This window comes from Haliea sp., assembly GCF_040221975.1.
In the GTDB taxonomy this organism is placed as follows: domain Bacteria; phylum Pseudomonadota; class Gammaproteobacteria; order Pseudomonadales; family Halieaceae; genus Haliea.
In genome coordinates, this window is sequence record NZ_JAVJWR010000009.1 from 1 (window position 1) to 114,923 (window position 114,923).

110 protein-coding genes and 1 tRNA gene (1 of these 111 running past the window's edge) are annotated in these 114,923 nt (G+C 64.0%); 88 read left to right on the forward strand and 23 right to left on the reverse strand.

The features are described 5' to 3' along the window. The 40 genes from RLO07_RS02300 to RLO07_RS02495 all read left to right on the forward strand — a co-directional run. Positions 1–234, forward strand: a 234-nt coding sequence (locus tag RLO07_RS02300; RefSeq protein WP_462290521.1) for a transposase, incomplete at its 5' end; no start/stop codon positions are given. Positions 235–812: 578 nt separating this feature from the next. Next, positions 813–2,408, forward strand: a complete 1,596-nt coding sequence (locus RLO07_RS02305; RefSeq protein ID WP_462290522.1) for a flagellin N-terminal helical domain-containing protein — start codon at positions 813–815, stop codon at positions 2,406–2,408. A gap of 259 nt (positions 2,409–2,667) precedes the next feature. Beyond that, positions 2,668–4,386 carry a flagellin N-terminal helical domain-containing protein gene (locus RLO07_RS02310; RefSeq protein WP_462290523.1) on the forward strand — a complete coding sequence of 573 codons (1,719 nt, stop codon included), beginning with the start codon at positions 2,668–2,670 and terminating at the stop codon, positions 4,384–4,386. An 84-nt stretch (positions 4,387–4,470) separates the two neighbouring features. After that, complete coding sequence (locus tag RLO07_RS02315; RefSeq protein WP_462290524.1) at positions 4,471–4,857, forward strand: flagellar protein FlaG; 387 nt, start codon at positions 4,471–4,473, stop codon at positions 4,855–4,857. A 97-nt stretch (positions 4,858–4,954) separates the two neighbouring features. Beyond that, positions 4,955–6,322, forward strand: a complete 1,368-nt coding sequence (gene fliD, locus RLO07_RS02320; RefSeq protein ID WP_462290525.1) for a flagellar filament capping protein FliD — start codon at positions 4,955–4,957, stop codon at positions 6,320–6,322. Between the two features lie 59 nt (positions 6,323–6,381). Then, the gene (gene fliS, locus RLO07_RS02325; protein WP_462290526.1) at positions 6,382–6,816 is read left to right on the forward strand and encodes a flagellar export chaperone FliS; all 435 of its coding nucleotides are present in this window, start codon (positions 6,382–6,384) and stop codon (positions 6,814–6,816) included. Then, positions 6,813–7,142: a hypothetical protein gene (locus tag RLO07_RS02330; protein WP_462290527.1), complete on the forward strand. Its 330-nt coding sequence runs from the start codon at positions 6,813–6,815 to the stop codon at positions 7,140–7,142. The genes fliS and RLO07_RS02330 overlap by 4 nt, the downstream gene beginning before the upstream one ends. A gap of 15 nt (positions 7,143–7,157) precedes the next feature. Beyond that, complete coding sequence (locus tag RLO07_RS02335; protein WP_462290528.1) at positions 7,158–7,697, forward strand: PilZ domain-containing protein; 540 nt, start codon at positions 7,158–7,160, stop codon at positions 7,695–7,697. A gap of 152 nt (positions 7,698–7,849) precedes the next feature. Next, a complete protein-coding gene (locus RLO07_RS02340) occupies positions 7,850–8,959 on the forward strand; it encodes a sigma-54 interaction domain-containing protein (protein WP_462290529.1) in 1,110 nt (369 codons plus the stop codon). An 84-nt stretch (positions 8,960–9,043) separates the two neighbouring features. Beyond that, positions 9,044–10,231 (forward strand): sensor histidine kinase, encoded by a 1,188-nt coding sequence (locus RLO07_RS02345; RefSeq protein WP_462290530.1) that lies wholly within the window; start codon positions 9,044–9,046, stop codon positions 10,229–10,231. Continuing rightward, complete coding sequence (locus tag RLO07_RS02350) at positions 10,228–11,649, forward strand: sigma-54-dependent transcriptional regulator (RefSeq protein WP_462290531.1); 1,422 nt, start codon at positions 10,228–10,230, stop codon at positions 11,647–11,649. The genes RLO07_RS02345 and RLO07_RS02350 overlap by 4 nt, the downstream gene beginning before the upstream one ends. A gap of 44 nt (positions 11,650–11,693) precedes the next feature. Beyond that, positions 11,694–12,011, forward strand: a complete 318-nt coding sequence (gene fliE / locus RLO07_RS02355; protein ID WP_462290532.1) for a flagellar hook-basal body complex protein FliE — start codon at positions 11,694–11,696, stop codon at positions 12,009–12,011. A 42-nt stretch (positions 12,012–12,053) separates the two neighbouring features. After that, positions 12,054–13,694, forward strand: a complete 1,641-nt coding sequence (gene fliF / locus RLO07_RS02360) for a flagellar basal-body MS-ring/collar protein FliF (protein WP_462290533.1) — start codon at positions 12,054–12,056, stop codon at positions 13,692–13,694. After that, positions 13,687–14,706: a flagellar motor switch protein FliG gene (fliG, locus tag RLO07_RS02365; RefSeq protein WP_462290534.1), complete on the forward strand. Its 1,020-nt coding sequence runs from the start codon at positions 13,687–13,689 to the stop codon at positions 14,704–14,706. The genes fliF and fliG overlap by 8 nt, the downstream gene beginning before the upstream one ends. Then, positions 14,699–15,376: a flagellar assembly protein FliH gene (locus tag RLO07_RS02370; protein WP_462290535.1), complete on the forward strand. Its 678-nt coding sequence runs from the start codon at positions 14,699–14,701 to the stop codon at positions 15,374–15,376. The genes fliG and RLO07_RS02370 overlap by 8 nt, the downstream gene beginning before the upstream one ends. Positions 15,377–15,408: 32 nt before the next feature. Next, complete coding sequence (gene fliI, locus RLO07_RS02375) at positions 15,409–16,740, forward strand: flagellar protein export ATPase FliI (protein ID WP_462290652.1); 1,332 nt, start codon at positions 15,409–15,411, stop codon at positions 16,738–16,740. An 85-nt stretch (positions 16,741–16,825) separates the two neighbouring features. Beyond that, the gene (fliJ, locus tag RLO07_RS02380; RefSeq protein WP_462290536.1) at positions 16,826–17,269 is read left to right on the forward strand and encodes a flagellar export protein FliJ; all 444 of its coding nucleotides are present in this window, start codon (positions 16,826–16,828) and stop codon (positions 17,267–17,269) included. Next, positions 17,266–18,366, forward strand: a complete 1,101-nt coding sequence (locus RLO07_RS02385) for a flagellar hook-length control protein FliK (protein ID WP_462290537.1) — start codon at positions 17,266–17,268, stop codon at positions 18,364–18,366. Before fliJ ends, RLO07_RS02385 begins: the two co-directional genes overlap by 4 nt. A gap of 236 nt (positions 18,367–18,602) precedes the next feature. Continuing rightward, a complete protein-coding gene (locus RLO07_RS02390) occupies positions 18,603–19,139 on the forward strand; it encodes a flagellar basal body-associated FliL family protein (RefSeq protein WP_462290538.1) in 537 nt (178 codons plus the stop codon). A gap of 12 nt (positions 19,140–19,151) precedes the next feature. Next, positions 19,152–20,138, forward strand: coding sequence for a flagellar motor switch protein FliM (gene fliM, locus RLO07_RS02395; protein WP_462290539.1), 987 nt, complete (start codon positions 19,152–19,154; stop codon positions 20,136–20,138). A 67-nt stretch (positions 20,139–20,205) separates the two neighbouring features. Beyond that, on the forward strand, positions 20,206–20,520 hold the full coding sequence (gene fliN, locus RLO07_RS02400) for a flagellar motor switch protein FliN (protein WP_462290653.1): 315 nt from the start codon (positions 20,206–20,208) through the stop codon (positions 20,518–20,520). Beyond that, complete coding sequence (gene fliO, locus RLO07_RS02405) at positions 20,517–20,912, forward strand: flagellar biosynthetic protein FliO (RefSeq protein ID WP_462290540.1); 396 nt, start codon at positions 20,517–20,519, stop codon at positions 20,910–20,912. Before fliN ends, fliO begins: the two co-directional genes overlap by 4 nt. Continuing rightward, entirely contained in the window at positions 20,913–21,671 is a 759-nt protein-coding gene (fliP, locus tag RLO07_RS02410) for a flagellar type III secretion system pore protein FliP (RefSeq protein ID WP_462290541.1), read from the forward strand. Position 21,672: 1 nt separating this feature from the next. Further along, complete coding sequence (fliQ, locus tag RLO07_RS02415; RefSeq protein WP_462290542.1) at positions 21,673–21,948, forward strand: flagellar biosynthesis protein FliQ; 276 nt, start codon at positions 21,673–21,675, stop codon at positions 21,946–21,948. After that, positions 21,945–22,733, forward strand: coding sequence for a flagellar biosynthetic protein FliR (gene fliR, locus RLO07_RS02420; protein WP_462290543.1), 789 nt, complete (start codon positions 21,945–21,947; stop codon positions 22,731–22,733). Before fliQ ends, fliR begins: the two co-directional genes overlap by 4 nt. Next, positions 22,733–23,866, forward strand: coding sequence for a flagellar biosynthesis protein FlhB (gene flhB / locus RLO07_RS02425; protein ID WP_462290544.1), 1,134 nt, complete (start codon positions 22,733–22,735; stop codon positions 23,864–23,866). The genes fliR and flhB overlap by 1 nt, the downstream gene beginning before the upstream one ends. A gap of 55 nt (positions 23,867–23,921) precedes the next feature. After that, the gene (gene flhA, locus RLO07_RS02430) at positions 23,922–26,021 is read left to right on the forward strand and encodes a flagellar biosynthesis protein FlhA (protein ID WP_462290545.1); all 2,100 of its coding nucleotides are present in this window, start codon (positions 23,922–23,924) and stop codon (positions 26,019–26,021) included. Positions 26,022–26,049: 28 nt separating this feature from the next. Further along, complete coding sequence (gene flhF / locus RLO07_RS02435; protein WP_462290546.1) at positions 26,050–27,204, forward strand: flagellar biosynthesis protein FlhF; 1,155 nt, start codon at positions 26,050–26,052, stop codon at positions 27,202–27,204. Further along, positions 27,191–28,048 (forward strand): MinD/ParA family protein, encoded by an 858-nt coding sequence (locus RLO07_RS02440; protein WP_462290547.1) that lies wholly within the window; start codon positions 27,191–27,193, stop codon positions 28,046–28,048. Before flhF ends, RLO07_RS02440 begins: the two co-directional genes overlap by 14 nt. Then, entirely contained in the window at positions 28,048–28,374 is a 327-nt protein-coding gene (locus tag RLO07_RS02445) for a sigma factor (RefSeq protein WP_462290548.1), read from the forward strand. Before RLO07_RS02440 ends, RLO07_RS02445 begins: the two co-directional genes overlap by 1 nt. Continuing rightward, positions 28,371–28,781 carry a sigma-70 family RNA polymerase sigma factor gene (locus tag RLO07_RS02450; RefSeq protein WP_462290549.1) on the forward strand — a complete coding sequence of 137 codons (411 nt, stop codon included), beginning with the start codon at positions 28,371–28,373 and terminating at the stop codon, positions 28,779–28,781. Before RLO07_RS02445 ends, RLO07_RS02450 begins: the two co-directional genes overlap by 4 nt. A 50-nt stretch (positions 28,782–28,831) precedes the next feature. Continuing rightward, positions 28,832–29,224, forward strand: coding sequence for a chemotaxis response regulator CheY (gene cheY / locus RLO07_RS02455; RefSeq protein WP_462290550.1), 393 nt, complete (start codon positions 28,832–28,834; stop codon positions 29,222–29,224). Continuing rightward, positions 29,221–29,961 (forward strand): protein phosphatase CheZ, encoded by a 741-nt coding sequence (locus RLO07_RS02460; RefSeq protein ID WP_462290551.1) that lies wholly within the window; start codon positions 29,221–29,223, stop codon positions 29,959–29,961. Before cheY ends, RLO07_RS02460 begins: the two co-directional genes overlap by 4 nt. A gap of 11 nt (positions 29,962–29,972) precedes the next feature. Then, positions 29,973–31,916: a chemotaxis protein CheA gene (locus RLO07_RS02465; RefSeq protein ID WP_462290552.1), complete on the forward strand. Its 1,944-nt coding sequence runs from the start codon at positions 29,973–29,975 to the stop codon at positions 31,914–31,916. Positions 31,917–31,927: 11 nt separating this feature from the next. Then, the gene (locus RLO07_RS02470) at positions 31,928–32,668 is read left to right on the forward strand and encodes a flagellar motor protein (protein ID WP_462290553.1); all 741 of its coding nucleotides are present in this window, start codon (positions 31,928–31,930) and stop codon (positions 32,666–32,668) included. A gap of 12 nt (positions 32,669–32,680) precedes the next feature. After that, a complete protein-coding gene (gene motD / locus RLO07_RS02475; protein ID WP_462290554.1) occupies positions 32,681–33,538 on the forward strand; it encodes a flagellar motor protein MotD in 858 nt (285 codons plus the stop codon). Next, positions 33,535–34,329 carry a ParA family protein gene (locus RLO07_RS02480; protein ID WP_462290555.1) on the forward strand — a complete coding sequence of 265 codons (795 nt, stop codon included), beginning with the start codon at positions 33,535–33,537 and terminating at the stop codon, positions 34,327–34,329. The genes motD and RLO07_RS02480 overlap by 4 nt, the downstream gene beginning before the upstream one ends. Continuing rightward, complete coding sequence (locus RLO07_RS02485) at positions 34,326–34,877, forward strand: hypothetical protein (RefSeq protein ID WP_462290556.1); 552 nt, start codon at positions 34,326–34,328, stop codon at positions 34,875–34,877. The genes RLO07_RS02480 and RLO07_RS02485 overlap by 4 nt, the downstream gene beginning before the upstream one ends. A gap of 45 nt (positions 34,878–34,922) precedes the next feature. Then, positions 34,923–35,453, forward strand: a complete 531-nt coding sequence (locus RLO07_RS02490) for a chemotaxis protein CheW (protein ID WP_462290557.1) — start codon at positions 34,923–34,925, stop codon at positions 35,451–35,453. Continuing rightward, positions 35,440–35,652, forward strand: a complete 213-nt coding sequence (locus RLO07_RS02495; protein ID WP_462290558.1) for a hypothetical protein — start codon at positions 35,440–35,442, stop codon at positions 35,650–35,652. Before RLO07_RS02490 ends, RLO07_RS02495 begins: the two co-directional genes overlap by 14 nt. 24 nt (positions 35,653–35,676) lie before the next feature. Here the strand turns inward: RLO07_RS02495 and RLO07_RS02500 are convergent, their stop codons facing one another. The 7 genes from RLO07_RS02500 to RLO07_RS02530 all read right to left on the reverse strand — a co-directional run bounded on the left by RLO07_RS02500 (position 35,677) and on the right by RLO07_RS02530 (position 42,317). Further along, positions 35,677–36,186: a hypothetical protein gene (locus RLO07_RS02500; RefSeq protein ID WP_462290559.1), complete on the reverse strand. Its 510-nt coding sequence runs from the start codon at positions 36,184–36,186 to the stop codon at positions 35,677–35,679. Between the two features lie 9 nt (positions 36,187–36,195). After that, positions 36,196–37,281: a protein-glutamate methylesterase/protein-glutamine glutaminase gene (locus tag RLO07_RS02505; protein ID WP_462290560.1), complete on the reverse strand. Its 1,086-nt coding sequence runs from the start codon at positions 37,279–37,281 to the stop codon at positions 36,196–36,198. Positions 37,282–37,299: 18 nt separating this feature from the next. Then, positions 37,300–37,944 (reverse strand): chemoreceptor glutamine deamidase CheD, encoded by a 645-nt coding sequence (gene cheD / locus RLO07_RS02510; protein WP_462290561.1) that lies wholly within the window; start codon positions 37,942–37,944, stop codon positions 37,300–37,302. Between the two features lie 13 nt (positions 37,945–37,957). Further along, positions 37,958–38,839 (reverse strand): CheR family methyltransferase, encoded by an 882-nt coding sequence (locus tag RLO07_RS02515; RefSeq protein WP_462290562.1) that lies wholly within the window; start codon positions 38,837–38,839, stop codon positions 37,958–37,960. Positions 38,840–38,921: 82 nt separating this feature from the next. After that, a complete protein-coding gene (locus RLO07_RS02520) occupies positions 38,922–41,399 on the reverse strand; it encodes a methyl-accepting chemotaxis protein (RefSeq protein WP_462290563.1) in 2,478 nt (825 codons plus the stop codon). After that, positions 41,396–41,929 carry a chemotaxis protein CheW gene (locus RLO07_RS02525; RefSeq protein ID WP_462290564.1) on the reverse strand — a complete coding sequence of 178 codons (534 nt, stop codon included), beginning with the start codon at positions 41,927–41,929 and terminating at the stop codon, positions 41,396–41,398. Before RLO07_RS02525 ends, RLO07_RS02520 begins: the two co-directional genes overlap by 4 nt. A 10-nt stretch (positions 41,930–41,939) precedes the next feature. Next, positions 41,940–42,317, reverse strand: coding sequence for a response regulator (locus tag RLO07_RS02530; RefSeq protein WP_462290565.1), 378 nt, complete (start codon positions 42,315–42,317; stop codon positions 41,940–41,942). Between the two features lie 96 nt (positions 42,318–42,413). On the opposite strand from RLO07_RS02530, the gene RLO07_RS02535 reads away from it, so the two are divergent. Genes RLO07_RS02535 through RLO07_RS02545 form a run of 3 tightly spaced genes read left to right on the forward strand, consistent with a single transcriptional unit; the run spans position 42,414 to position 47,417 of the window. Further along, a complete protein-coding gene (locus RLO07_RS02535; protein ID WP_462290566.1) occupies positions 42,414–42,590 on the forward strand; it encodes a hypothetical protein in 177 nt (58 codons plus the stop codon). Continuing rightward, entirely contained in the window at positions 42,587–46,330 is a 3,744-nt protein-coding gene (locus RLO07_RS02540; protein ID WP_462290567.1) for a PAS domain S-box protein, read from the forward strand. Before RLO07_RS02535 ends, RLO07_RS02540 begins: the two co-directional genes overlap by 4 nt. 22 nt (positions 46,331–46,352) lie before the next feature. After that, positions 46,353–47,417 carry an HD-GYP domain-containing protein gene (locus tag RLO07_RS02545; protein ID WP_462290568.1) on the forward strand — a complete coding sequence of 355 codons (1,065 nt, stop codon included), beginning with the start codon at positions 46,353–46,355 and terminating at the stop codon, positions 47,415–47,417. Positions 47,418–47,453: 36 nt separating this feature from the next. Here RLO07_RS02545 and RLO07_RS02550 read toward each other — a convergent pair whose 3' ends face one another. Beyond that, a complete protein-coding gene (locus RLO07_RS02550; RefSeq protein ID WP_462290569.1) occupies positions 47,454–48,524 on the reverse strand; it encodes a GGDEF domain-containing protein in 1,071 nt (356 codons plus the stop codon). An 88-nt stretch (positions 48,525–48,612) separates the two neighbouring features. After that, positions 48,613–51,867, reverse strand: a complete 3,255-nt coding sequence (locus RLO07_RS02555; RefSeq protein WP_462290570.1) for a PAS domain-containing protein — start codon at positions 51,865–51,867, stop codon at positions 48,613–48,615. A gap of 208 nt (positions 51,868–52,075) precedes the next feature. Here RLO07_RS02555 and RLO07_RS02560 point away from each other — a divergent pair, with 208 nt between their 5' ends. From RLO07_RS02560 to RLO07_RS02675, 24 genes are all read left to right on the forward strand, one after another. Beyond that, a complete protein-coding gene (locus tag RLO07_RS02560; RefSeq protein ID WP_462290571.1) occupies positions 52,076–53,158 on the forward strand; it encodes a GGDEF domain-containing protein in 1,083 nt (360 codons plus the stop codon). Continuing rightward, complete coding sequence (locus tag RLO07_RS02565; RefSeq protein WP_462290572.1) at positions 53,159–53,653, forward strand: Na+/H+ antiporter subunit E; 495 nt, start codon at positions 53,159–53,161, stop codon at positions 53,651–53,653. After that, a complete protein-coding gene (locus RLO07_RS02570; RefSeq protein ID WP_462290573.1) occupies positions 53,650–53,940 on the forward strand; it encodes a monovalent cation/H+ antiporter complex subunit F in 291 nt (96 codons plus the stop codon). Before RLO07_RS02565 ends, RLO07_RS02570 begins: the two co-directional genes overlap by 4 nt. Next, a complete protein-coding gene (locus RLO07_RS02575; RefSeq protein WP_462290574.1) occupies positions 53,930–54,265 on the forward strand; it encodes a cation:proton antiporter in 336 nt (111 codons plus the stop codon). Before RLO07_RS02570 ends, RLO07_RS02575 begins: the two co-directional genes overlap by 11 nt. Continuing rightward, positions 54,258–54,533 (forward strand): Na(+)/H(+) antiporter subunit B, encoded by a 276-nt coding sequence (locus RLO07_RS02580; RefSeq protein ID WP_462290575.1) that lies wholly within the window; start codon positions 54,258–54,260, stop codon positions 54,531–54,533. Before RLO07_RS02575 ends, RLO07_RS02580 begins: the two co-directional genes overlap by 8 nt. Next, entirely contained in the window at positions 54,530–55,225 is a 696-nt protein-coding gene (locus RLO07_RS02585) for a Na(+)/H(+) antiporter subunit B (protein WP_462290576.1), read from the forward strand. The genes RLO07_RS02580 and RLO07_RS02585 overlap by 4 nt, the downstream gene beginning before the upstream one ends. Then, positions 55,222–55,545 (forward strand): NADH-quinone oxidoreductase subunit K, encoded by a 324-nt coding sequence (locus RLO07_RS02590; protein ID WP_462290577.1) that lies wholly within the window; start codon positions 55,222–55,224, stop codon positions 55,543–55,545. Before RLO07_RS02585 ends, RLO07_RS02590 begins: the two co-directional genes overlap by 4 nt. After that, positions 55,542–57,020, forward strand: coding sequence for a complex I subunit 5 family protein (locus tag RLO07_RS02595; protein WP_462290578.1), 1,479 nt, complete (start codon positions 55,542–55,544; stop codon positions 57,018–57,020). The genes RLO07_RS02590 and RLO07_RS02595 overlap by 4 nt, the downstream gene beginning before the upstream one ends. Beyond that, positions 57,017–58,513 (forward strand): complex I subunit 5 family protein, encoded by a 1,497-nt coding sequence (locus tag RLO07_RS02600; RefSeq protein ID WP_462290579.1) that lies wholly within the window; start codon positions 57,017–57,019, stop codon positions 58,511–58,513. Before RLO07_RS02595 ends, RLO07_RS02600 begins: the two co-directional genes overlap by 4 nt. Then, on the forward strand, positions 58,510–59,874 hold the full coding sequence (locus tag RLO07_RS02605; RefSeq protein WP_462290580.1) for a complex I subunit 5 family protein: 1,365 nt from the start codon (positions 58,510–58,512) through the stop codon (positions 59,872–59,874). Before RLO07_RS02600 ends, RLO07_RS02605 begins: the two co-directional genes overlap by 4 nt. 118 nt (positions 59,875–59,992) lie before the next feature. Next, positions 59,993–61,231, forward strand: a complete 1,239-nt coding sequence (locus tag RLO07_RS02610; RefSeq protein ID WP_462290581.1) for an NADH:flavin oxidoreductase — start codon at positions 59,993–59,995, stop codon at positions 61,229–61,231. A 35-nt stretch (positions 61,232–61,266) separates the two neighbouring features. Beyond that, positions 61,267–62,061: an SDR family oxidoreductase gene (locus RLO07_RS02615; protein WP_462290582.1), complete on the forward strand. Its 795-nt coding sequence runs from the start codon at positions 61,267–61,269 to the stop codon at positions 62,059–62,061. 102 nt (positions 62,062–62,163) lie between these two features. Next, entirely contained in the window at positions 62,164–63,300 is a 1,137-nt protein-coding gene (locus tag RLO07_RS02620) for a GGDEF domain-containing protein (protein WP_462290583.1), read from the forward strand. 100 nt (positions 63,301–63,400) lie between these two features. Beyond that, positions 63,401–64,579: an acyl-CoA dehydrogenase family protein gene (locus RLO07_RS02625; RefSeq protein ID WP_462290584.1), complete on the forward strand. Its 1,179-nt coding sequence runs from the start codon at positions 63,401–63,403 to the stop codon at positions 64,577–64,579. A 21-nt stretch (positions 64,580–64,600) separates the two neighbouring features. Next, complete coding sequence (locus RLO07_RS02630) at positions 64,601–65,740, forward strand: acyl-CoA dehydrogenase family protein (RefSeq protein ID WP_462290585.1); 1,140 nt, start codon at positions 64,601–64,603, stop codon at positions 65,738–65,740. Positions 65,741–65,771: 31 nt separating this feature from the next. Next, entirely contained in the window at positions 65,772–67,481 is a 1,710-nt protein-coding gene (locus RLO07_RS02635) for a class I adenylate-forming enzyme family protein (protein WP_462290586.1), read from the forward strand. 46 nt (positions 67,482–67,527) lie between these two features. Then, positions 67,528–68,778: an acyl-CoA dehydrogenase family protein gene (locus tag RLO07_RS02640; protein ID WP_462290587.1), complete on the forward strand. Its 1,251-nt coding sequence runs from the start codon at positions 67,528–67,530 to the stop codon at positions 68,776–68,778. Positions 68,779–68,865: 87 nt separating this feature from the next. Next, positions 68,866–69,330, forward strand: a complete 465-nt coding sequence (locus RLO07_RS02645; protein WP_462290588.1) for a MaoC family dehydratase — start codon at positions 68,866–68,868, stop codon at positions 69,328–69,330. Between the two features lie 48 nt (positions 69,331–69,378). Beyond that, positions 69,379–70,299, forward strand: coding sequence for an SDR family oxidoreductase (locus tag RLO07_RS02650; protein WP_462290589.1), 921 nt, complete (start codon positions 69,379–69,381; stop codon positions 70,297–70,299). A gap of 45 nt (positions 70,300–70,344) precedes the next feature. Continuing rightward, positions 70,345–71,523 carry an acetyl-CoA C-acyltransferase gene (locus tag RLO07_RS02655; protein ID WP_462290590.1) on the forward strand — a complete coding sequence of 393 codons (1,179 nt, stop codon included), beginning with the start codon at positions 70,345–70,347 and terminating at the stop codon, positions 71,521–71,523. A 1-nt stretch (position 71,524) separates the two neighbouring features. Next, positions 71,525–72,502 (forward strand): NADPH:quinone oxidoreductase family protein, encoded by a 978-nt coding sequence (locus RLO07_RS02660; protein ID WP_462290591.1) that lies wholly within the window; start codon positions 71,525–71,527, stop codon positions 72,500–72,502. A 10-nt stretch (positions 72,503–72,512) separates the two neighbouring features. After that, on the forward strand, positions 72,513–73,676 hold the full coding sequence (locus RLO07_RS02665; protein WP_462290592.1) for an iron-containing alcohol dehydrogenase: 1,164 nt from the start codon (positions 72,513–72,515) through the stop codon (positions 73,674–73,676). After that, positions 73,673–74,134 carry an acyl-CoA thioesterase gene (locus tag RLO07_RS02670; RefSeq protein ID WP_462290593.1) on the forward strand — a complete coding sequence of 154 codons (462 nt, stop codon included), beginning with the start codon at positions 73,673–73,675 and terminating at the stop codon, positions 74,132–74,134. The genes RLO07_RS02665 and RLO07_RS02670 overlap by 4 nt, the downstream gene beginning before the upstream one ends. A 60-nt stretch (positions 74,135–74,194) precedes the next feature. Continuing rightward, complete coding sequence (locus RLO07_RS02675; protein ID WP_350145262.1) at positions 74,195–75,082, forward strand: bile acid:sodium symporter family protein; 888 nt, start codon at positions 74,195–74,197, stop codon at positions 75,080–75,082. Positions 75,083–75,196: 114 nt separating this feature from the next. On the opposite strand, the gene RLO07_RS02680 is transcribed toward RLO07_RS02675, so the two are convergent. Beyond that, on the reverse strand, positions 75,197–75,841 hold the full coding sequence (locus RLO07_RS02680) for a TetR family transcriptional regulator (RefSeq protein ID WP_462290594.1): 645 nt from the start codon (positions 75,839–75,841) through the stop codon (positions 75,197–75,199). Positions 75,842–76,022: 181 nt separating this feature from the next. On the opposite strand from RLO07_RS02680, the gene RLO07_RS02685 reads away from it, so the two are divergent. Genes RLO07_RS02685 through RLO07_RS02695 form a run of 3 tightly spaced genes read left to right on the forward strand, consistent with a single transcriptional unit; the run spans position 76,023 to position 79,564 of the window. Further along, positions 76,023–77,261, forward strand: coding sequence for a sulfotransferase family protein (locus tag RLO07_RS02685; protein WP_462290595.1), 1,239 nt, complete (start codon positions 76,023–76,025; stop codon positions 77,259–77,261). A 20-nt stretch (positions 77,262–77,281) separates the two neighbouring features. Beyond that, positions 77,282–78,670 carry a hypothetical protein gene (locus RLO07_RS02690; protein ID WP_462290596.1) on the forward strand — a complete coding sequence of 463 codons (1,389 nt, stop codon included), beginning with the start codon at positions 77,282–77,284 and terminating at the stop codon, positions 78,668–78,670. A 54-nt stretch (positions 78,671–78,724) separates the two neighbouring features. Further along, positions 78,725–79,564 (forward strand): SDR family NAD(P)-dependent oxidoreductase, encoded by an 840-nt coding sequence (locus RLO07_RS02695; protein WP_462290597.1) that lies wholly within the window; start codon positions 78,725–78,727, stop codon positions 79,562–79,564. Between the two features lie 90 nt (positions 79,565–79,654). Here the strand turns inward: RLO07_RS02695 and RLO07_RS02700 are convergent, their stop codons facing one another. From RLO07_RS02700 to RLO07_RS02720, 5 genes are all read right to left on the reverse strand, one after another. Beyond that, the gene (locus RLO07_RS02700) at positions 79,655–79,855 is read right to left on the reverse strand and encodes a pyridoxamine 5'-phosphate oxidase family protein (protein ID WP_462290598.1); all 201 of its coding nucleotides are present in this window, start codon (positions 79,853–79,855) and stop codon (positions 79,655–79,657) included. Between the two features lie 175 nt (positions 79,856–80,030). After that, positions 80,031–80,933: a dimethylarginine dimethylaminohydrolase family protein gene (locus RLO07_RS02705; RefSeq protein ID WP_462290599.1), complete on the reverse strand. Its 903-nt coding sequence runs from the start codon at positions 80,931–80,933 to the stop codon at positions 80,031–80,033. Further along, entirely contained in the window at positions 80,930–82,180 is a 1,251-nt protein-coding gene (locus RLO07_RS02710) for a Zn-dependent hydrolase (RefSeq protein ID WP_462290600.1), read from the reverse strand. The genes RLO07_RS02705 and RLO07_RS02710 overlap by 4 nt, the downstream gene beginning before the upstream one ends. Then, entirely contained in the window at positions 82,173–83,390 is a 1,218-nt protein-coding gene (locus RLO07_RS02715; RefSeq protein ID WP_462290601.1) for a pyridoxal phosphate-dependent aminotransferase, read from the reverse strand. Before RLO07_RS02715 ends, RLO07_RS02710 begins: the two co-directional genes overlap by 8 nt. Positions 83,391–83,398: 8 nt before the next feature. Beyond that, on the reverse strand, positions 83,399–85,030 hold the full coding sequence (locus tag RLO07_RS02720; RefSeq protein ID WP_462290602.1) for a 5-guanidino-2-oxopentanoate decarboxylase: 1,632 nt from the start codon (positions 85,028–85,030) through the stop codon (positions 83,399–83,401). 77 nt (positions 85,031–85,107) lie between these two features. Here RLO07_RS02720 and RLO07_RS02725 point away from each other — a divergent pair, with 77 nt between their 5' ends. After that, positions 85,108–85,998: a LysR substrate-binding domain-containing protein gene (locus tag RLO07_RS02725; protein ID WP_462290603.1), complete on the forward strand. Its 891-nt coding sequence runs from the start codon at positions 85,108–85,110 to the stop codon at positions 85,996–85,998. A gap of 3 nt (positions 85,999–86,001) precedes the next feature. Here RLO07_RS02725 and RLO07_RS02730 read toward each other — a convergent pair whose 3' ends face one another. Next, positions 86,002–87,195 (reverse strand): MFS transporter, encoded by a 1,194-nt coding sequence (locus RLO07_RS02730; protein WP_462290604.1) that lies wholly within the window; start codon positions 87,193–87,195, stop codon positions 86,002–86,004. Positions 87,196–87,223: 28 nt separating this feature from the next. Beyond that, complete coding sequence (locus tag RLO07_RS02735) at positions 87,224–88,048, reverse strand: SDR family NAD(P)-dependent oxidoreductase (RefSeq protein WP_462290605.1); 825 nt, start codon at positions 88,046–88,048, stop codon at positions 87,224–87,226. A 1,167-nt stretch (positions 88,049–89,215) separates the two neighbouring features. Between RLO07_RS02735 and carA the strand changes: the two genes are divergently transcribed. The 3 genes from carA to greA are packed head-to-tail and all read left to right on the forward strand — an operon-like array spanning position 89,216 to position 94,059. Continuing rightward, positions 89,216–90,358 carry a glutamine-hydrolyzing carbamoyl-phosphate synthase small subunit gene (gene carA, locus RLO07_RS02740; RefSeq protein ID WP_462290606.1) on the forward strand — a complete coding sequence of 381 codons (1,143 nt, stop codon included), beginning with the start codon at positions 89,216–89,218 and terminating at the stop codon, positions 90,356–90,358. A 6-nt stretch (positions 90,359–90,364) separates the two neighbouring features. Next, the gene (carB, locus tag RLO07_RS02745; protein WP_462290607.1) at positions 90,365–93,586 is read left to right on the forward strand and encodes a carbamoyl-phosphate synthase large subunit; all 3,222 of its coding nucleotides are present in this window, start codon (positions 90,365–90,367) and stop codon (positions 93,584–93,586) included. Then, complete coding sequence (greA, locus tag RLO07_RS02750; protein WP_462290608.1) at positions 93,583–94,059, forward strand: transcription elongation factor GreA; 477 nt, start codon at positions 93,583–93,585, stop codon at positions 94,057–94,059. Before carB ends, greA begins: the two co-directional genes overlap by 4 nt. 24 nt (positions 94,060–94,083) lie before the next feature. Here greA and RLO07_RS02755 read toward each other — a convergent pair whose 3' ends face one another. Both RLO07_RS02755 and yhbY read right to left on the reverse strand, forming a co-directional pair. Beyond that, entirely contained in the window at positions 94,084–94,422 is a 339-nt protein-coding gene (locus RLO07_RS02755) for a hypothetical protein (RefSeq protein WP_462290609.1), read from the reverse strand. Positions 94,423–94,428: 6 nt separating this feature from the next. Further along, positions 94,429–94,740 (reverse strand): ribosome assembly RNA-binding protein YhbY, encoded by a 312-nt coding sequence (gene yhbY, locus RLO07_RS02760; protein ID WP_462290610.1) that lies wholly within the window; start codon positions 94,738–94,740, stop codon positions 94,429–94,431. Positions 94,741–94,875: 135 nt separating this feature from the next. Here yhbY and rlmE point away from each other — a divergent pair, with 135 nt between their 5' ends. The 7 genes from rlmE (at position 94,876) to RLO07_RS02795 (ending at position 101,230) form a co-directional block, all read left to right on the forward strand. Beyond that, on the forward strand, positions 94,876–95,514 hold the full coding sequence (gene rlmE / locus RLO07_RS02765; RefSeq protein ID WP_462290611.1) for a 23S rRNA (uridine(2552)-2'-O)-methyltransferase RlmE: 639 nt from the start codon (positions 94,876–94,878) through the stop codon (positions 95,512–95,514). Positions 95,515–95,680: 166 nt separating this feature from the next. Beyond that, positions 95,681–97,600: an ATP-dependent zinc metalloprotease FtsH gene (ftsH, locus tag RLO07_RS02770; RefSeq protein ID WP_462290612.1), complete on the forward strand. Its 1,920-nt coding sequence runs from the start codon at positions 95,681–95,683 to the stop codon at positions 97,598–97,600. 12 nt (positions 97,601–97,612) lie between these two features. After that, the gene (gene folP, locus RLO07_RS02775) at positions 97,613–98,542 is read left to right on the forward strand and encodes a dihydropteroate synthase (RefSeq protein ID WP_462290613.1); all 930 of its coding nucleotides are present in this window, start codon (positions 97,613–97,615) and stop codon (positions 98,540–98,542) included. Further along, positions 98,539–99,897 (forward strand): phosphoglucosamine mutase, encoded by a 1,359-nt coding sequence (glmM, locus tag RLO07_RS02780; protein ID WP_462290614.1) that lies wholly within the window; start codon positions 98,539–98,541, stop codon positions 99,895–99,897. Before folP ends, glmM begins: the two co-directional genes overlap by 4 nt. A 53-nt stretch (positions 99,898–99,950) precedes the next feature. Beyond that, positions 99,951–100,703, forward strand: a complete 753-nt coding sequence (gene tpiA, locus RLO07_RS02785) for a triose-phosphate isomerase (RefSeq protein ID WP_462290615.1) — start codon at positions 99,951–99,953, stop codon at positions 100,701–100,703. 41 nt (positions 100,704–100,744) lie between these two features. Then, positions 100,745–101,116, forward strand: a complete 372-nt coding sequence (secG, locus tag RLO07_RS02790; protein ID WP_462290616.1) for a preprotein translocase subunit SecG — start codon at positions 100,745–100,747, stop codon at positions 101,114–101,116. A gap of 28 nt (positions 101,117–101,144) precedes the next feature. Further along, positions 101,145–101,230 (forward strand) — tRNA-Leu (locus RLO07_RS02795). A 170-nt stretch (positions 101,231–101,400) separates the two neighbouring features. Here RLO07_RS02795 and RLO07_RS02800 read toward each other — a convergent pair. Then, the gene (locus tag RLO07_RS02800; protein WP_462290617.1) at positions 101,401–102,459 is read right to left on the reverse strand and encodes a Fic family protein; all 1,059 of its coding nucleotides are present in this window, start codon (positions 102,457–102,459) and stop codon (positions 101,401–101,403) included. Positions 102,460–102,551: 92 nt separating this feature from the next. Between RLO07_RS02800 and rhuM the strand changes: the two genes are divergently transcribed. After that, positions 102,552–102,953: a RhuM family protein gene (gene rhuM, locus RLO07_RS02805; protein ID WP_462290618.1), complete on the forward strand. Its 402-nt coding sequence runs from the start codon at positions 102,552–102,554 to the stop codon at positions 102,951–102,953. Here rhuM and RLO07_RS02810 read toward each other — a convergent pair. Then, on the reverse strand, positions 102,920–103,174 hold the full coding sequence (locus RLO07_RS02810; RefSeq protein ID WP_462290619.1) for a hypothetical protein: 255 nt from the start codon (positions 103,172–103,174) through the stop codon (positions 102,920–102,922). The genes rhuM and RLO07_RS02810 overlap by 34 nt on opposite strands. A 28-nt stretch (positions 103,175–103,202) precedes the next feature. Then, positions 103,203–103,994 carry a hydroxyacylglutathione hydrolase gene (locus RLO07_RS02815; RefSeq protein WP_462290620.1) on the reverse strand — a complete coding sequence of 264 codons (792 nt, stop codon included), beginning with the start codon at positions 103,992–103,994 and terminating at the stop codon, positions 103,203–103,205. Between the two features lie 323 nt (positions 103,995–104,317). Between RLO07_RS02815 and RLO07_RS02820 the strand changes: the two genes are divergently transcribed. From RLO07_RS02820 to RLO07_RS02835, 4 genes are all read left to right on the forward strand, one after another. Next, positions 104,318–105,523, forward strand: a complete 1,206-nt coding sequence (locus RLO07_RS02820; protein ID WP_462290621.1) for a serine hydrolase domain-containing protein — start codon at positions 104,318–104,320, stop codon at positions 105,521–105,523. A 264-nt stretch (positions 105,524–105,787) separates the two neighbouring features. Further along, positions 105,788–108,085, forward strand: a complete 2,298-nt coding sequence (locus RLO07_RS02825) for a TonB-dependent receptor (protein ID WP_462290622.1) — start codon at positions 105,788–105,790, stop codon at positions 108,083–108,085. Between the two features lie 2 nt (positions 108,086–108,087). Continuing rightward, a complete protein-coding gene (locus tag RLO07_RS02830; RefSeq protein ID WP_462290623.1) occupies positions 108,088–108,747 on the forward strand; it encodes a TauD/TfdA dioxygenase family protein in 660 nt (219 codons plus the stop codon). Further along, positions 108,744–110,471 (forward strand): N-acyl-D-amino-acid deacylase family protein, encoded by a 1,728-nt coding sequence (locus tag RLO07_RS02835; protein ID WP_462290624.1) that lies wholly within the window; start codon positions 108,744–108,746, stop codon positions 110,469–110,471. The genes RLO07_RS02830 and RLO07_RS02835 overlap by 4 nt, the downstream gene beginning before the upstream one ends. A gap of 30 nt (positions 110,472–110,501) precedes the next feature. Here the strand turns inward: RLO07_RS02835 and RLO07_RS02840 are convergent, their stop codons facing one another. Beyond that, on the reverse strand, positions 110,502–112,241 hold the full coding sequence (locus RLO07_RS02840) for an isocitrate/isopropylmalate family dehydrogenase (protein ID WP_462290625.1): 1,740 nt from the start codon (positions 112,239–112,241) through the stop codon (positions 110,502–110,504). Between the two features lie 260 nt (positions 112,242–112,501). Here RLO07_RS02840 and RLO07_RS02845 point away from each other — a divergent pair, with 260 nt between their 5' ends. Both RLO07_RS02845 and hppD read left to right on the forward strand, forming a co-directional pair. Continuing rightward, positions 112,502–114,274 (forward strand): chloride channel protein, encoded by a 1,773-nt coding sequence (locus RLO07_RS02845; protein ID WP_462290626.1) that lies wholly within the window; start codon positions 112,502–112,504, stop codon positions 114,272–114,274. Positions 114,275–114,403: 129 nt separating this feature from the next. Then, on the forward strand, positions 114,404–114,923 hold the 5' end (the start) of the coding sequence (gene hppD / locus RLO07_RS02850; RefSeq protein WP_462290627.1) for a 4-hydroxyphenylpyruvate dioxygenase. It continues 602 nt past the right edge of the window; 520 of the gene's 1,122 nt are visible here — the first part of the coding sequence; the start codon lies at positions 114,404–114,406; its stop codon lies off the right edge, out of view.

Consider the following 114,923-nt stretch of genomic DNA (forward strand, 5'->3'; position numbering starts at 1 on the left):
ATGCCCGGCGTACATCGCGTGGCTGCACTACTGAAACGGTGGCTGCTCGGAACCCACCAGGGTTCGGTGAAGCCGTATCATCTGGATTACTATCTTGATGAATTTACATTTCGATTTAACCGACGAACTTCGCGATCAAGAGGGTTGCTGTTCTATCGTCTGTTACAGCAAGCCGTCGCCACAGGGCCGGTCACCTACCGACAAATAACCGAAAATAGAAACCACAACATATAGTATCTAGTGGTGCTAAGTGGATACGCCTTATGGATACACAGTATATTAGCCACGCCGCAGCACAACCCCAAGGACCGCGTTTCATCAAATGCGGCCACCCTGTGCGGTGATGGACTTGCTCCCCATTCATGCCCGCACAATGCGCCTCGCACCCTCTCGATACCTCCCCCGCGTATCCACCATCAGCCTGGCGCACTGTTTGATCTATTGCCCGCTGTTCCCCTTTTTAGTTCCTGCTTCCGGATCGCATGCGGTGAGTGCCAGCGATCAAGGGTGAGCATGACATCGAACCTTCAAAACCAGGGGCTTCACCACTGTATGTTCATAGATATAGGTAACCGCAGGGTAATCCTCCTGCCGGCCGGCCCGGCAGGCTCCGGGCTGTGTGATGTGGCGCGAGGACCTGACCCGGTCGCGCCCGCGGTATTTCCCCCTAAAGTTTTTCCTCCCGCTGCCGTCAAATCTTGCGAAGAGCAGATAATGGGATCTGCCCGAAACCTCCTCCACCTTCAGGACTCACTGGTTGCCATCACCAGGGCAGTGCAAAAGGGCGCGGAAATTCCTGGAAGGGATGCGACATGGCACAGGTAATCAATTCGAATATTCTGTCGTTGACCGCGCAGCGTAATCTCAATACCTCGCAGGGAGCTCTGGCAACCTCGCTGGAGCGTCTCTCCTCCGGTCTGCGCATCAACAGCGCCAAGGATGACGCCGCCGGCCTCGCGATCTCCGAGCGCTTCACCACCCAGATCCGCGGTCTCAACCAGGCGATCCGCAACGCCAATGACGGCATCTCCCTGGCGCAGACCGCTGAAGGCGCCCTGGGCGAGCTGTCCTCCAACCTGCAGCGTATCCGCGAACTGGCCGTGCAGTCGGTCAACGCCACCAACTCCGATACCGACCGCGCCACCCTGGACCAGGAAGTGCAGCAGCGCCTGCAGGAAATCGACCGCATCGGCAGCCAGACCTCCTTCAACGGCCGCAACGTGCTGGACGGCAGCTTCGGCAGCGCCCTGTTCCAGGTCGGTGCGAATGTCGGTGAAACGATCGGCCTGAACCTGAACACCAGCGTGCGTACCGCCGATGTGGGCGCCACGGCGACGGCCACTTCGGTCGATTTGAGCACATTGATTTCCCCCGCAACGTCGGATGCCGTGCCCGCAACCAGCGGCGCGTTGGGTTTGTTCGTTGGGGACAATGAAGCTGTTGGTCTTGGCTCTTCCGATTTCGTTCTGACGCTGGACGATGGTGCAAACTCGCTTGTCGCGACGGTCACGGTGGCTGATGGCGGACCGCTGGCCGCGGCTGGTGTTGCCGGCGCCATCAATACAGCGTTTGACGGCACAGCAAGTGACGGGGCTACCAAAAATGGTTTCACCATTGATTTTGGTGGTGCCCTGGATCTTGAGACAGCGATCACGTCGGGTACGCTTGCTTTCTCGCGGGCCGATGGTGCCAATTTTGATGTTACGCAGAGTGTCGCCGGTGACCGGTTTGATGATTTTGTCGGTTTTGCCAGTATCCCGCTGGTGCAAGCCGGGTACCCTTTTAACGGACCCACGGCGGACTCGGAGTCAATTACCACCAGTGACGGTTCCGAGGCCGTAACCGCATCGACCCTGACGGTCAACAACGATCTGAACATCCAGTTCGGCGACAGCAATGCCATCGCAGTCGAGAACGGCGTCTACTCGACCGTGCAGTCTTTTGTCGATGCCATTAATATGGCCCTGGGCAGCAATGGCACGGCTTTCCTGGATGGCGATACCAACGTCCTCAGCATTACTTCTGGCGAAGCAATAACGATCTCTGGCGCCCAGGCAGCTACCGTCTTCACGGCGACCGAGTTTGCCGCCTTGGGTAGCCTGGATGATGTCAATGTGCTTACGGTCGCCGGTGCCAACGCTGCGATCCAGCGCATTGACGCCGCGTTGACCTCGGCCAGTGACTTGCGCAGCACCTTCGGTGCCATCCAGAATCGTTTCGAGTCCACCATCGCCAACCTGAGCGGCACGGCGGAGAACCTGAGCGCGTCACGCAGCCGGATCCAGGACGCGGACTTCGCGGCGGAAACCGCGGCGCTGACCCGTGCCCAGATTCTGCAGCAGGCAGGCATCTCGGTGCTGTCCCAGGCCAACGCCCAGCCGCAGAACGTGTTGGCACTGCTCAACTAGCGGGAGATGGGCAACTTCGCGCGAACAGGCAGAGGCCTGGTGCTTTGCCCGGGCTCGTCACAGTGTGATCCAGCGCACAATTTTGCCAGCCTGAACGCAACCGCAACATTTTTCCTAAAGTTTTCCCTTCCGCTTCCGCTAAACCTCTCGAAGACGGCGTGATTGCTCCCGCCCAGAGTCCCTGCAGGCGCAGGGCGTGAACGGGCGCGGCCGGTCGGTCAGTGCAAACAGAAACTGAAATTCCCGGGAGGAATTCAACATGGCACAGGTAATCAATTCGAATATTCTGTCGCTGACTGCTCAGCGCAACCTCAACACTTCTCAGGGAGCACTGGCGACGTCGCTGGAGCGTCTCTCCTCCGGTCTGCGCATCAACAGCGCGAAGGATGACGCCGCTGGCCTGGCGATCTCCGAGCGCTTCACCACCCAGATCCGCGGTCTCAACCAGGCGATCCGCAACGCCAATGACGGCATCTCCCTGGCGCAGACCGCTGAAGGTGCCCTGGGCGAACTGTCCTCCAACCTGCAGCGTATCCGCGAACTGGCCGTGCAGTCGGTCAACGCCACCAACTCCGATACCGACCGCGCCACCCTGGACCAGGAAGTGCAGCAGCGCCTGCAGGAAATCGATCGCATCGGCAGCCAGACCTCCTTCAACGGCCGCAACGTACTGGACGGCAGCTTCGGCAGCGCCCTGTTCCAGGTGGGTGCGAACGTGGGTGAAACGATCGGCTTGAACCTGAATACCAGTGTGCGTACTGCTGATGTGGGTGCGGTGGCTACTGCCACGTCCGTGGATTTGAGCACCATTATTGCCCCGGGTGGTGATGACACGGCTGGTACTTACACGACTGGCGCGGTCACCAACTTCGATTTCAGTGGGACCGCGACCGCGGGTGCGGTCACCTTTGCATCGACCGGTGGGCCGCTTGACGCTGATTTGAGCGGTAGTCCATTGACCATTCAAATCGACGGCGGCGCGGACATCACCCTCAACGGGGCTAACCTAGCGGCAAACGTTGCAATCCTGGATGGTGTTAGCGGATACAGTGCTGCTGACGCCGCTGGCACGATAACTCTCACTAACGATACCAGTGCCACAGCGCCGGCTCTCACCGGTAGTAGTGTCGGTACCACGACTGCGGTGCCAGGCACAGTCGGCGAAACCACTTTCGACGTTGACGGCACCACGGTCACGCTGAATGCGGACTACGGCAGCCTCGATGGGCTAGCCACGGAAATCGGCACGCAGCTCGGAACCAGTTATGCGGTTTCCGTCTCTGGCAGCGGTATTGAAATCGCCACTGCAGCGACCGGTGCAGGCAACGCAGCCCCTGTTGTCAATGGCTTTTCAGGTCTTGACCAGGAGTTCGATGCCGGTACGTCGGTGGCCGGTGCCGATGGAGCTGCGGCATCTGAGTTAACGCTCGCTGCCGATGAACTGACTATTCAGTTCGGCGACAACGATGCAATCTCGGTGGCTGCGGCTACCTACAGCACCCAGCAGTCCTTCGTCGATGCCGTCAACGTCGCGTTGGGGAGTAACGGCACGGCTTCCCTGGACAGCGACACGAACGTCCTCAGCATTACCTCCGGTGATAGCATTACCATCGGTGGTGCTCAAGCGGCGACCGTGTTCTCGGCGACCTCATTCACTGCTTCCGGCAGCCTCGATGACGTCAACGTGCTCACAGTGGACGGTGCCAATGCCGCGATCCAGCGGATTGATGCGGCACTGACGTCCGCCAGCGACCTGCGCAGCACCTTCGGTGCCATCCAGAACCGCTTCGAGAGCACGATTGCGAACCTGAGCGGCACGGCGGAGAACCTGAGCGCTTCGCGCAGCCGGATCCAGGACGCGGACTTCGCGGCGGAAACCGCGGCCCTGACCCGTGCGCAGATCCTGCAGCAGGCGGGTATCTCGGTACTGTCCCAGGCCAATGCCCAGCCGCAGAACGTGTTGGCTCTGCTCAACTAACGGCAGAGGCAATACCGCAATGAGTGAGCAGGGGCCTGGCGCACGCGTCTGGCCCCTTCTTGCGTGGGAACGGGAGGTTCTTGCGTGATCGACAACAGCATTTCTGCCAGTCAGGGAGCCATGCGACCGTTACCGGGGCGTGGTGATGCGGTCGCACCTGCTGCAACCACGCAGACTGCGGCGCAGTCGACGGCAGCCATTGGGGCCGTTGAGCCACCGCGCGAAACGCCCGCCACCGGCGAGGACATGAACGAGATGCTGGAGGGTCTGAGCCAGCGTCTCAATGAGTTTGTGCAGGAGAATGCCCGGGAACTCGAATTCCGGGTCAACCAGGACGGCGGCAGGGTTGTCATCCTGGTGCGGCAGTCCGAGACTGGCGAGGTGGTGCGCACGATACCGCCGGAGGAGGCCCTGGGGCTGGTCAACAACCTGAGTGAAGGTGCCGCTGCTCTTTTTTCGCAATTGGCCTGATTTCGGCGCAGTTTTTGCAAAGCGTTCCTTGCAGTCAACCCTGCTCGGGTAACACGGAGGACACTCGCATGACAACCAGACAAGAAGCGTCAATAACATGACGGGCATACGCTCATTGGGTGCCGGTTCGGGACTGGATCTTGACAGTCTCGTACAGCGGCTTGTCGCCGCCGAGCGCCAGCCCACGGAAGTGCGGCTGGCGCGCAACGAGGCTCGGTTCCAGTCTCAGCTTTCCGCCATTGGCACCATCAAGGGGGCGCTGTCGGCCCTGCGCGACGCCAGCCAGGCGCTGGGCGGCGGCGGTGGCCTGGGCGCGCGCACTGTCACCAGCAGCAACACCGATCTCTTTACCGGCACCGCTGCCGCCGGCATGGCGCCGGGCAGCTTCAGTGTCGAGGTGGTCTCCCTGGCCAGCGCCAACAAGGTCGCCAGTGACCCTGTCGCTGCGGCGGATACCCAGATTGGCAGCGGTACTCTGACCCTGTCGGTGGGTGACAGCAGCTTCAGCGTTACCCTAGAGGAGGGCGCCGGCAGCCTGGCTGAAATTCGTGACGCCATCAACCGTTCCCCTGACAACAAAGGCGTTTCCGCGGCAATTCTCAATGAGGACGGCGGCAGCCGCCTGGTGCTGACGGCCCGTGATACCGGCGCCGCCAACAACATCGCGATTACGGCCGCGGGCGGTGATGGCGGGCTCGCTGCGCTGACCACGACCACCGAGCTGCAGGCCGCGGCCGATGCGGTGGTGAAAGTGGATACCTTTACCTTCTCCAGCGCCAGCAACCGCGTGGAAGGTGTCGTCGACGGGCTGACGCTGGATCTGGTCAAGGCCGAACCTGGCACTGTGGAAACGGTAACGATCGCTGAAAACCGCACCGCCGCAGTCGACAAGGTGCGCGGGCTGGTGGAGCGGCTGAATGCGTTCACCTCGGCCACCTCGCGGGTTGCCTCCTACAACGCCGACACCGGCCAGGCCGGCCCGCTGCTGGGTGACGCGACCCTGCGCGGCATTGGCAGCCGTATCCAGCAGATTCTGGGCACCCAGGTGGGCACCCCCGGCACACCCTTCAACAGTTTGCCGGCGCTGGGCATAACCACCAACGAGGCCGGCTTGCTGGCGCTGGATGAAAGTGTCCTGAACCGCGCCCTGGATGAGCGTCCTGATGTGTTGAACAGTGTACTGGCCGGCGAACAGGGGGTGGCCACCGCACTGGGCGGGTATCTCAATCAGGTGCTGGGGTCCAACAGCCTGATTGCCAATCGCGAGCAAGGCCTGAAGTCCAGCCTGGACGGTATCGGCGCCCAGCGCGAGGCGCTGGACCGGCGGATCGAAAGTGTTGAGGCCCGGTTCGTGGCACAGTTTTCGGCCCTGGATGGGCTGGTCGCCCAGCTGTCCCAGACCGGCGACTTCCTGCAGCAGCAGTTGTCCAATCTGCCGGGCGTTATCGGCAGTCGTCGCAATTAAAGAGCTGTCGAGTCTGGCCGCTAACAGCTACTAACGTGTGAGCCGAAGGATGATCCCGCATGAATGAAATGGTGAACGCCTACCGCACCAGCAAGACCGCGGGGGCCGAGTACGCCAGCCCGCACCAGTTGATCACCATGTTGTTTGACGGTGCGCTGGAGCGCCTGGCCCGGGCCATCGGCCACGCCGAGCGGGGCGAGGTGGCGGCCAAGGGCGAATGTATTGGCCGGGTGATCCTGATCCTGGACAGCCTGCAGGCCAGCCTGGATCAGGCCGCCGGTGATGGCGCACTCGCCGCCAATCTTGCTGACCTCTACGACTACATGATGCGCCGACTGACCGAGGCCAACCTGCACTCCGATCCCGCCATGATGACCGAGGTACACCAGCTGCTGGACGGGTTGGCGGATGCCTGGCGGGCAATAGCGTCAGAAGTGGCTGCCCAGGCTCAGAGTGGCGCTGGCGCCAGTGCCGCGGTGCACGGTCCAGCATGAACGTGACTGCCGACAGCCGCATGGGCGAGGTCGTGGCGCTGGGCCGGGTCATCCGCCAGCACGTGGAAGAGGCCGACCTGGAGACCGCCGGTCAGCTGGCGGCGGAACGGCACCGGCAGCTGCGCAGCCTGTTCGACGATCCGGCCCTTGAACGCGGCGATGAGTCCCTCGCCTACTGGCTGCAGGAAATCATTCGCGAGGACCAGGGCCTGGTGCAGGCACTGGCGGAGCTGCGCCGGCGCATGGAACTGCAGCTGGGTGCCAGCCGACGCTCCGTGCGCGGCGCCCGCGAGTACGCCGCCGTGGCAGAGAGTCCCGGTGGCTAGAGGCTTCTTCAGTCGATGCTGAACTACCCCGACCGCCTGCCCCTGGAATGGGTTCCCGGAGCGACGCCGGAGGTGGACGAGAAACAGCGGATCACCACCAACCTTTACCTCCTCGAGGCTGTCAGTGCGATCGAGGAGCATTCCCTTGACCGTATCTCCGAGGAGCAGCCCGAACTGCACCAGGAGCTGCACCGCCTGGACGCCAAGCTGCACCTGCTGCTGGACATGGTGGCACGGTTGCTGCGCAGCCACGACCGCCTGCCCCGGTCGCGCGCGGTCCGGGTGGCAGTGGAGTTGATCGAGATCGAGGCGGGTGGCGCGGATATGGTCGTCGGTGCCGAGGGAGTGCTGCACCTGCACCTGCACCCCGCCATTCCCGCGGCCCTGTTGCTGCCGGGCCGGATCACCGGCACGGCGCGGGACGAGGACGGCGAGTGGCTGCAGTTCCAGCCCGGGGAACTCTCGGACCCGGAGCTCGAGGCACTGTCGCGCCATGTCTTCCGTCACCACCGCCGCAATATCGCTGCCGCCCGCCAGGGTTCCACGCCCGCCTGACCCACCGCCTCTACCCCTTGCCTGACCCCGAGCGTCCGCCCGGATTTTATACTGGATGAACAAAAAATTGACATGAATCAATTTTTTAAGGTCCGTGGTGGACATTAGTCCGGCCTGATATATGATATCGCCCCTTCTTTGACGTGGTTTTTATGCCTGCCTCAGCATCAGAAGAAGACAGCGGCGAACAGGTCTGCCCACTCGGCGATTTCACCTATTCCGCCAGCCGGTTGCCCAGGTCGATTCACCTGATCGGCGACTCTCCTGCCATGAGCGAGGTTCGTTCGCTGATGGCGCGGGTCGCCGAGGCGGAGGCAGCGACCGTGCTGGTGCTCGGTGAGTCCGGTACCGGCAAGGAGCTGGTGGCGCAGGGTATCCACGCCCTGTCGGCCCGGGCGGAAAAACCTTTCGTCCCGGTCAACTGTGGCGCGATTCCCGGCGAGCTGCTGGAGAGCGAGCTGTTCGGGCACGAGAAGGGGGCCTTCACCGGGGCTCTCAGCCGCCGCCGCGGTCGCTTTGAGCTCGCGGAGGGCGGTACGCTGTTCCTGGACGAGATCGGCGACATGCCGGTGCCGATGCAGGTCAAGTTGCTGCGGGTACTCCAGGATCGCAGCTTTGAGCGGGTCGGTGGCGCCGAAACCATTGCCACTGATGTGCGCATCATCGCCGCCACGCACCGCGACGTCGAGGCGCACATCGCTGAGGGACTGTTCCGGGAGGATTTGTACTATCGGCTCAACGTGTTCCCGATCCGGGTGCCCCCCCTGCGCCAGAGAAAGGAAGACCTGCCTTTGCTGATCCGTCACTTCCGCGCCCTGATGGCAGAGCGCGGCAATGACGCGACGACGACATTTTCTCCCCCCGCCACGGCCTCCCTGCAGGCCTACGACTGGCCGGGCAACGTGCGCGAGCTGAGCAATCTGATCGAGCGCATGGCGATCATGCACCGCGGCCGCGAGGTGCAACTGCGGGACCTTCCCGAGCGCTATGTGCAGCAGGGCCGGGCGGTCGTCTGCAGCGATCCGCCGGCGCCGCTGCCCGCGGAGCCCGCGCCGCCCTGCGAGGCCTGTGCCACCCCGGTCCTGCCGGAGGATGGCATCAATCTGAAAAAATGTCTTGCCAACATGGAAGTGGAGCTGGTGCGACAGGCCCTGCGGCGCACGGGCGGCGTGGTTGCCCACAGCGCCCAGTTGCTGGGGCTGCAGCGCACCACCCTGGTCGAAAAGCTCAAGAAATACGGCATCGACCCCGAATCGGCCTGAATTCCTTTCCCGACTGACAGCTTCTGGTACGGTATTTGCTAACTTCTGCTGGCAAGTACACCGGTTTCAGGAGAAGTCCGTCTCATGGATGGCAATGACGACCCGCTTGAGAGTACCTTCAGCGCCTTCAATCGGCTCTCGGAAGAGTTGTCCGCGGCCTATTCCAGCCTCGCTGGCCGGGCCGCGGGCCTGGAGCAGGAACTGGCCCGTTCGCGCCGCGAGAAAGAACGCCAGCGGGAACAGAAGGAGCGCCTCGCGGATCGCCTTGCGGCCCTGCTCGACTCCCTGCCCGGCGGGGTCATCGTCTACGGTGGCGACGGTCTGGTCAGCGCCAGCAATGCCGCGGCCCGGGACTGGCTGCGCGCCGATCCCGAGGGCCGTTCCTGGGCCGCGCTGTTGGCCACCGCAGGGGTGCGGGTGCTGGAGGATGGCCGCGAGCTGGCGCTGGCCGACGGTACCCAGCTGACCCTGTCGCGGCGCTATGTGCCCGGCCGCGATGAAACCATTATCCTGCTGACCGACGTCACCGAGCAGCGCCGCCTGCAGGCCGAACTGGAGCAGCATCGGCGCCTGGCGACCATGGGGGAAATGGCCGCCCGCCTGGCACACCAGATCCGCACGCCCCTCTCCACCGCGATGCTCTACGCCAACCATTTGACTGATCGCGCGCTGTCTGCGTCGCAGCGTCAGGGTTTTGGCGCCAACCTGCTGGCGCGCCTGCGTGACCTGGACCGCCTGACCCGGGACATGCTGGGTTTTGTGCGCCACGGCATGGGGGAATCCCGGGAAATTCTGCTGGCGGCACTGTTCGATGATGTCCGCCAGGCGCTTGATGGCGCCGTCCGCGAAGGGTGCCAGTTGCGCATTCGTGACTGTGATGTCGCCGGCACCCTGCGTGGTGATCGCCAGGCCCTGGCGGGCGCGCTCTGCAACCTGATAGAGAATGCCTGGCAGGTCGGGGGAGCGGCGGTCGTGGTGGAACTGTCGGCGCGCGAGCTGGAAGGCAATAGCGTCGAACTGCGGGTGGATGACAATGGGCCCGGCGTCAGCCCCGCGCTGCAGGAGCGTATCTTCGAGCCGTTCTTCTCGGTCCGGACCGGTGGTACCGGGCTCGGCCTGCCGGTGGCGCGCTCGGTGGCGGAGGCGCACGAAGGTTCGCTGCGGCTGGAAAGCCCGCCCGCTGGCGGCGCCCGCTTCATCCTGCGCCTGCCCCTGTTGCCCCGGATCGCCAGCGTCGACTGTCACCTCGCCCTGGTCGGAGGCGCGCGGTGAGCGAGTTTCGGGTCCTGCTGGTGGAGGACGATGAGCACCTGCGCCAGGCCCTGTATGACACCCTGGTCCTGGGTGGGTACCCGGTGGTGGCCGCCAGCGATGGCCGCGAGGCACTGGCGTTGCTCGCGCAACAATCCTTCGCCCTGGTGATTTCCGACATCCAGATGGAGCCCTGGAGCGGACTGGAACTGCTGGCGCGGATTCGCCAGCAGCATCGCGAAGTGCCCGTGGTATTGATGACTGCGTTTGGCAGCGTGCCCCAGGCGGTGGAAGCGATCCGGCAGGGGGCGATGGATTACCTGGTGAAGCCGGTGGAGGCGGGTGAGCTGCTGGAACGGGTGAGCCACTTCCGCAACCTGCCGGAAACCGGGTTCGAGCTGGTGGCGGCAGACCCGCGGACCCGGGCCCTGGTGGCGGTGGCGCGCAAGGTGGCGGCGGTGGATATCAGCGTGTTGCTGACCGGTCCCAGCGGCAGTGGCAAGGAAGTGTTTGCCCGTTTCATCCACCGCGAGTCGACCCGCGCCCATGCCCCCTTCGTGGCCGTCAACTGTGCCGCGATTCCGGAACAGATGCTGGAAGCGGAATTGTTCGGGCACGAGAAGGGAGCCTTCACCGGCGCCGCGAAGGCCAGGATGGGCAAGTTCGAGTGCGCCGATGGCGGCACCCTGCTGCTGGACGAGATTTCCGAGATGGACCTGGCCCTGCAGGCCAAATTGCTGCGGGTACTGCAGGAGCGCGAAGTGGAACGGCTGGGCAGCAACCGCGCGATTCGCCTCGATGTCCGGGTGATCGCGACCACCAACCGCAATCTGGCGGAAGAAATCGCCGCCGGTCGCTTCCGCGAGGATCTGTACTACCGCCTGAATGTCTTTCCCCTGTGCCTGCCGCCATTGCGCGAGCGCCCGGGCGATATCGAGCCCCTGGCGCGGCGCGCGCTCGCCCTGCATGCCCGCGGCCAGCCACCGGCCCTGGGGGCGTCGGCACTGGAGCGCCTGTGCGAATACCACTGGCCGGGCAATGTCCGCGAACTGGACAATGTTATCCAGCGCGCGCTGGTACTGGCCGGGGAGGCCGGCGAATTGCTGGCAGAGGATCTTTTCTTTGCGCACCTGGAGGCCACACCTCGGCCGGCCGCACTTGAGCAGGCCACACCTCAGCCAGCCACACCTCAGCCGGCCGTACCTCAGCCGGCGGCTCCAGAATTCGAGCGGGGGGGCAGTCTGCAGGAGACCCTGGAGGACCGGGAGTCCGATGCCATCGTGGCGGTACTGCGGGAAGAGGGCGGGCATCGCGGCCGCACCGCGGAGCGCCTGGGAATCAGTCCGCGCACCCTGCGCTACAAGCTGTCGCGCATTCGCCGGAACGGTATTCCCATACCCGGCGACAGCGGCGGCGGTGCCATTGCGATGGGGCGTTGATGCGGGGCCGGCAAGTCACAGTACACGGTTAGGGGAGGGAGTCGATGAGCGATATCGCCATTCAACAGGTACTGGCGCAGATGCGCCAGTTGAAAGTCGAGGCCGGGGCAGGGGCACGGGAGGTCGAAGCGCCCGCGCAGGGCGAATTCGCCAGCCTGCTGAGCCAGTCCATCGAGCAGGTGAGCGCCAACCAGCAGACCTCGGCCAGACTCGCCGCGGCCTTTGAACGCGGTGACCCGGGCGTTGACCTGGCCAGCGTCATGATTGCCGGGCAGAAATCCCGAGTGTCCTTCGAGGCCCTGGTCCAGGTGCGCAATCGCCTGGTCGAGGCCTACAGGGAAATCCAGAACATGCCGATATGAACAACACAGAGATGAGGATATGAACTGATGGCGGCCCGGGAGATGACGACCGCGACACCGCGCCCGCACCTGGTGGACCAGGTGCCGGGACTGCGTCAGCTGTTGTTGCTGGTGGGCCTGGCTGCAGCCGTGGCCATTGGGGTCTGGGTGGTGCTGTGGTCCCAGGACGAAAGCTACCATGTGCTGTTCAGCAACCTGGCCGACCGCGATGCCCTGGAAGTGGTGCAGGTGCTGGAAACCGCGGGCATCCCCCATCGCTACGAATCCGGCGGCGGCGCCGTGCTGGTGCCGGCGGGCCAGGTCCACGCCGCGCGCCTGCAACTGGCCTCCCAGAACCTGCCCAACAGCGCCGGGGTCGGCTTCGAGATGCTCAACCAGAGCAACGGCATCTCCGACAGCCAGTTCGTGGAGAATGCCCGCTACCAGCGGGCGCTGGAAGTGGAGTTGCAGCGCACCGTCGCCAGCATCAGCGCGGTGGCGAGCGCCCGCGTGCACCTGGCGGTGCCCCGGCAGACCGTGTTCGTCCGCAATCGGGCACCGGCGGGGGCCTCGGTGCTGGTCAATCTCTACCCCGGGCGCCGTCTGGAGCCGGCCCAGGTGGCGAGTATCGTCAACCTGGTGGCTTCCTCGGTACCCGACATGGAGCGCGGCCAGATCACGGTGGTGGACCAGAACGGCAACCTGCTGTCCGCGGATCCGGATGCGGAAAAGAACGCCGGCAGCAACGCTGTGGACCAGCAGGCCGAGCGCATCGAGGTGCGCCTGAAACGCCGGGTCGAAGAACTGTTGGCGCCGATCGTGGGGCTGGACAATGTCCGCGCCCAGGTGGCGGTCAGCCTCAATCCCGAACTGCGGGAGGAAACCCAGGAGTTGTACGACCCCGACAGTCCGGTGGTGCGCAGCGAGCAGACCAGCGCGGAGCCGGCCTCCCTGACACCCGGCGCCCGCGGCGTGCCCGGTGCGCTCAGCAATCAGCCGCCGGCACCAGCACCGGAGCCCGCCGCTGCGGAGGCGGACCCGGCCGCGGATCCCGGCGAGGTCCCGCTGGCGACCCGCAGTCTGCGCAACTTTGAAATCAGCCGCACCGTGCGCTATATACAGGCGCCGGAGGGCTCCATCCGCCGGCTCAACGTGGCCGTGGTATTGAACCAGCGTCCCGGCGCCAATGCCGAAGGTGAACTGGAATCGGTGCCCTACACACCGGAGGAACTGGAACGGTTCAGCGAACTGGTGCGCAAGGCGGTGGGTTTCGAGGAGGCGCGCGGCGATGCGGTCAGTGTGATCGGGGCGGATTTCCTGCCGGACACCGCACTGGACGAGTTTGATGCTCCGGAATCATCCTTTCTGGATCGGTTCAACCTGATGGAGGTACTGCGGGTGATCGCCGCGCTGGTGGTCATTCTGGTGCTGATTTTCATGATCGTGCGCCCAACGCTGCGCCAGTTGCTGACCATCAATCCGCGGACCCTGATGCTGCCGCCAGCGGTGCCCCAGGGCCTGCCGCCGGGTCAGGCCGCCCAGGGGCAGCAGGGCGCGGCGGGCGCCCCGGACACCGCTGCGGAGGCGCGGCCGCGCGCGGGCCAGGAATTTGATCAGCGCATAGCCAATGCCAAGACCATTGTAAACCAGGACCCGAAACGGGTGGCGCAGGTAGTGAAAGATTGGGTGAACGAAGGTGAGTGAGGAAAAGCAGGCGGCTCAGAAAGACCAGCTGGCAGGGGTGGACCGGGCGGCGATCCTGCTGATGTCCCTCGGAGAGCAGGAGGCTTCCACGGTACTCAAGCACATGGGCGCCCGCGAGGTGCAGAAAATCGGCAATTCGATGGCCTCCCTGAGTGGCGTCAGTCGCGAGCAGGTCAATCAGGTGCTGGACACCTTTATTACCGCGGTGGAGGAAAAAACCTCGCTGGGGGTCGGGTCCGATGACTATGTGCGCCGGGTGATGCAGGAGGCGCTGGGCGACAAGGCCTCGAACATGATCGACCGCATCCTGCTGGGGCGTGACAGCAAGGGCCTGGAGTCCCTGAAGTGGATGGACCCGCGCAGCGTGGCGGAGATGATCCGCCAGGAACACCCGCAGATCATCGCCATCGTGCTCGCTTACCTGGAAAGCGACCAGGCGGCGGAAATCCTCGGCTTCCTGCCGGAGCGCACCCGGCCGGACGTGATCATGCGCATCGCCACCCTGGACGGTATTCCGCCCTCGGCGTTGAGTGAGCTGGACGACGTTATCCAGAAGCAGTCCATGGGCAGCGAGAATGTGAAGTCGTCCAGCGTCGGTGGTGTTCGCACCGCGGCCGAAATTCTGAACCTGGTGGATGGCGTCACCGAGCAGGGCGTGCTGGACGCGGTGAAGAAGTCGGACGAGGGCCTGGGACAGCGCATACAGGACGAGATGTTCGTATTCGAGAACCTGGTGGATATCGACGACCGCGGCATCCAGGTGATTCTGCGCGAGGTGCAGTCGGATATCCTCATCGTGGCCCTGAAGGGCGCGGACCAGGCGGTGAAGGACAAGCTGCTGAAGAACATGTCGCGCCGCGCGGCGGAGATGCTGACCGAAGACCTGGAGGCCAAGGGCCCGGTGCGGTTGGCGGAGGTGGAAGCGGCACAGAAAGAGATCCTGGGGACGGTGCGCAACCTTGCCGACCAGGGCCAGATCGAGATCGGCGGCAAGGGAGACGAATTTGTCTGACATACTGTTCCGCGAGCAGCTGCCCGCGATGGAGCGCTGGCAGCTGCAGGACGTGGCCACCGCGACGTCGCCGAAGACGGGCGGCCCCCGCCAGCCGCCCAGTGCCCAGAAGCTGCACAGTGCAGCAGAACTGGAGGCTTTGCAGAAGCAGGCCTGGGACGAAGCCTATGCCCGCGGCCTGGAAGCCGGGCGGGTGGCCGGCAAGGCCGATGTCGACCGCGTTGCGGCCCGGCTGCAACAGGTGCTGGGAGCGCTGGCGAGTCCGTTGCAGGACATCGACGAGCAGGTGGAGGAAGAGCTGCTGCAGCTTGCCCTGGCCGTGGCGCGGCAGATCATCCGCCGGGAGCTGGTGGCCAACCCCTCCCACGTCATTGCCGCGGTGCGGGAAGCGCTGGCGGAACTGCCCTCCAGCAGTCGCGATATTCGCGTGCTGCTCAATCCCGACGATGCGCAGCTGGTGCGGGAGATACTGCCCCGGCCCAGCGGGCATGCCAGCTGGGATATCGTCGAAGACCCCGTGATTGAGCACGGTGGCTGCAAGGTCATTACCCCCAATACCACGGTGGACGCGTCCCTGGAGGCCCGTATCCGCGCGGTGGCGTCCCGGGTCCTGGGCGGTGAACGCCACGAGGACAGCGACAGCGGCGACGCGGCGCCGGCGGCACCGTGAGCGACACCCGCAACCAGCGCTGGGCTGCAAGCCTGCGCCAGTGCCGTGAAACCGCGGTACCGGGGGCCACGATGTGGGCCACCGGCAGGTTGCGGCGTGTGGTCGGCCTCACTCTGGAGGCGGTGGGGGTGGAAGCCGCCCTGGGCGAGCGCTGCTGGGTGTTGCCCGACCACGGGCCGCGACTGGAAACCGAGGTCGTGGGCTTTTCCGACGACAGCCTGTACCTGATGCCGGTGGAGGAAATCCGCGGGCTGTCGCCCCGTGCCCGGGTGGTGCCGGCGGGCATGGCCCTGGATGCTCCGGTGGGCAGGGGCCTGCTGGGGCGGGTCATCGACGGCGCCGGCAATCCGCTGGACAGCCGCGGTCCGCTGCTGGTCGAGGCGCGCTCGCCGCTGATGGGGAAGCTGATCAACCCGCTGCATCGACACCCGATCCACGAGCCGCTCGACGTGGGGGTGCGCACCATCAACGCCCTGCTGACGGTTGGCCGCGGCCAGCGCCTGGGCCTGTTTGCCGGCTCCGGCGTCGGCAAGTCAACCCTGCTGGGGATGATGACCCGTTTTACCGCGGCGGATGTGGTGGTGGTGGGCCTGATCGGTGAGCGCGGCCGGGAGGTCAGGGATTTTATCGAGAACACCCTGGGGCCAGAGGGCTTGCGCCGCGCGGTGGTGGTGGCGACGCCCGCGGACCAGGCGCCGCTGATGCGGATGCGCGGTGCCTGGCTGGCGACCACGATCGCGGAGCATTTTCGTGACCAGGGCCTGAAGGTGCTGTTGCTGATGGACTCCCTCACCCGCTTTGCCCAGGCCAAGCGCGAGATTGCACTGGCGGTGGGTGAGCCGCCCGCGACCAAGGGCTACCCGCCCTCGGTATTCGCCAGCCTGCCGGCGCTGGTGGAGCGTGCCGGTACCAGCGTTGACGGCGCCGGTTCGATCACTGCGTTCTACACGGTGCTGGCGGAAGGCGATGATACCAACGACCCCATTGCCGACGCCGCCCGGGCCATTCTCGACGGTCACGTCGTGCTCTCGCGTGCGCTGGCCGAGGAGGGCGTCTATCCGGCCATCGATATCGAGGCGTCCATCAGCCGGGTGATGATGGACATCACGTCCGACCAGCACCAGGCGGAAGCGCGGCGCTTCCGGCAAATGTTTGCCGCCTACCGGCAAAACGAGGACCTGATTGCGGTGGGCGCCTATCGCAAGGGCGCCGATCCCCGCATTGACGAAGCGGTGGCCATGCGTCCGGCAATGCTGGAGTTCCTGCGCCAGGGCAGTACCCAGCCGGTTGATCTGGCGGCCAGCTTCGCGGGCCTGGAAGGGTTGCTGGCGGACAGGACGCGCCCACCGGACAATGGCACATGATTTGCATCGCTTTTCGCAGCAGTACACCTGCGGCCGCGAGTAGTCGTGGGTGTGTGGAACCCACTAGCGGAGTTGAAGCAAGGGAATGAAGCGCTCTGACCGCCTGCAACGCGTCGCCGAACACTTTGGCGAAGACCGTGACCTCGCCTCGCGCAAGCTGGTGGAGCTGCGCACGGCGATGGATCTGGCCGATGAGCGTCTGCGGGGATTGCGCGACTACCTCGATTCCTACCACACCGAGCTGGAGCAGATCCGCCAGACCGGTACCACCTCGGCCAAACTGCAGAACTACACGGCATTCCTGGCCCAGTTGCACGAAGCCCTGCAGCAGCAGGAGCGGCATGCGGATGCTGCGCGCCGCGCTTTCGAGCGGCAGATGGACGTGTGGTACCAGGCCCGCAGCCAGGTGCGGGCGGTGGAGCAGGCGGCGCAACGCAACGCCGCCATGGAGCAAAAACAACTGGACAGCGCCGAACAGCGGCAGCTGGATGATCTCGCCCTGTATCGCCTCGCGGGAGGCAAGGCGTGATCCCGCAGCTCGCCATGCTGGCACCGACACCCGCGCCCGCGCCCGCACGGGTGGGGCAGGCCGCTGGCGCCACTCCCAACACCGACGAAGCACCGCCGGTGCTGCTGTTTGGCGACCTGCTGGGGGCGCTGGCCGGGGCAACGGGAACGGTGACCCCGGAGCAACAGGTTGCCGACACCGCTGCCGGCTTTTTGACACTGCCGGGCGACGGCTTGCCTGCGGCGACTGTGGAGACTGCCGACGCCGACGCCGACGCCAACGCCAACGCCAACGCCAACGCCAACGCCAACGCCAACGCCAACGCCAACGACACGGCCGCGGCGGCAACTGTCGGCGGACTCTGGGTTTTGCTGGCGGAAGCGGGCCTCGCGGATACGGCGACAGCTGCCAACGGCAAGCCGGCGGCGAATGCGCAGGCGCCGATACCGGCGCCGGTCTCCGTGCCCCTGGAGCCGCGTCTGCCGCTACCGTCCGTGGTCGCTCCGACTGCAGCTGACGCCGCGCTTGTCACCACCGCGGCAGCGGATGCTCCCGAGCTCCTGCAGGGTCTGGTCGCCACTGGCGGGCAGCCGGCGCTGGCAGAGACGGCGGCTGGCAATGCGCTCACCGGTGCGCTACAGGCGCCCGCGGGCGAGAAGCTGGAAGCTGTACCGGCACGGCCGGCAGTGGCGTTGCCACTGCCGGCCCCGGAGGCGCGCGCGACCTTCACCCAGACCCTGGACCAGGTTGTCTGGATGACCCGCGAAGGGGTACATCAGGCGCGGCTGCAGTTGGAGCCTGCCCACCTCGGGCGGGTCGATATCTGGCTGGATCTCGACGGCGGTGAGGCGAAGCTGCATCTGGGCGCCCAGCAGGCGCAGGTACGGGAAGCCCTGGAAGCGGTATTGCCGCGCTTGCGCGACGCCCTGGCCCAGCATGGCATGAGCCTGACGGATGCCTCGGTATCGGACTCCGGGCGCCAGCAGCCGGAAAATCCGGACAACCGCGAGTCGACAGCGGCAACGGCGACGGCCGGCACCGAGGCGGATGTGGTCGAGGGCGGCGAGTCGCGCTCGAGCACGCTGTCGCCCAGAGGTCTGTTGGACCTCTACGCCTGAAACCGGACCGATCGCCGGCCGGCCCGGTGACGGGTGTCAGGCCATTGTCACCGCCACCCTCCGCCCCACTCCTGAAGTCAAAAAGCTGACACCGCCACCCCGGGCGCGAGCATGGCAACCCCTGCTTGCCCCCTGTTTTGCTGGTGTTGCGCCGCTCTCCGGTCCCGGCAGGGTCTTGGCATGGCTATTGCACTAAGCTGGCAATACCTCGCCCTCGCTTCAAGGAACGGATCTTCATGGCAGCAGATAATGAGTTTGATGATGTAATACCCGGCGCCGGCGTCCGCTCCGGCAACTCCCCGGGTATTGGCAAGCTGCTGTTGATCAGCCTGCTGGTCAGTCTGGTGATGTCGGCCGGGGTCGGCGCCGGCGTGTATTTCCTGCTCAAGTCCGATATTGCGCCGCAACAGCAGGACGAGTCCGGAGAGGCGCCGGTCGCGAAACAGAAACCCGCGGGGCCACCGATCTACTACCGGCTCGAGGACTCTTTCATCGTCAATCTTTCGACCCAGGCTACGCGGTTTCTACAGGTGACCGTGGAACTCATGGCGCGGGACCAGAAAGTGATCACAGCGGTGGAGAAGCACCGGCCGCTGCTGCGCAACAACCTGCTGCTGCTGTTTTCTGCCCAGACCCTGGAATCCATTGCCACTCTGGAGGGCAAGGAGGCACTGCGGGCCGAGGCCCTGGCGGAAGTGCAGGCAGTGCTGGAGAGCGAGGGTGAGCCGGCGGCAGTGGAGGACCTGTACTTCACCTCCCTGGTTGTACAGTAGGTTGCCTGCCCGATGAGTCAGGAAGACATTCTGTCCCAGGACGAAATCGATGCCCTGCTGTATGGAGTCGATTCCGGAGACCTGGAAAGCGGTACCGGTACCGCGGTAGAGGGCGAAGTACAGTCCTTCGATCTCTCCAGCCAGGACCGCATTGTGCGCGGGCGCCTGCCCACGCTGGAGATGATCAACGAGCGCTTCGCCCGCTACCTGCGCCTGGGGTTGTTCAACATGTTGCGGCGGACCGCGGAAATTTCCGTTGCCGGCGTCGACATGATCAAGTTCCAGGACTACATGCGCACGCTGCCGCTGCCCACCAGCCTGAATATTGTGTCGGTCCCGCCGCTGCGCGGTACCAGCCTGCTGGTGCTGGACGCGCGCCTGATATTTGCCGTGGTGGACAGTTATTTTGGCGGTGACGGCAGTTACTACGCGCGGATCGAGGGGCGGGAGTTCACCCCGGTGGAGACGCGCATCATCGAGCGCCTGCGCGATCAGATCTTCGGCGACCTCAAGGAGGCGTGGAAGCCGGTCATGGACGTGGACTTCAACTTCCACAACATGGAGATCAACCCGCAGTTTGCCAATATCGTCAGCCCCTCGGAATTGGTGGTGGTCTCCCGTTTCGAGGTGGAGATCGAGGGTGCCAGCGGTGAAATCCACTTCACCATTCCCTATGCAGCGATCGAGCCGATTCGCGAGGCGCTGGACTCGGGCATGGCATCCGACCGGATGGAGAAGGATGAGCGCTGGATGCATGCCCTGCGGGAAGAGATTCGCGATGCGGAAATGGAGTTCAGCGTGGTGCTGTGTCGCAAGCGCATCACCGTCAAGGACCTGGTGAGGATCCGGCCGGGAGACGTCATTCCGCTGGATATCCCCGACCTGGCGACAGTGCTGGTGGAGAAGGTGCCTTGCTTCCAGGGCCAGGTGGGGCTATCGAAAAACAAGTACGCGGTCAGGATCACCAAACGCCTGAGCCGCGACGGCAATCAAGACTGACGGAGAGCGGGAGACAACCGTGGCAGTGGACAAGGAAAACCAGGGCGCCGGCGCGGCCGATGCGGGCGTGGAAAAGGCCAGTTTCGACAATTTCGAGCGCAGCGAGCAACCAGCCCAGGGGGATGTCAATCTCGACCTGATCGTGGACGTGCCGGTGACGCTGTCAATGGAGGTCGGCAGAACCTCGATCAGCATCCGCAACCTGTTGCAGCTCAATCAGGGGTCGGTCGTGGAGCTCGACCGGGTCGCGGGGGAGCCGCTGGACGTGTTTGTCAACGGTACCCTGGTGGCCCACGGCGAGGTGGTGGTGGTGAACGACAAGTTTGGCATCCGCCTTACCGATGTCATCAGTCCCTCGGAACGGATCAAGAAGCTGCAATGAGCCGGCGTCACCTGTTGTTGGCCCTGGTGCTGGGGCTGCCCGGGACAGTCCTTGCGGGCGAGGTTCCAGCGGTCGACGCGGCCCAGAATCTGGGGCGGATGCTGCTCGGCCTGGGTGTGGTGATCGCGATCGTGTTTGCGCTGGCCTGGGTGGCCAGGCGGGCGTCGGTACTGCGTTTTCTCGGTGCCGCGGGCGGTGGCCCCATCGCCGTCGTGGGCCAGCTTTCCCTGGGGGCACGGGAGCGCCTGCTGCTGGTGGAGGTGGACGGCCAGAGGATGCTGCTGGGCGTGGTGCCGGGGGCGATCACCCGGCTTGATATCGCGGGCGCGGGCGCGGATGCGGGCGCTGATTTCGCCGCCCGGCTGGGCGCCGCGCAGAGGAGCAGGAGCTAGATGAGCCTGCGCTTGTTGCTCGCCGTGCTGCTGGCACTGCTGCCCGCCCTGGCCCAGGCCCAGGGCGCCGGCGAGCTGCAGCTGCTGAAGGTCACCCCGGCAGAGGACGGCAGCCAGACCTGGAGCCTGACGCTCCAGGTGCTGGCGCTGATGACGGTACTGACCCTGCTGCCGTCGATCCTGCTGATGTTCACCTCGTTTACCCGCATCATTGTCGTGCTGGCCATTCTGCGCCAGGCCCTGGGTACCGGCACCACCCCGTCCAACCAGGTATTGATCGGGCTGGCGCTGTTTCTCACCCTGTTCGTGATGACGCCGGTGGTCACCGAACTCTACGATGTTGCCGTGGAGCCCTATCTCAGCGAAGAGATCACCTTGCAGCAGGCCATGGACAGCGGCGTGGAACCGCTGCACCGATTCATGCGTCACCAGGTACGGGAGAGTGATCTCGCCATGTTCGCGTCCCTCGGCGGCTACGAGGAGGGTTTCGCCTCCCCGGCGGAGGTGCCGCTGACCGTGCTGATACCCGCCTTCCTGACCAGCGAGTTGAAGACCGCCTTCCAGATCGGCTTCCTGCTGTTCATTCCCTTCGTGATCATTGACCTGGCGGTGGCCAGCGTGCTGATGTCCATGGGCATGATCATGCTGTCGCCGATGATCGTGTCGCTGCCGTTCAAGCTGATGCTGTTCGTGCTCATTGATGGCTGGAGCCTGGTGATGGGGACTCTGGCAGCCAGTTTCTATACGGGGGTGGTCTGAGATGTCGCCGGATATGGTTGTGGAAATCGGCCGCCAGGCGCTGTGGGTGATCGCGCTGCTGGTCGGGCCGCTGCTGATTTCGGCGCTGGTGGCGGGTTTGCTGATCGGCATGTTCCAGGCCGCCACCTCGATCAATGAAATGACCCTGAGCTTCATTCCCAAGCTGATTGTGCTCGCTATCGCTCTGATGCTGACCGGTTCCTGGATGCTGGAGCTGATCGTGTCGTTCTCCAGGGACCTGATCATGAGTATCCCGGAGCTGATCGGCTTGCCATGACGCCGTTCGCGCTGGACGAGGCGGTGCTGCTGGCGTGGTTGGGGCAGTTTGCCTGGTCGCTGTTCCGGATCGCGGCGATGTTCATGGTGGCGCCGCTGTTCGGTGCCCGCTACATCCCGGTTCGGATCCGGGTAGCCCTGGCGCTGGCCTGTGCACTGGTGCTGTTCCCGATGCTGCCCCCGCCGCCGGCAGTGCTGCCGTTCTCACTGCAGGGACTGGTGCTGGTGGCACAGCAGGTGCTGATCGGTATCGCCATGGGATTCATACTGCAGCTGGTGTTCGATGCCATTGTGATCGGTATCCAGACGGTCTCCATGAGCATGGGCCTGGGTTTCGCGATATTCGTCGACAACCAGCACGGGGCCCAGATGCCGGTTCTGAGCCAGCTGCACCTGCTCATTGCCATGTTGCTGTTCCTGGCCTTTGACGGCCACCTGATGCTGGTGCAGTTGCTGGCAGACAGTTTCCGTATCCTGCCGGTCGGTGGCGGTGGCCTCAACGCCGATGCCTTCTGGCTGGTGGCCTCCCTGGGTACCACCCTGTTTGTGGGTGCGCTCAAGGTCGCATTGCCGGCGGCGACGGCGGTATTGATTGTCAACCTGTCCATCGGGGTGATAAGCCGGGCCGCGCCGACCCTCAATCTGTTCGCCATCGGTCTGCCGCTGACCATGCTGGTGGGCTTCCTGGTACTGATCGCCACCCTGCCCACCCTGCAGGATTCGCTGCTGTTCCTGCTTGAGGAGGCGTTGCTCAGTGTGGACCGGCTGCTGCTGATGGTGAACTGATGGCGGAAGATCGCGACGACAATCAGGAACGTACCGAACAGCCCACCCCCAAGCGGCTTCAGGAGAGCCGCGACAAGGGCCAGGTTCCGCGCTCGCGGGAGCTGACCATGACCCTGGTGATGCTGGTGGGGTCGGGGACCCTGCTGCTGGCGGGCAGCTGGTTCGCCAGCAGCTTCCAGGCCCTGCTGGCCACCGGCTTCCGGATCGAGCGCGAAGCCATGTATGACGACGGCTTCATGGTGCGCAAGTTTTCCGAGCTGGCAGTGGAGTCGTTCCTGCTGCTGGGCCCGTTGCTGTTGGCGCTACTGGTTGCCGCGCTGGCGGCGCCGGCCCTGTTGGGTGGCTGGATCTTCAGCCAGCAGGCGATGGCGCCGAAGCTTGAGCGCATGGATCCGCTCAAGGGGCTCAAGCGCATCTTTGGTGCCCACGGGCTGATGGAACTGCTCAAGGCCATGGGCAAGTTTCTGGTGGTTGCGGTTGCCTCCGGTTTCTTCCTCTGGCTGATCATGGACCGTTTTCTGGCATTGTCCAGGCTGCCGATAGTGCCCGCCATCACCGAGAGCGCCTGGCTCGCGGGCATGGCCCTGTTTGCCGCGAGCGGGGCGCTGATCGTGATTGCCGCGATCGACGTGCCCTTCCAGTTGGCGACCCACTTCAAGCAGATGCGCATGACCCGGCAGGAAGTCCGGGAAGAACTGAAGCAGACCGAGGGCCGGCCGGAAGTAAAGGGCCGTATTCGCAGTTTGCAGCAGGAGATGGCCAGCCGGCGGATGATGGGGGACGTGCCGGATGCGGACATCGTCATCACCAACCCGGTTCACTTCGCGGTGGCTGTGCGCTATGACGCCAGCAGCATGGCGGCGCCGGTTGTGGTCGCCAAGGGCGCCGAGCTGGTAGCCCTCGCCATCCGCCGGGTGGCAGAGGAGTCGGGCGTGCCGCTGCTGGAGGCGCCGCCGCTGGCGCGGGCGCTCTATCGCAGTGTCGATATCGGCCAGGCCATTCCGCCGGACCTGTACCTGGCGGTGGCCGAGGTCCTGGCCTGGGTGCACCAGGTGCGTACCCGCCCCGCCGACGCGGCGCCGCCACCGCCGCCCAATCCGGTGGTGGCCGAGGATGAGTCGACAGATGTCTGAGCCATTGGCGCAAAAATTGCTTAACACCCTGAAAATCCATTGATGGTGACGATTCGTGCTTGAAGGCGTCAAATTGCCGGCGATATTCCAGCGCTCCAGCCTGATTGGCGTGGGCGGGCCCCTGCTCGTGCTGCTGGTGCTGGCGATGGTGGTGCTGCCCCTGCCGGCGGCGGTACTGGATATTCTGTTCACCTTCAACATCACCCTGTCGATCGCAGTCATTCTCGGCGTCATCTACATCATGAAGCCGCTGGAGTTCGGAGTCTTTCCCACGGTCCTGTTGCTCGGCACCCTGATGCGGCTGGCGCTGAACATTGCCTCCACCCGGGTGGTGCTGCTGGAAGGGCACAACGGGGCGGATGCCGCCGGCAAGGTGATCCAGGCCTTCGGCGAGTTCGTGATCGGCGGCAACTTCGCGGTGGGCCTGATCGTGTTTGCGATTCTGGTCATCATCAACTTCGTGGTGGTCACCAAGGGGGCCACCCGGGTATCGGAAGTGACTGCCCGTTTCACCCTGGATGCCATGCCCGGCAAGCAGATGGCCATCGATGCCGACGTCAATGCAGGCCTCATCAACCAGGAAGAGGCGCGGGCCCGGCGCGAGGAGATCCGTCAGGAAGCCGACTTCTATGGTGCCATGGACGGCGCCAGCAAATTTGTCCGTGGCGACGCCGTGGCGGGCATCATCATCCTGGTCATCAATATTATCGGCGGCCTGCTGATCGGCACCATGCAGCACGGCATGGATTTCGGGGCCGCGGTCGAGCGCTACGCGCTCCTGACCGTGGGCGATGGCCTCGTGGCGCAGATCCCCGCGCTGCTGCTGTCCACCTCCGTCGCCATGATCGTGACCCGGATGTCGCGCCCCCAGAACATGGGCAAGGAGCTGTTCGAGCAGGTCTTCGGGCAGCCGCGGGTACTGGCCTTCACCGCCTGTGTACTGCTGCTCATGGGGTTGATCCCCGGCATGCCCAATGTGGCCTTCCTGCTGCTGGCGGCAGTGGCCGGTTCCGCCGCGTGGCTGCTGCACAAGCGCAAGGAGGAGGTCGAGGCCGCGGTGCTGCGGGAACAGCAACAGGAACCGCAGGTGCAGCCGGAACCGGCGCGGGACCTGGGCTGGGATGATATCGCGCAGGTGGACCCGGTGGGTCTGGAGGTCGGCTACCGGCTGGTGCCCCTGGTCGACCGGCAGCAGGGCGGGGAGCTGATGGGGCGCATCAAGGGGGTGCGCAAGAAGCTGTCCCAGTCCCTTGGCTTTCTGATTCCCGCCGTGCATATCCGCGACAATCTCGAACTTGCACCCACCCAGTATCGTATCGCCATCTTCGGGGTTCCCTGCGCCGAGGCGGAAGTGCGCCCGGACCGCGAGCTGGCGATCAATCCCGGCGGTGTCAGTGGCACCTTGCAGGGGCTTGCGGCAGTGGATCCCGCCTTCGGCATGCCGGCGGTATGGATTGACCCGGCTGCCCGGGAGCACGCCCAGACCCTGGGTTACACGGTCGCCGACTCGGCCACGGTTATCGCCACGCATCTCAGCCAGACCCTGAAAAAGCATGCCCATGAGTTGCTCGGACACCAGGAAGTACAGCACCTGCTCGACCAGCTGGCAAAGACCGCGCCGAGACTGGTGGAGGACCTGACGCCGAAAATGCTGCCTCTGTCTGTCATCGTGCGGATCCTGCAGCAGCTGCTGGCGGAGAAGGTGCCGGTGCGCAATTTCCGCGGCATCTGCGAGGCGCTGGCGGAGCAGGGTGCACGCAGTCAGGATATTGACACCCTGTTGGCCGGGGTGCGGGTGGCCCTGGGACGCCAGATCGTGCAGGAGCTCAACGGCATGGCACCGGAGCTGCCGGTGGTAACGCTGGCGCCCGACCTGGAACAGCTGCTGTCGCAGTTGGCGCAGCAGGGATCGGCGGTGATGGAGCCGGGATTGGCGGAGCGCATCCAGGATTCGCTGCAGGCGGCCACCCGGGAACAGGAATTGCGCGGAGAGCCCGCGGTGCTGCTGGTGCCGCCGGGGATTCGCGCCATGCTGGCGCGGTTTGCGCGGCAGGCGGTGCCGGGGCTGCACGTCCTGGCCCACAACGAAATACCAGAGGACAAGCAACTGCGACTGGTGCAGTCGGTCGCAAGAACTTTGGCGGCAACAGCCTGATCGGGGCAACTGAAGAGGGATAATACTGATGCAGATCAAGCGCTACATGGCTGCGGACATGCGCCAGGCGTTGAAGCAGGTTAGGGATGAACAGGGGCCCGACGCAGTGATCCTGTCGAGCAGGCAGCTGCCCGATGGCCTGGAGGTGGTGGCGGCCGTCGACTACGACGAGCACCTCATCCACGACACGCTGGAGCGGACCAGGACACCCGCGACGCCCGCGCCCGCGCGGCCGGCAGGGGACGAGACATCGCTGGCGACCATGCGGGATGAGATCAACGCCCTGCGGCGGATGCTGGAAGGCCAGCTCTCCAGCCTTGCCTGGCACGATTTCTCCCGCCAGAGCCCGGTGCGCGCCAATCTTCTGCGCAACCTGATCCACCTGGGCCTCGCGCCCGCGCTGGCCCAGGACCTCGCCGCGCGGATACCGGTCGAGGAACGCGACCCCGCTCGTGCCTGGCGCCGCGCGCTGGGTGAGCTGGCCCAATTGTTGCCGGTTGCGGAGCAGGATCCGGTCGATGCCGGTGGCGTCATCGCCCTGGTGGGCCCTACCGGCGTTGGCAAGACCACAACCATCGCCAGGCTGGCTGCCCGCTATGCCGGGCATCACGGGCCCCAGCAGGTTGCCATGATCAGCACAGATGACAGCGGGCCCGGAGCGCAGGAGCGCCTGTTCTCCTTTGGGCGCCTGTTGAATATCCCGGTCTACCGGGCCGCCAATGCCACCGAGGTGCACGAGTGGCTGGCGCGCCTGGGGCATGCCCGGCTGGTACTGGTGGATACCGCGGGCACCGCCCGCGATGACCATTGTCTGCAGCAGGTCGCCGCCCTGGTCAGTTCGGGGGTGCGGCCGGTGACTCCCTGGTTGGTACTGGCCGCGAATGCGCAGATTCAGGCGCTGGAAGAGGCCGTAATGCTCTATCGGCGCCTGCCCCTGGGGGGGTTGATGGTCACCAAGCTGGATGAGGCCGCAAGCCTTGGCGGGCTGCTCAGTGTGGTCGCGAGCAGCGGCCTGCCGCTGGCGTATGTGTCCGACGCCCAGGATCTGTCGCGGCCGCTGCGCACCGCCAGCGCCCGCAAGCTGGTCAAGCGGGCGGTCAGCGTGATGCGCGCCTCGCCCCGGCGCATGGACGTTGAGTCCCTGGCCCAACACATGGGAGAAGTTCACTATGCTATTGGATAATGGTCGCGGCCTGCGGCTGGCGGACTCCGTGGTGCCCCGGCGCCAGCCTCTGGTCATTGCCGTGGCCAGCGGCAAGGGCGGGGTCGGGAAAACCAATGTCTCGGTCAACCTGGCTGTCGCGCTGGCCTTGCAGGGGCGCAAGACCTGGATCTTCGATGCCGATCTCGGCCTTGCCAATGTGGATGTGCTGCTCGGCCTGAGCCCGCGCCGCAACCTGTCGCACGTGCTGCAGGGCGAGTGCAGTCTCGAGGATATTGTTCTGGAAGGCCCGGCCGGGGTGAGGATAGTGCCCGCGTCGTCCGGTATCCAGAGAATGGCCGACCTGTCCAGAGTCGAATCCCGGGGGCTGATCCATGCCTTCTCCGAGATGGCGGAGGATGTCGATGTACTGATCGTGGATACCGCGGCGGGCATTCACAGCTCCGTCACCATGTTCGCCGCCGCCGCCCATCAGGTACTGGTGGTGGTCTGCAATGAGCCGGCATCGATTACCGACGGTTACGCCCTGGTGAAAGTGCTGTCCCGGGAACATGGCATCCGCGATGTACAGGTTCTGTCGAACATGGTGCGCAGCCAGGTCGAGGGACGGGAGCTGTACCAGAAAATTGCCCGCGTAACCGACCGCTACCTCGATCTCACGGTGCGTTATGCCGGTTTTGTGCCCCATGACGAGTTTCTGCGCCGGGCCTTGCGGCGCCAGGAGCCGGTTGTCACCGCCTATCCTGCCTGTCGTGCTACAGAAGCATTCAAGAAACTGGCAGAAGTGGCCGCTACATGGGTTGGGCCCGGTGGCGCCCACGGCCAGGTCGAGTTCTTTCTCGAGCGGGCACTGGGTGTTGGTTGATGGGTGAGAGCAACAGGACAACCGGCTTTGCGGCGGAATATGCCGCGGTGCGCGACCTGCCGACGGATGAGTTGGTTGAGAAATACGCCCATCTGGTCAGGCGCATTGCCTACCACCTGGGCGGGCGTCTGCCGGCGAGTGTCGATATCAACGACCTTGTACAGGCGGGCATGCTGGGACTGATGGAGGCTGCCAGAAAATATGCGGGAGACCGGGGCGCCAACTTCGAGACCTACGCCGGTATCCGCATCCGGGGGCGATGCTCGATGAATTGCGCGGGATGGACTGGGTGCCGCGTTCGGTACACCGCAGGGTGCGGGGCATGATTGAGGCGATTCGCGTGGTCGAGGCCCGGAACGGTGGCCGTGCCAGCGATGCCGAGGTAGCAGAGGAAATGCAGGTGTCGCTGCAGGATTACCACGAGATTGCCCGCGAAGCCTCTCACTGCCGGATGTTCAGCACCGAAGAACTGGCGACGACGGACAGCGAGTTGCACAGTGTCAGCGCGACCATCGACTCGCCGCAGCAGGCACTGGAGCGGGAGGCGGTCACCGCCGCCCTCGCCAGCACTGTCGAGACCCTGCCGGAGCGGGAGAGGATGATAATGAGCCTTTATTACACGGACGAACTGAACCTGCGCGAGATTGGCGAGATTCTGGGCGTCAGCGAGTCGCGGGTATGCCAGCTGCACGGCCAGGCGCTCGCGCGGATAAGGGCTCGACTGACAGTTTGATTAACGTGCGCCAGGCTTGATGCCTGCAGGGCACCTACGGAGGCAAGGGATTGAACAAGGATATGCAGATTCTCGTGGTGGACGATTTTTCCACCATGCGTCGAATCGTCAAGAACCAGCTCAGGGAACTGGGTTTCAGCAATATTCGCGAGGCCGATGATGGCTCGACAGCGCTGGAGGTACTGCGGGCAACCCACATCGATTTCGTGGTCACGGACTGGAACATGCCCGGTATCCCGGGGATCGACCTGCTGAAAACCATTCGCGCCGATGACAAGCTGAAGACCATTCCGGTCCTGATGGTGACCGCGGAAGCCAAGCGCGAACAGATCATCGAAGCGGCCCAGTCCGGCGTCAACGGCTACGTGGTCAAGCCGTTTACCGCCCAGGCGCTGAAGGAAAAGATAGACCGCATATTCGAACGCATAGAGCAGGGCTCATGACCGACAACAACAGCGACTGCCCCTCTCCCGACGACAGCGAGCGCCAGGCGCCGGCGGACTACATCGGTATTCTCGAGACCATGCTTGCAGTCGCGCGCGAGGACGATGAGCCGCGTTTCTCGGCCCTGCTGGATGACCTCACCGCGATGCGGGAGCAGGTGCTGTTCCGGGATGTGGGTCGCCTGACACGGCAGTTGCACGAGGCGCTCACCAGTTTTCAGCTCGACTCGCGGGTGGCGGACTTTGCCAGCGAGGAGTTCCCCGATGCCCGCCAGCGTCTCGACCAGGTCATAGCCATTACCGAGCAGTCGGCGCACAAGACCATGGACCTGGTGGAGGACATGTTGCCCCGGACAGCCGCGCTGATCAGTCGCGCCGAGGAATGCGGCGCGGCGCTGGATGCGGTGGCGACAGGCGGCGACTGGTCCGCGCTGGGACCGGAGATGGCGCTGTTCGCCCGCGAGGTCGGGGAGGCGGCTGCCAGTATCCGCGGCGGTTTGTCGGAAGTGATCATTTCCCAGAACTTCCAGGATCTTTCGGGACAGGAAATTCGCAAGGTCATCCGCCTGGTCAAGGAAGTGGAAGAAACCCTGATCAACATGATCCGGGTGACCGGCAAGAGCGGCATGCTGGCCGAGCGCAAGCGCGCCGGTGCCCCGGCGCCGGTGCCGGAGGGTGAGCAGCGCATCAGCAGCCAGGACGAGGCTGACGAACTGCTGTCCAGCCTGGGATTCTGACGGAGACCACCATGAGCTTTGAATTGGACGACAGTATTCGTGAAGACTTCCTGATCGAAGCCAATGAGATCGTCGAGAAACTGGGTGCGGAACTGGTCCAGCTGGAGCGTCAGCCGGACGACAGGCAGCTGCTGAACAGCATTTTTCGCGGTTTCCATACCATCAAGGGTGGCGCCGGCTTTCTCAACGTGGAGCCGCTGGTGCTGATCTGCCACGGCGCGGAGGAGGTATTCGACTCCCTCCGCAACGGCAAGCTGGCGCTCAGCAATGAAATCATGGATACCGTGCTGCAGGTGGCGGACGTGGTGGGCGATATCCTGTCGCGGGTATCGGACGGCCAGGTGCCCGAGCCGGCGCCGCCGGTCCTGCTGGACAGGCTGCAGGCGTATGTCCAGTCCGCCAATGGCGCGGCGGTAGCGCCCAAAATAGCCGACTCCGAACCGGAATCCCGGGCGGAGCGCACAGCGAAGCCCGCAGAAGACCCCGCCGATCGCGAGTTCGACGCCATCATCGACGGCGTGCGCGCTGATATTTTCCTCGATGGGCCCGGGGCTGAGGCAGAGCCGCCAGCGCCGGCTGGCAACAGCGACGAGATCAGCGACGACGAGTTCGAGGCGCTGCTGGACCAGATGCAGGGCAATGGCGGGGCTGAGCCGGTGGCGCAGGATGCGTCTGCGCCGCCTCCGTCGACCACCGCGGTTGCCGCCGAGCCAGTGGGCGAGCCAGTCGCTGCCAGCGGGGACAGGGGCGAAACCGCTGCCCGGGAAGCGGGGCCAGCCGCCACCCCCGAATCGACCATCCGCGTCAGTGTGACGCGGCTGGACGCGGTGATGAACCTGGTGGGGGAGCTGGTGCTGGTGCGCAACCGGCTGACCAACCTGGGGGCCGATCTCGAGAACGAAGAGCTGAAGAAGACCGTTGCCAACCTGGACCTGGTGACGGCGGACCTGCAGAACGGCGTGATGCAGACCCGCATGCAGCCCATCGGCAAGGTGTTTTCCCGCTTCCCGCGGCTCGCGCGCGATGTCGCGCGCACCCTGCGCAAGGAAATCGAGCTGACCATGCACGGCGAGGATACCGACCTCGACAAGAACCTGGTGCAGGCGCTGTCGGACCCGTTGGTGCACCTCGTGCGCAACGCCATGGATCACGGCATCGAGGATCCGGACAGCCGCGAGGCAAAGGGCAAGCCGCGCACCGGCAGCGTGGAGTTGTCCGCGCAGCAGGAGGGCAACAATATCGTCATCACCATTCGCGACGACGGAGCGGGTATCGACCCGGAAGTGCTGCGCGACAAGGTGGTCAGGAAAGGGCTGCTGACAGCGGAAGCCGCGGCCAAGCTGAGCAATCCCGAGTGCTTTGACCTGGTGTTCCTGCCCGGTTTTTCCACCAAGGAAGTGGTCTCCGACCTGTCGGGTCGCGGGGTCGGCATGGACGTGGTCAAGACCCGCATCGCGGAGCTGAACGGCAACGTTGAAATCGACTCGGAACTCGGCAAGGGTACCTCGGTCAAGGTGCGGGTGCCGTTGACCCTGGCGATCATGCCGACCCTGATGGTGCGCCTGCAGCAGCGTACCTTTGCCTTCCCCCTGTCCCAGGTGCTGGAGGTGTTTTCCCTCGATATGGACAAGGTGCACGAGGTGGCGGGGCGCCAGGTGGTCATGGTGCGGGGCAAGCCGCTGCCGCTGGTGTTCCTGCGCCACTGCCTGGCTACCGGGGGAACCGATGACGGCGCTGGCATGTCCTACGTGGTGGTGCTGCAGGTGGGCAGTGGCATGGTCGGCTTCGTGACCGACGATGTGCTGGGCCAGGAAGAAGTGGTGATAAAGCCCCTGGGAGCCATGTTGCATGACGTTCCCGGCTTTGCCGGCGCCACGATTACCGGCGATGGCCATATTGCCCTGATTTTTGATGTCAACGGTCTGATGAGACGGGTCAACAAGGTTGCTGCCTGAAAGGAGACCGCGTGGATATCCTCAGCCTTGTCGGCGTCATTCTGGCGACAGTTTCCGTACTGGTCGGGTCTATCCTCAAGGGGTCGGGCATTGCCGCGCTGGTCTCTGGCGCCGCCTTCATGATCGTGATCTGCGGCACCCTGGCTGCGGTGTTGCTGCAGACTTCAATGCCGATCATGAAGCGGTCGATGAAGATTGTCGGCTGGATATTCCGGCCGCCGGGTGTGGATTCCGAGCAGATGATCGAGAAGATTGTCAGCTGGAGCCAGCTGGCGCGGAAAGAGGGCCTGCTGGGGCTGGAAGCGGTGGTGGAAACGGAGAGCGATCCGTTCGTGCGCAAGATATTGCAGCTGTTGGTGGATGGCGGTGAGCCCGAGGTCATACAGAGCATCATGGATGTGGAAATCGGCACCCGCGAGGAAATTGATACAGCCGCCGCCAAGGTGTTCGAGTCCATGGGCATCTACGCGCCGACCATGGGCATTGTTGGCGCGGTGCTGGGCCTGATGGCGGTGATGCAGAACCTGGCAGACCCGTCGAAACTGGGTTCGGGTATTGCCGCAGCCTTTGTCGCCACCATCTACGGGATCGGCTCTGCCAACCTGTTCTTCCTGCCGATGGCGGGTAAGCTGAAGTCGATCATCCACGGTCAGACCAAGGCGCGGGAAATGATCGTGGAGGGTGTTGTCTCCATCGCCCAGGGTGACAATCCGCGCAATATAGAGACCAAACTGAAAGGCTATCTGGAGTAGGACCAGTACTGAATGGGACGCAGGAAACGTCATGAAGATCACATCAACCACGAAGCCTGGGCCATACCCTATGGTGACCTGGTTACCCTGCTGCTGGCGTTTTTCGTGGTGATGTATTCCATTTCCTCGGTGAACGAGGGCAAGTACAAGGTGCTGTCAGAGTCCCTGGTGGCGGCCTTTCGCGGTACGCCCAAGACAACCCGCCCGATCCAGATTGGCGATGTCCGTCCCGCCGGTGCCGCCGAACAGGGGCTGGATAACGCGATGCCGCAGGGCACGGTGGATCGCAGCACCCTGTCGCTGCCCCTGGATAATCCGCCGGGTGAGATAGCCGGCGCCCCCGCCCCCGCCACTGACAGCCTGGCGCGAGCGCGCCTTCAGCGCGTGGCTGATGACATTCGAAGTGCCCTGGCGGAGATGATCGAACTCGAGCAGGTACGGATCCGGGAGACGCCCCTGTGGCTGGAAGTCGAGATCAGGACCGACCTGCTGTTTCCGGTCGGCGTCGCGGAGGTGGCAGCAAGGGCGTTGCCCACGCTGCAGCGCCTGGCAGATATACTGCAGCCACTGCCCAATGCTGTCCGGGTAGAAGGCCACACCGATGATGTGCCGATCAGTACCGTCCGTTTCCCCTCCAACTGGGAACTGTCCTCGGCGCGGGCCAGCAGCGTGATCCGTCTGTTCCAGCAGCGGGGCGTGGCGCCGGAGCGCATGGTGGCCATCGGCCTCGGCGAATTCAGGCCCGCCGATGACAACGCCACCGCCGTCGGCCGCGACCGCAATCGGCGCGTGACCATCATCATACTTGCGGATGACGAGGCGCCGGCCGCGATCGCCGGTCCGGCGCTCGACGCAGGGGGCGGGTCATGAAAGTCTGGACAGTTGCGAACCAGAAAGGCGGGGTCGGCAAGACCACCACCGTGGTCAGCCTCGCGGGTTGGCTGCGGGAGCGGGGGCACCGGGTACTGCTGGTGGATCTGGATCCCCAGGCCTCCCTCACCACCTACTTTTCCCGGGATGCCGAGGCCGCGAGCCGCAGCGTCTACAATCTTTTTGACGACCGCCAGATCCGGGCGCTGGACCTGGTGCAGCATCTGGGTGGCGAGCACGGGCTGGCCCTGATCGGGGCAGTGCCGGCGATGGCGACACTGGACCGGCAGCTGGGCAGCCTGCAGGGACAGGGGCTGATCCTGCGCCAGGCGCTGGCGCCGTTGGCGGAGCATTTCGACAATATCCTGCTGGATTGTCCGCCGACCCTGGGGATTCTCATGATCAACGCCCTGGCGGCCGCGGACCGGGTGGTGGTTCCGACCCAGACCGAGCACCTGGCGCTGAAGGGCCTGGAGCGGATGACCCGTACTCTGGCCATGGTCAACCGCTCCCGCCCCCGGCACCTGCAGCATTTGATCGTGCCCACCATGTTTGACCGCAGGACCCGGGCCGCAACCCAGGCCCTGCAGGAACTGCGCGAGCGCTACCACGGGCTGGCGCTGTGGGACGGTGTCGTGCCCGTCGATACCCGCTTCCGGGAGGCCAGCCAGCAGGGCGTACCGCTGTCGCTGCTGGCACCCGACAGCCGCGGAGCGCAGGCATTTCTGGTGTTGCTGGAGGATCTGCTGGCGCTGGACGAAAACGACAGTGGCGAGCAGGTGGTGGCGTGACCGGGTCCGGCGTGAAGCGTGGCGACAAGCTGACCTCGTCGGAGCAGGCTCTCGACAGCTACATGGATGCGCTGCTGCTGGAGCCCGAAGAGGAGGGAGGGGCGCCAGTGGCGGACACTGGCGCCACGACCTATCACCTGTTCGAGGTTTGCGGGGTGCTGGTGGCGGTGCCGGCGAGGCGTGTCTGTGCGGAGATCCCGCTGCCGGGTTTGCAGCAGGACGCGCCGCAGCCGGCATGGCTGCGGCGGGCGGCTTCAGCGGATAAGGCAATTATCGTCGACCCGGCCCTGCTGGTGTTGCCGGAGGATCTGGCGCCCGGCAGTATCCCCCTGCAGGAACGCTGTGGCGGTGTGCTTTTGCTGGACGATGGCAGCTGGGGAATAGCGCTGGAGGAACCGGGCCACGAAGAGACCATCGCTGCCACTACCGTGTGCTGGCGGGGGCCGCGGGGAACGCGTCCATGGCTGGCCGGGACGCTGTCCAGCCGGCGCTGCGTGGTACTGGATCTCGACAGCATTCAACAATTGGGCCAGTTCGCCGGGTACTAGCGCCAACAGCGCAGTGGCAGGCCGGCCGATCAGGGAGAGAGAGTGATGGATCTGGAACAGACTGGGTTCGACAGTTTTACCAGCCTCGGTGAAGACGATGCCCTGGATGATCTCAACGAGCGGGTCAGTGGCAATCGCAATGAGTGGCTGCGCTTCGTGGTCAATCGACAGGATTATGGCGTCAGTGTGCTGCAGGTACAGGAAATCCTGTGCGCCGGCGACATAACACCGGTCTCGGGTGCGCCGCACTTCGTGCTCGGCGTTATCAACGTGCGCGGCAATATTGTCACCGTCGTGGATGCGCGGCGGAGGCTCCGGCTGCCGCCCAGGGCAGCGGATGACAGTATCGGCTGGATTGTTATCCTGGATGTGGATGACCAGCATGTGGGCCTGGTAGTGGATGAGGTGCTGGAAGTCCAGGTGCTCAATAATGACAACGTGGAGAACCTGCACGGCGACATGGCATTCGAGGTCGAAGGGGTGATTGAAACCGAAGCCGGCATGATGATTCTGGTCGATGCGCGGATGATGGCGGGCATGAACGAAGTTGCCGGAGAACAGGGTGCAGCCGCTTGACCCGCTGCAACCGGTAGTCCCGGCCAGGCCGCCGCGGCGCCAGCCGGGACGCGGGCAGGAGCCGGTGCCGGGCGGGGACGGCCGGCACGGCGAAGCCCCCGCGGAAGAGGGTGGGGAGCCGAGCGGGAACGATGAGCGCGGTCGCGATTACAAGCGGCCAGCGGATGACGATGGTCACCTCATTGACGAGTACGCCTGACAGCGAGCGTCACCCGGGGCCGGGTCAGAACAGTTCCACCGAGCCCTTGTCGAGATTCTGCTGTGACACGGCCTTGCGCCGCGTATCGGCCCACAGGCGGTGTTGCTCGCTGATGCGGGTGGCCAGTTCACCGGTATCGTGGACAGTCTGCAGTTCCTCCGCCACACCGCGCAGATAGGACAGGCTGCGGTGGGCCTCCGCCAGGGCCTGGGACGCCATGTCTTCAAACTGCAGGGAGCGCACCGCGCCTGAAACCGCACCCTCCAGCTCTGGATCGCCGCTGCTGCTGGCGTCGTGCGCGCTGGCTAGCCGATGCAGATGGTCGAAACTGGCAGACAGCTGCAGCACCGCTTCCGCTATCATGCTGCCGACGCGGTTGATCTCTTCTTCCACCTGCGCAAGTTCACTGCCCAGCAAGGTGCCGAGTTCATTGCAGGCCTGGACTTCCGGCGCGGTGGTTGCGGCCGGTGCGGGCGCCGGGGAGGATTCGCTCTTCCGAGGGGCGTCGCTGGTAGGGCGGCGGGCGTCATTCATGTCTGGCTTTCATCCTGATACTGAGCGCGGCTGGTTCCACACCGCTGACAACAAGTGGGTTGCGATAGTGCCCAGTGGCAATATCTCGGTGGCGGCGCCGCGCTTGGCCGCTTCCCCCGGCATCCCCCAGACCACGCTGGTCTCTTCGTCCTGGACTATGGTGTGCAACCCCGCTTCACGCATTTCCAGCAGGCCCGCGGCGCCGTCGGCGCCCATGCCCGTGAGCAGGGCCGCGGCCGCGTTGACCCCGGCGGATTGCAGGACCGAACGAAACAGTACGTCGACACTGGGGCGGTGGCGATTGACCGGTTCGCCGTCACTGAGCCGGCAGATGTAGCGGGCGCCGTCGCGAACAAGCAGCAGGTGGCGGTCGCCCGGCGCGACAAAGGCATGGCCGGGCATGACCACATCACCGTCCTCGGCCTCTTTCACGTCAAGTTGTGTCACCCGATTCATGCGTTCGGCAAAGGCTGCACTGAATCCCGGCGGGATGTGCTGCGCAATCACGATTCCTGGGGCATCCCTGGGCATGCCCAGGAGTACATCTTTTATGGCCTCGGTGCCGCCGGTGGAGGCGCCGATGGCAATGATCTGCTCGGTGGTACGGAAATGCTGGGGTGGCCGCCTGGGAATCACCGCGTCGGAGGAATGCAGGGGGCGTGGCGTGTCCAGATTTACCAGGCGCTTTACCTTTGCCGCGGCAGCGGCCCTGACTTTTGCTGTCAACTCGTCAACATAGTCGGCAAGGACCCGGTTGACGTCCAGCTTGGGCTTGGTCACGAAATCCACTGCGCCCAGCTCGAGAGCCTCAAGGGTAACATCTGCTCCCTGCTCCGTGAGCGTCGAGACCATGATCACCGGCATCGGCCGCAGCCGCATCAGGTTGCGCAGGAAGGTGATGCCGTCCATGCGTGGCATTTCGATATCCAGAGTCAGCACGTCCGGTTCCAGGCTCTTGATCTTGTCCCGGGCGACAATGGGGTCCGGCGCCGTGCCGACGACTTCGATATCATCCGCGCTGTTGAGCATGTCGGTCAGCAGGCGACGAATCAGGGCTGAGTCGTCGATCACCAGAACACGAATTTTTGCCGCCATCAAAAAGCAATCCTGTTGTCAAAAGAGTTCGATGCCGCCCTGTACAGGAGCTTCCACGAGTTCCTCCATGTACCGGTTCTCGCGCTGCACGATGGTGTCGTTGTGTATGGAGCGGAGCTTCTTGACCTGCGCACGGCCGCTGTCGGGGAAGAAATTCACCTTGCGCGGGTACAGGCTCCCGAGATCCTCGGCGGCCAGAGCAAGCCCCTCAATTTGCAGAAATTCGTGCAGAAAAGCAATGTTCTTGCGGCCAACAGTGGACAGCGAGGAATTGATGCTGCCGCCGCCAAAGGCCTTGACCTCAAGGTTCTCGCGGCGCCCACCGGCCTTGAGAATCTCGTTGATCAATACTTCCATGGCGAAGCTGCCATAGCGCGCTGAACTGGAGCTGCCGCCCCAGTCGTCCAGCTGGGCACTGCTGGGGAGCATGAAGTGGTTCATGCCGCCGATGCCCAGCTTGCGATCCCGGATGCAGGCGGAGATGCAGGAGCCGAGCACCGTGGTGATCATTTCGCCGCGCATGGAAATGTAGTACTCGCCCGGCAGCAGCTTGGCCACGTGCAGTTTCCGGGATGGGTCCCAGTAGCGCTTGATGTGCTCGAATCCCGCCAGGGCCGGTGGCGCATGTGGAACAGCAGTCTTGTTATCTTGCAGTAGTCCCATTCAGCCCCCCCTGCTAGCGCACCCGCTGGTAGATGGTATTCCCCAGCAGGTTGAAACGATCGCTGACCTTGTACAGGGTTTCCGAATGGCCAATGAACAGATGGCCCTGGGGATGCAGTTGTTCGGCAAACCGGTCGAACAGTACCCGCTGGGTATCCTTGCTGAAATAGATCACCACGTTGCGACAGAAAATGAAGTCGAAAGACGAACGCATTGGCCAGGGTTCCAGCAGGTTGAGCCGCCGGAACGTGATCATGTCGCGCAGTTCGTCGCGCACCCGCACCTGTCCTTCGTTGGCGCCCTTGCCGCGCAGGAACCAGTGTTTGCGACGTGCATCAGTGATGCCGGTGATGCGATCCAGGGTGTACTGGCCGGCGGCGCCGGTGGCCACCACCGAACTGTCCAGGTCAGTGGCGAGCACGCGCACATCCCAGTGTTCCGGCAGGTTCTCCGCCAACACCATGGCGATCGAGTAGGGTTCTTCGCCGGTGGAGCACCCCGCGGACCACACCCGCAGCGTTGGCTCGCGTTTTTCCCGGATCAGTCGCGGCAGCAGCTCCCGCTGCAGGAACTCGAAGTGATGCGACTCGCGAAAGAACGAGGTTAGGTTGGTGGTCAGGGCGTTGACGCAGTGTTCCAACTCCTCCTCGTCACCGGCCTCGAGTCGGCTGCAGTAGGCGCTGAAGCTCGGCAACTGCAGGATGCGCAGGCGACGCACCAGGCGGCCGTAGACAAGATTGCGCTTGGCTTCACTCAGCTCGATGCCCGCCTGGCGGGCGATGAACTGCTTGATGAAAGCGAAATCCCTGTCGCTCAGTTCGAACTCGCTGCTCTTGCTTGCAGTAGCGGTCCCGGCTGTTCCATCGTCCTGGCGTGGCATAGTGTTCTGTTTCATGGCCTTCCCTGCGCAGCCTTTCCCGCCAGTGACTCACCCGACCACTGCAGCGGTCGGGTGGGTGACCGGATCCGATTCTTACTCAGAACTCTTCCCATTCCTCGGTGGCAGAGGCACTGCTCGGCGGGCGCCGCTTGGCCGCGGGCGCCGGTGCGGGTGCCGGCGAGCGCCGGGCGCCATTGTTGCCGGCCGCCTGCGGCTGGGCCCGGGGCCGTGCCAGGGGTGCAGGTGCAGGTGCAGCATCGTCGCCGGTATTGAAAATCGACACCAGTTCCTGCAGCGTCTTGGACTGGTCGTCCATGGACTTGGACGCCGCCGCGGCCTCTTCCACCAGCGCGGCGTTTTGTTGCGTGACTTCATCGAGCTGGGTAATGGCCTTGTTGACCTGCTCGATTCCCGCCGACTGCTCCTGGGCCGCAGCCGCGATTTCCGCGATGATGTCGCTCACTTTCTTCACTGCAGTGACGATCTCCTCCAGGGTGGCCCCGGAGTCGTCCACCAGGCGGGAGCCATCCTCGACCTTGCTGACGCTGTCCTTGATCAGGGTCTTGATCTCCTTGGCGGCCTGGGCGCTGCGCTGGGCGAGGTTGCGCACCTCGGCGGCTACCACGGCAAACCCGCGGCCCTGCTCGCCGGCACGCGCAGCTTCCACCGCAGCGTTGAGGGCCAGCAGGTTGGTCTGGAAGGCAATTTCGTCGATGACACCGATGATCTCGGAAATCTTGCCGGAGGACTTGTTGATCTCCGCCATCGCCGATACCGCCTGGCTGACGACTTCGCCACCTTTTTCGGCCTGGTCGCGCGCGCTGGCGGAAAGCTGGTTGGCCTGGCGGGCATTGTCGGCGCTGGATTTCACCGCGGAGGTCATCTGCTCCATGCTGGAAGCTGTTTCCTCCAGCGAGGAGGCCTGTTCCTCGGTGCGCTGCGACAGATCGGTGTTGCCCTGGGAAATCTCCGAAGCCGAGGAGCCGATGCTCATTGCGCCTTCGCGAATCTGGCCGATCATGTCGCGCAGATTGAGGACCGTGGTGTTGACGTCATCCTTGAGCTGGCCGAACAGGCCCTGGTAATCCTGGTCGATGGTTTTCGTCAAATCGCCTTCCGCCAGGCTCTGGATGACACGGCCGACATCGGTAAGGCCCTGTTCGCTGACGCTCATCAGGCTGTTGAGCAACTCGCCGAGCTGCTTGAAGAAACTGTCGTATTTGCTGGTATCGATACGGTTGGAGAACTGCCCTTCTGCGGCAGCGGCGACCAGGTCGCGGATCTGCCGTTCGGCGTCCTTCATTTCCGTGATGTCCTTCCACTCAACCATGTTGCCCATGTATTCGCCATTGGGCCCCTTGATCATGGTGGCGTTGACCTCGAACTCGATACCCACGATTTCCATCTCCGCCTTGGCGGGCAGGCGGCTGGCGTCCCGCAGCAGCGCGCGCTGATGGGCGGGGTTCTTGTGGAACTGGTCTATGTTCTGGCCCACGAGATTCTCCGGGTCGAAACCGGGGAAGCGCTGGCGCAGCTCTGAGGCACGGTTGCGGAACATGCTCATGACCGCCGGGTTGGCATAGACGATGTTGAGGTCGTTGTCGCACAGCATCAGATTGGACGTGGCGCCCTGAATGGCGGAGTTCAGTCGCGCGACTTCCTCTTCCTGCTTGCGGGTCTCGGTGACATCTGACCACTCGAGGGTGTTGCCCACATAGTCGCCGTTGGTATCGATCACTGCGGTGACATTGAGATGGAAGCGCAGCGGCCCGACCTGGATATCGGCCTGCCAGGGCAGGTTGGCCGGATCTTCAAGGATGCGCCGCTGGTGGTTCGGGTTGGCGTGGAACATGTCGATGCAGGTCCCGACCAGCTTGTTGGCGTCAAAGCCGCGATACAGATCGCGCATGACGCTCTCGTTCTTGCGCATCAGCTCGGTGGTGGACTTGTTGACGTAGGTGATCACCAGGTCGCGGTCGACCATCATGATCGGCGTCATGGCGTTGTCGATGGCGCTGCGCATGCGGGTGCCATCCATGGCCGATTTCAGGCCCTCCAGCTCCGGCGCCGTGCCAGCGGCGGCTGCCGATTCGAATCCTCTGTTGCTTGCCGTCATGGGCTGCTCCTTGGTAATGGTATAGGCTCCCAGCATGATGTCGTTGATGACATTCAGTGCCGAGCGCCAGGCGCGTTCGTAGAGTGAGTTCCAGGCGCTGCCCGCAGTTTCCGCCATGACAGCCAGCAGGGTGGAGGCAACCGCATCATAGTGGGCGGGTTCCGCACCATAGCCCTGGTGGCGGGCGCCGAGTTGGGTCAGTGCCTGTTTCAGTTGTTCGGGTTTGCGCAGATTGTTGACAACGAGTTTCAGCGCCGCCAGCAGTTTGGTCTGTTGTTCCGCAGTGGTGGTGTTGGCAAACAGCGGCTTGACCGAGGGATAGTCCTGGAACAGCTTCTCGTAGAATCGGGCCACCAGCCTTTCCGCATTCGGTGCCAGGAGGGCAAAGCTTTCCTCCAGCAGTTCAGGTGCCAGGGCATTATCGGGTTCACTGGTTTGCAGCATCGCTTCTGGGGTCATGTTGATAGCTCCTGGGGGGTGGTCTTGAGGCCGTCGGCGGCGGGAATCAGTGCCCCCTGCCGCAATCGTTCCATGTCGAGCAGAATGATCATCTTGTCCTTGATCATGGCGATGCCCTGAATGAACTGTTCTTCCACGGCGCCGCAGACATTGGGCGCTGACTTCACGCCCTGTGGCGCGACGCTGTAGACTTCGGAGACCGCGTCCACCACGATGCCCATGTCGCGCTGGTCGCTGTTTGCTTCGCCGTGAAAGCGGACCACGATAACCACCGTGGTAGGGCCGTACTCCAGCGGTTCGATGTTGAACCGTTCCCGCAGGTCGATGATCGGGACGATACTGCCGCGCAGATTGATGATGCCCTTCAGCCAGGACGGAGCGTTGGGGATGGGCCTGGTCTTGCTCCAGCCGCGAATTTCCTGCACCTGCAGTATGTCGATCCCGTATTCCTCCTCGGCCAGAATAAAGGTGAGATACTGGTGTGCACTGTCGCCGTTGCTGCCGATGCCGAGTGTCTCCGCTGTATTCATGCCGCCTGCCTCACGCTGCGCTTGCGGTTCCCAGAACCTTTTCCACGATCGCCAGCAGTTGTTCCGGGCTGAACGGCTTGACGATCCAGCCCGTGGCGCCTGCCCGCCTGCCTTCCTGTTTCTTCTCGTCGCTGGACTCGGTGGTCAGCATCAGGATGGGTGTTCGTGCGTAACCGGGCAGCTTGCGCAGCTCGGCCACCATTTCGATGCCACCCATCACCGGCATGTTCACATCGACCAATGCGAGGTCGATGTCGTGTTCGCGAGCCTTTACCAGCCCGTCGCTGCCGTCCACGGCCTGGATCACCTCGTGTCCGGCCTGCTTGAGGGTGAACGCCACCATGCGCCGCAGCGAATTGGAGTCATCCACAGTCAGTATTTGTGCCAAGGTTCGATTCCTTTCAGATTGGTGTAGATAATCTCGATTGCGTCGGGACACAATCACAGGTCTGCAATTCGGGTTATCGGCAGGGCGACGGGAATCTTGAGCCTGATACAGGCGCTGGCGGGGAATTTATTTTTGCGCGGCGCTCGTCAAAATGATGACGCGGGCGGGGTGGTTCAGGGCTGGCTGCTCGTCAATTATCCGACCTTGTTTGATCGATATCCACACCTTAGCATGGTCGCTGCAAGTACAGGCAATCAGGCGGTAATGGTTTGACCGAAGGCGACATTCCCTCAGATACAGGTACCCTGGCAATCCGGCTGGTCACCAGGGCGGGTGATGTTTGCCGTCAAGTGGAGCAGTGGCTGGCGGCCGACGATCCACCGGCGGGTCTCTGGCGTGATGCCCACGGTCTGGCGGGTGCTGCAGGTGCATTGGGGGCGCAGCCGTTGGCGGCGGCGGCAGCGGAGCTTGCGCGCGCCCTGCGACCCCATGCTGTCGGTCTCGAAGCAGACGACAGGGGCAGGCTGGTGGCACTGGCGGAGACCGTGGCGCACTGTGCCAGCGGCATGGCGGCGCCTCTGATTCCAGTCGGCTCGGTGGCAACGGCGTGCCTCGTTGTTGGCGACAGCTCGCTGGCGGCGACGCTGGAGGAGCTACTTGAACGCCAAGGCTACGCCACCCAGCGGCTGACGGACCCGGCGGCCCTGCTGACGGATGTTGCTGCACTGCCGGAGCCCGCTGATCGCCTGTTGTTGTGCGATTGTATGCCGGAGTGCAGGGCGGCGTTGAAAGCCGCCGGGTGGTTCATTGTTGTCATCGGCGAAGACGATACCGCCGAGGCCTGTTTACACGCCGTCCAGGCGGGGGCCGACCGCTTTGTTGCCGGTCCCGAGTGCGGCTCACGGCTGTTGCCCATTCTGCAGCGGCGCGTCAATGACAGCGGTACGGCGGTGTTGGTGGTCGATGACGATCCCCTGTCCCTGGACGCCCGCGCCGCGGTGTTGCGCGGGGCGGGCTTTGAGGTGTGCACTGTGCGTGAGCCCATGCAAGTACTGGAGGCGATGCGCGCTGCCACGCCCGAGGCCGTGCTGCTGGACTCCGGCATAGGCAGCGGGAACGTGTCCCGGGTTTTGGCCCTGCTGGGCAGTTTGAACGAAACCTGTTGCGACTCGGTGCTGCTGGTGGGTGACACTGCCGCAGGACGGTGTCCGCGGCTGGCGCCGGATTCTCCGGCACCGGCGTTACGGTGGGCGCTGACCGGTGTGGCGGCCAGCTGTCGCCAGCGCAGGGAACTGGCGCGCAAGCTGCGGGTGCTGCGCCAGCGGCGGCGGCGTGAGCACGAAGTGGTGGATACCCATGCGCTGGTGAGCGTCACCGACCGCCGGGGTTTGATCTTGCATGCCAATGATCAATTCTGCGAGGTCAGCGGCTACAGCCGCGATGAACTGATCGGCCAGAATCACCGCATCATCAAGTCGGATCAGCATCCACCGGAATTCTATGCCGATCTCTGGCGTACCATTTCCTCGGGCCATATCTGGCGCGGCCTGGTCTGCAACCGGCGCAAGGATGGCCGTCTCTACTGGGTGCTGTCGACCATCTCTCCCTATCTGGATGAGAATGGCGTACCCGTGCGCTATGTCTCCCTGCGTACCGAGGTCACGGAACTCAAGTCGCTGCAGGAGCAGATGCGGCTGCGGGACCGGGTGCTGGAAGAGACCTTCAATGGTGTCCTGATCACGGATGCGAGACTCGCTGACTCCCCCCTGATTTATGTCAACCCCGCCTTCGAAAAAATCACCGGCTATTCCGAGGCGGAGGTGTTGGGCCGCAATTGCCGGTTCCTGCAGGGTGAGGAAAGCGGGCAGCCGGTACTGGCAGAGTTGCGCAAGGCGCTGGCGGAACACAAGCCGGCCTCGGTGGTGGTGCGCAACTACCGCAAGGACGGCACTTTATTCTGGAATGACCTGAACCTGTCGCCGATCTTCGATGACGCTGGCAGGCTCACACACTATATCGGTATCCAGCGCGATATCAGCCAGCGTATAAGTGACGAAATCGCTTTGCGCGAAACCCAGGAAAACCTGCGCGCAACCCTGGAAGCGACCGACGACGGGATTCTTGCAGTGGACGAGCAGCGGCGCACGATCTTCTGCAGCCGGCGTTTCGAGGAGCTGTCCCTGTTTCCCGAGGACAGCCTGCAGCCCGGTAATACCGCCATCATTCGCCACGACCAGATCCGCGACCGGGTGCGGGAGCCGGAGCGTTTCCTCGAACGGCTGGAGGAAATCTACCGGCATCCGGATCAGGCCTCCCACGATGTTTTCGAGCGGATTGATGGCCGTATCATCGAGCGCGATTCCATGCCCCTGCTGCGTGACGGCCAGGTCGCCGGCCGCGTCTGGCATTTCAAGGATGTTACCAGCATGCACTGGGTGCAGCGCGAGATGGAGTCCTACAAGGAGCGGCTCAGGCTTGGCCAGAATTATGCCAATATCGGCACCTGGGACTGGGACATCGGTACTGGCGACCTGTTCTGGACCGAGCGCATTCCCACCCTGTTTGGTTATCCCCAGGGTGAGCTGCAGACAAGCTTCGACAACTTTGTCGCCGCCCTGCACCCCGATGACCGTCAAAGCGTACTGGATGCCATCAACGCCTGCGTCGAGCAGGACGCCCCCTACGGCATCGAGCACCGAGTGCTGTGGCCGGATGGCTCGGTGCGCTGGCTGAGTGAGCGCGGGGCGGTGATACGCGATGGTCAGGGCAGGGCGGTGCGCATGATCGGCGTGGTGCAGGATATTGACGACCGCAAGCGCGCGGAAATCGAGCTGGTGGCCACGCGTGAAGAGGCCGAACGCGCCAACCAGGCCAAGTCCGAGTTCCTCTCCCGCATGAGCCACGAGCTGCGCACGCCGATGAATGCGGTGCTCGGTTTCGCCCAGATCATGGAGTACGACGACACCTTGCCCGCGGACCACGTCGACAGTGTCAACGAGATCATTCGGGCCGGCAATCACCTGCTGGAATTGATCAACGAAGTACTGGACCTGTCCAAGGTGGAGTCGGGCAGTATCGATCTCTCCATAGAGCCGGTGGTTCTGTGTTCGGTGGTAGAGGAGTGCCTGTCGCTGATCCGCCCCCTGGCGGAGCGTCGGGACATAACCGTGGAGCACGAGGTCTGTGCCGCCACGGTGGTACGCGCCGATCGCATGCGGCTCAAGCAGGCCCTGCTCAACCTGATGTCGAATGGCGTCAAGTACAATCGCGAGGGTGGCAGGTTGATAGTGGAGGTAGTGGCCGTCCGGGACGGGGAATGGGTGCAGGTTCGAATCGCCGATACCGGCCGGGGGCTGCGGTCCGAGCAGATCGCACGCATCTTCGAACCCTTCGACCGCCTGGGCATAGACAGCAGCGAGATCGAGGGCACCGGCATCGGCCTGGCCATTACCCGGCGCCTGGTGGAGATGATGGGCGGTAACCTGGGGGTGGACAGCGTCCCCGGGCGCGGCAGCACCTTCTGGGTGGAGTTGCTGAAGGAGGAGTTGGCGCCTGACACGGACCTGGAGGACCATTCGGAAGAGTCGCATTTGCCCGGCGGCGATGCCGCAGCGGGTGTGATCGAGCATACGGTCATCTACATCGAGGACAATCCCTCCAACATCCGCCTGATGGCACAGGTCATGGCTCATCGCCATCACATCCGGCTGTTGACGGCGCATACCCCGGACCTGGGTATCGAGCTGGCCCTGAGCAGGCGGCCCGACCTGATTCTGTTGGATATCAATCTGCCGGGGCTGGACGGCTACCAGGTACTGCGTATTCTCCGTACCGAGGAGCGGCTGCAGTCCGTTCCGATCATTGCCCTCAGTGCCAATGCCCTGCCGCGGGACATTGACCGCGGCCGCCAGGCGGGCTTTGCCGATTACATTACCAAGCCGCTGCAGATTGACTATTTCTTGAAGGTGCTGGATCGCCATCTGGATGCCGGTCGAGTCAGTGAACCCGTATAATCCGGTTATTGGGAGCCAGGGAATGAGTTCGATGATACGCGAGCGTGGCCGCATACTGATTGTGGATGATGAGCCGCCCAATCTGCGCCTGCTGGACAAGATGCTGCGCAGCCAGGGTTTCCAGAACCTGGTGCTGGTGGCGGATTCCCGGGAAGTGCTGAACCAGTATCAGGCAGCACGCCCCGATCTCGTCCTGCTGGATATCAACATGCCGCATCTGGACGGGTTCCAGGTCATGGAGCAGCTCAAGGCGCTGGGCGACCCGCTGCTGCCTCCCATCGTCATTCTCACCGCACAGCACGGCAAGGACTTCCTCCTGCGTGCCCTGGGCGGGGGCGCGCGCGACTTCATCACCAAGCCCTTTGATCGCAACGAGCTGTTCATGCGCGTGCGCAACCTGCTGGATGCCCACATGGGGCACCGCCTGCTGCACGACCAGAAGACCTGGCTCGAGGAGACGGTGCGACAGAGAACCAGCGAATTGCGTCGCACGCGCCTGGAAGTGGTGCAGCGCCTGGGGAAGGCGGCTGAATACCGCGACGAGGAGACCGGCGCCCATATTCTGCGCATGAGCTACTGTTGTGCGCTGCTGGCGCGGGAGTACGGCTGGAGTGAAAACCAGACCGACCTGATCCTGAACGCCAGCCCGATGCATGATATCGGCAAGATCGGTATTCCCGATGCGATCCTGCTGAAACCGGGCAAGCATGATCCGCAGGAGTGGGAGATCATGAAGACCCATACCACTATAGGCGCCAGCATGCTGGAAGGGGACGACTCCAGCCTGATGCGCATGGCCCGGGAGATCGCCCTGACCCATCATGAAAAGTGGGATGGCAGTGGTTACCCGAACGGCCTTGCGGGCGAAGAAATTCCCCTCTCAGGCAGGATCGCGGCGTTGGCTGACGTATTCGATGCGCTGATGTCCGACCGCCCCTACAAGAAGGCCTGGACAGTGGAGGCTGCGCTGGCGCATGTCAGGGACAGCAGTGGCAAGCACTTTGACCCCGACCTGGTGGTGTTGCTGGAAGCGAAGCTGCCGGAAGTGCTGGCCATCCGCGAGCGTTTCCGCGATATCGGCTCTTGAGTACGGGAGGTTGCCGGGGACTTCCGGCCGCTCCGGTCAGAACAGTTCGATATCACCCGCGGTGGCGGTAGCAGCGGTGGTTTCGCCGCTTGCCAGCAGCTGCTCGTACATCACGGTGCGGTTGCGTCCGTGGTTCTTGGCGTAATACAGCGCCTCGTCAGCCTTGCCCAGTAGCGATGTGGCCGACAGGTTGCCAACCGCCTCGATGGCGCCGCAACTGACGGTAACCTGCTCGCCCTGTGGAAACGGGTAGTCCTGTACCGCGCGCCGGAATCGCTCCAGGGCCGCCATGGCCTCTTCGGGATTGGCATTTTCGGTGATGACGACGAACTCTTCGCCGCCGAAGCGAAACAGGAGATCGGATTCACGGAAGGTCTGTTCCATGATGCGGGAGAAGAGCAGCAGGATCTCGTCGCCGTACAGGTGGCCGTAGGAATCGTTGAATTTCTTGAAGTGATCGATGTCCAAAATCGCCAACCAGTGTCGTGGTGGCCGGGTGTCCGTGGCCCGGCGCTGCGCTTCGGTTTCCGCGCGGGTTTTCTCGTCCTCTATTGTTTCCAGTGCCCGGTGAATGCAATCGTCAAAATACCGGCGGTTGAGCAGGCCCGTCAGCGGGTCGCGTTGCGATGCATCCATGAAGTCGCGGAAGTTGAAATAAATCCGCTTGATGGCGCGGAAGGCCAGCATCTGCTCGTCGCTTGTTCGCGGGCCGCATTGCAGCAGCAGGCTCACGGTCCTGCCGCTGGCATTCTGCAGATTGTATGCCGCCAGCTGTCGACCGTCTTCCGCCAGAGCGCGAGCACCATCCGCGGCTGTTCTTGCCTGTTTGATCAGTGCCGCTTGTGCCGGGGTCAGGGCCTCCTGTTGATGGCAAGTCTCGTAGCCCCGGGTCACCGGGTTGCGGTAGCGTTTTACTCTTGTCAGGTTGCCCCTGGCGGTGAATACGCACAGCACGGCGTAATCCGGCGCCAGCAGCTCGCAGATGCTCTCCAGGAATATGCGGTCCAGCAGCTTGATGTCGCCAGTGGAGGAAAGTTTGACGATGTTTTCCAGGACACTGCCGCCGGTGCTTGGGCGATGCTGGGTGGGAATGGTTTCGGTTTGCATGGATACCGCCAGGACCCTGAAAAAGCAGGCCTAAAGGCTAACAGGTTCCCCGCCGTGATTCAATTTCGAAAGCCCGTCGGCAGCTGCGCTACAGGGCTTTTTCCGTGTTGTGTAGCCAATGTTCCAGGGTCGCCAGGAACTGTCCTACCTGGATCGGTTTGGTAATGTAGTCATTGAAGCCCGCCTGCATCCCCTGTTCGACCTCCTGGTGCATGGCATTGGCTGTTACCGCGATTATTGGTATCGACCTCAGCGTCGGCGTATCCCTCAGTGCCGCGAGTACTTCGTAGCCATCCATCTCCGGCATGTTGATATCCAGCAGTATGAGATCCGGGGGCGATGCCAGGGCCAGCGCGATCCCTTCCCGAGGCAGCAGGGCGCCGACCAGCTCAATGCCGTGGCGCGCCATGATCTGGGTGACCAGTTTCAGGTTGGCGGGGTTGTCCTCGATGTACAGCACCCGGTGGTGGCTAGCGTGTTTCCCTGTCGCTGCATCCTCTGCTGGCGTCACAGCATCATCATCGTTGCGAGTGGCCACACTGGCCCGCGGCAGTTCCAGCCAGAAGGTGCTGCCGCTGCCGACTTCGCTGCTCACACCCACGCTGCCCTCCATCCTCTGCAGCAGTCTTCGGGTAATGAACAGGCCGATGCCGGTCCCCTCCACGCTGGTTTTCTCGGCGTCGAGGCGGTTGAAGGACTGGAACAGTTCCGCCAGCCGGTGCGTCGGAATCCCCCGACCGGTATCCGTGACGGCAATCCGTACCCTGTCTTCGCCATGGGAGTTGGCCGTTACGTGCACGTCACCGCCATCGCGATTATATTTGATGGCATTGCTCAGCAGGTTGAGCAGCGCCTGCTTGAGGCGGGTGCGGTCGGCGCGGACACTGCAGTCGGCGCTTATCAGGTGATTCAGGGTAATGTTGTCCGCCTCCGCCTGGGACGCGAGCAGGGACATGCATTCTTCCACCAGGGGCAAAATCGGGATGGGTTGCAACGCCAGCTCGATTTGCCCGGACTCGACCCGCGCCAAATCCAGTATGTCATTGATGAGCGTCAGTAGATGACCGCCGGCCCGCAGAATCTCGCGGACGTTGTCGAGTTGCTCCTGGCCCAGCGTCGGATCGTACTCCAGCAGCTGGGCAAAACCGAGAATGGAGTTCATCGGCGTGCGCAGCTCGTGGCTCATGCTGGAGAGAAACGTCGACTTCGCCTGGCTGGCCTGCTCGGCTTCTTCCCTGGCCAGCGCCAGCTCCTGTTGCCGCTTCTGTTCCGGCGTGTAGTCGCTGAAGATGTTGAACAGGTACTGTCGGCGCTCATCTTCCGACTGGATGACACCGATATCCGAGAGGGTGAGGACCTCACTGCCGTCCTTGCGCAGCAGCGGCAGCAGCCCCGACCAGGTTTTACCCTGCTCCAGTGCCCGGGTGACTGCATCCGCCACCCAGTCGCGGTTTTCCTCGGCTATAAACGTCTCGAAATACATCCCCAGGCATTCGTCGCGGTTGTACCCCAGGGTTTCCTCGTGGGCCCGGTTGCTGAAGATCAGATGGCCACTGGTGTCGGTGACCCCAATGGCCTGGCTGGTAGCGTCGAAAACCCTGCGAATGATCAGCAGGTCCTCCTCGACCTGCTGCAGGTGGCTAACGTCCTGGACCGTGCCGCGTATGCGGACCATGTCCCCCGCGCTGTTGGTTTCGCTGTTTGCCAGCAGATGCACATGGCGGACCTCTCCGTCGGGGCGCACAACCCGTAGCACAACATCAACCGCGGCACTGCTATCGTGCAGTCGCTGGCGCAGGTCCGCCAGCATGTCCCGGTCCTCGGGATGAATTCGCTCGTCGAGTGTCTCCAGCGTCGGTGTGGTGCCGGCCAGCGGAAGACCGAGGATCTCGTAGACCATGTCGGACCAGATAATCTCGCCGGTTGCGCAGTTTTCTTCCCAACTGCCCAGGCGCGCCATTTGCTGGGTCTTGCGCAACTCCCGCTCGTTCTCCAGCAGAGCCAGTTCGGCGAGCTTGCGGTCATGGATGTCCTGGGTAATGCCAATCATGGCCAGGGCGGCGCCGTTGTCGTCACGATTTACCGCGGCGGACTGCTGCAGCCAGCGCACGCTGCCGTCGGACCGCAGTACGCGGTGTTCCACGCGGTAGGGTGTGTCATCCTGGATGGTGGCGCGCATCGCCGCGGTGATGGCGTCTCTGTCGTCGGGGTGTACCGCTCCCAGGAACTGGTCCGTGTCACCACGGAGCACGGTTTCCGGAATCCCGAACAGCCTGGCGACCGGTTCCGTCCAGTACATGGCGTCGGTCTGCAGGTTCCACTCCCAGGTGCCGATGCCGGCATAGAGTTGTCCCAGTCGCAGTCGCTCCCGGTGTTGCTGGGCTTCCCTGTGTAATTCAAACCGGGTCAGGGCATTGCTGATGGCGTCGCCGATCACCGCCAGCAGGGTGACGTCCTGGTCGCGCCATTCTCTGCGCGCACGAACCGAGTCGTAGCCGATGCAGCCCTGTAACCTGCCGTTGATCATCAGCGGGATGCCGGCGACAGAGAGGGCCTGGTGCGCTGTCATGAAATCTTTTTCCGCGCTGGCGCTGGCGGGTAGTCGGGAAATGTCGGGCAGCAGGGTGACCCGGTTTTCCGTCATCTGCTGTTGCCACCAGGGAAACGCCGCCACTGGCAGGTCAAGCGCTGTCTCCCACTTGGAGCTGACACCGTCCGCACACCATTCGTGGGTCATGTTCATGCGTTCGTCGTCATCGGAGTACAGCAGCAGGTAGGCGCGATCCGCCCCCAGGTGCTCGCCACTTTCCTGCAAAAAGCGCTGCAGCACCGGGTCTGCCGCGGCCTGGTCCACGGCGGTGGCCAGGTTGGCACTGAGCTCGCTGACCATGCGTTCCACCCGGTGCTGGCGACGCTGGTTCGCTTCCGCAACCTTGGTGCTGGTGATGTCGGTACAGATGGATACGTACTGCCAGGGTTTCCCGTCGTCGTCGAGAAACGGCGTGATGGTGGAGGTGACCCAGTACAGCTCGCCGTCCTTGCGCCGGTTGCACATTTCGCCGGACCAGATTTCACCGCCGGCGAGTGTGGCCCAGAGGTCGCGGAAAAACTCCCGCGAGTGGGTGCCGGAACCGATGATGTCGTGGCGTCGATTGCGCAGCTCTTCCAGGGTGAAGCCGCAGGTTTCACAGAACAGTGCATTGGCATGCTGAATGCGCCCGGCCTGGTCGGTGATGCTCACCAGGGCATGCCGGTTGATCGCTTCGAACTCGCGCTCGCGTTGCTGCAGCTCGCGCTGCAAGCGCGCAAGATCCGCAGCCTTGGGGTTGGTGTCAGGCGTCATGCAATTACTGTCCTCACTCCGCGATTACAAGCCTCACGGTTTTGTGTCACGGTATTCTTTTTTTCCAGATTAGGTAATATCCCTCTTGCTGGCAATTGCATTCTGTCATCGTGACCAGATTCTTTTAGGTGCCAGTGCACGCGGTGCTTCCGCCCATGTTATTGCTCGCTGTGGGAATGGCGTTGTTGAATCCTCGGGAAAAATTACCATGTTGTTCAGGAAACGAAGAGATGCTCCAGCAGGAGACGACGTAAACACGGAATCCCAGCTGGCTGCGTGTACAGCGCGCGAGCAGGCCAGCCGCGGCCTTGGCGACAATTTGTTGACGTGGCTGGGGCAGTTCGCCGTGGACGACGCGGAGCTCGATATCGCCAGCTTCCACAGCGGGCTGGAACGGCTCCGCACACAGCTGCAGCGGCTTGAGGAGTCCGGCCGGTCGCTGCATGCATTGCGCGAGGAGGCCGCTTTCATTCCGGAATTCATTACCCGTCAGCAGCACTATCTCCGGGAGCTGGACGGCGAGCTGCGGATGATCGTCAATATATTGACGAAGGCGGTCGTGGAAATGAATTCGCGCAATAGTGCCTACAACTCGACCATGCTCGAACAGATCGAGACCATGACGGCACTGGGTCGGCTGGAGGATATCCGCAAGCTCAAGTCGGGTCTCGCGCTGGAGATAGACCAGTTGCGGGAGACCTTGCGACGCAAACAGGAGGTCGAGGCCAGCAGCATCCACGGTCTCGCCGGCCAGGTCGAAGTGCTGCGCAATGAACTTGAAGTGGCGCAGGACGAGTCGCGCCGGGACGGGCTTACCGGTATCTACAACCGGCGCGCTTTCGACTGGTTTGTCGGCGGCCTGCTCGAAGCCGGAGGCTCGCGGAAAAACGGCTTCGCGCTGCTGCTGCTGGATCTGGACAACTTCAAGTTCGTCAATGATCACTACGGACACCCGGTAGGCGACCGGGTACTACTGGCGCTGGTTGCCATCTGTCGCAACGTGATTCGCAGCGAGGATTTTTTTGCCCGCTACGGCGGCGACGAATTCGCCCTTGTGTTCCCGGGCGCGTCGGCACGCGTCGCGGCCAGGAAGGGTCGCCAGATTTGCGAGGCGATCAGCTCCACGATGTTCACCGTTGAGGACAGCAGTGTCGATTCCCTGGCCCTCAGCGTCAGCATCGGGGTTACCGCCCACAAGTCGGGCGAGTCTTTTGCCGACCTGTTGAAACGCGCCGATAGTGCGCTCTACAAAGCCAAGCGGGAGGGCAAGAACCGCGTGGGAGTCGAATAGATGCTGCGTACTCTGGCAGGCCGTGTCGCCTTGTTGCTGCTGGCCTGGTGGGCTCTTGCCGAGGGTGAGATCGCGAGTCTCGGTTTTGGCCTGCTGGTGGCTGTACCGGTCGGAGTGGTGTCCCTGCGTTTCTTTGCCCCCTCCCCCTACCGGATCCGGCCCCTCGGCGGCCTGCGCTTTGCAGGCTATTTCCTTTATCGTTCGCTGATTGCCGGGCTGGATATCGCCGGGCGCCTGCTGCAACCGGCGCTGCCCATACGCCCCGGTTACTGCTCGCTGGCAACCACCCTGCCGGAGGGTGGCCCCCGCTGGTTGCTGGCCAATACTCTCTCCCTGTTGCCGGGCACCCTCAGTGTTACCCTGCGCGGTCGCCAGTTGGAATTGCATTGCCTGGATACCCGGATGCCAATAGCCGCAGAGATGCGGCGCACTGAGCGCCACATAGCCGCCATGTTCTCCGTTGCCCCGGCAGCTGCAGCGGACTCCTCACCGTGACGCTGCTGCTGAATGCGGTTGCGGTTTTTCTGCTGCTGATGCTGCTGCTCGGCTTGCTGCGCATCTGGTGGGGCCCCGCGGCCGCGGACAGGATGCTGGCGTCGCAGCTGTTTGGTACCACCGGTGTTGCCCTGCTGCTGGTGTTGGCCGAGGCCCAGAACATGCCGTCCCTGCGCGATGTGGCGCTGACCCTGGCGTTGCTGACAGTACTGGCGACGGCGGCATTTGTTACCCGCGTGGTGCAGGTTGCCAGCGCCGACCGTGAAGGGGAAGCGAATGATTCCTGAGGTTGCGTTGCCACTGCTGCAGGGGCTGCTGCTTGGCAGTGGTTGCCTGTTTTTTTCGGTCGGCACCCTCGGCCTGTTTCGCCTGCCCGATACCCTGAGCCGCATCCATGCCCTGACCAAGGCCGACAATCTGGGCCTGGGCTTCATTGTGCTCGGCCTGCTGCCCTCGCTGCCCGGTTTTGCCACGGTACTCAAGCTGCTGCTGATCTGGGGGGTGGCGCTGGCGGCGAGTGCTACCGCGGCGCATCTGGTCGGCAGGGCCCTGCGTGCCACCACGGCGGAGCCGGCGTCGGCTGATCGTTCCGGGGATCGTCACGATGTCTGAATTCTGGCTGGATGGATTGCTGGTGCTCGCCCTGTTGGGAACCGCGACAGCCGTGTTGCTGTCGCGGGACCTGTTCCGGGCGGTGGTCATGTTCATGGCCTTCGGACTCTTGATGGCGGTGGCCTGGGTGCGGCTGCAGGCGCCTGACATCGCTCTTGCCGAGGTGGCGATCGGCGCCGGCCTGACCGGCGTGCTGCTGCTGGACGCGGTCAGTCATTTCAGCCGGGGTCGGGGGTCGGGACCCGGTGCCGAAGGTGGTGATCGATGAGACGCTGGTTGCTGGGTCTTTCCCTGCTGGCTTGCGTCGCGTTTACGCTACTGCTGCTGGCAACGGTATGGGCGATTGCCGCAACGCCGTTTACGCCTGACCTGCCAGCACTGCTTGCCAGCCGCCTGGGCGACAGCGGCGTCGAGCATGCGGTGACCGCGGTGCTGCTCAATTTCCGCAGCTACGACACGCTGCTTGAAATCGGGGTGCTGGTGATCGCCGCGATGGCCGGTATATCCCTGGCGGCGACCAGTTCGCTTGAGGATCCCGACCTGCGCAGTTCCGACGCCCTGTTGTACGCCCTGCAACGCTGGTTCATACCGCTGATGCTGTTGTTGTGCGGGTATCTGCTGTGGGCCGGCTCGCACCGTCCCGGCGGTGCCTTCCAGGCCGGTGCGGTGTTGGCGGCAACCGGGGTGTTGATGCGCCTCGGCGGCTTGCCCATGGACTTCATTCGCCCCGGTGGGCTGTTGCGCCTGGGCCTGGTGCTGGGGTTCGCGGTATTCCTGCTGGTCGCCGTCGCCGGTGCGCTGGACGGCAGCCCGTTCCTGGCCTATCCACCGGGACTGGCGGGGCCGCTGATCCTGTTGATCGAGACCGGGCTGGCGCTGTCCATCGGCATGATCCTGCTGGCGCTGTTCGTGGCGGCACCCGTGAACGGAGCCTCCGAGCCGGAGGAGGGCGAGTCGTGAGTTCGGGCCTGCTGTACGCGCTGGCGGGGGTGTTGCTGTCGGGTATCGGGTTGGCAGGTTTCCTGCTCCTCGCGCACTTGCTGCGGCGTCTGCTGGCATTCAACCTGATAGGTTCGGGCGTGTTCCTGGTGCTGGTGGGGCTGGCCCAGCATCGCAGTGGCCCGGATCCGGTGCCGCAAGCATTGGTGCTCACGGGCATTGTGGTCGCGATTGCCGCGACCGCCCTGGCCATTGTGCTGATTCGTCGCTACTTCCACCTCACCGGCCATACCTCCCTGTCCGCGGGGAGTGCAGCGGACCATGGCGGAGCAGGGTCTTGAGCCAGTGGCTGATGGCCGGCCTGCTGTTCACGCCGCTGGCGTGGGCGGCCCTGTCCCTGCTGCTGGACTTCCGTTGGGGCCGTCGGCTGAGCTGGCTGGGCATGCTGATTCAGGTGCTGGTCTCCCTGGCTCTGTGGTTCGCGGTGGTGGAGGGCGGCGGCTTTTTCTATGCCCTTGGCGGCTGGGAGGCGCCGCTGGGCATTGCCTTGCGGGTGGACGGGTTGGCGGTGACCTTCGTTCTCCTCACCGCGGCCGTGGCCACTGCCTGCGGCCTGCATGCCGGCGTCTACCTGGATGCCGGCAAGCCCTGGCAGCGCTATTTCTGGCCCCTGTTCTGGTTCCTGTGGGCGGGGCTGAATGGAGTCTGGCTGGGGGCGGACCTGTTCAATCTCTATGTCGGCCTGGAACTGATCAGCCTCGCCGCCGTAGGCCTGGTGGCCCTGGGGGGTGATGCGGCGGCCCTGCGCGCCGCGCTGCGCTACCTGTTTGCGGCCCTGCTGGGGTCTCTGGCCTACCTGCTGGGCGTGGCCCTGGTGTACGGGCGCTTCGGTACCCTGTCGCTGGCGGTTGTTGATGAACTGCTGGTGACCGGAGAGCCCGCACTGACCATGGCACTGCTGCTGATGCTGGCGGGTCTGGCGCTGAAAACCGCACTGTTCCCCATGCACTTCTGGCTGCCGCCGGCTCACGGCATTGCCAAATCCCCGGTCAGTGCGCTGCTGTCGGGGCTGGTGGTCAAGGCCTCGTTCTATATCGCCGCGCGCCTGTGGCTGGAGCTGGGGGATCGCCTGGGGGGCCAGTGGCTGGCGCAGTTCATCGGTGTGCTGGGCGCGGCGGCAGTACTGTGGGGCAGCTGGCTTGCCTTCCGTCAACCGCATCTGAAGCAGGTCGTCGCCTATTCGTCGGTGGCCCAGATCGGCTACCTGTTCCTGCTGTTTCCACTGACCTTCGCGGTGGCGGAGCCGGTGTCCCTGCTGGCGCAGCAGGGCATGACCCTGCAGGTCATCAGTCATGCCCTGGCCAAGAGCGCAATGTTCCTTGCCGCCGGCAACCTGATCCTGTCGGTGCGCAGCAAGCGCGTGGATGCGCTGGGAGGGGTGAGCCACTATCTGCCATTTTCGCTGTTCTCCTTCGGCCTGGCGGGGGTGTCCCTGATGGGATTGCCGCCGACGGGGGGCTTCGCAGCGAAGTGGCTGCTGCTGCAGGCCAGCCTGGCCAGCGGTCAGTGGTGGTGGGTCGCAGTATTGCTGTTGGGTGGTGTGCTGGCGGCCGCCTACGTATTCCGCATTTACCGCGCCACGTTTCTCGAGGACAGCGACAGCGATGAATTTTATCATCCACCCAGGAGCCTGGAAGTTATCCCGATGGTCCTGGCCCTGCTGGCACTGGGCCTGGGACTGGTGGCGGAGCCGGTGCTGTCGGTGCTGGCGCTGCCCTTCGAGGTGGTTGCCGGCGTAGAGGCCGCGCAGCCATGAGCCTCACCGCGCTGTTGCCGATTCTGGCCCTGCTGAGTTCGCTGCTGGCAGCGGTGGTGATTTTCGCCCTGCCCGAGAGCAGCCATCGCCTGCGCACCCTGGTCAACGTGTTGGCGGCCTTGCTGAAGCTGGGCATCGTCGCGATCATGACCTGGGGCGTTTTCCGCGGCGTGGAGTTCAGCGTCAGTTTCACCATGCTGCCCGGCGTGAGCTTCATGCTGCGGGCCGATGCCCTGGCGATGCTGTTTGCCGGGCTGTCGGCGATACTCTGGCTGTTCACGACCCTGTACGCGGTCGGCTACCTGGAAGACTCGCCCAATCGCAGCCGTTTCTTTGGCTTCTTCAGTCTCTGCGTGGCCAGCACCATGGGCATTGCCCTGGCGGGGAACCTGTTCACCTTTTTCCTGTTCTATGAAATGCTCACCCTGTCGACCTATCCACTGGTGGTGCACCGGGGTACCGCCAAGTCCCTGCAGGCCGGCCGCAACTACATTATCTATACCCTCGGTGGCGGCGTGGTGCTGCTGCTGGGGATTGCCTGGCTGCACGGCCTGTTGGGGGATCTGGCATTCCAGGATACGGGACACTTCCAGGGGGTGGACCCGGCGCTACATGGCCAGTTGACGCTGATTTTTATCCTCCTGATCGCCGGCCTCGGGGTCAAGGCAGGCATGTTCCCGGTGCATGGCTGGTTGCCCCAGGCCATGGTGGCGCCGGCGCCTGTCAGCGCCCTGTTGCATGCGGTGGCGGTGGTCAAGGCAGGTGCCTTCGGCATCGTCCGGATGGTCTATGACATCTACGGTATCGACTTTGCCTACCGACAGGGACTGCTGGAACCCCTGGCCTGGCTGGCCGCCTTCACCATTCTGTTCGGTTCCGTGCGGGCCCTGTCGCAGATCGACCTCAAGCGCCGGCTGGCATACTCCACCATCAGCCAGGTGTCCTATATCATCCTCGGGGTGACCCTGTTCGGGCCAATCGGTACGGTGGGCGGGCTGGCGCACCTGTTGCACCAGGGCATCATGAAAATCACCCTGTTTTTCTGCGCCGGGAACTACGCCGAAACCCTCGGCGTGCACCGGGTAGATGAGCTGGACGGTGCCGGCGCGCGCATGCCCGCGACATCGGTGGCCTTTACTGTCGCGGCCCTGGGCATGATCGGGGTGCCGCCGCTGGCCGGGTTTGTGACCAAGTGGACCATGGGCACCGGCGCCCTGGCTGCGAACATGGAGTGGGTGATCCTGGTTCTGCTGGTCAGCAGCCTGCTCAACGCCGCCTACTTTCTGCCGATTGTCTACCGGCTCTGGTTCTGTTCTGTCGCCGGACCGTGGCCGGAGGAGCGGCGTTGGGGGCGGCTGGAAACCAATGCCTGGCTGTTCTGGCCGCCGCTGATTACCACCCTGATGCTGGTACTGGTCGGCCTGCTGGCGGCGACGGCCTTCAGCCCCCTTTCCTGGGCCCAGCTTATCGCTGTACGGATGTACCTGCCGTGAACGCCCTGGCGCCAGTCCCCCTGGTTGCGATCAGCGTGCTGCTGCCGCTGCTGTATCCGCTGCTGGCGGCGCGGCCAGGTTGGCGCCGTGCCCTGCGCGTGGCCATGCCGCTGCTGCCCCTGCCGGCGCTGTTGCTGGCCCTGTCGTCCACGGTGCCCTGGACCCTGGAGCTGCCCTGGCTGATGCTGGGCGGCACCTGGGTGCTGGACGAACTGCGGCGCAGTTTCCTGTTGTTGACCGCGCTCCTGTGGAGCGCGGCGGGACTGTATGCGGTCGGTTACCTGGGCGCGGACCACCTGCGCCGCTTCGGCGTGTTCTGGGGCCTGACCCTGGCGGGCAATCTCGGCCTGGTGCTGGCCGGGGACATTGTCAGTTTCTACAGTTTCTTTTCCCTGATGACCTTCGCCGCTTACGGCCTTGTGGTCCATGATGGCAGCGACCGCGCGCGTTTTGCCGGGCGGGTCTACCTGGTCATGGCCCTGTTCGGTGAAATGGCAATGCTCGCCGGGTTCCTGCTCGCGGCCCAGGCCGCGGACAGCCTGCTGCTGGCGGATCTGGCCGCCGGCATTGGCGCCAGCAGCGCCGGCGGGTTGATCACCGCACTGTTCATTGCCGGTTTCGGGGTGAAGGCGGGATTGCCGCTGCTGCACTTCTGGCTGCCCCTGGCGCATCCGGTGGCACCCACGCCGGCCAGCGCGGTGCTGAGCGGGGCGATGATCAAGGCCGGTCTGCTGGGCTGGCTGCTGACCCTGCCCATCGGCGAGGCTGGCTGGGAGGCCTGGGGCCAGTTCCTGATCGTGATGGGCTTTGTCGGTTCCCTGGGCGCCGCCCTCTTCGGCATGTTGCAGCGGGACCCGAAAACGGTGCTGGCCTGGTCCAGCATCAGCCAGATGGGCCTGATCACGGTGCCGGTGGGCGCCGCGCTGGCGGTGCCCGGTCAGGTAGCCGCGCTGTTGCCGGCCATCGCCCTGTTTGCCCTCCACCATGGCCTCGCCAAGGGCTGCCTGTTCCTCGCGGTGGGGCTGGTACTCCCCGCCAGCCGCCTGTTGCGGCTGTTGCTGTGGCTACTGATTGCCCTGCCCGGGTTGTCCCTGCTGGGGCTGGCATTCACCAGCGGTGCGCTGGCCAAGGAGGTCATGAAAAAGGCGCTGCTGGGGGCGCCCGACCTGCCTTTGGCGGCGCACATGCCGCTGCTGTTGCAGGCGGCCACCCTGGCCACCCTGGTTCTGGTTGCCCGCTACGGCTGGATGCTGTGGCTGCAGCTGGAGCCGGGCAGTGTGGCCGCCAGTCGCTGGTGGGGCTGGATCCTGGCCACCCTGTGCAGCACGGTGCTGTTCTGGTGGTTACCGGTGGTGCCCTGACCCGGGCGCTGCCTGCCATGTTGAACCGATCAGGGCTGTGCCTTTGGCGGCCATCGCGACGGCGGGCCCAGGGGGGTAATATCCTCTGCCTGTACATTCTATGCCGAGAGGCTGCACCATGACGTCAGCAATATCCCCCTTTGACCCGGTCACCCTGGGTCCCTTGACCCTGCGCAACCGGTTTATCAAATCCGGCGCCAACGAGGCGATGTGCCTGGATGGCAAGCCCACGAAGGCGTTGGTCAAACACCACCGGGAGCTGGCCGCGGGCGGGGTGGGGATGACCACGGTAGCCTACATGGCGGTGGCAAAGGTGGGGCGCACCCTGCCCAACCAGATCTGGATGCGTCCCGAGGTCCTGCCCGACCTGCGGGTGCTGACCCAGGCGGTGCACGACGAAGGGGCGGCCATTTCCGCGCAGATTACCCACGGCGGCTCTTTCGTTACCGGCATGAAAGTGCGCGGCCGCACCATCAGCTCCTCGGCCGGGTTCAATCCCGCGGGGGCGCTGAAGGGCAATTTCTTCCAGCGCGCGATGACCGGGGCGGACATGACGCAGGTGGTGGCGGAATTTGTCACCGCCGCGGAGCTGGCGCGGGAGGCAGGCTTCGACGCGGTGGAGCTGCACATGGGCCACGGCTACCTGCTGAACCAGTTCATCTCGCCGCTGAGCAATCGCCGCGAGGACGAGTACGGTGGCAGCGCGGAGAATCGCGTACGCTTCCCGGCCCGCGTGCTGGCGGCGGTCAAGCAGGCGGTGGGCAGGGAGCTGGCGGTGCTGGCCAAGATCAACGTGGCCGACGGTGTCCGCCGCGGTGCCACGGTCGAGGATGCGATTGTTACCGCCCGGGCCCTGCAGGCCGCGGGCGCCGACATGCTGGTGCTGTCCGGCGGTCGCAACGTGGAATCCACCTGGTTCATGTTCGGCAGCAACATGAATCGCGAAACCATCAGCCGGGTGCTCAAGCAGCAGGGCGAGTGGGTAACGGCGCTGATGATGAAAGCGGCGGCCTCCAGCGAACCCAAGGTCGATTTCAGGGAAATGTACTTTCTCGATTACTCGCGGAAAATCCGCGCCGCCGTGGATCTGCCGCTGGCCTACCTGGGCGGTACCAAGAGCCTGGCCAATGCCGAGCAGGCGATGGCGGAAGGCTTTGAGTGCGTGGTACTGGCCCGGGCGCTGATCCACGACCCGGCACTGGTGAACAAATTCCGCAGCGGGGAACTGACTGAGTCCGGCTGCGACAACTGCAATGCCTGCGTCGCCTATATCTATCATCCGGCGGGCACCTGGTGTGTGCACAATCCGCCCAATGATCTGCAGCTGAACACCATCCCCGCCGCCGCGGTGGACTGACCGACACCTTCCGCAACACCGACCAGGAGTATCCCATGGCCAGTATTCTCGATCGCTTCCGCCTCGACGGACAGGTAGCCATCATCACCGGCGCCGGCCGCGGCATCGGCGCCGCAACCGCCATTGCCTACGCCGATGCCGGCGCCAACGTGGTGATTTCCGCGCGCACCCGCAGCGAACTGGAGGAAACAGCGTCCGAGGTCCGGGCCCGGGGCCAGCGCGCCCTGGTGGTTGTCTGTGACGTGATGGAGGCGCAGCAGCGCACGGACCTGGTGGCGCAGGCTGTCTCTGAGTTTGGGCGTCTCGACATCCTGGTCAACAACGCCGGCGGCTGGGGTCCCAAGCCGGCGCTGGACACCACCGATGAAGAGTTCGATGCCTGCTTCCACTTCAACGTCACCACGGCGTTTTCCCTCTCCCGTCTGAGCGTGCCGCAGATGGTCGCCACCACCGGCAAGGGCGCCATCGTCAACATCTCCTCCATGGCCGGCAGCCATCCGCAGCCCGGTTTCGCCGCGTACGGTACCGGCAAGGCGGCCCTGTCCTGGCTCACCCGGGAGCTGGCGCAGGACTTTGCCCCCAAGGTGCGGGTTAACGCCATTGGCGTCGGCGCCATCCTGACTACAGCCCTGGGCAACTTCATGAACGCGGAACTGGAGCAGTCCATGCTCGCGAAAACCCCCATGGCCAGGCTCGGTGCTGCCGAGGACATCGCCGCCTGCGCCCTGTACCTGGCCTCGCCGGCCGCGGACTATGTGACCGGTGAGGTTTACGGTGTCAACGGTGGCATCGTCACTTCCCAGGTGGAGATGCCGCGGGCGCAACTCTGAGGCCCCACCTGGGCGACCGTATAGCACCACACCGCTTATGGGGCATTGACATCCAGTCGGGCTTGTCCAATATGGTGCGTTCATTTCAATTCCGGCGCTCCGATGAACGCACTTCATGTGCCAACATTGTTCCTGATGATCGCCATGACAGCGAGCGTGTGCACGCTCATCATGCTGGTCCTGTGGCGCATCAATCACGGGATGAAAGGGGTTTTCCACTGGTTTCTGGCGTCGGCGGCCAGTGCGGTGGCCTTTCTGGTCCTGGTACCGGTTGCGGGGCGCGGTGGAGTCGAGCCGTACCTGATTTTTGTCAATAACACGCTGTCACTGTCCGCGGTGATGCTCACCCTGGAAGGCAGTCTTCGATTTCGCGGCCATCATTCCAACCGGCGTTGGAAACTGGTTTTTTTGCTGGTCCCGCTGTTCGCCCTGCTGGCCTGGGTGAACCGTGATGATGCCATTGCCCGTTACCTCTGGCACGACCCGCTGGCGGCGACCGGGCTGCTGGCGGTTGCGATGGTCATGGTCTGGAAAACCCGCCGCGACGAGTTTCGGATCTACCAGCTCTCCGCCCTCTTCGCCGCCCTGTTTGCGCTGGGATTCCTGTTCCGCTGGTGGTCGTCGCTGCAGGTCATGCTCGACCCCGTCCGGGACCTGGTGCTGGCGCGGTCGGTACTTTTCGTGGGTACCTCACTGTACCTGATGGGCTGGACCTTCAGCATCACCGTGGCCTGCTATTTTCGCGAGCACCGGCACACCCTGCAACTGGCCAGTGAGGACGTGCTGACCGGATTGCCCAACCGGCGCAGCATCGACGAGACCCTGAGACGGACCCTAGAGCGGGCCCTGCGTCACGACGAAAGTTTCGCGGTGGTGATGATGGACCTCAACCGCTTCAAGCGGGTGAACGACGAGCTCGGGCACCAGGCCGGTGACGCCCTGCTGGTGGAGGTGGCCCTGCGCCTGCGGGGATTTCTGCGGGAGGCCGACTACGCCGGTCGGCTCGGCGGTGATGAATTCCTGCTGATCGTTCACGGCATCGACAACCGGGCCAGCGCGGGGCGGGTGGCGGAGCGCCTGCGCGGCGCCCTGGATGGGCCTGCCGTTCTGGGAGCGGAGACCGTTTCGGTGGCAATAGCCGTGGGGGTCGCCATCTGGCCCGATGACGGTGACAGCGTCGACGCCCTGCTCACTGCCGCCGATCGCTACATGTACGCGGACAAACCCGGGCATTCTTGAAAGTTAGCAAAACATACTGTATGTTCAAATCCGGTTTGCGCGGACCCCGGCCCGCGCAGTGAACTGGACGGTGGCCGCCCGGCCCCGAAGAGGTGATCCCGTGAGCAACCTGGAGCAATTCCGCGCTGAAACCCGCGCCTGGCTGGAAGACCATTGTCCGCCGGCGATGCGTGAACCGGTCCGCAGTTTCGAGGACCTGTACATGGGTGGGCGCAACCCGGAAATCAAACATCCCGACCAGAAACTGTGGTGCGAGCGCATGGCGGCCCGGGGCTGGACCGTGCCGCACTGGCCCCGGGAATATGGCGGCGGCGGCCTGGACAAGGAACAGTGCAAGATCCTGCAGCAGGAGATGGCACGGATCAATGCCCGTCGCCCGCTGGACAGCTTCGGCATCTCCATGCTTGGCCCGGCGCTGCTGCAGTTCGGCAACGAGGAGCAGAAACTCGAGCACCTGCCACCGATCTGTCGCGGCGAGATTCGCTGGTGCCAGGGCTACTCCGAACCCAATGCCGGCTCCGACCTGGCCAGCCTGCAGACCCGCGCCGAAGACCACGGCGACCACTACATCATCAATGGCCAGAAGGTCTGGACGTCCTATGCCGACAAGGCGGACTGGATCTTCTGCCTGGTGCGCACCGACAACAGTGGCAGCAAGCACGAGGGCATCAGCTTCGTCCTCTTCGACATGGCCAACCCCGGTGTCAGCACCCGTCCTATCCGCCTGATCAGCGGCTCCTCACCTTTCTGCGAGACTTTCTTCGACAACGTGAAGGCGGACAAGCGCAACCTTGTCGGTGAGGAAGGCAAGGGCTGGACCATTGCCAAGTACCTGCTCACCCACGAGCGCGAGATGATCTCGGGCTTCGGTGCGGCGCCGAAGAAATCTCTCGGCGAGACCGCGCTTGAGACCGTGGGTGCCGACGCCAGCGGCCGCCTCGGCAACGGCATCCTGCGTCATACCATTGCCCAGTATCAGCTGGATGCCATGGCCTTCGCCGCCACCATGAGCCGGGTCGGGGACGAGGCGAAGGCGGGGCAGGGCCTGGGTGCCGCCTCGTCGATTTTCAAGTACTACGGCACCGAGCTGAACAAGCGCCGCAATGAACTCAATATCGCCATCGGCGGCGAGCCGGCCCTGGGCTGGGAGGGCGAGGTTTATCAGGGCGGCGTCACCAGTCGCGACTGGTTGCGCTCCAAGGGCAATTCCATTGAGGGCGGCACCTCCGAAGTGCAGCTGAATATCATCGCCAAGCGGGTCCTGGGCCTGCCGGACTGAGCGTAGAAGAGGGCAGACACAATGGCACTGGTACTCACTGAAGAGCAGGTCATGCTCAAGGAATCCGCCGCCGGCCTGTTGGCGGAAAAAGCCGGGGTGGCGCAATTGCGCGCCCTGCGCGATGCGGGTGACGAGCTTGGTTTTTCCCGCGAGGTCTGGCGGGAGATTGCCGCCATGGGCTGGCCCGGCATCGCCATTCCCGAAGCCTACGGCGGCCTCGGTTACGGCTATACCGGCCTCGGCCTGGTGCTGGAGCAGGCCGGGCGCCACCTGAGTCCCACGCCGCTGCAGGCGTCGGTCCTGGTGGGCGCCACGGCAGTCGATGCACTGGGCACCGAGGCCCAGAAGCAGGCTCTGCTGCCAGCGCTCGCCGCCGGTGAAATACTGGTCTCGCTGGCACTGCAGGAGGGTGCCCGGCATGCACCGGAGCAAACTGCGCTGGCCGCGAATGCCGACGGCGACGGCTATACCCTGACTGGCAGCAAGACCCTGGTGCTGGATGCCCTGGCGGCGGATCACTTTGTGGTCATTGCCCGCACTGCGGGCAGCGCGGGTGACAGCGATGGCCTGACGGCCTTTCTGGTCGCCGCCGGCGCGCAGAACCTGACCATTGAGCGGCGCAGCCTGGTGGACTCGCGCGGTGTTGGCGCCCTGCGCCTTGAAGGCGTAAAGGTAGCTGCTGATGCGGTCATGGGCGTGCCGGGCCAGGCCTGGACGGGCCTCGGCCGCACCCTGGATATTGCCAATATCGGCCTGGCCTCCGAGTTGCTGGGCCTCTCCACCGAGGCATTTGAACGCACGGTGGCCTACCTCAAGGAGCGCAAGCAGTTCGGCAAATTGATCGGTTCCTTCCAGGGACTGCAGCACCGGGCGGCGGAACTGTTCGCGGAGCTGGAACTGGCCCGCTCCATCGTGTTGCAGGCACTGCAGGCGATCGATGCCGACGATCCCGAACTGCCGCAGTTGGCCAGCGCCGCCAAGGCCAAGCTCTGTGAGGTCGCGCAGCGCGCTACCAACGAGGGCATCCAGATGCACGGCGGCATCGGCATGACCGACGAGTACGACATCGGTTTTTTCATCAAGCGGGCCCGGGTTGCCCAGCACTGCTTTGGTGACTATAACTACCACCTCGACCGTTTTGCCCGCTTGAGCGGGTTCTAGCGGTCCCCGGGACGGAGCGATAACAATCCCAATGGATCCGGCACTCGAACAGTACGCGGCCACCGTCGCCGCCCTCACCGCCGACGGGCAGCCCTTCGCCACCGAAGGGGTGCGCATCAACGGCGTGGACTTCCAGACCTACGTCACCATGCCCGCCAACCTCGGCGCCTATTGCGCGCTGATGCAGAATCACGGCGACAGGGAGTTTGTCGTCTACCGCGACCAGCGCTACAGCTTCACCGAAACCCGGGCCCGCAGCGCTGCCCTGGGAGCTGCCCTGCAGCGCAGGTTCGGCGTGGCTCCCGGGGACCGGGTGGCGATCGCCAGTCGCAATAATCCGGAGTGGATGATGGCATTCATTGCCATCGTCTCCATCGGCGCGGTGGCGGTACCCATGAACGCCTGGTGGACCACGGATGAACTCGACTACGGCATCGAGGACAGCGGCAGCCGGATAGTGGTGGCGGATCCGGAGCGCGCGGCGCGCCTGGCACCGATTGCCGAACGCTACCAGCTGCGCATTATTGCGGTGGGGGATGTGTCCGATCTGCCGCTGGCAACCGAGGATTTCGACGCCCTGCAGGCGGAGTTTGCCGGTGCGGCGATGCCCGAGGTCGAGGTGGCGCCCGAGGATGATGCCACCATCATGTACACCTCCGGTTCCACCGGGCACCCCAAGGGTGCGGTGTCCACCCACCGCGCCATCCTCGCGGCACTCTGGAGCTGGATGCTGCTGGGCACGGTGAGCAAGATGCTCGCCGACGATTCTGCGGCGTCTTCGCTGCCTCCCGCCGGCTTGCTCACCATTCCCCTGTTCCACTGCACCGCCAGCCACTCGGCCTTCCTGCTGTCGCTGCTGATCGGCCGCAAGCTGGTGATCATGCACAAGTGGGATGTGCAGGAGGCCCTGCGCCTGATTGAAGCGGAGCGCATCACCTGGTTCAACGGCGTGCCCACCATGTCCGCGGAGTTGCAGGCGGCGGCCCGGGACACGGACCGTGACATCTCCTCGCTGGTGGACATCTTTTCCGGGGGCGCGGCGCGCCCCCCGGACCAGGTCGGCGAGATTGCCTCCACCTTCAAGCGCTCGGTGCCAGGCATTGGCTACGGTCTCACCGAGACCAACGCCATCGGCGCGGTCAACGCCGGCGCAGCCTATGTCGCCAACCCCGCCAGCACCGGGCGCATCGTCCCCGCGGTAACGGAATTCAAGATCATTGATGGCGACGGCAACAGCCTGCCGGTGGACGAACAGGGGGAGCTGTGCATCAAGTCCACCGCCAACTGCCGCGGCTACTGGAACAAGGCCGAGGCCACCCGGGAGGCCTTTGTCGACGGCTGGTTCCACACCGGTGACGTGGCCCGGCTGGACGAGCACGGGTTTCTCTACATCGTCGACCGGATCAAGGACATCATTATTCGCGGTGGCGAGAATATCAGCTGCATCGAAGTGGAGGCCGCCATCCACAAGCACCCGGCGGTCATGGAGGTAGCCGTATTCGGCCTGCCCGACGAACGTCTGGGCGAAGCGGTGGCTGCGGTCGTGGTGATGCGCGCAGGGCAGGAACTTGCAGCCGCGGACCTGCAGGACTACCTGCGCGAACACCTGGCGGCGTTCAAGGTGCCGGCGCACATCTGGCTGCAGCGCGAGCAGTTGCCGCGCATCGCCTCGGGCAAGATTTTCAAACGGCAGCTGAAGGCGGATTACGCGGCAGCGCTCACCCCGGGGGCCGGGCAGTAGCCGCGGCCGCCTTTCACTCATCTTTTACCAGAGAAGCGAGTACATCATGGATCTTGGAATCAGTGACAAGTTGCAGCCCCTGCTGGCGCAGGTCAGGGCCTTCGTGGCCGAGGAAATCGCCCCGGTCGAGGAGGAATACATCGTCGAGATCGGCGTCGGCGACCGCTGGCAGTTCACCGCCCGCCAGACTGAAATCATGGAGACCCTGAAGGGCAAGGCGAAGGCCGCAGGGCTGTGGAATTTCTTCCTGACCGACGGCGAGCACGGCTCGGGATTGACCACTGTTGAATACGCCTACCTCGCGGAAGAGATGGGCAAGTCCCATATCGCCGCGGAGGTGTTCAACTGTGCCGCGCCCGACACCGGCAACATGGAAGTGCTGCACAAGTACGGCAGTGAGGCGCAGAAGCAGGAATGGCTGCAGCCGCTGCTCAATGGCGAGATCCGCTCTGCCTACGCGATGACCGAGCCTGACGTTGCCTCATCCGATGCCACCAACATCTCTACCAGCGCGGTACTGGAGGGCGACGAGTGGGTGATCAACGGCGAGAAGCACTATATTTCCGGCGCCGGCGACCCGCGCTGCAAGATCATGATCGTCATGGTCAAGACCGACCCGGACGCCCCCAAGCACCTGCAGCAGTCGCAGATCCTGGTGCCCATGAATACCCCCGGGGTGGAGAACATCCGCCCCATGCACGTGTTTTCCATGGACGATGCGCCCCACGGCCACATGCACCAGCGCTATACCAATGTGCGGGTGCCCAAAGAGAACATGATCCTCGGCCCCGGTCGCGGCTTTGAAATTTCCCAGGGTCGTCTCGGCCCGGGCCGCATCCACCACTGCATGCGCGCCATTGGCGCGGCGGAAAAGGCGCTGAGGCTGCTCTGCGAGCGCTCCGTGTCCCGCACCGCGTTTGGCAAGCCGCTGGCGCGGCTGGGCGGCAACATCGACATTGTTGCCAATGCGCGCATGGATATCGAGATGGCGCGGCTGCTGACCCTGAAGACTGCCTGGATGATGGACAATGTCGACCCCAAGGAAGCGCGGGTGTGGATCTCCATGATCAAGACCGCGGTGCCCAACATCTCCATCCGCATCGTCGACCAGGCGATCCAGATGTTCGGTGCCACCGGCGTCTCCCAGGATACGCCCCTGGCCACCATGTACATGGCCCAGCGCACTCTGCGCCTGGCCGATGGCCCTGACGAAGTGCACCGCATGGTGGTCGGCCGCAACGAGCTCAAGGGCTACATGCAGCAGCAGGAGGTCAATGCGACCTTCCGCGACGGCTGACCGCGCGAGTGGGGTGATCTGCATCGCGCAGGGCCCCGCACTCAATGCACACCTGCAACACAACGGAGATACAACAAGGAGCCCGGAATGGCCTTTACGATAGTCCCGAAAGAAGAGCTGGTTAACTACAAGGGCACCAAACTGGAGCCCAGCGCCTGGTCGACCATGGACCAGGACCGGATCAACACCTTTGCCGACTGCACCGAGGACCACCAGTTCATTCACGTGGATCAGGAAAAAGCGGCGCAGACACCCTTTGGCGGTACCATCGCCCACGGCCTGCTGACCCTGGCGATGTTGCCGAAGCTGTGCGAGGACCACGGCATCATGCCGGAAGGCGTGGTCATGGGTCTGAACTACGGCTTCGACAAGGTCCGCTTCCTGGCGCCGGTCAAGGCTGGCAAGCGGGTGCGCGGCCACATCGAGATACTCGACGTGCAGCCGAAGGATGACAAGCGCTTCCTGATCAAGCAGGGTATTACAGTTGAGATTGAGGACGAGGAAACCCCGGCGCTGGTGGCCGAGTGGCTGTCCATGGTGATCGTGGGCTGAACAAATTATCGCCCGCGGAGCGGGCTCCTACAGTAAGGAGAGGACGCAATGAGTATTCGCTATGACGGCAAGGTGGCCATCGTGACCGGCGCCGGCCAGGGCCTTGGCCGCTGCCACGCGATCGCGCTGGCCCAGCGCGGCGCAAAAGTGGTGGTCAATGATCTCGGCGGTTCCAAGGACGGCACCGGAGCCTCCAGCGAGGCAGCGCAAGCCGTGGTGGCGGAAATCGAGGCCGCCGGCGGCGAGGCGATTGCCAACGGCGCCAATGTCGCCAAATACGCCGAGGTGGAGGCCATGGTGCAGCAGGCCATGGACCAGTGGGGCCGGGTCGACATCCTGATCAACAATGCGGGCATCCTCCGCGACAAGAGTTTCACCAAGGGCAGCCTGGAGGATTTCCAGCTGGTGCTGGATGTGCACCTGATGGGTACCGTCAACTGCACCAAGGCGGTGTGGGAGATCATGCGCGAACAGGCTTACGGCCGCATCGTCGTCACCACCTCGTCCAGCGGCCTGTATGGCAACTTCGGCCAGAGCAACTACGGCGCGGCCAAGATGGGCGTGATCGGCTTGATGAATACCCTGGTGCAGGAGGGGGCGAAATACAATATCCGGGTCAACGCCCTGGCGCCCACCGCGGGCACGCGCATGACCGAGGGCCTGTTGCCGGAGCAGGCGTTTGAGCTGCTGACGCCGGAAACCGTGACTCCGGCGGTGCTGTACCTGGCCAGCGAGGATTCACCCAACCGCACCATTCTTGCCGCCGGCGCCGGTTCCTTTGCGGTGTCCCGCATCGTCGAAACGGAGAGTGTGTGGCTGCCGCTGGACGAGCAGACGCCGGAAGGGATTGCGGCGCACTGGGAGCAGATCAGCAAGCGGGACGGCGAGCGCGAGCTGACCGCGGGCTTTGAGCAGAGCATGAAAATGATTGGCGAGGCCGCGACAGGCCTCGGTATCAAACTCGACTAGAGCAACAGGCGCGTTCCGCCCAGGGCGGGGCGCCGGGAGAAAATTATGAAAGAAGCAGTGATCGTATCCACCGCCCGTACCCCGATCGCCAAGGCCTATCGGGGCGGGTTCAATAATCTCGGTGGCGCCAGCCTGGGCGCGGCCTCCGTGGCCGAGGTGGTCCGGCGCGCCGGTATCGACCCGGCCCGGATTGACGATGTCATCATGGGCAGCGCCCTGCAGCAGGGCGCCACCGGTAGCAACGTGGCGCGGCAGATTGCCCTGCGTGCAGGCCTGCCGGTGACAGTTTCCGGAATGACGCTGGACCGCCAGTGCTCCTCCGGCCTGATGGCAGTGGCCACCGCGGCCAAGCAGATCATGCACGATGGCATGAGCTGTGTGATCGGCGGCGGCCTGGAGTCCATATCCCTGGTGCAGAACGAGCACATGAACCTGCACCGGCTGGTGGATGAAGAACTGATGGCGATGCACCCGAACATCCACATGCCCATGCTGCAGACCGCGGAAGTCGTGGCCAAGCGCTACAACATCTCCCGCGAGGCCATGGATAAGTACGGCCTGCAGTCCCAGCAGCGCACCGCTGCCGCCTACGAGGCCGGCCGCTACGACGCCGAGCTGGTGCCGGTGACCTGCAAGCGCATCGTCTGGAACAAGGAGACCGGCGAGCAGTCCGAAGCCGAGGCCACGGTGAGCGCCGATGAAGGGCTGCGTGCCACCACCGCCGAGGGCCTGGCGGGACTCAAGACCGTGATCGAGGGCGGCACCATCACCGCCGGCAACGCCTCCCAGCTGTCGGACGGTTCCTCGGCGCAATTGCTGATGGACGCCAAAACCGCGCAGCAGGAAGGCCTGGAGCCGCTGGGCATCTACCGCGGCATCGCCGTGGCGGGCTGCGAGCCGGATGAAATGGGGATCGGCCCGGTATTCGCGGTACCCAAGCTGCTCAAGCAGCACGGTCTGACTGTGGACGACATCGGCCTCTGGGAGTTGAACGAGGCCTTCGCGGTGCAGGTGCTGTACTGCCGCGACAAGCTCGGCATCGACAATGACAAGCTCAATGTCAGCGGCGGTGCGATTTCCATCGGCCACCCCTACGGCATGAGTGGTTCGCGGATGATCGGTCACGCCCTGATCGAGGGCAAGCGCCGCGGCGTCAAGTATGTGGTCATTACCATGTGTGTCGGCGGTGGCATGGGTGCCGCCGGCCTGTTCGAGGTGGCTTAGCATGAAAGCAGTTGTCTGCAAGGAACACGGCCTGCCCGAGAAGCTGGCCTTCGAAACCAACTGGCCCGACCCGGAGCCGGGTGACAACGAGGTACTGATCGATGTGAAGGCGGCGGGTCTCAATTTCCCCGACGTGCTGATCATCCAGAACAAGTACCAGACCAAGCCGGACCTGCCGTTTATTCCCGGCGGCGAGTGCTCCGGCGTGGTGGCGGCGGTCGGCAAGAACGTGACCCGGCTCAAGCCCGGTGACAAGGTGATTTCCATGGGTTCCCACGGCGCCTTCTGTTCGCGCATCGTGGCGGACCACAACGCCGTGTTCCCGATGCCCGACGGACTCAGCTTCGAGCAGGCGGCGGGCGTCTCCATCACTTACTTCACTTCTTACCATGCGCTCAAACAGCGCGCCAATATCCAGCCCGGGGAGTCCCTGCTGGTGCTCGGCGCGGCCGGTGGCGTCGGCACTACCGCGATCGAGCTGGGCAAGCTGTTCGGGGCCAAAGTGATTGCCGCGGCCAGCACGGATGAAAAGCTCGAGCTGTGCAAAAAGCTCGGTGCCGACGAGGTGATCAACTACAGCAAGGTGTCCCTCAAGGATGCGCTCAAGGAGCTGACCGGCGGCAAGGGCGTGGACGTGGTCTACGACCCGGTGGGCGGCGACTTCTCGGAGCCGGCGGTGCGCAGCATGGCCTGGAAGGGACGCTACCTGGTGATCGGCTTTGCCAGCGGCCCCATCCCCAGCATCCCGCTCAACCTGACCCTGCTCAAGGGCTGTGCCATTGTCGGCGTATTCTGGGGCCGCTTCATGGCCGAGGAGCCGGAGGTCAACCTGCAGAACATCCACGCGCTGTGGGCCCTGTTCGCCGAGGGCAAGCTCAATCCGGTAGTCACCGACACGTTCCCGCTGGAGGAGTACCAGGCCGCCTACGCCTGTATGATGGAGCGCCGCGCCCGGGGTAAAGTCATCCTGACGATGTAGGAGGCCCGCGATGCAGCCGTTCGTGTTCAATACTGTGCCGCAGTTGATCTGCCGCCCGGGCAGTGCCCTGCAGCTGGCAGACAGCTGCCGGCGCCTGGGTGTCAGCAAGCCCTTGCTGGTCACCGACCCCGGGCTGGTGGCGATCGGCCTGGTGCAGCCGGTGCTGGCGGCGCTGGATGCCGAGGGGCTGCCGGCCATACTCTTCGACCAGGTGCGGGAGGATCCGCCGGAAGCGACGGTGGAGGCGGCGGCTGCTGTCGGGCGCGAGGCCGGAGTTGACGGCGTGATCGCCGTTGGCGGCGGCAGTTCCATGGATGTGGCGAAAGTGGTGGCAGTGCTGCTGGGCGGGTCCCAGCCGCTGGCCTCCCTCTACGGCGTTGACCAGGTACAGGGTGGCCGGCTGCCCATGATCCTGGTGCCGACCACCGCGGGAACCGGCTCGGAAGTCACACCGGTGGCGGTCATCACCACCGGGGAGACGACCAAGGCCGGGGTGTCCTCCGCGGTGCTGCTGCCCGATGTGGCAGTGCTCGATGCGGAACTCACCCTGGGCCTGCCGCCGGCGGTGACCGCGATGACCGGGGTCGATGCCATGGTCCATGCCATCGAGGCCTACACCTCGAAAGTGAAAAAGAATCCCCTGTCCGACAATCTGGCGCGGGAAGCCCTGCGCCTGTTGGGAACCCATATTCGCGCCGCGGTGCACACCGGCAGCGACCGCGAGGCCCGCGCCGGCATGCTGCTGGGCGCCTGCCTCGCGGGGCAGGCCTTTGCCAACGCCCCGGTGGCGGCGGTACATGCGCTGGCCTACCCCCTGGGCGGCCACTACCACATCCCCCACGGCCTCACCAATTCCCTGGTGCTGCCCTCGGTACTGGCATTCAACATGCCGGACGCCGCGCCCCTGTATGCCGAGCTCGCGGAGATCCTGGTCCCTGGTGTCAGCGGCGGTGTTGAAGCCCGCGCCGCCGCCCTGGTGCTCGCCATCCGCGGCTTGATTGACGACGTGCAACTCCCCGCAACCCTCGAGGCTGCCGGTGTGCCGGAACAGGATCTGCCGATGCTGGCAGAAGATGCCATGCTGCAGCAGCGGCTGCTGGTCAACAATCCGCGGGAGGTGGCTCTCGCCGATGCCCTGGACATCTACCGCGCCGCCTACGGGGCTACCGCATGAGCAGGCGCCCGCAGCGCAGTGACTACAAGGTCTTCTACCCGATCAGCACCCGCTGGTCCGACAACGACATCTACGGCCACATCAACAACGTGGTGTATTACTCCTACTTCGATTCCGTCGCCAACCGCTATCTGATCGAGGAGGGCGGGCTGGATATCACCGACGGCAAGATCGTCGGCTACGTGGTGCAGTCCGGCTGCGACTACCACGCCCCCGCCAGCTACCCGGAAGCCATCGAAGGCGGCCTGCGGGTGGATCGTCTCGGCAACAGCTCGGTGCAGTACGGCATCGCCATCTTCCGCCAGGGCGAGGACGAGGCCCTGGCCCACGGCCACTTTGTTCACGTCTTTGTCGACCGCGCGGCCAACAAGTCGGTGCCGATTCCCCAGGAATTGCGGGTGGCGCTGGCAAGGTTAACATTGGGGTCAGGTCTTGCGAGACCTGACCCCCACCAGTGACCTCAAACTGCAAACGGATGTCTCCGAACCCCGCCTTCAGATCACCAGGAAACAGTATGAATGGGCGATTTTTACGTAGAGCATGAATACTGGGTTGCCGTCTTCCAGCTGGTAACGGCAATGCTGGGAATGGGGGCCACACTCACAGCCAGGGATTTTCGCGACGTAGTACGAGAACCTGGTGCCGTCACGCTGGGGATGGTTGTGCAGTTAGTACTGGTACCCCTCGCTACATTCGGGTTCTTGCGTCTGCTGGGAGTTCACGGCGGCGTGGCGGTGGGGGTTGCGCTTATCGCCTCTATCCCCGGTGGTACCACCTCCAATATCTTTACCTACTTTGCACGCGGTAACAGCGCTCTCTCGATCAGCATTACCGGCCTGACTACGTTGGCCTGCCTGATCACAACCCCGCTGATACTTGCAGCGTTGATCAGCGATAATTTGCCGGCGGATTTCACCATGCCAACCGGCCGGATTGTCAACGAAATCGCCTTTACGCTGCTGTTGCCGCTGGCGCTCGGGATGTTGTATCTCTACCTTTACCCGCGACAGGCGGTGGCAGTGTCGAAGTGGTGTATCAGGGCCTCGTTGTTTGGCATCGTCCTGATCGTAGTCGGTTCCATGAGCGCCGGACGCCTGAATCTCGCGGCCTTTGGCATGGATAATGCGCTGCTGGTGGTGTATTTCACCCTTGCGCTCACGGCGACGGGGTGGCTTGCGGCACGCCTGTTCACACTTTCCCGGCCGGACTCCATCGCCATAGGATTGGAGGTCATTGTTCGCAACGTTAACCTGGGCGTGCTGTTGAAGGCGTCACTTTTCCCGGCCTCGACAGCGGCCACGGCCCAGCTGGGTGATACTGTGCTGCTAACGCTGTTGCTGTACGGTAGTCTGCAGATGATCATCGCTGCGGTACTGATCATGTTTCATCGCAAGCAGGTGGGGTAAAAAAGGGCAAGGGACTGGCTGCCTTAAAGTATCCATGGGTAAGAGTTTGCGGCGCTTTTGGACAGATTGGCTCGGGCGCGGTGGATTCGAAGCCTGGGGTCCTGCCCCCGTTTTCTATTTCAGCAAGTAGTTCAGCAGCAGCCTTAGCATTTCCCGCTGAAAGGCCGGGTCCTCCAGCGCCTGGGGCCGCTCCGCCAGCGCCGACTGCAGACAGGCATCCAGACTGCGGCGGGCGATGAACGCCATGGTGTCGATATCGCCCTTGCGCAACTGCGCCCGGTGACGGCGCAGGAAGCCCGGGAACCATTGCTCCCATGAGGGGTTGGCCAGAGACTGGGTCAGCTCGTTCACGCGTGCGCGGATATCCAGGCTCTGCTGGTACTGCAGGTAGAAGTCTGGGTACATCCGGTATAGCTGCAGCAGCAGCGCGACTTCGAGGTCGATGATCGCCGCCAGGGTGGCTTCCAGGCCCTGGTCGGTCAGGGCGTGAATGCGGGCGAACTCGCTCTCGGTTTGCGCCACCAGCCCCGCCATGCGCTCTTCGTAGACATCCGCCAGCACTGCTTCCTTGTTGGGGAAATACTGGTACAGGGAGGCGATATTTATGCCGGCGACATCGGCGATACGCTGGGTGGTAAGTCGATCGGGACCCTCTGTTTCCAGGATTTGCAGGCAGGCTTCGCGGATGGCGCGCACCAGGGTCTGGGAGCGCTGCTGCCGCGGGCGTTTGCGCGGTTGCGGGAGCCCCGTGTCGCTCATCGTCTGCTCCAGTGGCGGCGAAAATGTAAGTGGAGTGGGTTCACTGCCGGAAGGGCTCCGAAAAAATCAATAAATACATGAAGATACAACCAACAGCGCGATGTCGAAACCGCAGTTGCCAGCGCCGGCCAGAGGGCTAGAGTACTGTATTCCGATGCGATGACAACTGCCTGCGAGCGCCATGTATTTCGACTTCGATTATTACTTCCGTCTGCTGCGCCACGTCTGGGGCCTGAAACACTGGCCGGGCCGGCGGCGCTTGTTGCTGCGCTTGCTGGTCACCACGCCGCTGGCGACCCTGTTCCACAGCCTCTGTTTCCTGCTCGACTACGTCTTGTTCCCGCGGCTGTGGACGCAAAAGGTCAAAACCCCTGTATTCATTGTCGGCCACGCGCGCAGCGGCACCACCCTGATGCACCGCCTGCTGGCGGCGGACGGCGAGCGTTTCAGTTACTTTCTCTACTGGGAGACCCTGTTCCCCTCGCTGCTGCAGAAAAAAGTTATTCGCTGGCTGGGGCAGGCCGACAGCCGACTCCTGGGCGGCTTCATTCACCGCACACTCAAGGCCTGGGATGACAAGACCTTCGGCCCCTTCCGCCACATCCACAACATGAGCCTGTGGACCTCGGAGGAGGACCAGTTCGCCATGCGCGCTGCCTTTGTCACCCAGCAGTGGGCGACGGACCTGCCGGTGATGGATGTGCTGGACCTGTTCCACCTTGACCAGATGCCCGCCAAGCGCCGCCGCTGGTTGCACCACTACCGGGAACTGGTGAAACGCCAGCTGCTGCTGAACGGCGGCGACCGCATCCACCTGAGCAAGAACCCGGTGATGAGCGGCTGGGTCGGTTCGCTGATCGAATTTTTCCCGGACGCACGCATCGTGGTCATGGTGCGGGATCCCGCCGAGTGCGTGCCCAGCCTGCTGAAACTGGTGGAAATCTCCTGGAAGAGCCGCGGCTGGCAGAAGGCCGACTACGGCCACTCCCTGGACATGCTGCTGGAAACCTCCTTCGAAAGTTTTCACAACCCGGCGGCTCAGCTCGCCCGACACGCGGCTACCCCCCACGCCTTCGTCGATTACCGGGAGCTTACCGCGCGGCCGCGGGAAACCGTGCATGCGGTCTACGCTGCCTTGGGCATGACCGTGAGCGACACTTTCGACAACTATTTGCAGGCCAATGCCGAGCGCGAAAAAAGCCACCATTCCAGGTTCGAATACAGCCTGGGCGAATACGACCTGTCCAGTGAATTGCTGGAGCAGCGGCTGGGCCCCTTCTATGACCGCTATGGTTGGTTGCGGGCGGCTGGGCCCCAGCCAGGTAAGCCGCAGGCGACTGAGGTCCGGGCGGACGGGCCCCGCGAGACCGCGACCGGCGCCGATGATGCAGCGCCGTCAGCCACCGCGACTGAAACATAAAAAACCGACCACGGAGAATCATGCGCATGCCCCACCCCGAGAGTACCGCCGCCACCCGCGAGTCCCTGCGCGCGGCCTTCGACGACATGATCCAGTGCTTCCAGGAAGCACGCGACGCCATCGACGATCCGGCCCTGTACCCGCCGCCGCCCACGGACCGCAATCTGGCGGAGGGTTACCGCTACGTGGCCGGGTTCATGCTCAATGCGATTGAGCGGGCGCTGGCGGACCCGCTGTATCCGCGCTTCCGGCGTGCGATCCAGCCGATGAACCGCTCCACCATCGACAATGCCGACGCGGTCTACCTGGGGGTGGAGATCGACGGCAACTACAGCTACCGCATTCGCGGCCGCGCTGCCGACACCCGGCACTGGCGCGGGGAGGCGCCGGCGGCGGGCACCACCGCGCCCCAGTACGTGATTTTCGAGCTGGCCAGCGGCTACTCCGGCGACAGCGGCAAGCTGTCGGAGATGCAGCCGGGTACCCGTATCAATACCAGTACCCTGGACAGCAGCAAGCTGCAGGTGGAAGCGGATGGCAGCTTCGAGATCCTGGTGGCGCCGGAGCAGCCCGAGGGCTACAGCGGCAATTTCATGCTCAGCAAGCGCAGCAGCCGCGGGGTGGAGCATGTGGGCCGCTTCCTGACCTGCCGTGAGCTGTTCCACGACTGGGCCAACCAGGACCTGCTCGATCTGGAGATCCTGCGCATTGGCTGCGAGCAGGAACCGCGTCCGCCTATCGACCCCGCAGGCGCCGAACACATGCTGCGGGAGATCGGCCGTATCGCCCGCAATCAGGTCCACTTCTGGAATGCCTTCAATACCATTACCCTGGAAACCTACGGCCAGGTGCCGGGCGGCATCAGCGAGCGCATGGGCCTGGACAAACCGTTCATGCCGGTGAACGACATGAACCCGCCCAATGTGCTGGGTATCGCCACCGGTGGCGGCCAGAGCAGCAACATCTACGCCGGCGGCACCTACCTGCTGGAAGATGACGAGGCGCTGGTAATCGAGACCCGCACGCCGATCGAGCCGCACTTCCTCGGTTTCCACCTGGCCAACCTGTGGGGAGAGTCGCTGGACTTCGAGAGTTACCCCAGCAATATCAACGCGCACTTCGTGGAAACCGATCCCGATGGCGCCCGGCGCTGGGTGGTCTGTCACCGCGACCCGGGTGTCGCCAACTGGGTGAGTACCACCGGGGTCCCCCACGGCTACACCAGCATGCGCTGGACCTATCCCGAGCAGCCACCAAAGGAACAGTGGCCGACGCTGACCGCAAGGAAAGTGCCCTTTGACGAAATCCGCGCGCACATGCCCCATGCGCGGATTGTCACAGCCGAGGAGCGAGCCGCCCAGCGCTTGCTGCGCCATCGCCATGTGCAGCGCCGCTATCGGCAGTACTGAGCAGAATTCACACCTGATCCGCAACCCTGCAGCACAAGCATAAAGGAGAACAGCATGGGACAACTGACGGGAAAGACCGCCCTCATCACCGGTGCCAGCCGCGGTATCGGCCAGGCCATTGCCACCCGCTTTGCCGCCGAAGGTGCGGCGGTGGTGCTGTGCGCGTCGCGCCTGGGTGCCCACGGCGATCTGCCGGGCACCCTGGAAGGTGCGGTGGCGGCGATCAATGCCAGTGGCGGCCGGGCGGCGGCGGAGGTCTGTGACCTGCTGGACCCGGAGGCGCGCGCCGACCTGGTAGCCAGGGCCGCGGCACACTTCGGCCCCATCGATATCCTGGTGAACAATGCGGCGGGTTCCAGCATGGATCTGCCCAGCAGGGTCACGACCGCGAAGCGCAACCTGATGCTCGACCTCAACCTGAACGTACCCATGGAACTGGCCCAGCAGGCGCTACCCGGGATGCGGGAACGCGGTGCGGGCTGGATCCTCAGTATCAGCAGCGCCACGGTCAACCAGCCCCTGCCGCCCTATCGCGACAGTCGCGAGGCGGCACTGGTGATCGCCGCCTACGGTGCCAGCAAGGCGGCGCTGAACCGCTACAGTGAGGGCCTGGCGCACGAGCTGGCGCCAGAGAACATCTTCGTGAATACCCTGGCGCCGGAAAGTATTGTGCTCACCCCCGGGGCCGAGTACGTGCGCGACATCGCCCGCCGTCACCCGGACTGGGCCGAGCCCATCGAGATGATGGCGGAGGCGGCGCTATCCTTGTGCTCCGGCCGCCATGTGGGGCAGATGGCCTACAGCCGGCAGTGGGTGCTGGCGCTGGGGCTGTCGGTACGCAGCCTCGATGGCCGGACCGTGCTGGGGGATGCGTTTCTGCCCGCGGACATATAGGTGGGGCCGCGCAGGAGGGTGGGGCCGCCGAGGCCGGGCCACGTAGGCGGCCCAGGTCGGCCCGGCCCGACCAGGCAGGCGGACCCGCCTTCAACCGAATCGACCACCGTACAGCTTGGGGCTGGAAACCTGCTGCGGATGGATCGTGATGATGACCCGCTCAGCGCCCGGCGCGTCCAGATCCTCCGGTGGTTCCGCGCCACCTGAACCGGCCATGAATTGACGCCGGAAGAAGCTGCGGTCAGTGTCGTCCTGCAGGCTGGCGTGACCGCGAATCTCGACGTAATCCATGATGTTGGTCCTGGAAACAACGCAGAAAGCCACGCGGTCGTCGGCCTCCAGATTCCGGTACCAACAGAGAACGGCACAGGGTAAAGAAATCGGCAGCGGGGGGGTAACTGCCTGCGTATGATTATGCAGTCCGGTGTGGGCAATTTTGCCTGCAGGCCAGGCGAGCGGGCGCTGCTCAGGCAGGGTCCCGCCGCAGCGGCTGGCACATGCAGTGCACGCCGCCGCCACCCGCGGTAAACAGGCTGACGTCCGGGTCGATCACCTCCAGTCCCCGGGCCCGGCACTTGTCCCGCAGTTCGACGTTGTCATTGGGCATCAGCACCCGGTCATTGCCCAGGGCCACGACGTTACAGCCCAGCTCCAGCATCGCCCGGTAGGAGATGTCGATCAGTTCGATACCGCGCCCCTGCAGCCAGTCCAGGAATTCCTGCTCCAGGGCCTGGCCACAGACCGCGGCGAGCTTGTCCGACAGCATCGCCAGCTTCACGTCCAGGTGCAGGAAGTAGGGATCAAAGCTGTAGTTGCGGAATTCCCAGCCCTCTGCCTCCACCCAGGCCTGCAACTGGGCCAGGCCCTCGGGGCTGGTGCGCTCGCCGCTGATTCCGCAGACAATCACCCCGGGTTCAAGCACCATGAAATCGCCTCCCTCCAGGCTGCCGGCGGTGATGATGTCGTAGATGGGGATATCCTGGCCGAGGTAGAACTCCAGCACCGGCTTCCACTCCCCGCGCCGCCAGGGGCTGTACATCTGGGTGATGATCGGCCCCCAGGGGGTCATGACCGAGGAGTCCCGGGCGTAGATCTGGTAGGGCAGGGCGGAGTCGGCTTCGAGGATATGGGTGGTGACACCGGCCTGCCGGTAGGCATCCAGCATCTCCCGGTACTGGGCGCGCGCCAGCACCGGGTCAAATTCCCGGCCCAGACGCCGGGAGCGGCGGGCCATGGCGTTGCCGGGTTGCCAGCGGTAGTGGTCCACCGGACCGATCAACACGTCGCGCAACACCCCGTACTCGGAGTCCATGCCCCAGCGGGTGAGTACTGCGCTGCCGCCGCCCGCCTTGCGCTGCCCCAGGTTCATGCCGCCACCCCCGCCCGTTCCAGCATGGCCAGCAGCAGCACGTTGGCGCCCTGTTCTGCCTGGGCCGGTGTAATGGCCTCCGCCTCGTTGTGGCTGACGCCGCCCTCGCAGGGGATGAAGATCATGCTGGTGGGCGCAACGGCTGCGAGATTGCAGGCATCGTGGCCGGCCCCGGATACCATCTCGCGATGGCTGTAGCCCAGGGCTTCTACCGCCTGCGCCACCGCGGCCACGCAGTCCGGGTCGAAGGTGACGCCGGGGGCCTCCCAGAAGCAGCTCACCTTCCCCTCAAGCTGGAAACGGGCACAGGCGTCCTGCACCGCCGCTTCCAGCCCGGCCTCCAGCGCTCGATAGCGCGCCAGCTGCGGATGGCGGATGTCCACGGTCAGCTCTACCTGTTCCGGGACCGTGTTGCTGGAACCGGGCCGCGCCTGCACAAAGCCGCAGGTGACCCGGGCCTCTGGCCCCTGCTCGGTGGCCAGCGCGAACAGTGCCGGCAGCAGTGCGGCCAGGGCCATCATCGGATCCTTGCGCATGGCCATGGGCGTCGGCCCGGCGTGGGTGGCGACACCGTCGATGAATACCCGGTGGCGGCTCATGTGCTGCACCCCGGTGACCACGCCGATAGCCAGTTCCTCTGCCTCCAGCACCGGCCCCTGCTCGATATGCAGTTCAAAGGCCGCGTGTACCGGGAACGGCTGCGCCGGTTCCTGGCCCCGATAGCCGATGCGCTGCAGCTCCTCGCCGACGCTGTGGCCGTCGCGGTCGGTGAGCGCGCAGGCCTCGGCCAGGGGCATGGCGCCGGACCATACGGCGGAGCCCATCATCGCGGTATCGAAGCGGCAACCCTCCTCGTTGGTCCAGACCACGACTTCCAGCGGGTGCCGGGTGTGGATACCCGCGTCGTTCAGGGTCTCGAGCACCTCCAGCCCCCCGAGCACGCCGTAGACGCCGTCGTATTTGCCGCCGGTGGGCTGGGTGTCGAGGTGGCTGCCGGTCAGGACCGGGGCCGCGTCCGCGTCGACGCCGGGGCGGCGAGCAAAGATATTGCCGATGGCGTCGATGCGGATGTCGCAACCCGCCTGTCTGCACCAGTCCAGGAACAGGTCGCGACCGATCCGGTCGGTGTCGGTCAGGGCCTGCCGGTTGCAGCCACCGTTGGCGGTGGCGCCGTGGGCGGCCATGGCCTGCAGGCGATCCCAGAGGCGCCGGCCGTTGATGCGGGGCAAAGTTGCGCTATCACTCACGGGGTTTGCACTCCAGTGTTGCTACAAAGGCTTCGATGCGGTCGAAGGCCGACGCCATCGCCGCCACGGACAGGGTCAGGGAAATCCGTACATAGTTACGGCAGCTGGCACCGAAACCCGCGCCCGGCAGTACCGATACCTGCCCCTGGTCGAGCAGGGCTTCGGCGAAAGCCAGTCCGTCGAGGCCCGTGCCCGCGACGTCGACCATCACGAACATGCCAGCTGCCGGTACTTCACAGTTCAGGCCGGGAATCCCCGCGATCCGCTGGCAGACATAATCCCGGCGCCGACGATATTCGTCCCGCACCCCGGCGATGTAGTCCTCATCATTGGTCAGGGCATGGACAGCGGCATCCTGCACGAACTGGCAGCAGCCAAACAGGGTGGCGGAGGTGAACTCCAGCAGGCGGTCCGCCAGCGCCAGGCTGCTCACGGTCCAGCCCAGGCGCCAGCCCGTCATGGCGTGGGACTTGGACAGGCCGTCGATGACCACAACGTTGTCCAGCGCCTTCGCCGCCTTGCGCAGGGAGGTGTGCGGCTGCTCGAAGGTGATCATTGAGTACACCTCATCGGAGACCAGCCAGATGTCCCGCTCCCGGCACCAGGCAGCGAGCGCACACAGTTGCGCAGGCGTAATCATGTTGCCCGCGGGATTGCCGGGGGTGTTCAGCAGCAGGACCCGGGTCGCCGGGGTGACAGCCACCTGTACGGCGGCGACATCAAGCGCAAAGCCGGCGGCGGCCTCCAGCGGGAAAGTGACGGCGTTGATGCCGAGGGCCCGGAACAGTCCGTCGTAGCCCACGTACATGGGCTCCGCCACCACCACGTCCTCGCCGGGGTCCACCAGGCAGGCCAGTACCGAGTAGATGGCATTGGTAGCGCCGGGGAAAATCACGATCTCATCGGGGTCGCAGGGCTTGTCGGAAGCGTTTGCTTCGATAGCGGCGATGGTTCGGCGCAGGCTCAGTTCGCCGCGCCCCGGGGCGTAGTGGGTGCGGCCCCGCTCGAGGCTGTCAATGGCGGCGTCTATGGTGGAAGGCAGCGTGGGCAGGTCGGGATCACCGACGGACAACAGGCACACCGGCTCATCGCGAGCCGCCATCTCGCAGGCCCGATCGTGTACGCCCCAGACGCCCTGGCCGTCGTCGATGAGGCGGTGGGCGAGGCGGCTGGTACGGCCGCTGAAGGCCGGCCCGGCAATTGCGGTCATGGTGTCACTCACGGTTGCGTGACCGGGTCCAGGAAATCGCGCTCCTGGACTTCGATCAGGGTGGGAACTGTGCGCCCGGCGCTGTCTTCCAGCAGCGCCCGCAGCTGCCCGAGGTTGCCGGCGCGTGCCGCCTCGCAGCCCATGGCGCGGGCCGTGGCGATAAAGTCCGGGGTGTACGGGTCGCAGGCGATGGGCTCCATCCCGGCAGCGACAAAATTCTGCGCGATCATCTCGTAGCGGCTGTTGTTCCACACCACAACAGCGATGCCGACACCGGCTTCAACGGCGCTGGCGAGTTCCGGCAGGGTGAACTGCAGGCCACCGTCCCCGATCAGGGCGATCACCGCCTCGCCGGGTCGTGCGAGTTTGGCGCCTATAGCGGCGGGGAGGGCGTAACCCAGGGTGCCGTAGCCGGTGGCAGCGCTGGCGAAGCTGCGCGGTGTCGACGGGTGATACTGGGCCGCGGCGAAGTAGGCCGGCTGGGTTGAGTCAGCCATCAGGACGGCATCCGGCAGGGCCAGCTGCAGGCAGTCCAGAAATGCTTGATAGTCGGCCCGGTGGCCGGTCGTTGCCGCCAACACGGCTGCCGTGCGCCCGGCGCCGTCGCGGGACCGCCGCTGCAGCAGGGGCAGCAGCGCCGCCAGGGCGAGACCACTGTCGGCGCGGATTGCCACGTCGGGGCGCATGTTGCGGCACAGTTGGGCGCCGTCGATATCGATGCGCACCAGCTTGCCTCCGAGTGCAAAGCCGCCGTCGAAAAAGAAGTCGTAGTCGGTCTCGCTGAATTCGGTGCCGATGGCAAGGACGACGTCCGCGCTCTGGTACAGGGCCCGCACCGCTGGCAGCGAGGGGCTGCTGGCCACCAGCAGCGGGTGCTCAGGGGGCAGGATGCCGCGGGCGTTGTGGGTACAGGTGACCGGCGCGTCCAGCAGCACCGCCAGCTCGCGCACCAGCGCGGCGGCATCGGCGCTGCCGCCACCGAGCGCGATCACCGGGCGCTCGGCGCCGTTGAGCAGCCGTGCGGCCTCCGTGATCGCCGCCAGGTCCGGGCCTGGACGGGAGGGCAGGGGCCAGGGCGCAATCTCCAGGTGGCTGGCATCGGCGGTGATCACGTCCTGTGGAATACTGATGTGTACCGGCCCCGGGCGCTCACTGGCGAAGATGGCAAAGGCCCGGGCCAGCACGCGGGGCAGTTCGTCCACGCGCAGCAGGCGATGGCTCCAGACACTGCACTCCGCCATCGCCGCCTGCAGGTTGCGGGTCTCGTGCAGGCGGCCCTCGCCGAGGCCGAGCTGGTGGCGGTTGTTGTCCGCCGAGATCACCAGCATCGGAACCGAGTCCTGCAGGGCCTGGCCCATGGCGGTGGCAATATTGAGGGCGCCGGGGCCGGAGACGGTAATGCAGGCGGCGGGCTTGCCGGTCACCCGGGCGTAGCCGTCGGCCATGAAGCCGGCGCCCTGCTCGTGGCGCGGGGTAATGTGGCGGATGCTGCTGCGGGGCAGGCCCCGATACAGCTCGATGGTGTGGGTGCCGGGAATGCCAAAGGCCAGCTCAATGCCGCAGGCCGCCAGCATCTGCATCAGGTGCTCGCCGCAGGTAATCCCATGCTGTGTCGTTTCTACTTTGGTCATGTAGCTCATAGTAGCTGTGCTCCGGTTGCGGCAATATCGAATTATCCGGCATACTTCATTACCAAATTGCATGAAGTCGCCTTCACATGAGCATCCGGCTGCCTTCCACCCGCGCCTTGGCCTGTTTTCACGCGGTGGCCAGCAGCGGCAGCGTCACCCGCGCCAGCGAGCAGCTCAACATGACCCAGGGCGCGGTCAGCCGTCAGCTCTCCAGTCTGGAGGATCAGCTTGGAGTACGCCTGTTTCTGCGCCAGCGCCAGCGCCTGCAGTTGACCGAGGCGGGGCGCCAGTACGCAGAGCGGGTGGGTGATATTCTCGAGCGTCTGCAGCGGGCCACGGAACAGCTGCACAGCCTGGGCAAACACAGCCTGAAGGTTGGGGTCGAGCCGGCGCTGGCCAGCAGCTGGCTGATTCCCCACCTGGAGGAATTCTACCGCGCGCATCCGCTGATCGATCTACAGCTGATTACCGACCTCGACAAATTGCACCCGCTGTCCACTCACTGTGATCTGGCCTTGCTGTACGGCGATGGCCAGTGGCGGGGCGCGAGTGCCAGGCGCCTGATGGGAGAGACACTGGTCGCCGTATGCAGCACGGCGCTGTTGCAGCGCCACGGCGCGCTCGAGAACTACCGCGATGCCCTGCGTTTCCCGCTGGTGCACCACAGTGGGCCCTGGTCATCCAGCGCCATCTGGCTGCACCGGGCCGGCTGCGACCAACAGCAGATTGCGCGCCTGCCGGGCCCGAGGCTGGAAACCTTTGGCCTGGTCCTGCAGTGCGCCATCCAGGGACTGGGGCTGGCTTTTCTGCCCACCTACTTTGTGCTGGAAGCTCTCGCCCGCGGCAGCCTCGTAGAGGCGAGCGAGCTGCGACTGCCCTGCGAGCAGCACTATTACCTGGTGGTACCCCGGGATAGCTCCGCGGCACCCGCAGTAACCGCCTTCGGCGCCTGGGTAGAGGCCCTGCCCCAGCTCTGAAAATCAGCGTCGCTCCCGCAGCACCAGCAACACCAGCACCACAAAGAACACAGCGGCGCTGAACATCGGCGCCAGCGCCGGGTGCATCTGGTACAGGGCGCCGGCACAGATCGGCCCGACGATAAACCCGATGGCGGGGCAGGCGGCGACCAGGCCGGCCACGGAACCCTGTTCCTCGGGTGCCACCGCCAGCGAGGCACCGGCAGCGATGGAAGGGATGGTCAGCCCCAGCCCGGTGCCGATGAAGGCCATGCCCACCGCAAGCAGCGGGAAGCGGTCCGCGCTGGCGAGAATGGCTGCCCCGAACAGCATGGCCAGCAGCCCCAGGCGAATGAATTGCCCCGGATCCAGCCTGACCCGTTGCATGACCGTGATCTGCACCAGGAAAGTGAAGGCTGCGGAGATCATCAGGGCCGCGCCGGTCATCTGCGCGGTCTGGATGCCGTTCAGGTCCAGCTTGTCCTGTACGGTAAAGCCCAGTGTCTGCTGAATACCCGAGAACCCCACGAACAAGCCCACCGCCGTTGCCAGCAGGTGCCGGAACCGGGGATCGGCAAAGCGCAGCCGTACCCGCAGGTGGCGGGGTACCAGGTCCCGTTGTGGTGTGGGCGGCAGTTGGCGCCAGACCAGGAGCGCCGCGGAGGCCGCCAGTGCCGCGGCAAAGTACAGGGGCGCAAGCAGGCCAAAGGTCGCCAGCGCGCCGCTCACCGCTGGTCCGAGAATGGTGCCCATGCTGTTGGCAGTGCCCAGCTTGGCCATGGTCCGGGTACGGTGGTCGGTGCTGCTGTTATCGGCCGCATAGGCGGTGGTGGCCGGGCTGGTAGCCGACATGATGACTGCCTGGCCGCAGCGCGCCAGCAGCGCAACCCCATAGAGCAGGGTGCCGCCCAGCAATCCCGCCAGGCCGGCGTAGAATACGCTGGTGAAAACCAGGGTGCCGGCGGTGTAGCCCAGCAGGCCGGTGATGATGATGGGCTTGCGCCCGACCCGGTCGCTGAGCCGGCCCCAGTGCGGCGACGCCAGGGCAAACACCAGCGCCGACACGGCGATGATCGAGGTGATCTGCAACTCGCTCAGGGCCACTTCCCGCCCCAGCGGGGCGAGGATCGCGAACACCAGCGACTGGCCGATCCCGGTGGCCATCAGGGCCATGATCAGTACCGTCAGCTGTCCCGTTGCCAGTTTGTGGTTGCTCATGACGGCGTGTGGCGGCGGTGGCCCGGTTTCATGCGGGCTCGTCCCGGCCCACATTGCCGAGGCCGGGCAGGAAGCGCGGATAGCTCACCGGGAACAGGCGCGTCAGCAGGTTGATGAACTTCGCGTCCGGGCCGAGAATCAGGCGCGGCTTGCGCTTTGCCACCGCGGCAATGATCTGGTTGGCGGCGGATTCCGCGGTGGTGCGCACGTGCTGGTCGAACAGGGCAGCCTTTTCATCGGCAGTGACATCCGCCGGGCCGCCGCGGCTGCGGCGGGCAATATTGGTGCCCACGCCGCCGGGGTGCACGCAGCAGATGTGCACGTTGCTGCCTTCCATTTCCATGCGCAGGGCTTCGGTATAACCGCGCACCGCGAACTTGGCGGCGTTGTAGGCGGACTGCGTGGGTACCCCGATCATGCCAAATATGGAGGAGATATTCACCAGGTGCCCCTGTGGCGCGGCCTTCAGCAGTGGCAGGAACCCCATGGTACCGTGCACCACGCCCCAGAAATTGATCCCCATCAGCCATTGCACATCGTCATAGTTGCACTCGTCCACGCGGGCACTGTAGGCCACCCCGGCATTGTTGACGACGATGTCCACCGCCGCTTGCTGCTCGGCGATGACGGCGGACCAGCCGTCCATGGCGGCCTTGTCGGCTACGTCCACCTGCTGCTGTGTCACCGCCACATCCTTGCGTTCCAGGCTGGCCACCGTATCCGCCAGGCCGGCGACATCGACGTCGCTGAGAAAGAGGGCACAGCCCTCCCGGTTCAACTGCTGCGCCAGGGCGCGGCCGATGCCGGAACCGGCGCCGGTGATAACGGCGGACTTGCCAGTGCTGTAGGCCATGGGGTGCAGAGTTCCCTGTTATTGGAGTAGCCCCACATCATAGGAAACCGCCTGCGCGACGCAACCGTTTTTTCGGTTCGGCGCGATCAGCGCCCTTCGGCCACTGCCTGGCTCCGTTCACTTCGTTCCCCCGGCGGCCTGGCGGACTTTGCTCCCTCCGTTCGCGGGGCGGCCTACGGCCGCTGCGTCGCTCCGGGAGGCGCGGACTCCGATACTCCATTCCGGGCGCATGCGGCGCGCGTTCCCTCAGTGCTTTTGCGCTGCCGTCTGGCCGCGCACGGTGTGAGCGGGGCTGGCACTTGCCATGGCGTCGGTGGCGGTTGAGCTGACCTGTTCCTACTTTCAGGGCTGGGGGCTGGCAGCCACTAAGACGATTGGGCGGGCGCACCGACGCCCTGCAAGTCCGTCTCGAAGCCCCCGCCCCCCGAATCAACGCGGGGCACCTTGACTGGGCACCATCGACTTCGTCTCGGTGAGGATCAGGGATGGCATTGCGCTTGAATCCCGCCAACACTGTCCACCCCTTCCTTTGACAGGGTACCGTGGCCCCCAGTCTTGTACCTGCGTTGATCCGGTGCGGGGATGTCGTTTTGCGGACCGGAGGGCGTCGGTGCGCCCACCGTCCCCCGCTTAGAGGCTACCAACCTGCAGCCCTGAAAGTGGGAACAGATCAACACCAAATCTATCTCAGCCATGCCGGGTACCAGCCCGGCTGACAAGGTACGCGGCCAGACGGCAGCGCAAGAACAATGAGGGAACGCGCGCCGCATGCGCCCGTAGTGGAGCAAAAGGAGCATACCCGTGGCGGAGCGACGCAGTGGCCGCAAGGCCGCCGGCAGAACGAAGGGGGCATGAGCGACGCACGGCCGTGAGGCCGCCACTCGAACAGAGCGACTTCGACACGATCCCGGAGTGACGCAGGGCCGGGACGCGCAGTCCGAAAGGCCACCAGCGGAACGAAGAGTCCCGGCTGGCGCTGGACACTGGCGGGGGTATCCCCTACAATCTCCCGCCAGATTTCTGACACCCGGATTGCGCCCCGGGCGTCGTTTGCACCTGTGAATAACCAGAGCTGATTCTATGAGAAAAAGCGAGATGCGGCCTGCCCATCTCGCTTTTTTTCGGGCGCCCGCAGCAAAGGTTTGCCGCTGAATCTTGGAGGTGTTCTTGTCCAGTCCAGCCCTGTTAGCCCTTGAGGATGGCTCCGTTTTCAGAGGTGTGGCGATAGGTGCTGAAGGCGCCTCGGTCGGCGAAGTGGTATTCAATACCGCGATGACCGGCTACCAGGAGATCCTCACCGATCCCTCCTATGCCCGGCAGATCATCACCCTGACCTACCCCCACATCGGCAATACCGGCACCAATGCCGAGGACGAGGAGTCGGCGGACATCTGGGCCGCGGGGCTGGTGATCCGCGACCTGCCACTGCTGGCCAGCAACTACCGCAACCAGGAAGACCTGCAGAGCTATTTGCGGCGGCGCAACATCGTCGGCATTGCCGACATCGACACCCGCCGCCTGACCCGTATCCTGCGCGACAAGGGCGCCCAGAACGGCTGCATCATGGCCGGTCCCGATCTCGACGAGGCGGCGGCCGTGGCCCAGGCTCGCGGCTTTGCCGGTCTCAAGGGGATGGACCTGGCCCGGGTGGTGTCGGTCGCCGAACCCTACGCCTGGCGCGAGGGCAGCTGGCAGCACGGCATCGGCCACAGCGAACGCCCCGAGGCAGAGCTGCCCTGGCACGTGGTGGCCTATGATTACGGCACCAAGCGCAATATCCTGCGCATGCTGGTGGATCGCGGCTGCCGCCTTACCGTGGTGCCGGCGCAAACCCCGGCCGCCGAGGTGCTGGCGCTGGCCCCGGACGGGGTGTTCCTGGCCAACGGCCCGGGCGACCCGGAGCCCTGCGACTACGCCATTCGTGCCATCCGCGAGATCCTGGAGACCGACATCCCGGTGTTCGGCATCTGTCTCGGCCACCAGTTGCTGGCCCTGGCCAGCGGCGCCCGTACCGTGAAGATGAGCCTCGGCCACCACGGCGCCAACCACCCGGTCAAGAACCTGGACGACGGCACGGTGCTGATAACCAGCCAGAACCACGGTTTTGCGGTCGATGAGGCCGGGTTGCCGGACAATCTGCGAGTCACCCACAAATCCCTGTTCGACGGCACCCTGCAGGGTATCCACCGCACTGACAAGGCGGCCTTCGGCTTCCAGGGTCACCCGGAAGCGAGCCCGGGCCCGCACGACGCCGCCCCGCTGTTTGACCACTTCATTGAGCTCATTGTCGCAAGAGCAGGAAACCGCTGATTCGCCATGCCTAAAAGAACCGATATCCAAAGTATCCTGATCCTCGGCGCCGGCCCCATCGTCATCGGCCAGGCCTGCGAGTTCGACTACTCCGGTGCCCAGGCCTGCAAGGCGCTGCGGGAAGAGGGTTACCGGGTAATCCTGGTGAACTCCAATCCCGCCACCATCATGACCGACCCGGCCATGGCGGATGCCACCTACATCGAGCCCATTACCTGGTCGACGGTCGCCCGCATTATCGAACAGGAACGCCCGGACGCCCTGTTGCCTACCATGGGAGGCCAGACCGCGCTCAACTGTGCCCTGGACCTGGACCGGGAAGGAGTGCTGGAGAAGTACGGCGTCGAGATGATCGGCGCCACCAAGGCAGCCATCGACATGGCGGAAGACCGCCAGCTGTTCGACCAGGCGATGAAACGAATTGGCCTGGAAACACCGCGCGCGGCACTGGCCCACAGCATGGAGGAAGCCTTCCAGGTCCTGGACCAGATCGGTTTTCCCTGCATCATCCGTCCCTCCTTCACCATGGGTGGTTCCGGCGGCGGCATCGCCTACAACCGCGACGAATTCGAGCAGATCTGTACCCGCGGCCTGGACCTGTCCCCCACCAACGAACTGCTGATCGACGAGTCCCTGATCGGCTGGAAAGAGTTCGAGATGGAAGTGGTGCGGGACAAGAACGACAACTGCATTATCGTCTGCGCGATCGAGAACTTCGACGCCATGGGGGTGCACACCGGCGATTCCATCACTGTGGCCCCGGCCCAGACCCTGACCGACAAGGAATACCAGATCATGCGCAACGCCTCGCTGGCGGTGCTGCGCGAGATTGGCGTCGAGACCGGTGGCTCCAACGTCCAGTTCGGCATGGACCCGAAAACCGGGCGCATGGTCATCATCGAGATGAACCCGCGGGTATCCCGCTCCTCGGCGCTGGCCTCCAAGGCCACCGGTTTCCCCATTGCCAAGATCGCCGCCAAGCTGGCCATCGGCTACACCCTGGACGAGTTGCAGAACGATATTACCGGCGGCGCCACCCCGGCCTCCTTTGAGCCTGCGATCGACTACGTGGTCACCAAGATTCCGCGTTTCGCCTTCGAGAAGTTCATGGCCGCCGATCCCCGCCTGACCACGCAGATGAAATCCGTGGGCGAGGTGATGGCGATCGGGCGTACCTTCCAGGAGTCCCTGCAGAAGGCCCTGCGCGGGCTGGAGGTGGGCTCTGCCGGCTTCGAGCACAAGGTGGACCTGGACGCCGAGGACGCCCGCGAAATCCTCGTTGGCGAGCTGACGATCCCGGGTGCGGATCGCATCTGGTACATCGGCGATGCTTTCCGGGCCGGGATGACGGTGGACGAGGTCTACCAGTTCTCCGGGGTGGATCCCTGGTTCCTGGTGCAGATCGAGGACCTGGTGCGCACCGAAAACAGCCTGAAGACAGTGTCCCTCAACGAACTGGACCGGGACGCCATCTTCCGCCTCAAGCGCAAGGGTTTCGCCGATGCGCGGCTGGCGGTACTGCTGGGCGTGAGCGAGCGCTCGGTCCGCAGGCACCGCCAGGAGCTGGGTGTGCGCCCGGTGTACAAGCGGGTGGATACCTGCGCCGCGGAATTCGCCACCGCCACTGCCTACATGTATTCCACCTACGAGGAGGAGTGCGAGGCCAACCCCTCCAGCCGCAACAAGATCCTGGTACTCGGCGGCGGCCCCAATCGCATCGGCCAGGGAATCGAGTTCGACTACTGCTGCGTGCACGCGGCCCTGGCCATGCGCGAGGATGGCTACGAGGCCATCATGGTCAACTGCAACCCGGAAACCGTCTCCACCGACTACGACACCTCCGACCGCCTCTACTTCGAGCCGGTGACCCTGGAGGATGTGCTGGAGATCATCGACCTGGAGAAGCCGGTCGGGGTGATCGTGCAGTTCGGCGGCCAGACCCCGCTGAAGCTGGCCCGCGACCTCGAGGCCCAGGGGGTACCCATTATCGGCACCTCGCCGGATGCCATCGACCGCGCCGAGGACCGCGAGCGGTTCCAGAAAATGATCCAGAAGCTGGGCCTCAAGCAGCCCGCCAATACCACCGTACGCAGCGTCGACGAGGCGCTGGAAGGCGCCAACCGGATCGGCTATCCGCTGGTCGTGCGGCCCTCCTATGTGTTGGGCGGTCGCGCCATGGAGATCGTGTTCCGCGAGGAAGACCTGCTGCGCTACATGCGCGATGCTGTACAGGTGTCCAACGACGCGCCGGTGCTGCTGGACTCCTTCCTCAGTGCCGCGATCGAAGTGGATATCGACGCGGTCAGCGACGGCGAACAGGTAGTGATCGGCGCCATCATGCAGCATATCGAACAGGCGGGGGTGCACTCCGGTGACTCGGCCTGCTCCCTGCCTCCCTACAACCTGGCACCGGAGGTCCAGGACGCCATGCGCGAGCAGGTCCGGCAGATGGCGCTGGAGCTGGGGGTCAAGGGCCTGATGAATGTGCAGCTGGCCTGGCAGGACGGCGAGATCTATGTGATCGAGGTGAATCCCCGGGCATCGCGTACGGTGCCCTTTGTCTCCAAGTGCATCGGCGTGTCCCTGGCCAAGATCGCGGCGCGCTGCATGGCGGGCCAGAGCCTGGCCTCCCAGGGCTTCACCAAAGAGATCATTCCGCCCTATTACTCGGTGAAGGAAGCAGTAATGCCCTTCAACAAGTTCCCGGGGGTGGACCCGATCCTGGGGCCGGAGATGCGCTCCACGGGCGAGGTCATGGGTACTGGCGACACCTTCGCCGGCGCGTTCTCCAAGGCCCAGCTCGGTGCCGGTGAACCACCGCCCCGCAGTGGCACCGCGTTGATCAGCGTGCGCGACGTCGACAAGCCCGGCGCGGTCCAGGTGGCCCGCCAGCTGGTGTCCCTGGGCTTCAAGCTGGCGGCGACCAGTGGCACCGCCAATGCGCTGGAAGCGGCGGGGCTGGAAGTGCGCCGGGTCAACAAGGTACTGGAAGGGCGCCCGCATATCGTCGACATGATCAAGAACGACGAGGCGGACCTGATTATCAACACCACCGAAGGCCGCCGCGCTACCACGGATTCGGCGCCCATTCGTGCCAGTGCGGAGCAGCACCGGGTGTTCTACACTACGACCCTGGCGGCGGCCGAGGCCATGTGCATGGCATTGAAGATGGAAACGGACAAGACAGTGCGCAGGCTGCAGGACCTGCACAGGAGTATCGGTGTATGAGCAAGGTACCCATGACCGTCAGTGGCGAGCGCCGGCTGCGGGAAGAGCTTGACCGGCTCAAGCGGGTCGAGCGTCCACGCATCACCCAGGCGATCGCCGAGGCCCGCGAGCACGGCGACCTCAAGGAGAATGCCGAGTACCATGCAGCCCGCGAGCAGCAGAGCTTCGCCGAGGGCCGGATTCAGGATATCGAGAGCAAGCTCGGCAACGCCCAGGTTATCGATGTCACCACCATTCCCTATACCGGCAAGGTCATTTTCGGTACCACGGTCGAGCTGATCAATGTCGATACCGACGCGACGGTGACCTACCGCATCGTGGGCGAGGACGAAGCCGACGTCAAAAACAACCTGATTTCAGTGGGTTCCCCCATTGCCCGCGCCCTGATTGGCAAGGAAGAGGGCGATATCGTTGTAGTCAGGGCGCCAGCCGGGGATATCGAATACGAGATCGGCAAGGTCCAGCACATCTGATCCCACGCCCCAATCCGCTCATGGTTAGCGCTGGTGCTGAAACAGTTTCAATTCGGTCAGCACCAGACGCGCCATCAGGCGGACGAGCAGGGAGTGGTTCTGCTGGCGCATGCTGGCCAGGCCTTCGCTGATCTGGTCGTAGAGTTGGTCGCGCTGTGCATCACCAAGACCTGGTGGCAGTGTGATACTGATGGTCTGCTGCTCGGCGTCGCCAACTTCGCAATAGATCTCCGTGAGTTGCGTGGCGGCAAAGTCTATCAGCGCCTGGTCGGCGCCGCGCGAAGCCAGCAGTTTGCGCAGCTCCCGGTCCAGCCACGCCAGGCCCTGGGCGCGCTGGGAAGGGAAATCGAGAACGTCTCCCATCGCTGCCTACAGCACCCGGATCAGGTTGGACAGGCGCGGATCCGGCTTTTTGACCCGCTTCAGCAGCAGCACGACATTGCCAACGCTCTGCACCAGAGTGGCGCCAGTCTCGGCGCAGAGGGCTTCCACGAGTGCGCTGCGGGCGTCCCGGTCGCCGACCGCGATCTTCACCTTGATCAGTTCGTGGTCGTCCAGCGCCCGCTGGACTTCCTGCAGCACGTTGTCGCTGAGGCCATTGCCCGCCACCGTGACCACAGGCTTCAGCTTGTGGCCGATGGCGCGCAATTGTTTTTGGTCCAGACTGGCTTTCTTGCTCATGGGGTTTCCGCGCTACAATGGCGAGTTTTGGGGGGCGGACAGTCTACACAAGCAGTGGCCTGGCGCCTAGTTCCAGCATTTACCATCGGCGGCAATCGGCGGCAATCGGCGGCAATCGGCGCAACAAGGGCATTCATGGCCAGGAAGACATCCTCCAGCAAGGCGTGGCTCAAGGAGCACCGCAACGACCCCTACGTGCAGCGTGCCCAGCGCGAGGGCTATCGCTCCCGTGCCTGCTACAAGTTGTTGGAAATACAGGAAAAAGACCGCTTGATAAAGCCCGGCATGACGGTGCTGGACCTGGGCAGTGCGCCCGGCGGCTGGTCCCAGGTGGCAGTGCAACTGGTGGGCCACCACGGCCGCGTGGTGGCCTCGGACATCCTGCCCATGGACAGTATCGCCGGGGTTGAATTCGTGCCCGGTGATTTTACCGAGGAGGCAGTGTTCGCACAGGTGCTCGCGGCACTGGGCGGTGCACCGGTGGATGTGGTGATCTCCGACATGGCGCCCAACATGAGCGGAGTGAACGCTGTCGACCAGCCGCGGTCTATGTATCTGGTTGAGCTGGCTCTGGACATGGCGCGACAGGTGCTTGCCCCGGGCGGGTCTTTTGTGGCCAAGGTGTTCCAGGGTGAGGGTTTCGACGACATCTTTCGTGACGCGAAGTCATTGTTCGGCAAGGTCCTGACCCGCAAGCCCAGGGCGTCCCGGCCCCGATCCCGCGAGGTCTATCTTGTGGGCCGGGACTTCCGGGGTGGCATCGGCGAGGGTTGAAACGTGGAGTCGTGGACCCATCTAGTGTACATTGAAAGTCTTTGTCTGCCGTTACACTGAGCCTCTTTCCGGGCGCGTCCGTATAACCGGCTATAATCAGGGAGAAACAGGCTGTCACGTCCATCCTGCGGGGTGGTTCTTTGGTGAGGAAACAGCGTTGAATGATATGGCGAAAAATTTATTGTTATGGCTGGTGATTGCCGCGGTCCTGCTGTCGGTATTCAACAATTTCAACATGCAGAGCCCGACCGAGCAGGTCGGCTACTCCGAGTTCATCCAGGAGATCCAGCGCGAGCAGATCAAGAAGGTCGTGGTGGACGGCCTCACCATCAATGGCGAGCGTTTTGACGGCAGCCGCTTCGAAACCATTCGCCCGATGGTCGAGGACCCCAAGCTGATCGACGACCTGCTGCAGCACAACGTCGAGGTTATCGGCCGCAAGCCCGAGACCCAGAGCGTCTGGACCCAGCTGCTGGTCGCCAGTTTCCCGATCCTGATCATTATCGCCGTGTTCATGTTCTTCATGCGCCAGATGCAGGGCGGCGCGGGCGGCCGCGGCGGTCCCATGAGTTTCGGCAAGAGCAAGGCACGCCTGCTCGGTGAAGACCAGATCACGACAACCTTTGCCGACGTGGCCGGAGTTGATGAAGCCAAGGAAGACGTGCAGGAGCTGGTCGAGTTTCTGCGTGACCCCGGTCGTTTCCAGAAGCTGGGTGGCCGTATTCCCCGCGGCGTGCTGATGGTCGGCCAGCCCGGTACCGGTAAAACCCTGCTCGCCAAAGCCATTGCCGGTGAAGCCAAGGTGCCGTTCTTCTCCATCTCCGGTTCCGATTTCGTCGAGATGTTCGTCGGTGTCGGTGCGTCGCGGGTGCGGGACATGTTCGACCAGGCCAAGAAACAGGCTCCCTGCATTATCTTCATTGATGAGATCGATGCTGTCGGCCGTCATCGTGGTGCCGGCCTCGGCGGCGGGCACGACGAGCGCGAGCAGACCCTGAACCAGCTGCTGGTGGAAATGGATGGTTTCGAGGTCAATGATGGCGTGATTGTGATCGCCGCTACCAACCGTCCCGACGTGCTGGACCCGGCGCTGCTGCGCCCCGGCCGCTTCGACCGTCAGGTCGTGGTGGGCCTGCCCGATATCCGCGGCCGCGAACAGATTCTCAAGGTCCACATGCGCAAAGTACCACTGGGGGAAGACGTGGCGCCCTCCAAGATCGCCCGCGGCACCCCCGGATTCTCCGGTGCCGACCTCGCCAACCTGGTGAACGAAGCCGCCCTGTTCGCGGCCCGGACCGGAGTGCGTACCGTGGGCATGACCCAGTTCGAGATGGCCAAGGACAAGATCATGATGGGCGCGGAGCGCAAATCCATGGTCATGTCGGAGAAGGAGAAGCGCAACACCGCCTACCACGAAGCGGGGCACGCCATTGTCGGGCGCCTGGTGCCGGAGCACGATCCGGTCTACAAGGTCAGTATCATTCCCCGCGGCCGCGCCCTTGGTGTGACCATGTTCCTGCCGGAAGAGGACCGTTACAGCCACAGCCGGCGCCACATTATCAGCCAGATCTGCAGCCTGTTCGGTGGCCGTATCGCCGAGGAGATGACCCTGGGCAAGGACGGCGTCACCACCGGTGCCTCCAACGACATCCAGCGGGCGACCGAGATCGCGCGCAAGATGGTCACCAAGTGGGGCCTGTCGGAGAAGCTGGGGCCACTGATGTACGACGAGGCCGAGGAGGAGGTGTTCCTCGGTCGCTCCGCGGGTCACCAGAACAAGTCCATCTCCGGAGAAACCGCCAAGGCGATTGACGAGGAAGTGCGCAGCATCATCGACGAGTGCTACGCCACCGCTCAGGGGATACTCGAGGAAAACATCGACAAGCTGCACGCGATGGCCGACGCGCTGATGCTGTACGAGACCATTGATGCGGACCAGATCAAGGATATCATGGAAGGGCGCACGCCGCGCGAACCTGCGGACTGGGGCGGTACCGCCGGCGGCAGCAAGCCGGATGTCCGTCCCAGCGAAGGTCAAGAGGGCGAGACCGGCAGTCCCATCGGCGGCCCTGCCGGCGAACACTGACGCGTCACCCCTGTGAGCCTCCTTCAGCGCCCGGCCCTTGATTGTGCCGGGCGTTTGCTTGATCTCTCCCGCCCCGTGGTCATGGGGGTGGTCAATACAACCCCCGATTCATTCTCCGACGGCGGTGCGCTCTATCGCAACGGCGCCCTCGACCTGGAGCAGGCCTTCACTCACGCCCGCCGACTCTGCGAGGAAGGCGCTGCCATAGTCGACATCGGTGGCGAGTCCACCCGGCCCGGTGCGGCTGCAGTCTCCCTCCAGGAAGAGCAGGACCGGGTCCTGCCGCTAATAGAGCGGGTCGCGGCGGAACTGGATGTCGTCATTTCCGTGGATACCAGTAGCCCCGCCATCATGCGCGAAGCCGCCGCCCTGGGTGCGGGTCTGATCAATGATGTGCGGGCATTGACCCGCGAGGGGGCCCTGGAGGCCGCCGCTACCACCGGTCTGCCAGTGTGCCTGATGCACATGCAGGGGCGGCCCGACACCATGCAGACGGCGCCACTGTATGAGGATGTGGTCGCCGAGGTGCGCAATTTTCTGAGCGGGCGCATTGCAGCCTGTGTCGCTGCCGGAATCGAACGGCAGCGTCTGCTGCTGGATCCCGGCTTTGGTTTCGGCAAGACCGTGGCCCACAACCTGCAGTTGCTTGATCGCCTGCCGGAGCTGGCGCTGGAAGGGCTGCCGCTGCTGGTGGGTTTGTCGCGCAAGTCGCTGATTGGCAAGGTGCTCGCCGGTAATGCCCGGGAACGCCTGCCCCAGGAACGCCTGCCGCAGGAACGCCTGCCGCAGGAACGCCTGCCGCAGGAACGCCTGGCGGCCAGTCTGGCCCTGGCCGTGCTTGCAGTTGAGCGCGGTGCCGCTATAGTGCGAGCTCACGATGTGGCAGCGACGGTCGATGCGCTGGCCATGTGTGCGGCGATGAGAGAGTGGGGGCGGCAGTGAGCAGACAGTACTTCGGCACGGACGGCATTCGCGGCAGGGTAGGCGACGCACCCATCACGCCGGATTTCATGCTCAAGCTGGGCTGGGCCTGCGGTCGCGTGTTTGCGCGCGAGGCACGCGAGGGCGGTCACAACACGGTCATTATCGGCAAGGATACCCGCGTCTCCGGCTACATGTTCGAGTCCGCCCTGGAGGCGGGCCTGGTGGCCGCCGGTGTGGATGTGAAGCTGCTCGGTCCGATGCCGACCCCCGCGGTAGCCCTGATGACCCGCACCCAGAATGCGGTCGCGGGGATTGTCATCAGCGCCTCCCACAATCCCTACTACGACAACGGTATCAAGTTCTTTTCCTCCCATGGCTCGAAACTGGCCGACGACATCGAGCATGCGATCGAGCGCGAACTGGACTGCGACCTGGCGGTGGTGCCCTCCCGGGACATCGGCAAGGTCGTGCGGGTGGCGGACGCGGCGGGTCGCTATATCGAATTCTGCAAGGCCACCGTGCCCGACAGCTTCACCCTGCGCGGGATGAAGATCGCTGTCGACTGCGCCCACGGCGCTACCTACCACATCGCCCCCAATGTTTTCGCCGAGCTCGGCGCCGATGTGGTGAGCATGGGCGTGAAGCCCGACGGCTACAACATCAATGAAGGTGTCGGCTCCACGGATACGGCCCAGCTGTCGGCTCTGGTGCGGGACAGTGGCGCGGACCTCGGCATTGCCTTCGATGGCGACGGCGATCGGGTCCTGTTCATCGACGTCGACGGCACCCTGGTGGACGGTGACGAGCTGCTGTACATCATCGCGACCCATCGCGCGATCAATGGCATGGCCGAGTCCGGGGTGGTCGGAACCCTGATGTCCAACCTGGGCCTGGAGCTGGCCCTGCGCGACCTCGGCCTCGAGTTTGTCCGCGCCCGGGTCGGCGACCGCTATGTCAAGGAGTTGATGGAAGCCCGTGAATGGCGCTTGGGCGGTGAGTCATCCGGCCATATCATTTGCGCCGACCACACCACCACCGGTGACGGCATCGTCGCGGGCCTGCAGGTGCTGGTAGCACTCAAGGAATCCGGGCGCAGCCTGGCGGAACTGCGCTCAGGCATGCGCAAGTGCCCCCAGACCATGATCAATGTGCCGGTCAACGGTCGTTTCCTGCTCGACGAGCTGCCCGCGGTGGCGGCGGCCGTCAAGGCGACCGAGCAGGCTCTCTCCAGCCGTGGCCGGGTACTGCTGCGACCCTCCGGCACCGAGCCGCTGGTACGGGTGATGGTGGAGGGTGAGGATGCCGCCGAGGTCGAGCGCCTGTGCCAGGGCCTGGCGACCGACGTCGCCGCAGCTTTGCGGGCTGCCTTGTAAGAGGTCACCAACTTGGGTAACATTGCGGCCCGTTTTGCCGCCGGGAGCACTTAATGCGTCGACCGCTAGTGATGGGCAATTGGAAGATGCACGGAACCCGGGCCAGCGTCAGGCAGTTGCTCCAGGAGATCACCAGGGCCGGTGAGCAGATGCCTGCCGATGTGGCGGTGTGTCCCGCCTACGTGCATCTGCAGCAGGCGCTGCAGCTGTGTGAAGGCACGTCGGTCAGTGTTGGCGCGCAGGATTGTAGCCACATGGCGGCGGGGGCGTTCACCGGGGAAGTCTCCGCAGAGATGTTGCTGGATCTCGGCTGTCGCTGGGTCATCCTCGGCCATTCCGAGCGGCGCCAGTATCACGGTGAGTCCGACGACCTGGTGGCGGCCAAGCTTGCCGCTGCGCTGCAAGCGGGCTTGCAGCCAGTAGTGTGCATGGGGGAGACCCGGGAGGAGCGCGAAGCCGGCGAGGCCGAATACATCGTATCGCGCCAGCTGCGCGGTGCTTTGCAGGGCCAGGCAGGGTTGAAGCAGGTGGTGGTTGCCTACGAGCCGGTATGGGCGATTGGCACTGGCCTCACGGCATCGCCAGAGGAGGCCCAGGACATGCACGCGTTCATTCGCGCGCAGCTGGGTGACATTGCCGGAGCAGATCCGGGCACCATGCGCGTTCTCTATGGCGGCAGTGTCAAGGCTGCGAACGCGGCGGAGTTGTTTGGGCAGCCGGATATCGACGGCGCCCTGGTTGGCGGGGCGTCACTGGATGCCAATGAATTCCGGCAAATCGTCGACGCCACGGGTGCGCGGCGCTAAGCGGGCAAATTGATCAGGAAGCCCTTGCGGGCAAAGGTGTTATGGAACAGATTATTCTTATAGTGCATCTGCTGATTGCACTGGCCATCATCGGCCTCATCATGCTGCAGCAGGGCAAGGGTGCGGACGTGGGCGCCTCCTTCGGCGCAGGTGCTTCCCAGACCCTGTTCGGCAGTGCCGGCAGCACCAACGCCCTGACCAAGGCCACGGCCTGGCTGGTCGTGCTGTTCTTTGTCACCAGCTTCGGCCTGGCCATGTTGGCGACCCAGAAGACCAAGGTGGTCGACGATCTCGACCTGGTTATTCCAGCCGCGGAGGAAAGGGTGGTGCCGGTACTGGATTCCGACCTGCCAACCGTGGATAATGCCGACCCGGCAGCGGAGCCTATTGGCGCCGACGTGCCGGAACTGTAGTTTTGAGGTAGACCAACCTCGTTTTTTTGCCGAAGTGGTGGAATTGGTAGACACGCTATCTTGAGGGGGTAGTGAGCATCGCTCGTGCGGGTTCAAGTCCCGCCTTCGGCACCATCAAACTGGATCCGGCCGCTCCGCCTCGCGCAGGCTCGTGCGGACCTGGCCGGCCGCGTTAAGTCCCGCTTTCGGCACCATTTGAGTCAAAAAGCAATATGCAAATGTGCATATTGAGCTGCAGCACGGGCGAGGGTTTTCCTCCTTCCATTAGTAGGCAGGGATACTTGCTAGCCCACGGAATACCAGCTGCCCCGCCCAGCGCCATGCCGTGTCAGGTGTCCGGCTTCAGTGAGCGCCTTTATGTGATCCTTGATGGTATTTCGATTCCTGCCAGTCGCGGCTGATGCCTGAGCTACCGTCAACCGCCCCCGCTCTCGACAGATTTCCAGCAACTGCTGTGACAACTCGGGCAAGCTCCCCAGAATTATGTGCTCCCGTCTAATCTTCCGTTCCAGGCTATCCTTTTGTGACAGCAGCGAGCGGAGGAAGTACGCCAGCCACGGTTGCCAGTCGGGGCTGTCACTCCGGATGGTCACCTGGGTCTGTCGCAACGCGAGGTAGTACTGCTCCTTGCTCTGCTCAATGACGCTTTCCAGGGAACTGTAGGGCACATACGCATAACCGGCCCGGAGCAGCAGTAACGTGGTCAGGACTCGGGACAGACGGCCGTTCCCGTCCTGGAAGGGATGAATCTCCAGAAACACCACCACAAAAATGGCGATTACCACGAGCGGGTGAAGATCCCCGTTCTCCAGGCGTGACCGCGCCCAGTCGACCAACTCCGCCATCAGCCGCGGCGTGTCGAAAGGTGTGGCTGTCATGAACACTACGCCCAGGCTCTCGCCCTCTGTACCAAAGGCCTCGACGTGGTGATCCAGCCTCTTGTACTCGCCACGATGGCGTCGGTCTTTCGATGAATACTGCAGCAGGTCGCGGTGGAGGTGCTTGATGTGGTTTTCGGTCAGCGTGATTTCGGGCCAACTGGCGAAGACCAATTCCATCACTTGGGCATAACCAGCAACTTCCTCCTCGTCACGAGACGCAAAATCCTTGACGTTCAGATTAGCCAGCAAACGCCCAACTTCCGCGTCCGTCAGCCTGGCACCTTCGATGCGGGTTGAGGAGCCGATACTTTCAATGGTGGCTACCCTGCGCAGGGAGGTCAGTTGTTCAGGTGCAATACGTCCCATCGCGGTCCACGCGCCTTTGAACTCATCGATCGCGGCGATGAGGTTCAGCACTTCTGGTGTAATGATCAGGGTGTCGGTGTGTACGCCGCCATCCATTTATCCATCCGTTTCCATCCATTTAGGCTGGCACGGTAGCCTCCATTTGTCCACCCAATTCCATCCGGTTTGATACCCGGGACCGAGCGAGCTTGCCAGAAAGAGCAGAAGGGAGGTGGCCGCCGCCTCGTGTTCACGAGGGCGAACTCCAGTGGAAGGCGGTTGTTGCAAAAATTGCAACAACTGCTGCAGACGGCAAGGCCTACCAGAACGACGACTACAACCTCGACGTCATCATTTACCTCGGTTACCGAGTCAAGTCTCAGCGCCGTGTGCAGTTTCGACAGTGGGCCACGCGGGTGCTCAAGGACCACCTGGTCCAGGGTTACACTCTCAACCAGAGGCGCCTTGCGGAGCGGGGTGTCGAGTGCGAGCAGGCCCTGGACCTCTTGAGCCGCACCCTTGCCAGTCAGGAACTGGTTTCCGCCGAAGGCGAAGCCGTGGCCCGGGTCATCAGCGACTATGCCCGCTCCCGGAGTCTATTCCCAACGTAGCAATCCGTGCACTGTGAAGAGGGCAGGCAGGACACCAGGTTGTCCATTGCTGCCGACAGCAATTCGGCAATCAGTTGCTCGCGGCTGCGGCGTGGAAACAGCTCCGTCAGTGCTTCCAGCTTTGCTGTATCTTCCAGCGGCAACGGTACCCTGTAGTCAAACAGGGCCTCGTCGCCGGTCGCGTCTGATTCCCAGTTCCTGGCCAACGCCTCAATTATCATCGTTTACCTCCACGCCCGTCGTTACTGCCTACCAACTGTTGCGCAGTTCCCTCAGTTTCAGAAACACCGTGCGCGGATCCGGGTCCGGCGGCAGGTCTGGAAACACCTCCCGCAGCCCGGCAATGACGCTGGGGCTGTACAGCCGGAAAAATGTGTTGATCTCTTTCTCCAGCGCGATGTCGGTGACCAGCGCCGTCGCCGGGTCCTGGTCGCCGACATCCGCCAGCAACTGTTGCGCCTGATGGTTGTCCTTTTCCCGGTCCAGGGTGAATTTGAGGTTGGTAGCGATGTAGTCGTGGCCGGGGTAGATCAGGGTGTTGTCGGGCAGTCGTGCGAGTTGCCCGGCAAAGGTTTCATACAGTTCCTCCGGGTGGCCACCGTTGTGACAATTGCCCGCGCCGGCATTGAACAGCGTGTCACCGCAGAACAGCGCCGGCGTGTCGGTATGCGACAGCAGGCAGATATGGCTCATGGTGTGGCCCGGCGTGTCCAGCGCCTCCAGTTCGACGGTGCGGCCAATCTTCACGGTGTCGCCTGCCTGCAGGCCGCGGTCCACCCCGGCGATGCTGCTGCCGGCGTTGGCATGGGCCAGCAGTCGTGCGCCGGTAGCGGCAATCATGGCGTCGTTGCCGCCGGTGTGGTCCAGGTGTTCATGGGTATTGAGCACCTGGGTGATGTCCCAGCCCCGGTCGCGGGCCCGCGCGAGGCACTTCTTGTGGTCCAGCGGATCCACCGCCATGGCCTCACCGGTTTCCGGGCAGGCGATGAGATAATTGAAATTGCGGAATGCGTTACCGGTCCAGATCTGTTCGACGATCATTTGCTTGCTCCTCGCTGTCCTGCAGGAATAGTAGCAGGCCGCGCGGATTCCGCCGGCCCTCCAGGCCGGGGGGGCCGTCGTCGGCAACAAGCGGACCTCCGGGACTGGTCTTGGAGGTAAAGCAGCGAGGCGGGCCGCTGTGGCCTCGCCAGACACAAATACGCCCCGAGAGCACACAGTAATAGGTACTGTGGGGGCATGTTTTTGGGCAGGGTAACGGTCCTCGTTTCCCAAGTCCACCGCAGGCTCGAGCAGCGTTGCCCTGACTCATGGCCGGGTGCGGTGTATGCTGCCTGCTTGCCGACACGTAAAGGAAGCACATCATGAAGGTTGAATTCACTTGCGGTGCGCTGTTGTTGTCCGCACTGCTGGTCGCCCCCGGAGTTGCCATGGCAGAGTCTTCAGATATTTACCGTCACGGCGAGGAGCCGATTGGCACCATTCGCCAGGTGTATGACGGCCAGCTGTTTCCGGACCTGCAGGTCAACACCTTTCGCAACATCGATCGCCTGTTTGCCACCCGCACCGTAAAAGCGGGCAACACGCCCTTCCCGCTGCCCGCCGGTGAGCGCCAGTTGCAGAATTTCCAATTTGAATCCCGCGGCAAGACCTACGACCTCTATGACTTCATGGCCTTGAACCGCGTGGCCGGTTTACTGGTGGTGAAGGATGGCGGGGTTGCCTTCGAGCAGTATGCGCTGGGCAATGACGAGCATACTCGCTGGATGTCGATGTCCGTGGTGAAGTCGATCGCCGCTACCCTGGTGGGTGTTGCCATCCAGGATGGTTTCATCGACAGCCTGGATGATCCGCTGACGCGCTATCTGCCGCAGTTTACAGGTTCAGCTTATGACGGCGTGAACATTCGCCAGCTGTTGCAAATGGCCTCGGGTGTCGCCTGGAACGAAACCTATACCGATCCGGCTTCCGATCGCCGCGCGATGCTGGAAGCGCAGATTGCCCAGCAACCCGGGGCGATTCTCGAACTCATGGCGGGACTGGATCGCGCCGCGGCCCCGGGTACACGCTGGAACTACAGTACCGGTGAGACCTCGGTGGTGGGCGCACTGGTCAATGCGGCCACTGGCGAGAATGTAGCGGACTACCTGTCGCGGAAGATCTGGCAGCCGTTCGGGATGGAAACCGACGCCAACTGGTGGCTGGATGCGCCGGGGGGCCAGGAAATCGGCGGCAGCGGCCTGTCGGCAACCCTGCGTGACTATGCCCGCTTTGGCCTGTTCATGCTCAACAATGGCGAGATCGACGGCGAGTCCATCCTCCCGCCGGGCTGGGTGCAGGAGGCGACCGCCTGGCCCACGATCGGCGGTGAGCTGGTCGACTACGGCTACATGTGGTGGCTGCTGGATGAGGGCGCCTACGCTGCCATCGGGATCTTCGGCCAGTTCATCTATGTGCATCCCGAGGACAACCTGGTGATCGCCATGTGGAGTGCCCAGCCCAAGCCTGTGGGCAAGGACGCGGTGGACGAGTATCTGTTTTTCAATGCCGTGGCTGCGGCGTTGCGCTGACGGCAGCAGGCACGGACCGGTGAGCGAGACCCCGAGAGACAAATGGACCGCCCGCTTCAGCAGCCGGCTCTCGCGCGGCGACTCACTTTTACAGCTGGCGGCTCCAGCCCTCCTGCACTTTCCCGGAGCGTTCACGCCTTCTCTGGCTGGCTACTCGCCGCACGTGTACCGCATTTGAGGTATGCCGTTACCGTGGTAAAGGTATAGGGTGCCCCCACAACGAGTGTTGGTAGTCAGCATTTCGATAATAAGGGGTCGTCTGTTATGAAGAGTTTTGCGTCCAAACCGATGCATCATCAGTTCCCGAAAATGCTCCTTGCCGCCGCTGTGCTGGCGTCCAGCCAGACGCAGGCTCAGGGGCTTGAAGAAGTTGTCGTTACCGCCCAGAAGCGCGAGCAGTCGCTGCAGGATGCGCCGATTGCCATCACCGCGTTCGGCCAGTATGAGCTGCAGCAGCGTGGCATTCGCGACCTGGTCGACCTCGGCACCATCGCGCCCAACGTCAAGGTGGCACCGCTGCCGTCGAACACGGCCAAGGCCACCGTGGCCATTCGCGGCTCGGTGACTTCCAACCCGGGTATCTATTGGGAGCCCACAGTTGGCATTTACCTTGATGGCGCCTATGTTGGCAAGTTCTCCGGCAACGTGTTCAAGCTGGCTGAAGTGGAGCGCATTGAAATCCTGCGCGGCCCACAGGGTACCCTGTTCGGGCGCAACACCTCCGGTGGTGCGGTCAACGTGGTCACGCAGAAGCCGACGGGGGAGCTGGGCGGCCGCCTGCGCGCGAGCGTGGGTAATTTCGGCTACACCGAGCTGGATGGCAGCCTGGACCTGCCCCAGCTGGACCTCGGCGGTGCCGGGAACCTGAAGAGCCGTGTCAGCCTCTCCTGGGATGATCGCGACGGTTTCTACGACAATGTTCCGGCTGCCCCCGGTACGACCATTACCCACCCCTTTACCGGCCAGCCGATACCAGCCAACCCGCCCGGTGCCGAGGATGAGCAAAACGCGGCCTCAAGCACCGTGGCCCGCCTGGACTTGCTGTGGGACGTGAGTGACAGCCTGTCGGTCAGGTATTCGCTGGATGAGGTCGATGTCGAAAATACCCCCGGCAAGCCCCAGTTCACCAGCTTCGACCCCACCAGCCTGACCTTTGGGTTCCCGCTTCCGGGAGATCTCGCCCAGTTTCTTACCAGCGAGACGGATAACCTGGATGCAAACAGCATTGACGCCAATGTGTATGAGGAGTTCGACTCCACCAGCAATACGCTGACCGTGGACTACGACCTGGGCAGTGCCGGTATTCTGGGTGATGCCTCGGTCAAGTATGTCTACAATCACCGCGACCTGAGCTTTGCCCAGAGCCTGGACAACGATGGCACGCCATTCTCTCTCTTCCACTCGAAGATCAACGAAGAGTACACCCAGCAATCACACGAAGTGCAGCTCACCGGTTCACATGAGCGGCTGAACTATGTCATGGGCCTGTATTATTTCGAGGAAGACGCGGATGTTTACAACCCGTTGCAGCCGCTGAACTCGTTCTTTGGCCCGCTGCTCTCACGCAATGCCTATGGCCTGGAGTCGGATCAGTTCGCGATCTATGGCCAGGCCGACTGGCGCCCACCGGTGCTGGATGACCGCCTGACCATAACCGCGGGCATTCGCTGGACGGAGGAAGAGAAAACCGTCTACATCGACCATCCAAACGACAACCCGCCCTTCGCCGGCGAAAACACGGATGATTACAGTAATGTGGCGCCCACGTTGATCTTCAGCTATGAATTCACCGATGAGTTCAATGCCTACGCCAAGTACGCCAAGGGCTGGAAAGCCGGTGGTTTCAATGGCGAGGCGGGCAGCATTGAAGACTTCAACGTCGGCTTCGATCCGGAAGAAATCGATTCCTACGAAATCGGCTTCAAGAGCCGCTGGCTGGACAACACACTACAGTTGAACGGTGCCGCCTTCTATAACGACGAGTCGGATATCCAGTTGTCAGTATTCATACCGCGCGACGGCGGTGTTGCGTCGGTGATTGAGAACGCGGGCGAGTCGGTGAAGCAGGGTGTCGAACTGGAAGTGGTATACATGCCCACAGCCGATCTGATGCTGAGCGCGAACTATGGCTACCTCGATTCCGAATTTACCGAGTTCCTTGAGTTCGACCCGGTTCTGGGCGAAACCGTGGATGTGTCCGATGAACGCTTCACTCAGTATACGCCGGAGAACACAGTCAACCTCAGTGTCGAGTACATCATGCTGCGCGGTGAGTATGGCGAACTGACGGGGCGTCTGGACTACAGCTACAACGACGAGTACACGCCTTACGTGAAGCCGGAGCAGAAAGCGGTATCGGATATTGATGGCTACGGTACCCTCAACGGGCGCCTGACCCTGATGAACATCCCGGTGGGTGACAACCAGCTGCAGGTAGCGCTGTGGGGCAAGAACCTGCTGGACGAGGAATACCGCATCAACACGGTCCCCTTCGGCCCGTTCACGGTGAGCTTCTTTGGCAATCCCCGTACCTACGGGCTTGAAGCGCAGTACACCTTCTGACCATGACCGGTATCCGGTCAGACGATGCTTTTTCCCTGTCCCCACTACCCGGCACTATTGGTGTCGAGGTCGTGGGCCTGGATGCCGGCAGGGAGATTCCGCTCGAATCTGCCGGCGCGGTGTTGCGCATGGTGCGCAACAGTGAGCACGGTGGGCAAACCGGCTGGATCGATACCGCGCTGGCGTATGAGGCGTTGGATGCAGACACACGCCAGCGCATCGAAGGTCTGGAAGCTCGCTACATTTTTTCTCCGGACCTCGAGGGCATGCGGTTCAACAAACCCGGCGGTTCGCTGCTGCAGGGTACGATAAAGGACCTTCCCAGTTTTCCTCCCGTTATTCACCCACTGGTCTGGCGGCACCCGGAAACCGGCCGGCGCATTCTCAATATCAGTACACTCAATATCCAGGGCGTGGAAGGCATGCCGGAAGCGGAAAGTGATGCGCTGATACGAAGCCTGGTTGAGCACGCCCTGCAGCCGCGCTTTCGCTATATTCACGCCTGGGAGAACAACGACGTGATCGCCTGGGACAATCGGCGCACCATGCACATGGCCTTCGGGCACCCGGTGGATGAGACGCGAATCGTACAGCGCAGCACGATCCGCGGCAGCGTAAAGATGGGGCGCAGTCTGGATGACGAAGAGGGACAAAGCGCATGAGTGACTACGATCTGGTAATTCGCGGAGGCACTGTTGTGGACGGCAGCGGTGGTGAGCCCCGGGCGATGGATGTGGCGGTGAAAGAGGGTGTCATTGCCGCGCTGGGCCGCAATCTGGCTGCGGGTCGTGAAGAAATTGATGCCCGCGGCCTGCTGGTAACCCCGGGGTTTGTCGATGTGCACACGCACTACGATGGTCACGTGACCTGGGAGAACCGCCTGCAGCCCTCGTCCAGCCACGGGGTGACCACCGCCATCATGGGCAACTGCGGGGTGGGATTTGCGCCATGCCGACCGCAGGATCACGATACGCTGATCCGGCTGATGGATGGCGTGGAAGATATTCCATTTCCGGTGCTGGCGGAGGGCTTGCCCTGGACCTGGGAGAGCTTTCCGGAGTACCTGGAGGTATTGGCCAACCGCTGCTACGACATGGATGTGGGCGGCTATCTGCCGCACGCCGCGCTGCGTGTCTATGTCATGGGGGAGCGCGGTGCCCGTCGCGAACCTGCCACGGCAGGCGACATTGAGCGCATGTGTGAATTGCTGGAGGAGGCGCTGGAGGCGGGTGCCATGGGCATTGGTACCTCGCGTACGCTGTTCCACCGTGCCAGCGATGGTACGCCGATCCCGACCCTGGACGCGACCAATGAAGAGCTGCTGGCATTGGCCCGCACCCTGCGCAAGGCGGGCAAGGGCGTGTTCCAGATCGTCGAGGACGTGCACTTGCCCGGCAAGGATGTCAGCGTGCTGCGGCAACTCGCGGAGGCCTCCGGGCGGCCGTTGACCTTCTCCATGGGAACCGGCAATAGCGGGCCGCAGATCTGGCCGCAACTGCTGCGGGGGCTGGAGGAAGCCAACGCGGCGGGAGTTACGATCAAGGGGCAGGTGATGCCCCGGGCGATCGGCATGATGCTGGGCGTCGAGCTGACCCTGAACCCGTTTTACACCACCGAGGGCTACCGGGAGGTTGCCGATTTACCGCTGGCCGAGCGCCTCGCGGAGCTGCGTGATCCCGCGCGTCGTGCGCGTATTCTGGCCGAGCCCACAGACCCGGACCCGGCGCTGGTGCTGGGCCGCATGGTGCGTGACTTCGACTACATGTTCCTGCTCGGCGACCCTCCTGACTATGAGCAGCCCTGGGAGCAGAGTATTGCCGGTCGCGCGCAGGCCCAGGGCATCAGTGCTGCCGAGCTCGCCTACGACCTGATGGTGGAGGGTGAGCGCGGAGCGGTGCTGTATCTGGCCATGGCCAACTATGCCGATGGCAGCCTGGATGCGGCGGGCGAGATCCTGCGACATCCCGATGTATTGCCCGGGCTTGGCGACGGCGGCGCGCATTCCTCCACCATCTGCGACGGCAGTTACTCCACCTTTGCCCTCACGCATTGGGGCCGGGACCGTCCCGCGGGGCGTATTCCCGTACCGGAGCTGGTGCACAGGCTGAGCCGCGCCACGGCACTCACCATGGGTCTGGAGGACCGCGGCCTGCTGGCGCCGGGTTACAAGGCCGATATCAATGTCATTGATTTTGAGCGCCTGGCCCTGCACGTGCCGGAAATCACCTACGACCTGCCCGGTGGTGGGCGGCGCCTGGTGCAGCGCGCCGAGGGCTATGTGGCGACGCTGGTCAACGGTGTGCCGGTCTACCGCAACGGCCAGGCGACGGGGGCACTCCCCGGCCACCTGATCCGCGGTCAGCAGGGCGCGCCGCAAACCGTGTGAAAGCGCCGGTTTTCATGCGTTGCCCGCATCTCACGCTGCCAGATTCGCGTCCACCGCATCGAGAAAGCCGTACATATCCACCACCGTTTCAGCTTCCGGATTTGTGGTCTTGCCCTTGAGATCGCCAGTGATGGTTCCCTGCGCGACGGTTTCTATCAGTGCGGCCTTGAGCTTGTTCGCATAGTCCGCGAGCGGCTGATTGCTTTCCCGGCGGGCCATTTCCTCCAGTGCATTGGCCACGGCGAAGATCAGGGCGGAGGAATTGAAGTTGGCTTCCTTGCCGTTGGTCTCGAGGTAGCGCAAGTACAGGTCGTGCGCCGTGCCGTGTGGCGCCTCGTACAGCATCGTGCCGTCCTTGCTTTCGATCACCGAACTGGCGGTGGCGAGGCTGCCACCAAGCGCTGCAGAAATGTCGGAAAAGATATCGCCGTCAAGATTTTGGGCTGGATACAGGCCCCAGCGTGGTGGGTCGCAGATCATTTTGCTCAATTGCCGCGACGGGCGCATGATCATGAAGGAGGGTGGCGGTGTATCCAGGTCAGCCAGTTCCTTGCGTATCTCCAGAATGATTGAGCTGTAAACCTCGTCGTAGTTGACGAATTCCCGCTTCAATCCGAAGTAGATTTCCTTTTTGTTGACCACTGCGTCGCGGAAAACCTGTTTCACCCAGTCCTTGATGGCCTCGCGATCATTCGACATGAAAAGAATGGGGTCGCTGGCTTTTACGGTGCGAGCGTGCTTTTCCTCACCATCGACGATGACTTTGACTATACCGTCTTCGGGTGCTGGCAGGTTGTAGCTCCCATACTGGTCTCCTCCTCCGGCGCTCATTCTGGAGATGGAAACGTGGGCCTTGCGCTCGGGCAGGCCATAGTGCTTGAGCTGCTGCACCAGCTTGAACAGCTTCATGCCCACCACGTTGTCCGGCACACCCCACAGCGCCCGTTGCGGAGGGTTGGAAACAATACGCGCAGCCTGGGCGTCGATGAGTTCGTAGTGGTAGGAAAGTCCGGCGGCGGTCACCCTGTCCTTGTAGTCGCGCTCGTAGATCTGCTCTATGGCGGCACGCATAACGCCGTCGTAACCGGGGACCACCGTGTCCTTCAGGCCGAGGTAGATGTCCCGCCGCTCATCCAGGGCTCGCTGGAAAAAGCGGTGTGCCCAGGCCCGCACCTCGTCTATGCAGTTGGTCGCCAGCATCCACGGGTCACCTTTTTTCAGGGTCCGGCGATGCATTTCCACAGGATCACCGCTGCTGCCCACAAAGACCACCTTGGCAACCCCCGTGGCATTGGACAGCTCGCTGTAGCTGAAGTCCAGGCCGCCGCTGTGCATGGTGTCCACTTCGATGTCGCGGTTTTTCCACTCTGGCCGCACGCTCCGGAGGTTGCGGAACTCGATATCCTCGCGCGTGATATTGCCCCCAATGCCTTTGCGAATGGCTCCGTTGGGTGATTTCGTGGCCAGCTTGTGCAGCGAAACCTCCTTGATATCGGGATGTTTGCCGAGCAACTCGTTGAGCTGACTGCGGTTCACCGTCATGCCCGCATTCTTGACGCCGATGCCATGCTCCCGGAGCGCCTGGATAGCATCAAGCACCACCTGGCCGTTGCTGGTCAGCCGCTTCTCTGCGGAGAGATCCACCTCTACCAGATCAATTTGCAGGCGTGATGTGACGAACTGCTCGAGTATTTTCTCGAAGGCAATTTGCGCCATCTCGTCGCCGTGAAGAATTACCAGTGGTTTCTTGACCACGATCTTGTTGCCCACCGCGTTTGCTCCTGTTGCTAGGCATTGAAGGTCGACAATCTAACTTGCCGGGAGGCAGAAATGAAGGGCTCTGCATTTATGGCTGATATTCTCCCTGTTGTGTCAAACAAGGCAGGGTGGCCCCTTGGTTTGGCGATGTCGGCATCGTATGCTCACGGGTCGATGTTCTCGGAGTGCGAACAGATGGCCTGTTCTGCAGTGGTGGCAGCCTTGACGGCTCTGGTTCCCCGCGCTGTTTGTGCCGTGGCGGGCGCAGGCCGGTGAGCGGTCTGCGCAAGGAGAAATGGAGCACACGCTTCAGCGGCCGACTGTCGCGCGGTGATGCCCTGCTGCAGCTGGCTATTCTCGGTTTGCTGTCGGGTTTGCTGACCGGTGGTGTCATTCTGGTTTTTCGCGCCGCCATTGAGTGGCCGCTGGGCTATTTCCTGCCCGGCGGTGACAGCGAGGCGTTCGAGCAACTGGGCGCCTGGGCACGGGTCCTGCTGCCGCTCGTCGGGGCAGTCATGCTGGGGCTTTTCCTGTCCAGGCTGGCTGCCGCTGACCGCCGGGTCGGTGTGGCCCATGTCATGCACCGGCTCAATTATCACCAGGGCTACATCACTCTGCGCAGTGCGCTCATCCAGTTCGCGGTAGGGGTCGGCACGGTGGTGACCGGGCAGTCTGCGGGGCGCGAGGGTCCGGCGGTGCATCTGGGTGCCGCGGTTTCCAGCCTGATGGGGCAATGGATGCGCCTCCCCAATAACAGTATCCGCACTCTGGTGGCCTGCGGCGTTGCCGGTGCCATTTCCGCGTCCTTCAATACGCCTATCGCCGGGGTCATCTTCGCCATGGAAGTGGTGATGATGGAGTACACCATTGCGGTGTTTACCCCGGTCATCCTCGCCGCAGTCAGCGCCGGGGTGCTCACCCAGGCTGTGTACGGAGCAGATCCCGCGTTCCAGGTGCCGCTCCTTGCCATGTACTCTCTCTGGGAGCTGCCCTGGATTCTGGTGATCGCTGCCGTCATCGGGGTGGCCGCGGCCGGCTTCATCCATCTGGTTGACACCCTGAGCCGTTACGAAAGTCGCCCGGTATTCCTGCGCCTGCTGCTTGCCGGCTGCTTTGCGGTGCCATTCGCGCTGCTGGTGCCGGAGGTGATGGGGATCGGCTACGACACGGTGAACCGGACATTCCACGGCCAAATCGCACTGTCGGCACTGTTGGTGGTGGGTGTTGCGAAACTGCTGGTAACCGGAGTCACCGTGGGGCTGGGCATGCCGAGCAGCATTATTGGGCCTACCCTGGTGTCCGGGGCGGCACTGGGGGGGGCGATGGGTCTGGTGGGTGCCTGGTACGCGCCGGAGGGGGCGTCATCCGTGGGTTTCTACGCCATGCTGGGCATGGGGGCGATGATGGGAGCGGTCCTGCAGGCGCCACTGGCCGCGTTGATGGCGTTGCTGGAACTGACCCATAACCCCAATATCATTCTCCCCGGCATGCTCGCCATCACCGTCGCCAGCCTGGTTACCAGTGAAGTATTCGGCAAGAAGTCGGTGTTCCTGTCGGTCCTCAAGACCCAGGGTTTCAGCTACCAGAGCTCGCCGGTTGCCCAGGCTCTGCGCCGGGTGGCGGTGCCGGCAATCATGGAGCTGAGCATGCAATCGGTGTCGCGCCAGCTGGACAGGGAGGCCGTCGAGCAGGTGTTGGCTGCCAAGCCCAAGTGGCTGCTGATCACGGGCAGCAGCGGGGCCCCGGTGGCACTGATGCTGACCGCGGACCTGGTCCGCTACCTGGAGGAGACAGAGACGCCGGGCGATGGTGGCGAAGCTGAGGTGCCGCCGCCGGCCATTGATTTGCTGGACATTCCCGCCAAGCGCCGCGACGTCGCGCCGGTGTCTTTCCAGGCCACGCTGGAGGAGGCGCTGAATCTGTTCGAGAGCAGCCAGGCAGAGGCCCTGTATGTGTGCCAGCGGTCGATCTACGGCAGTGCGCGCAGTACGGGCATCGTCCTGAAGGAGGACATTGACAGCTACTACAGGTACCGCGCTCCCTGAGAGTCAGGGCCTCGGGGCAAAATTTTGATATGGTTTCACTTGAAACCACTTTGCGCTGGCGTCTATACTCGCCGGCCAAGCAGTCCGCAGCTCTCGGCGGGCAGCAGCATTTGACTCAGGAGGTGGCCAGTGGCCGACTTGTTTGCAAATCCCATGGGCCTGGACGGCTTCGAGTTCGTGGAATTCACCGCACCGGAGCCCGGCATCCTGGAGCCCGTGTTCGAGGCCATGGGTTTCACCCGTGTTGCAGTCCATCGCACCAAAGCCGTGGCGCTGTGGCGCCAGGGCGATATCAATTTCGTCAGCAACTATGAGCCTCGCAGTCATGCCTGGTATTACGGTCGCGAGCACGGCCCTTCGGCCTGCGGCATGGCGTTCCGGGTCAAGGATGCGACCCTGGCCTACAATCGCGCGCTGGAGAACGGCGCCCAGCCGGTGCATGTCGAAACCGGTCCGATGGAGCTGCGGCTGCCGGCGATCAAGGGTATTGGCGGTGCCACCCTGTACCTGATAGACCGCTATCAGGAAGGGCACAGTATCTACGATATCGATTTCCACTGGCTGGAGGGGGTGGAACGCAAGCCCGCGGGGCTCGGCTTCCATACCCTGGACCACCTGACCCACAACGTCTACCGCGGTCGCATGGGGT

Bases quoted from the DNA above. Each gene is read 5' to 3' on its own strand.
- RLO07_RS02580 (WP_462290575.1), top strand. From the start codon at position 54,258: ATGTCTGAATTCTGGCTGGATGGATTGCTGGTGCTCGCCCTGTTGGGA.
- RLO07_RS02665 (WP_462290592.1), top strand. From the start codon at position 72,513: ATGCAGCCGTTCGTGTTCAATACTGTGCCGCAGTTGATCTGCCGCCCG.
- RLO07_RS02735 (WP_462290605.1), bottom strand. From the start codon at position 88,048: ATGGCCTACAGCACTGGCAAGTCCGCCGTTATCACCGGCGCCGGTTCC.
- RLO07_RS02685 (WP_462290595.1), top strand. From the start codon at position 76,023: ATGTATTTCGACTTCGATTATTACTTCCGTCTGCTGCGCCACGTCTGG.
- tpiA (WP_462290615.1), top strand. From the start codon at position 99,951: ATGCGTCGACCGCTAGTGATGGGCAATTGGAAGATGCACGGAACCCGG.
- RLO07_RS02695 (WP_462290597.1), top strand. From the start codon at position 78,725: ATGGGACAACTGACGGGAAAGACCGCCCTCATCACCGGTGCCAGCCGC.
- RLO07_RS02390 (WP_462290538.1), top strand. From the start codon at position 18,603: ATGGCAGCAGATAATGAGTTTGATGATGTAATACCCGGCGCCGGCGTC.
- fliQ (WP_462290542.1), top strand. From the start codon at position 21,673: ATGTCGCCGGATATGGTTGTGGAAATCGGCCGCCAGGCGCTGTGGGTG.
- fliS (WP_462290526.1), top strand. From the start codon at position 6,382: ATGAATGAAATGGTGAACGCCTACCGCACCAGCAAGACCGCGGGGGCC.
- RLO07_RS02550 (WP_462290569.1), bottom strand. From the start codon at position 48,524: ATGCAAACCGAAACCATTCCCACCCAGCATCGCCCAAGCACCGGCGGC.
- RLO07_RS02585 (WP_462290576.1), top strand. From the start codon at position 54,530: ATGAGACGCTGGTTGCTGGGTCTTTCCCTGCTGGCTTGCGTCGCGTTT.
- RLO07_RS02575 (WP_462290574.1), top strand. From the start codon at position 53,930: ATGATTCCTGAGGTTGCGTTGCCACTGCTGCAGGGGCTGCTGCTTGGC.
- RLO07_RS02515 (WP_462290562.1), bottom strand. From the start codon at position 38,839: ATGAAACAGAACACTATGCCACGCCAGGACGATGGAACAGCCGGGACC.
- RLO07_RS02480 (WP_462290555.1), top strand. From the start codon at position 33,535: ATGAAAGTCTGGACAGTTGCGAACCAGAAAGGCGGGGTCGGCAAGACC.
- RLO07_RS02635 (WP_462290586.1), top strand. From the start codon at position 65,772: ATGGATCCGGCACTCGAACAGTACGCGGCCACCGTCGCCGCCCTCACC.
- RLO07_RS02815 (WP_462290620.1), bottom strand. From the start codon at position 103,994: ATGATCGTCGAACAGATCTGGACCGGTAACGCATTCCGCAATTTCAAT.
- motD (WP_462290554.1), top strand. From the start codon at position 32,681: ATGGGACGCAGGAAACGTCATGAAGATCACATCAACCACGAAGCCTGG.
- RLO07_RS02340 (WP_462290529.1), top strand. From the start codon at position 7,850: ATGCCTGCCTCAGCATCAGAAGAAGACAGCGGCGAACAGGTCTGCCCA.
- RLO07_RS02335 (WP_462290528.1), top strand. From the start codon at position 7,158: ATGCTGAACTACCCCGACCGCCTGCCCCTGGAATGGGTTCCCGGAGCG.
- RLO07_RS02705 (WP_462290599.1), bottom strand. From the start codon at position 80,933: ATGAACCTGGGGCAGCGCAAGGCGGGCGGCGGCAGCGCAGTACTCACC.
- RLO07_RS02800 (WP_462290617.1), bottom strand. From the start codon at position 102,459: ATGGATGGCGGCGTACACACCGACACCCTGATCATTACACCAGAAGTG.
- RLO07_RS02720 (WP_462290602.1), bottom strand. From the start codon at position 85,030: ATGAGCTACATGACCAAAGTAGAAACGACACAGCATGGGATTACCTGC.
- RLO07_RS02835 (WP_462290624.1), top strand. From the start codon at position 108,744: ATGAGTGACTACGATCTGGTAATTCGCGGAGGCACTGTTGTGGACGGC.
- greA (WP_462290608.1), top strand. From the start codon at position 93,583: ATGAGCAAGGTACCCATGACCGTCAGTGGCGAGCGCCGGCTGCGGGAA.
- RLO07_RS02630 (WP_462290585.1), top strand. From the start codon at position 64,601: ATGGCACTGGTACTCACTGAAGAGCAGGTCATGCTCAAGGAATCCGCC.
- RLO07_RS02305 (WP_462290522.1), top strand. From the start codon at position 813: ATGGCACAGGTAATCAATTCGAATATTCTGTCGTTGACCGCGCAGCGT.
- fliM (WP_462290539.1), top strand. From the start codon at position 19,152: ATGAGTCAGGAAGACATTCTGTCCCAGGACGAAATCGATGCCCTGCTG.
- RLO07_RS02310 (WP_462290523.1), top strand. From the start codon at position 2,668: ATGGCACAGGTAATCAATTCGAATATTCTGTCGCTGACTGCTCAGCGC.
- RLO07_RS02345 (WP_462290530.1), top strand. From the start codon at position 9,044: ATGGATGGCAATGACGACCCGCTTGAGAGTACCTTCAGCGCCTTCAAT.
- fliJ (WP_462290536.1), top strand. From the start codon at position 16,826: ATGAAGCGCTCTGACCGCCTGCAACGCGTCGCCGAACACTTTGGCGAA.
- RLO07_RS02715 (WP_462290601.1), bottom strand. From the start codon at position 83,390: ATGACCGCAATTGCCGGGCCGGCCTTCAGCGGCCGTACCAGCCGCCTC.
- RLO07_RS02825 (WP_462290622.1), top strand. From the start codon at position 105,788: ATGAAGAGTTTTGCGTCCAAACCGATGCATCATCAGTTCCCGAAAATG.
- RLO07_RS02690 (WP_462290596.1), top strand. From the start codon at position 77,282: ATGCGCATGCCCCACCCCGAGAGTACCGCCGCCACCCGCGAGTCCCTG.
- RLO07_RS02700 (WP_462290598.1), bottom strand. From the start codon at position 79,855: ATGGATTACGTCGAGATTCGCGGTCACGCCAGCCTGCAGGACGACACT.
- RLO07_RS02525 (WP_462290564.1), bottom strand. From the start codon at position 41,929: ATGAATACAGCGGAGACACTCGGCATCGGCAGCAACGGCGACAGTGCA.
- RLO07_RS02680 (WP_462290594.1), bottom strand. From the start codon at position 75,841: ATGAGCGACACGGGGCTCCCGCAACCGCGCAAACGCCCGCGGCAGCAG.
- RLO07_RS02520 (WP_462290563.1), bottom strand. From the start codon at position 41,399: ATGACCCCAGAAGCGATGCTGCAAACCAGTGAACCCGATAATGCCCTG.
- RLO07_RS02545 (WP_462290568.1), top strand. From the start codon at position 46,353: ATGAGTTCGATGATACGCGAGCGTGGCCGCATACTGATTGTGGATGAT.
- RLO07_RS02555 (WP_462290570.1), bottom strand. From the start codon at position 51,867: ATGACGCCTGACACCAACCCCAAGGCTGCGGATCTTGCGCGCTTGCAG.
- RLO07_RS02450 (WP_462290549.1), top strand. From the start codon at position 28,371: ATGATTGAGGCGATTCGCGTGGTCGAGGCCCGGAACGGTGGCCGTGCC.
- RLO07_RS02565 (WP_462290572.1), top strand. From the start codon at position 53,159: ATGCTGCGTACTCTGGCAGGCCGTGTCGCCTTGTTGCTGCTGGCCTGG.
- RLO07_RS02330 (WP_462290527.1), top strand. From the start codon at position 6,813: ATGAACGTGACTGCCGACAGCCGCATGGGCGAGGTCGTGGCGCTGGGC.
- RLO07_RS02810 (WP_462290619.1), bottom strand. From the start codon at position 103,174: ATGATAATTGAGGCGTTGGCCAGGAACTGGGAATCAGACGCGACCGGC.
- rlmE (WP_462290611.1), top strand. From the start codon at position 94,876: ATGGCCAGGAAGACATCCTCCAGCAAGGCGTGGCTCAAGGAGCACCGC.
- RLO07_RS02675 (WP_350145262.1), top strand. From the start codon at position 74,195: ATGGGCGATTTTTACGTAGAGCATGAATACTGGGTTGCCGTCTTCCAG.
- flhB (WP_462290544.1), top strand. From the start codon at position 22,733: ATGGCGGAAGATCGCGACGACAATCAGGAACGTACCGAACAGCCCACC.
- RLO07_RS02725 (WP_462290603.1), top strand. From the start codon at position 85,108: ATGAGCATCCGGCTGCCTTCCACCCGCGCCTTGGCCTGTTTTCACGCG.
- RLO07_RS02670 (WP_462290593.1), top strand. From the start codon at position 73,673: ATGAGCAGGCGCCCGCAGCGCAGTGACTACAAGGTCTTCTACCCGATC.
- RLO07_RS02620 (WP_462290583.1), top strand. From the start codon at position 62,164: ATGAACGCACTTCATGTGCCAACATTGTTCCTGATGATCGCCATGACA.
- fliP (WP_462290541.1), top strand. From the start codon at position 20,913: ATGAGCCTGCGCTTGTTGCTCGCCGTGCTGCTGGCACTGCTGCCCGCC.
- fliR (WP_462290543.1), top strand. From the start codon at position 21,945: ATGACGCCGTTCGCGCTGGACGAGGCGGTGCTGCTGGCGTGGTTGGGG.
- RLO07_RS02460 (WP_462290551.1), top strand. From the start codon at position 29,221: ATGACCGACAACAACAGCGACTGCCCCTCTCCCGACGACAGCGAGCGC.
- RLO07_RS02655 (WP_462290590.1), top strand. From the start codon at position 70,345: ATGAAAGAAGCAGTGATCGTATCCACCGCCCGTACCCCGATCGCCAAG.
- RLO07_RS02660 (WP_462290591.1), top strand. From the start codon at position 71,525: ATGAAAGCAGTTGTCTGCAAGGAACACGGCCTGCCCGAGAAGCTGGCC.
- flhF (WP_462290546.1), top strand. From the start codon at position 26,050: ATGCAGATCAAGCGCTACATGGCTGCGGACATGCGCCAGGCGTTGAAG.
- RLO07_RS02820 (WP_462290621.1), top strand. From the start codon at position 104,318: ATGAAGGTTGAATTCACTTGCGGTGCGCTGTTGTTGTCCGCACTGCTG.
- RLO07_RS02755 (WP_462290609.1), bottom strand. From the start codon at position 94,422: ATGGGAGACGTTCTCGATTTCCCTTCCCAGCGCGCCCAGGGCCTGGCG.
- RLO07_RS02500 (WP_462290559.1), bottom strand. From the start codon at position 36,186: ATGAATGACGCCCGCCGCCCTACCAGCGACGCCCCTCGGAAGAGCGAA.
- RLO07_RS02445 (WP_462290548.1), top strand. From the start codon at position 28,048: ATGGGTGAGAGCAACAGGACAACCGGCTTTGCGGCGGAATATGCCGCG.
- RLO07_RS02615 (WP_462290582.1), top strand. From the start codon at position 61,267: ATGGCCAGTATTCTCGATCGCTTCCGCCTCGACGGACAGGTAGCCATC.
- RLO07_RS02730 (WP_462290604.1), bottom strand. From the start codon at position 87,195: ATGAGCAACCACAAACTGGCAACGGGACAGCTGACGGTACTGATCATG.
- cheD (WP_462290561.1), bottom strand. From the start codon at position 37,944: ATGGGACTACTGCAAGATAACAAGACTGCTGTTCCACATGCGCCACCG.
- RLO07_RS02640 (WP_462290587.1), top strand. From the start codon at position 67,528: ATGGATCTTGGAATCAGTGACAAGTTGCAGCCCCTGCTGGCGCAGGTC.
- fliF (WP_462290533.1), top strand. From the start codon at position 12,054: ATGACGACCGCGACACCGCGCCCGCACCTGGTGGACCAGGTGCCGGGA.
- RLO07_RS02490 (WP_462290557.1), top strand. From the start codon at position 34,923: ATGGATCTGGAACAGACTGGGTTCGACAGTTTTACCAGCCTCGGTGAA.
- fliD (WP_462290525.1), top strand. From the start codon at position 4,955: ATGACGGGCATACGCTCATTGGGTGCCGGTTCGGGACTGGATCTTGAC.
- RLO07_RS02560 (WP_462290571.1), top strand. From the start codon at position 52,076: ATGTTGTTCAGGAAACGAAGAGATGCTCCAGCAGGAGACGACGTAAAC.
- ftsH (WP_462290612.1), top strand. From the start codon at position 95,681: ATGGCGAAAAATTTATTGTTATGGCTGGTGATTGCCGCGGTCCTGCTG.
- RLO07_RS02650 (WP_462290589.1), top strand. From the start codon at position 69,379: ATGAGTATTCGCTATGACGGCAAGGTGGCCATCGTGACCGGCGCCGGC.
- RLO07_RS02440 (WP_462290547.1), top strand. From the start codon at position 27,191: ATGCTATTGGATAATGGTCGCGGCCTGCGGCTGGCGGACTCCGTGGTG.
- carB (WP_462290607.1), top strand. From the start codon at position 90,365: ATGCCTAAAAGAACCGATATCCAAAGTATCCTGATCCTCGGCGCCGGC.
- RLO07_RS02505 (WP_462290560.1), bottom strand. From the start codon at position 37,281: ATGGCGGCAAAAATTCGTGTTCTGGTGATCGACGACTCAGCCCTGATT.
- RLO07_RS02830 (WP_462290623.1), top strand. From the start codon at position 108,088: ATGACCGGTATCCGGTCAGACGATGCTTTTTCCCTGTCCCCACTACCC.
- fliE (WP_462290532.1), top strand. From the start codon at position 11,694: ATGAGCGATATCGCCATTCAACAGGTACTGGCGCAGATGCGCCAGTTG.
- RLO07_RS02645 (WP_462290588.1), top strand. From the start codon at position 68,866: ATGGCCTTTACGATAGTCCCGAAAGAAGAGCTGGTTAACTACAAGGGC.
- RLO07_RS02600 (WP_462290579.1), top strand. From the start codon at position 57,017: ATGAGCCTCACCGCGCTGTTGCCGATTCTGGCCCTGCTGAGTTCGCTG.
- fliO (WP_462290540.1), top strand. From the start codon at position 20,517: ATGAGCCGGCGTCACCTGTTGTTGGCCCTGGTGCTGGGGCTGCCCGGG.
- yhbY (WP_462290610.1), bottom strand. From the start codon at position 94,740: ATGAGCAAGAAAGCCAGTCTGGACCAAAAACAATTGCGCGCCATCGGC.
- RLO07_RS02610 (WP_462290581.1), top strand. From the start codon at position 59,993: ATGACGTCAGCAATATCCCCCTTTGACCCGGTCACCCTGGGTCCCTTG.
- secG (WP_462290616.1), top strand. From the start codon at position 100,745: ATGGAACAGATTATTCTTATAGTGCATCTGCTGATTGCACTGGCCATC.
- RLO07_RS02465 (WP_462290552.1), top strand. From the start codon at position 29,973: ATGAGCTTTGAATTGGACGACAGTATTCGTGAAGACTTCCTGATCGAA.